Genomic DNA, 104,792 nt, shown 5'->3' on the forward strand with positions numbered 1-104,792 from the left:
TAAGCCGCGCGAGCTGGTGCGAGCCCCGGCCACCACGCGGCTGCCCGCACCACCCGTTCAGCGAGGAACCGACCAATGACATCACCCGTCCGGCTGTCCCAGTTGGTCTTGGGGACCATGACGTTCGGTGACACGGCCGACGCGAAAGAGGCCGAGCGCATGCTGGACCTGGCGCTCGAGTCCGGCATCACCGGTGTGGACACCGCGAACGCCTACGCGGGTGGCGCGACCGAATCCATTCTCGGGCCGCTGCTGGCCACCCGGCGCGACCGGATCGTCCTCGCCACCAAGGCCGGCATGCCCCATCCGGACGCGGGCGATCACGCTCCGTTGTCCGCCCCAGGGTTGCGCGCGAGTCTCGAAGGCAGCCTGCGCCGCCTGAACGTCGACCACGTCGACCTGTTCTACCTGCATCAGCCCGACCGCCGTACGCCGCTGGCCGAGACGCTCGGCGTCGTCGCCGAGTTCGTCGCCGAGGGCAAGATCGGCGCGCTCGGCGTCTCCAACTACGCGGCCTGGCAGATCGCGGAGATCAACCACACCGCCGACGCCGTCGGCGCGCCGCGGCCGGTCGTCGCCCAGCAGCTGTACAACCTCCTGGCCCGCAGGGTAGAGGAGGAATACCTGGAGTTCGCGCGGAGCACCGGCCTGACCACCATGGTCTACAACCCGCTCGGCGGGGGCCTGCTCACCGGGCGGCACACCTTCGAGCAGGACCCCGCCGCCGGCCGCTTCGGCGACTCCAAGCTGGCGCCCATGTACCGGCAGCGCTACTGGAACGGTGCGCTGTTCGAGGCCGTCACCACCCTCGGCGAGATCGCCGCGCAGGCGGGCCTGTCCCTCATCGACTTGTCCCTGCGGTGGCTGCTGCATCGCGACGGCGTGGGGGCCGTCCTACTCGGCGGCTCCAAGGCCGAGCACCTGCGCGCGAACATCGCGACCGCCTCGGCCGGACCGCTTCCCGAGGACGTCGTGGCAGCTTGTGACCGTGTGGGCGCGGCACTGCGCGGTCCCATGCCCGCTTACAACCGATGAGAGCCGACCCCTTTGAGAGCCGATCCCTTTGAGAGATGACCACCGAGGAGAACGCCAGCAGTGAGCATCACCGACTTCACCGCCAGGATCCGGGCCAGGCAACCCGCACTGGGCTACTGGTCCGTCCTCGATTCGCCGGTGTCCACTGAGCGCATCGCGCGCCTCGGCTACGACTACGTGTGCCTGGACGCCCAGCACGGACTGCTGGGCTACTCGGGTCTGCTGAACAGCCTGACGGCGATCGACGCGGGCGGCGTGTCCGCGGGCCTGGTCAGGGTCGAGGCGAACGATGCCGCCCGCATCGGCCGAGCCCTCGACGCGGGCGCCGCGGGCGTCATCGTGCCGCTCATCGACACCGCCGACGACGCCGCCGCGGCCGTCTCCGCGACCCGCTATCCGCCGAAGGGGCGCCGCTCGTACGGGCCGATGCGCTCGGCGCTGCGCATCGGACCGCGCCCCGCCGACAGCGACGCCACCGTGCTGGTCCTGGCCATGATCGAGACGGCGCAGGGCTTGGCCAACATCGACGCGATCTGCGCCACCCCCGGCCTGGACGGCGTCTACGTCGGCCCATCCGATCTGGCGCTGGCCCTGGGCGCCGCCTTTCCCGGCGACCCCGTGATCGCCGCCCGGTTCGAGGAAGCGCTGGTCACGGTGCGCGAAGCCGCCAAGTCCGCCGGTATCGCGGCTGGGATACACACGCCCGACGGCGCCACCGCCGCCAAGCGCCTGGCCGAGGGATACACCTTCGCGTCCATCGCGTCAGACCTCGTCCACCTCGAATTGGTGGCGAAATCCCACCTGACCGACGCCCGAGCCCAGTCTTCCCGCGGGAAGCAGCCTCACCGCGGAGACCAGTCCTCTCAAGGAGAATCGTGAGCGAGCCCCAGCCCGCCGTCGCCGACCTGCCCATGGACGGCGTGATCCGCGTACACGACGCCGATCCGGACCGCCACGAGGCGTACCTGATCGCGCCCGCCGTGCAGAACCACGCGGCCAACATCATGGCGCTGGGCAACGGCGATCTCGGCTGCGTGTGGTTCGGCGGCACGCAGGAAGGCGTCGCCGACATCTCCATCTGGTTCTCCCGGCTGGAGAAGGGGGCGGAGGCCTGGTCCACGCCGGCGCGGCTGTCCGACGATCTGACGCGTTCCGAGCAGAACCCCGTCCTGTTCCCCACTCCCGCCGACGAGCTGTGGCTGCTGTACACGGCCCAGCGCGCCGGCAACCAGGACACCGCCGAGGTCCGCTGCCGCATCTCGCGGGACGACGGTCACACCTGGGGACCCGTACGTACCCTTTTCCCCGCCACGAGCCGCGGTGGCGTCTTCGTCCGGCAGCCCGTGCTCGTGCTGCCGTCCGGCCGATGGCTGCTGCCCGTCTTCAACTGCGTCACCACACCGGGCAAGCGCTGGGTCGGCGACCGTGACACCAGCTCTCTCATGATCTCCGACGACGAGGGGCGGACCTGGCGCGAACAGCCCGTCCCCGAGAGCACCGGCTGCGTCCACATGAACGTCCACCTGCTGGCCGACGGCACGCTGCTCGCGCTGTTCCGCAGCCGCTGGGCGGATGCGGTCTACGCGAGCCGGTCGGCGGACGAGGGCGAGACCTGGAGCGCTCCCGCCGCCACCGAACTGCCCAACAACAACTCCTCCATCCAGTACGTCACCCTGAGCGACGACCGGCTGGCACTGGTGTTCAACGCCAGCAGCGCGGCCGACGCCGTCGAGCGCCGGGCGTCCCTGTACGACGAGATCGACGACGACGGGCTCGCCGCCACCCCGGCGAGTCCGACGGGCGAAGAGCCCGCAGCAGCCGTAGAGGGTGATGAGCGGACCGCGTTCTGGGGCGCTCCGCGTGCGCCCATGACCCTCGCACTGTCCGCGGACGGGGGTCGCACGTGGCCGATCCGCCGCGATCTCGAAGTCGGCGACGGCTACTGCCTGACCAACAACTCTCGGGACGGACTCAACCGGGAGTTCTCCTACCCCTCCATCCAGGAAACCGCCGACGGTGACCTGCACATCGTCTTCACCTACCACCGCCGCGTCATCAAGTACGTCCGGGTACGACCCGAATGGGCCGCCCAAAGCGATGGGCTCTGAGGTGCCGACGCAAGCGGACGAGCCACAGCACGCGGTGGTGACCGGGGCCAGCTCCGGCATCGGCCAGGCCATCGCCGCGCGCCTGCTCTCCGAGGGGTGGAGAGTCACCGGGATGAGCCGCACCCGCCCTCCGGAGTGCGAGCGGGACACGCCGGCCTACTCGTGGATCCAGGCCGATCTGACCGACCTCGACCAGCTGGCCGACGCATCGGCCTCGGTGGGCGCCGTCGACGCCGTCGTCCACGCGGCCGGTCTGCAGCGCTCCGCGCCGCTCGGCGGTCTGTCGGCACAGGACGGCGCCCTCATGTGGCGGGTCCACGTCGAGGCGGCGACCGTCCTGGTGAACGCCCTCGTCGGCGCGATCCGCCCCGGTGGTCGCGTCGTGCTGATCGGAAGCCGCACGATGGCGGGCGCGGCGGGCAAGAGCCAGTACGCGGCGACCAAGGCCGCGCTCGCGGGCTTGTCCCGTTCGTGGGCCATGGAGCTGGCTCCGCGTGGCATCACCGTCAACGTGGTCGCGCCCGGGCCGACCGACACGCCCATGCTGCGAGACCCCGGACGTGCCGCCACCCCACCACGGGTTCCGCCGCTGGGCCGCTTCATCCGGCCCGAGGAGGTGGCGGGGCTGACGGCTTTCCTGCTCGGCCCGGAAGGAGGGGCGGTCACCGGCCAGCACCTGGTGATGTGCGGCGGGGCGTCATTGTGAACCTTCGGCCCCGCCGGTGGCGCGCTCCGGTCGCGCGGGCTCAGCCCTTGACAGCGCCCGAGAGCATGCCGCGGATGAACTGCCGCTGGAAGAACAGGTAGAGGCAGACGATGGGCAGCGACATGAGTACCGCCGCGGCGGCCAGCAGGTTGACCTGCACGAGGTAGCGGCCCGAGAACGCGCCGAGCCCCAGCGTCAGCGGCTGATGGCCGGAGTCGGCCACGAGGATCAGGGACAGGAAGTAGTCGTTCCAGGTCCACATGAAGCTGAGCACCACGAGTCAGGATGGCCGGCCGGGAGATCGGCAGGTAGATCCGCCACAGGCACGTCCAGGAGCCGGCACCGTCGAGTTCGGCGGACTCGGCGATGCCGGCCGGCACCGTGCGGAACGCCGCGCGCATCCAGAACGCGCCGAAGCTCACGCCCATGCCGACGTGCGCGAGGATGATGCCCTGGTAGCCGTCGGTGAGGCCGAAGGACAGGAAGTCGTAGTACAGCGGCACGATGATCGACTCCATCGGGATCATGATGCCGAGGAGCATGAGCGGGAAGATGGCCTTCTCCCCGACCACACCGAGCACGCCGAAGGCGTACCCGCTCATCACCGCCAGCACGGTGGAGACCAGCACGACGGTCGCGGTGATGATCACACTGGAGCGCAGGTAGTGCGCGAAACCGGCCTGCTGCCACGCGGCGGCGAAGTTGGACCACTGCGGATGGGCGAGGTCGAGCGTGCCGCTGGTGCTGGGGCTGAGGGCCACGCCGAGGATGTACCGATCGGGAACAGCACGCTGGCGGCGAGCAGCGTCAGGAACGCGTAGTTGAAGAGCTTTTCCCGGGTGGAGATCATCGGGTTCCGTCCTCGGAGAGCCGTACCACGACGAGCGCGATGAGCAGGGAGACGAGCGCCAGGACGACACCGATGGCGGAGGCCGCCCCGACGTCGGGATTGGCGAAGGCGCGCTGGTACATGACGATGGTGGGGGTGATGGTCGAGGTGCCGGGGCCGCCGCGGGTGGTGAGCCACACGATGTCGAACACCCGGATCGCGCCCAGCACCGTGAGGGTCACGGCGATCGCGAGCTGCCCGCGCAACCCGGGGAGGGTCACCGTGCGGAACTCGCGCAGGGGGCCCGCGCCGTCCACCCGCGCCGCGTCGTACAGCTCCGACGGGATGGCCTGCGTGCCGGCGATGAACAGCGCCATGCACAGGCCGAAGGCCGCCCCCGTGCCGGCCAGGCCGATCGCGGGCAGCGCCCAGTCGTAGTCGCCCAGCCAGCCGTGGGCCAGGGAGTCGAGGCCGAAGGCGCGCAGCACCGAGTTGATCGGCCCGTCGGGGGCGTAGACGCGCTTCCACATGACCGCGGTGACCGCCGGGGTGAGGACCTGCGGCAGGAAGATGATCCAGCGGTAGACCGCCGCGCCCCTGACGTCCTTGCGGGCGGTGAGCGCGGCGCTGGCCAGGCCGAGCGTGATGGGCAGGACAGAGAAGAACACGATGAAGAACAGGGTGTGCTCGATCGCCTGCCGCAGCGCCGGGACCTGGAGGAAGCCGAGGTAGTTGGCCAGGCCCGCCCACGTCGCCGCGGTGATGCCGTTCCAGTGGTAGAACGACAGCCACACGCCCTGGACCGCGGGAACGAGCACGACGATCCCGTTCACGAGCAGGGCGGGCGCCAGGTAGGCCAGCCCCAGCCACCGGCGCCTGCGGCGGTGGCTGGAGGATGCCTGCGCGTGCCGCACGGTCCGGGCGGGCGCGCCGCGCGCCGGGAGTTGCTTCACGGTCACCATGGCGCGGCTACTTCCCCAGCGTCTGCTGGAACTTGTCGTAGTCGGCCTGCGCCGATCGGACGACCGCCTCCGGCTGGACCTTGCCGGCGAGCAGGTCCTGCATCTGCGTCTGGATCGTGGTGAGCAGGGTCGGCGTGGCCCAGTCGAGGTACGGGACGGAGGCATCGTCGGCCGAGAGCTGAGCCGCGGCGGCGACGTCGTCGGCGAACAGCGGGTCGTCGCCGGCCGGTTCGACGGCGGCGAGCAGCGGCATCGTGGTGTGGTCCACGGCGATCCGCGCGGCCTCCGGGCCGGCCGCGAAGTTCAGGAACGCCGCGGCAGCGTCCGGGTGCGCGCTCTTCGCGGATACGGAGAGGTTGCTGGCCGACGACGCGGTCGCGACCGCGTGGCCGCCGTCCGCGCGGGGCATCAGGAACCATGACGGTCAAAGGTGGTGGATGCGGCGGCCCGTGATCTGGTGCGGGACGATGCGGATGTACAGGTGGCGCTCGCCGCCCGCCCACGGGGTGACGTCGGAGTCGGTGACCTCTGACAGTTCGTCGGGGGATATGTGGTGGGCGGGGCCCTGGATCAGGACGCTCCATCCCTCGCGCTGGGCGTCGTCGATCCGGTCCACTTCGAATCCGACCTTGATCTCCACGCCGTCAAGGCCGGTGCGCAGGTCCTGGTCCATGGGGCCGCCTGGCGCGGTGCGGAAGACGATGAAGCCGTGGTGGAGTCTGTAGTTGACGGGCAGCACGGTCGGGCCGTGGGAGCCGTTGAAGGCCACCCGGCCGATGCCGCCGGGCTCGATCAGCTTGAGGCATTCTTCGGGGTCCAGACTCTCCAGAGTCGGAGCCGCCTTGGCGCGGCCACGGCCGGGCGGCCGATCGACACCTCCGCCGAGGAGGTCGTCGACGGTGGTCTCCAAAGCTCCGGCCAGGCGGTACATGGTTTCCGCGGTGGGTGTGCCGGGACGTTCCTCCAGGTACTGGAGGTAGCCGGGGGACATCTCCGCGCGTTCGGCGACCTGGTCGAGGGTCAGGCCGAGTCGCACGCGGTGATAGGTGATGCGACGTCCGAGGTCGCCGGTGCTTGTCATGATGGGTTCTCCTTGCCGCCTGGTGAAAGGCTCGCGGGAAAAGGGGTCGCGCCGCGTGTGGCGAAACGGCCGTTGCCCAGCGTGCACAGCGCCTCGCGCTCGGAAGCCGGATCGAAACGCCCGCAGGACAGCGCCCATGGGTTCATGGCGGGCTCGCGGGGGCGCCGCCCCACATCGGGACTTCGAGGACGTCGTCGTGCTTCCAGATGAGCTCGTCATGGACGGCGACGACGCCGTCGATGCTCTCGGCCATGCGGACGGCGGAGATGGCTTCGGTGTGCCTGCTGACGATCCCGTTCAAGGTGACGACGCCTTCGGTCACCTTGACGTCCAGGCCCTTCGGGTCGGTCCACATGGTGCTGGTCGGGATCCCGGCCAGCACCAGCTCGCGGATCTCCTCGTCGGCGCGGACGAACGCCTTGAGCAGGTCGCGGCGGCTGACGATGCCGACCAGCCTGCCGTCGGCGTCGATGACGGGCAGCCGCTTGACGCCGTGGGTGTCCATGAGGCGGGCGGCCAGCACGATGGGGGAATCGGGTGTGGTGACGTGGGCGGGTGCGGTCATCAGCTCGCCGGCGGTCTCGCCGAGCGCCTTGTAGGAGCGGGTGCCCTCGCTGCCCATGACGTGGCGGATGCGGGCGCGTAGCGGCGGCCGGTAGGCGTCGTCGTAGTAGAGCTCCTTGAATTCCTCCTTGGCCAGCAGGTCGGCCTCGGATATGACGCCGAGCACGTGGTCGTCGTCGTCGAGGACGGGCATGCCGCTGACGGCTTTGCTGATGAGCAGGTCGGCGACGGTGTGGAAGGAGGCTTGGTGGTTGACGGCGGCCACGTCGGTGGTCATCACGTCCTGGACGGTCATTCTCATGGCGATCACCTCAGGTGTCTGACCCGGACGATGCCCGGCACGGTGCGGGCCAGCACGTCGGCGATGTGGTCGGCGTGCTGGTGGGGTGGCCCGCTCAGCTGGGCCACGCCGTCGCGGACGGCGACGTCCCAGCTGGGGCCGAAGGGGTAGTGCTCGCGCAGCGCGGCGATCACGTCCGTGCGCAGCCGCTCGTCCGAACGGGCGAGCATCGCCATCAGGTCGCGGCGGCTGAGCATGCCCACGATCCGCTCACCCCGTACGACCGGCAAACTCTTGATCCGCTTGCCCACCATCAGATCGATGGCCGCGGTGACGTCGGTGGTCTCGGTCACCGTGACGACCTCGCGGGTCATGACCTCCATGACCCGGCGGGGCGGCGGTTCGGCGGACGGATCGACGGGCCGTACCGATGCTCGCGGGTCGGGCTCGAACTCGCCGCGCAGCAGGTCGAGCTCGCTGACGACGCCGACCAGGCGGTCGGCGTCGTCGACGACGGGGGCGGCGGTGATGTCGTGGCCGTGCAGTGACCGGATGGCCTGCCGTACCGGGTCGGTGCGGCGTACGGTGATGGCCGGGCTGCTCATGACCTCGCGCACGAGCATGGCTATCTGGCCTCCCAGGTGGAGTCGTCGTGTTTCCAGGTGAGCTCGTCGATGACGTCGACCACGCCGTTGACCCGGCCGGTCATTCGTACGGCGATCGCGGTCTCGGTCTTGCGGTCCATCTGGCCGCTCAGTGTCACCACGCCGTGGCGTACCTGGACGACGACGCCTGAGGTGTCCACCCACAGTCCTCGGTCGAGGATGTCCTCGCGCACTTCGGCGGCGATGTCGTCGTCGGAGCGCAGGAACAGCTTGATCAGGTCGCGGCGGGAGACGATGCCGGCCGGCCGGCCGTCCTGGTCGACGACCGCGAGCCGCTTGACGTCGTGGGCGTCCATCAGCCGGGCGGCGGAGACGGCCGGGGCCTGGGGCGAGATGGTGATCGGCGGGCTGGTCATCAGCTCGGCCGCGGTGTCACCGGCGGCCTTCTTCCTGCCTTTGGGGTGGCGCAGCCGGGCGCGCAGCGGCGGCTGGTAGCCCTCCCGGTAGAACTGCTCGCGGAACTCCTCCTTGCGCAGCAGGTCGGCCTCCGACACCATGCCGATGACGTGGCCGTCGTCGTCGATCACCGGGACGGCGCTGATGCCGCCGGCGATCAGGGTCTCGGCGATGTCCTTGAACGGGGTTCTCGCGGTGACCGTGACGACCTTGTCGGTCATCACGTCGGCGACGGTCCTGCGCTTCACGGCTCAGCCCTTCTCCTCGGCTGTTGTTGTACCTTCATCACAGCTCCGACGGCGGCGCGCCTGGTAGGGCCGTAAGTCCCGACGGCGATGGTCGTTGGTCAATGCGGGCGGCGCGGCGGGCCGAGGCCTCTAACGAGGTGGGACCTTCGGCCCTGCCCCGCTGCCTCCCCGATGTGATGCGCTGGGGTCGTCACCGATCGGAGGCGCTGTCATGGCCACTCGTACGGCACAGCATCGGGAGCATGCCATCCAGGCGGCACTGAAGGCCGCTCGCTGGGCCCCTTCCGTGCACAACACGCAGCCCTGGTCCTTCGGCGTGTCCGGTGCGGAGATCAGTCTGCGGGCCGACACCGACAGGAAGCTGCTCTTCGGCGACAGCGCCGGCAGGGAACTGCTGATCAGTTGCGGAGCCGCCCTTTTCACCATCCGTACGGCGCTGCGATGCGCGGGTTATGAGCCGTCCGTCCGTGTGCTGCCGGACCCGGACCGTCCTTCGTTGCTGGCCACGATCAGCGTGGGCACGGAACTGGAGGCCGACCAGCACACGCGGGCGCTCGGCGCGGAGATCGAGCGGCGCCGCACCCATCGGGCCGGGTTCACCGACCTGCCCGTGCCCGAGCGGCTGGTCGATGGGCTGGTCAAGGACGCGAGGAGCGAGGGGGCCAGGCTGACGCCGGTCGGCTCGCCCGCCGCGGTGAGCATCATCGCGGCGCTCACCCAGGCCGCGCAGGCGGCGCAGGCCCAGGACCGGGTGCTCAGCCTGGAAGTGATCCGCTGGGCGCGGCCACCGGGCAGCGTCCGCAAGGACGGCGTGCCGGCCGAGGGTTACCCGCGCCGTGCGGCCCGGACTGACCCGCACTTCCCGCAGCGCGACTACGCCTGGCGCCACGACTGGGGCAGCCAAGCGGACCAGCGCGCCTCCACGGCCACCGGAGTCGTGGCCCTGCTCACCACCCAGGGCGACACCCGACAGGAATGGATCGCGACGGGACAGGCACTGCAAAGCGTCCTTCTGCACGCCTCCGCGTACGGTGTCAGCGCCGCCTTCCACACCCAGGCGCTGGAGATGCACCACCTGCGGGAGTTCCTCAGGCAGGAGGTGTGCTCGCAGGAGTATCCACAGATGATCATGCGGCTCGGGATCACCTTCGACGACAAGGAATCCGTCCGGCGTCCGCTGCCCGACATGCTGGCATGAGGACCGGGTTCATCCCGGTGGGAACAGCGGTCTCAGATTGACGGTGGGGGTCACCGCGACCGGGCACCAGGCTTCGAGCAGCGCGGTCTGGGTGACCGGTCCCAGCAGAAGGCAGGCGGGTGATTCGTTTCCCCGGTTGCCGAGCACGAGGAGCGTGGCGTCCTTGGTCGCGTCGATCAGCGCGCGCTGGGGCCGCTCGGTCACGAAGTCCGCCGTGACCGGTACATCGGGGTGCCTGCGAGCCAGCTGGGACGCGACCTCATAGAAGCGGGCTTCCGCTCCCTTGCGCAGCGCGTGCGAATCCACGAAGGGAAGCGGCTCCTGCCACGACGATGATCGGCAATCTCCCCAGCAGCACAGGGCCGTCAGGGAGCCGCCGCGCAGCGCGGCCTCGTCCAGAGCGAGATCGAAGGCCGCCAGGCTCGCGGGTGAGCCGTCGATGCCGACCACGATCCGGACGTCCTGGCCGCTCCGTCGCGGGAGGGGCCGTACGACGACGACCGGCCTGACACTGTGCGCGGGCACCTGCACGGCGGCCGACCCCACCTGAAGGCCGTCGAACCCGCCCCGCCCGCGCGACCCGAGCACGGTCATCTCCGCCTCGCACGTGGCCTCCAGGAGCACGGCCGAGGGGGTACCTCTCCCCAGCAGCGGCTGGGCATCCACCTCCGGAGCCAGGGCCCGGGCACGGTGGACGCCCTCGTCCACGACGGCGAGGGCGACTTGCTCGATCTGCGTCAGGACCTCCTGTGCGACAGGCCTGAGCACATAGGGCCAGTGCAAAGCATGACAGACCAGTACGGGTAGTCCACGCAGCCGCGCCTCTTCGACCGCCCAGTGCAGCGCCTCATGGCTGCCAGGCGAATCGTCGTAGCCGACCAGAATGGGCCGACCAGCGTATCGATCGCTCACCGCGCCGCCTCCTGGAAGAGGAATTTCTCGGTCCATGCGGCATTTCCCCCAAGCCGATGAGATGAGACCCATGGGCGATGAAACTCTTGGCCCTGTCTCGCTTGCCTTAGTCCACCCCGGACGGCGCTGTCAGCCGCACGGCGGTGACCTTGTATTCGGGGCACGACGTCACGGTGTCACCCCACCCGGAGATGAGGGTGTTGACGCCGCCGGCGGGGAAGTGGAAGGCGCAGAAGAGCTGGCCAGGCGCCATGTCGTCGGTGGTGCGGGTGACCAGCCTGGCCCGGCCGTGGCGGCTCTCCACCACGACGGGGTCGCCGTCGCGCAGACCGTGGCGGGCCGCGTCGGCGGGGTGGACGTCGAGCCTGTCCACGGAGTCGAGCCGGAGATTGTCCGTGCGCCGGGTCATGCCGCCGGAGTTGTAGTGCGCCCAGCGCCGTCCCGTGATCAGCACCAGAGGGTAACGGTCGTCAGGCTGCTCGCCCGGCGGCAGATAGGGCGCGGCGCTGAGCTGAGCCCGGCCGTCGGGTGTGGCGAAGCGTTCTCGGTAGAGGGTGGCCTGTCCGGGCCGGTCGGGGTCCGGACACGGCCACGCGACAGCGCCTTCGCGGTCGAGGCGCTCATGAGACAGCCCCGCGAAGACGGGAGCGATTCGGCCGCACTCGGCCAGCGCCTCCGCCGGCGTGGGACATCCCAGCTCGGCGCCGAGCACCGCGGCGAGCGCGTGGACGACCTCGAAATCGGTGATCGCCTCTCCCGGCGGGCCGAGGGCGGCTCGCACCCTTTGGAAGCGACGGTCGAAGTTGACGAAGGTGCCCTCCTTCTCCAGCCAGGACGCGACCGGGAGCACGACGTCGGCCCTGCGGGCGGTCTCGGACAGGAACAGCTCGTTGCAGACGACGAGCGGGCAGGCCTCCAGCGCCTGGATGACGTGCGTACTGTCCGGGTCGGTGGCGCACACGTCTTCTCCGATGACCCACAGCGCCCGTAGTTCCCCGGCGCGTGCGGCGCCGAACATCTCCGGGATGCGCAGTCCGGGTCGCCGGGGGACCGGCCTACCCCATACCTGCTCGGCTCGGGCACGGGCGGCGGGGTCGGTGACCTTCCCGTATCCGGGCAGGAGGTCCGGGAGCGCGCCCATGTCGGAGGCGCCTTGGACGTTGTTCTGGCCGCGCAGTGGGTTCACGCCGAAGCCGCTGCCGGTCCCGACCGCTCCGCGCAGGATCGCCAGGTTGGCCAGGGTGCGCACTCCGTCGGTGCCGTGCAGGTGTTCGGTGACGCCCAGTCCGTAGATGATCGCCGGTCGTTCGGCCCGGCCGAAGAGCCGGGCGGCGGCGACGATGTCGTCGGCGGGGACGCCGGTGATCTCGGCCGCCCGGTCCGGGGAGTAGTCCGCCAGCAGAGTGGTGAGCTCCGGCAGGCCGGTGGCTCGGCGGCGCAGGAACTCCTCATCGATCAGGCCCTCGGCGAGCAGCACGTGGGCCAGCCCGTGGAAGAGGGCGACGTTGGTGCCGGGCCGGGGCCGCAGGTGAACGTCGGCGTAGCGGGCCAGGCCGACCATCCGGGGATCCGCCACGACGAGCCGTGCACCGCGCAGGACCCGCTGGAGCAGCCGCGCGCCGACCACCGGGTGCGCCTCGACGGGGTTGGCGCCCACCAGCAGCAGGCAGTCGGCCGTCTCCACGTCGTCGAAGCGGTCGGTGCCCCCGGACAGGCCGAACGTCGCGGTCAGCCCGGCGGCTGATGGGGCATGGCACAGCCTGGAGCAGTTGTCGACGTTGTTGGTGCCGATCACGACGCGCATGAACTTCTGGATCAGGTAGTTCTCCTCGTTGGTCGCCCGAGCCGAGGAGATCGCCGCCACCGCGTCGGGGCCACCCGCGGCGACCGCGGCCCGTAGTCCTCGGGCGACGTGTTCGAGAGCGTCGTGCCAGCTCACCGGCTCCAGCCGGCCGGCGCGGCGCAGCAGCGGCCGGGTGAGGCGCTCGGGCGAGCGCAGGAAGCCGTGGGCGAAGCGGCCCTTGACGCACGCGTGCCCGCGGTTGACCGGGCCGTCGCGATCGGGCAGCACCGCGACCACCTCGCCGTCGCGGGTGAGCACGTCCAGCGAGCAGCCCACCCCGCAGTAGCCACACGTGGTGCGGGTATGTGCCGCCTCCGGTGCGCTGCCGCCGATGGGCAGGCCGGGCTCGGTGAGCGCGCCGGTGGGGCAGGTGTCGACGCAGCCACCACAGGCGACGCAATCGGAGTCCGCCCACGCTCCGCCGGTGCCGGGCGCCACCACTGTGTCGGAACCCCGCCCCACCAGGGTGAGCGCGAAAGTGCCCTGCACCTCGGCGCACATCCGCACACACCGGCCGCAGGCGATGCACAGGTCCCGGTCGAGGTGGACGTAGGGGTGGCTGTCATCGCGTCCCCGGCCGCCGAGCCCTCGGGCGGCCCGCGGCGCGATCCCCAGCGATTGGCAGACCCTGGACAGTTCGCCGCCGCCGGCGTCACCGATAAGAGCGTAGGGCGGCAGAGCCGAGACGATCAGCTCGACCGCCTCGCGGCGCAGCGTCCGCAGATCGTCGGCCGCGACCTCGATCAGGGCGCCGTCGGTGGCCGGGGTCACGCACGCGGCCACCACCTTTCCGCCGGATCTCACCAGGCACGTACGGCAGGAGCCGACCGCAGTCAGCCGATCATCGTGGCACAACGTGGGCAACTCGCCGCCTACCGCGCGCACGGCATCGAGCACCGAGGCGTCATCCGCCACGTGAGCGGTCACACCGTCGACCCGAACTCTCACCGGTCCCACCCCGCCGGCCGCTCGCCGTAGGCGCGGGCGAGAGCGCGTACCGCCGCCGGTACTCGCCGACCGAAGGCACACAGGCTGGCCTCACCCATGACCCGGAGCAGCCGCGCGTACTCCTCACCTGGCGGTGCGCCGCTCCGGACGATCTCCAAGCCGCGCCGGGACCCGACCCGGCACGGCGAGCAGGCCCCGCAGCTCTCAGCGGCGGCGAACTCCCACAGATGCCGCAGCACCTGCTCGGGCTCGACATGCTGGTCGAAGGCGACCAGTCCGGCATGACCGAGCGCCGCGCCACGGCCGGCCAGGCCCGCCTCCGACAGCGGCACGTCGAGCTGGTCGGCGGCGAGAAACCCGCCCAGAGGCCCGCCGACCTGCACAACCGTCAACTCCGAACCCTCACGCGGGCCGCCGCCCAGCTCGGCGACGATCCTGAGCACCGGCATGCCCAGCTCGACCTCGTAGCAGCCAGGCCGAGCGAACCGTTCCGACAGGCAGACCAGCTTCGTGCCGGTCTCCGACGGTGTGCCGCGTGCGGCGTAGGCGTCCCCGCCGTGAGCGATGATCCACGGGACCGCGGCCAGCGTCTCGACGTTGTTGACCACCGTCGGGACATCCCACAGCCCTCGCCGCGTGGGGTACGGCGGACGCGGCCGGGCACAGCCGCGCCCCCTTCGAGCCCGGCGACGAGGGCGGTCTCCTCACCCGCGACATAAGAGCCCGAGCCGGCGACCACCTCGACATCGAGATCGACATCAGTGCCGTGGATCCGCCGCCCCAGATGCCCGTCGGCTCGCGCCCGCTCGACCGCGATCCGCATCCGGGCCAGCGCGCGTGGATACTCCGACCGGACCAGCACCACGCCACGGCGGCTCCCGCAGGCGAAACACGCCAGCGCCAGCCCCTCCAGGACCCGTCCCGGATCAGCCTCCATCAACAGCCGGTCGGCGTACGAACCCGGATCACCCTCATCGCCATTGGCCACCACCACCGTGTCAGGCGAACCCCCCGCGGCGGCCCACTTGGCGGCCACCGGGAAGCCCGCTCCGCCGCGCCCGCGCAGCCCGGAGACCGACACCTCGGCAAGGACCCGCTCGGGCGTGCGCGTCCGCACGACGCCGGGCCACACCTGCCAGGCGTCAGCTCCCTCGACGACACCGGCCAGCAGCACGGGAGCGCCGGTGGCGTCGAGGGCCGGTATCGGGGGAGCCTGGGGTTCCGCGCGGCCGGAGAGCTGGTCGGCGAGCGTCGGGCCGGTACACGGCGTGTCGCCGTCGAGACAGGCAGGGCCCGTATAGCAGTAGCCAAGACAGCGGACGCTCTGCAGCGAGACCTCCCCGTCCGCGTCGACCTGGTCCGCCCGAACGCCGAGCACTCCCTCCACCTCGGAAAGATGCCGGCCCGCCCGGGCGGCGAAACAGGCCGCGGCGGTACAGATCCGCACATGACGGTGACCGTGCGGAGCCGCCAGGTCGGCGTAGAAGGTGGCCGGCCCGAGCCCCGACGCCGCCGGCAGGCCGAACCGCTCGGCTACCTCGGGCGCCCACGCCTCCGCGGGTCCCCGCCCAGCCTTCGCCGCCTCGGACAAAGACTCCAGCAGCCGAACGCCAGGACGCCCACGACGCTCAGCCAGGGCACGGAAAGCGTCGAATCGGCTGCCTGACCCCATGTTCCCCATCATGACCCCACACCTGTGAGTCACACGCAGGCGCTCGTCATCATTGGGCAAGGTCACGCCCACGATGGCCGTTGACCGGCATCGGCGGCACGCTCGACGAGGGCCGGAAACGCCGGCTGATGATGGCCGGGCTCACCATGAGCGGCTCGCCCCGTCCCGGTCAGTGCGATTTCACCGGCGGGCGGGAGGGATGCAGGATGCGATCAAGCCGGACGGCGGCGTAGCCGAGGGCGGACAGCGCGGTGACGATCAACAGCTCGCCCAGAGGCAGCGGTTCGGTGCCGAGCAGCTCGCGCAGCGGCGGCACGTACAGTCCGGCGAGCTGCAGGACGAACGCACCCGCGACGGCGAGCAGCAGCATGGGGTTGGCCAGCGAGCCGGGCCTGGTGCGGGAACCGAGCGCGACGCCGAGCTGGGTGGCGCCGAGTGCGAAGAAGGCCATGCTCTGCCACGGACGCCCCGTCTGGTGGGCCCAGACGGCGACGCCCAGAGTGACGGCGGTCAGGACGACGGCGATCCGGATCACGCGCTGCCACAGCCCGGCGCCCAGGATGCTCTGGGAGGGCGGCCGTGGTGGGGTGGTCATGGCTCCGGGCACGGCCGGCTCGCCGCCGAGGGCCACGCCCGGCAGTCCGTGCGTGAGCAGGTTGATCCACAGGATCTGGGCGGGAAGCAGGGGGAGCGCGAGGCCGGCGAACGGCCCCAGCAGCATCACCGCGATCTCGGCGGCCCCGCCCGAGAGGCCGTAGACCAGGAACCGGCGAATGTTGGCGTAGACGCGGCGGCCCTCCTCGACGGCCGCGACAACGGTGTCCAGGTTGTCGTCGGCGAGCACGAGGTCGGCGGCCTGGCGGGCGACCTCGGTGCCTCGTCTTCCCATGGCCACGCCGATGTCGGCACGGCGTAGCGCCGGTCCGTCGTTGACGCCGTCACCCGTCATGGCGAGGGTCTCGCCGCGCTTCCGCAGCTCCTCGATGATCTCGAGCTTCTGTTCCGGGGTGGCACGGGCGTACACCCCGGCCGCGGCCTGGCCGGGTGCTCCGGGATCCCGGCAGTCCACGACCGGGTCGCCGGCGGTGATGATGCCCAGCTCGGTGGCGACGGCTCGAGCGGTCCCGGGGTGATCGCCGGTGATGAGGAGCGGTCTTATGCCGGCCTGCTTGCAGGCGGCGATCGCGGCGGAGGCCGCCGGACGCGGCGGATCCAGGATCGCGACCAGTCCGAGCAGCGACAAGCCGCTCTCCCGCGCTGTTTCCGGAACGGTGTCCAGGTCGGCGCCGGCCACCGCCAGGACCCGGTATCCCGCCTGGGCGAGTTGCTCGGCCCGTTCGGCCGCGCGGGCCAGCAGCGCCGGGTCGTCGATCAGGACAGAGGGGCGGAGCAGCGCTTCGGGTGCTCCCTTGCAGATCACCCGGCCCCCGCCATCGGGCAGGCGGTGCCCGGTGGTCATCCGCTTGCGTTCACTGTCGAAGGGACGCTCGGCGACGCGCGGGAAACGCCCCTGCAGTTCCTTGCGGTCCAGGCCGAGCTTGGCGGCGGCGGCGAGCAAGGCCGCCTCGGTCGGGTCGCCCAGCGCCGTCCACTCCTCGCCGGCGTCCCGCGGCGGCGACAATCGCGCGTCATTGCACAGTACGGCCGCCGTCAGCAGGTCGGTGAGGCCCGCTCCGCCCGGCGAGCCGTCGACCACGACCTCGCCGTCGGGCGCGTATCCGGAGCCGGTTATCGTGGCCTCCCCCATGGGGGTCCAGACGTGCCGGGCGACCATCCGGCCCTCAGTGAGAGTCCCGGTCTTGTCGGTGGCGAGCACCGTCACCGAGCCCAGCGTTTCCACGGCGGGCAGCCTTCGTACGAGAGCGTCGCGCGCGGCCATCCGGCGAGCTCCCAAGGCCAGGCTCAAGGTCACGACGGCGGGCAGCGACTCGGGCACGGCCGCGACCACCAGGCTGATCGCGGTCACCACCATCAGCTCGACCGGTTGCCCACGGACCAGCCCCAGGGCCAGCACCACCGCGGACAGCAACACCGTGACGCCGGCCAGCAAGCGGCCCACCCCCATGAGCCGCTGTTGCAACGGCGTCAGACCGGCTCCCTTGACCATCATGGACGCGATACGGCCGCTCGCGCTGGCCGCCCCGACGGCCGTGACCATGGCCCGGCCACGCCCTCTCACCACGACGGTGCCCGAGGAGACCGGATCGCCGTCGGCCTTGTCCACCGGCGCCGACTCGCCGGTCAAGGACGACTCGTCGATGAGCAATGCCGCCGACTCCACCACTCTGGCGTCGGCCACGATGACGTCGCCTTCGGCCAGCACCAGCAGATCTTCCACGACGACCTCGGCCGCCGGGATCCGCGCCTGGGACCCGTCGCGGACCACGCGGGCCACCGGGGCCGTGAGCTCGGACAATGCCGTGATGGCCCGGTCAGCGCGGATCTCCTGCGCGACCCCGACGGAGGTGTTTACCACGACCACGAGCATGATGACGGCGGTGTCGGCCCAGTCGCCCGAGACGATGGTCAACGCCGCCGCCACGAGCAGGACGACGATCAGCGGATCGCGAAGCTGGGCGAGCACCCGCCGCCACAATGGAACGGGCGGCTTCTGCGGGAGCAGGTTGGCCCCGTCCCGCTCCAGACGCACGGCCGCCTCCGCGGACGACAACCCAGAGGGTGCGGGTATCACCATGTCTTCCTCTCTGATCTGTCGTCGTCCGGTCGGCCGCATCGGGGCACCGCATCCTTTCCCTACCTGTTCTCGCAGGTGACGAGCTGTCAAACCAGCAACGAAAGTCCCATTCGGACAGGGCCGAATGGCAGGTGTCTCCCACAAGCGGCGGTGCCTGCCAGGCCGCGTTCACCAGCCCATCATTCCGCCCTTGCCCGGCCACGACGTCGGTGAGGACCCGCCCGGCCGACCCCACATGTGGCCGGGCATCGTCGAACCGCCGAACCAGTCGGCCAGATACCGCTGCATCTGGAACATCTCGGCGTGCTGGGTGTCGCGGATCTTGGCGGCGAGGGTGGCGACCCGCGGATGCTGGGCGTGGCCGGAGGCCAGCAGGTACTGGGACATCATGATCGCGGTCATGTGGTGCGGAATCATGTCGCACAGGAACGTCTCATCCAGCGCATCGCCGGACAGCTTGGACAGGTCCCGCATCATCGGCTGGTAGCGGGTGCCCGTCGCCCGCCCCGGATACCAGGTGGCCAGCCACGTGTTCATGGTGGCGATCTCGGCGTTCTGCGTGGCGACGATCGAGGCGCCCAGGGCGCGCATCTGGGCCCGGCCCGAGCGCTGCAGTTGCTTGGCCGCGGCCACCGCTTCCTGGTGGTGGGCGACCATTTGGGTCAGATAAGCAGCCTCGTCGCTCACCCGCACGCCGTGCATCGGGCCGCCTGGCCCCATCATGCCCCAGCCGGTCTGGCAGACGGTGGACTGCCCGGCCGCCTGCCGCCCGATGGCATCGTCGGCGGTAGCCATGGCGATGCCGGTCGCCGCGGTTGCCGCCAGCAGCGATCCGGCCGTGATTCCGACCAGTATCGAGCGTTTCATCTCGGCCTCCGAACTCTCATCGAGGGGTTCTCCGCTACCCACGCTGAGGGAAGCTCGGTGCCCGGCACAGGGTCATAAGACCCGGATGGCCCGGACCAAGGCCACCAACCGGGCCCTTTGGTGAGGTTTGCGGGTGAATGGCCGCTGTGTCACCGATGCTGCTCACCCGTCACTGGGGCGAACAGGGTCCTTCGGCTCTTGCCTGACGGACTTCCGGCCCTGCACCGAGGCTGTGTGAGCGGGTCGGATGGAGAGGTGACGGAGGAGGGAAATCATGATCGTCGTGGGGGTGGATGGCTCGATGGTTGCGCGGGCCGCGGTGGAGTGGGCGGTCAATGACGCTCTGCGGATGGGGGAGTCGTTGCGGATCGTGCATGCCGTGGACCGTTCGCCGTATCAGATCGGCAGGTTCCCCAATGCCGCGGTGCCTGACGCGTTGTTGCGGGAGGGGCATCGGATTCTGCGGGAGGCGCTGGCGCTGGCTCATGAGCGTCAGCCTGAGGTCGAGGTCACGACGTGGGACATCGAGGGCGCGCCGGCTGAGGTGTTGCGTGAGCAGGCCAAGGGGGCGGCTGAGATCGTGCTCGGTAGCCGTGGGCTCGGGGGGTTCGCCGGTGCGTTGCTGGGTTCGGTCAGTACGCATGTGGCGGGTCATGTGGGTTGTCCCGTTGTGGTCGTGCGTGGCGATCACCGGCCGGTTCGCGGGGAGGTGGTGGTGGGTGTGGATGACTCGCCCGGGTGCGAGCCCGCGCTGGCCTACGCCTTTGGGCAGGCCGGGCTGCGGGGGGCGGTGCTGAGGGTGGTGCATGCCTGGCAGTTGCCGGTGCATGCGTACGCGCCGGGGGTGCCGTACGAGATGGATGAGGTTCGTGGCGCGCAGCAGCAGATCGTCCGTGATCGGGTGGGAATGTTCACGGGGGGTTACCCGCAGGTGACGGTTGTTGAGGACGTTCGGCCGGCGCTGCCGGTGGAAGCGCTCACCGACGCGTCCGCCGGAGCCGATCTGCTGGTGGTGGGCTCGCACGGCCACGGCACGGTGAGCGCGATGCTGCTCGGCTCGGTCAGTCGCGGCGTCCTGCACCACACCCGTTGCCCGGTGGCGGTGGTGCGCGCGTAGAGGGACGTTCGCCCATGCCACCCGTGGCGGCGTTACGAGAGAAGTGAGGAGGCAGAGATGTCCATCAAGGTCAAGGACGTGATGAGGAACGTCGCCATCGCGGTTCGGGAGGACGCGTCGTTCGCCGAGATCGTACGTACGATGCGCCGGTACACCCTGGGGGCGATCAGCGTGATCGATGCCGATGGCCGTCCTGTGGGGGTCGTTTCCGAAGACGACCTGTTGCTCAAGGAGACGGGTCCGGTACGGCGCAGTGCCTCGATCTTCGACGGCCGTAAGCGGCGTGCGGAGCAGGAGAAGGCGGCCGCGATCACCGCGTCGGCGCTCATGAGCACGCCCGCGATCACGGTGACCCCGGGAACCTCGGTTCGCGAGGCGGCGCGGCTGATGCACGACAAGCGGATCAAGCAGTTGCCGGTGATCGACGTGGTCACCGGGCGCATCACCGGCACCTTGCACCGATCAGACGTGCTGCGCGTCTTCAGCCGTTCGACGGGCGAGTTGGAGAGAGAGATCAGGGCCGTGATCGGTGACCTGAGGTCGGTGTCGGCAGGCGTCTCCGGTGGTGTGGTGCGGCTCAGCGGCCGGGTGACTCGCGGCTCCGAGGCCATCCGGTTGGTGGAGGAGATCCGCCGGGTGGAGGGCGTGATCGACGTCGTCTCGGAGCTGACCTACGACAGGGCCGACCAGATCACCGTCCCGCCACTGCTGTAGGAGCCGCGATGGCTGCTTGTGCGTCTGCCTGATTCAGACGGGTACGGTCCAGGTCAGCCGCGTGCCTCCCTGCCGCGGTACGTCCAGCTTCGCGGAGCCGCCGAGCTGGGCGGCGCGTTCCTCGATGTTGCGCAGGCCGCTTCGACGGCCGCCCTGCCCGATGCCGACGCCGTTGTCCGATACCACGAGCGTGAGCCCGTTGCCGTCAACCTCGATGGAGACATCGGACTTGGCCGCCCTGGAGTGGCGTGAAAGGTTGGACAGGGCCTCGCGGAGGACGGCCAGCAGGTGTTCGGCGACGGGTTCGGGTACCTGGTTGTCGATCTGGCCCTCCATGCGCAGGCCGGGCATGAAGCCCAGGTGTTTGCCGGCGTCCTCGATGAGGTCGACGATGCGTCCGCGCAGGCTGGGCTCGCTGTCGTCCCGGGGCGCCTGCAGGGCGAAGATGGAGGAGCGGATCTGCCGGATGGTCCCATCCAGTTCGTCGATGGCGTGCTGGAGGCGTTTGGCGCCCTCGGGCCGGTCTACCAGGCGGACGGTGCTCATCAGCGTCATGGCGGTGGCGAACAGGCGTTGGATGACCACGTCGTGCAGGTCTTTGGCGATGCGGTCGCGGTCTTCGAGCAGCCCGAGACGTTCGGCGTCGCGGCGGGCCTCGGCCAGCTCCAGCGCGATGGCTGCTTGGTCGGCGAAGGCCTGCAGCATCCTTTGGTCGGCTCCGCTGAACGGCAGCCGGCCCGAGCGTTTGGTCACCGCCAGGACGCCGCGTACCTCGGGCGCGGCCCCCAAGGGCACCATGAGCCCTGGCCCGTAGCCCAGCTTGCGCAGTGGCGAGTCGGGGTAAGGAGCGCTCTGCATGTCGCCCTCCACCATCGGTTCGCCGTTGGTGAACACCTCGCCCGCCAGCGTGCTGGCGATGTGGAAGCTTGTGCCGATGAGCTCCTCGGCGCCTGAGCCTTCGGCGACCGCGACGGCCAACGACTGCCCGGACCGGTCGGGTAGCAGTACCTGGACCAGATCGGCGTCGATCATCTGCCGGGCTCGGCGGGCCATCAGGGTGAGCACCTCGTGTGGGTCGTCGCCGGACAGCAGGCTGGTGGTGATCTCGGCGGAGGCCTCCAGCCAGGTCTCGCGCCGTCGGGTCTGCTCATACAGGCGGGCGTTCTCCACCGCGACGCCCGCCGCCGTGGCGAGCGCGATGACGATGGCCTCGTCCTCGTCGTCGAACTCGGCGCCGTCGCGTTTTTCGGTCAGGTACAGGTTGCCGAACACCTCGTCGCGTACCCGGATCGGGACACCGAGGAAGCTGCCCATCGGCGGGTGGCCGGGCGGGAAGCCGTAGGACTCGGGATGGTCGGAGATCCGCTTGAGCCGCAGCGGGCGAGCGTCCTTGATCAGCAGGCCGAGCAGCCCGAGCCCGTGCGGCCAGTGCTCGATGCGGGCGATCTCCTCCTCGCTCAACCCGACCGGGATGAACTCGAGCAGGGTATTGTCCTGCCCGACCACCCCCAGCGCGCCGTAACTGGCATCCACCAGCGTGGTCGCGGTCCGTACGATGCGCCGCAGCACCGTCTCCAGGTCAAGATCACTGCCGACCGACACGACGGCTTCGAGCAGCGCGTGCACCCGATCCCGGGTGGCCAGCACGGCATTGAGCCGCACCTGCAGCTCGGCCAGCAGGTCATCCAGCCGCATGTGCGGCATGAGGGGATTGCCCTCGGACTCGGCCATAGTCGCGAGTTTGGCATCTGGACGGCATGACGCCTACCCCGATTCGGTGGCCGGGCGGCGTGCGGCGCGTGGTAGCTGGAGCGCCTGCCCCGCGCGTAGCCAGTCCAGCGGCTCGTCCGTGGCGGTGGTTGCGTCGGAAGCCGCGAGGGGACCAAGGTCCTCAAGCCGCGGGTCGTACGGCACTGCCCCGGCAAGAGGGCAAGCGGTGTGCTTTGGAGGTGACGAGAACGACGAACCCGCACTGAAAAGGGGGCCATCATGGTCGCCACCGTCAACAAGCCCGTTTTAGAGAACGGCCCTGTCGCCGCGCACCGCCCCGTCGACTACGTTTGGGCGATCACCCGAATCTCGATCGGGTGGATCTTCCTGTGGGCGTTCCTGGACAAGACCTTCGGCTGGGGCTTCGCCACTCCGGCCGGCAAGGCCTGGATCTCGGGTGGCAGCCCGACAACCGGCTTCCTCAAGGGCACCGGAGAGAACGCGCTCGGCGGGTTCTTCAGCTCGCTGGCCGGCCAGCCGTGGGTGGACTGGCTGTTCATGCTCGGCCTGCTCGGCATCGGCGCCGCGCTCATCCTGGGTGCCGGCACCCGGATCGCCGCGGTCACCGGCACGCTCATGCTGGTCCTGATGTGGGCCGCCGAACTGCCGCTGGCCAACAACCCGTTCCTGGACGAGCACCTCATCTACTCCATCGTCCTGGTCGGCCTGGCCCTGGCCAACGCCGGCGCCACACTCGGGCTGGGCACCCTGCCGATCGTCCGGCGTACCGCCTGGCTGAAGTAGCCGCCCACGACCAAGCGCCCGCCTCCGGCAACGGAGGCGGGCGCTTGGCGTCATCCGCGATGGCCGGCCCGGTCCGCGCGCCACTATCCGGCGCTGCCGTCAACACGCTGTCCGCTGATTCGGGACCAAAGGCACCTGTATCGAGGACTTCGTCCCCAGGTGGCGGTGGGCCTGTTCTGTGAGGCTGGAGGTGGAAGGAAGCCTCGCGAAGGAGACGCGTGATGGCCAGACGGATCGTGGTGGGCGTGGACGGGTCGGTGCCGTCGGCGGCGGCGGTGGAGTGGGCCGCGGCCGATGCCGAGCGCAGAGGGCTGCCGCTGCGGATCGTGCACGTGTGCGAGCAGTGGCCGCACAGCCCTGGTGGGTCCGCCTACTGCGCCAAGGCGCTGGAGGCCGCGGCGACGCGGGCGCGCGGGCTGGGCGCGGAGGTGACGACAGAGACGCTGACCGGGAACGTGATCGACGACCTCATCGGTGAGTCGGCGCCGGCGGACAGCGTGGTCCTGGGCAGCAGGGGACTGGGCGGGTTCGCCGGATTGGTGCTGGGCTCGGTCAGCCTGGCCGTGGCGGGGCACGCGGTCGGCCCGGTGGTGATCGTCCGCGCGCCCACGCAGGCGCGGCACGGCCGGGTGGTGGTCGGCTACGACGGGTCGGAGCACTCGCGGGCCGCCATGGAGTACGCACTGGCGCAGGCCCGTGCCCAGGGCGCCGAGCTGCATGTGGTGTACGGGTGGCGGACACCGATGTTCTCACCGTACGCGGCCGTGTCCGGCAGCCTGCTGGAGGACGCCTTCCAGCAGCAGGTACGGATGGCACGCGAGCGGGTGGCCTCCTGGCGCGAGGGCGACCCGGACGTCAAGATCACCGACGCGGAGGTGTGTGAGCACCCGGTGGCGGCGTTGATTCAGGCCTCACAGACGGCGGACCTGGTGGTGGTCGGCTCGCGCGGGCTGGACGCGTTCGCCTCCGCGGTGCTCGGGTCGGTCAGCCACGGCGTGCTGCACCACGTGACCTGCCCCGTCGCGGTCGTACGTCCACGAGAGGAGCGGTGATGAACGTCGAGTCGCTGACGGCGAAGCAGGTGATGAGCCGGATCCTGGTGGCGATCAGGCCGGAGGAGTCGTCGCTGATGGCCTGGGAGCTGATGCGCCGGGGCGATGTCCATCACCTGCCGGTCGTCGAGGACGGGCACGTGCTGGGCGTGCTGACCCGCGAGGACGTGGCCGCGTCCTGGTCGGGCGGCCCTGAGGAGCAGTTCAGGCGCCAGGTGCGCGGGCTGCTGGGCAGCAGGCGCAGGCCCCGCGTCCAGCCGGACATGTCGCTGTCGGAGGTGGCGGCCGTGATGCTCGACGCCGGGTGCGACGCGCTCCCCGTGGTCTCGGAGGAGGGGCTGATCGGGCTGATCACGGCCAGGGATGTGCTCGCCGCGGTTGCCGGCCGGGTCAGGGCCGTCGACAGGCCGGGCGAGGTCGTCACCGGGATGTTCCACCTCGACCCTGTCCTGCCCGCGGGCGACTGAGCGGCTGGTCACGGTCAGGAGCGAAAGTCCTGGGAATCGCGCCGATCCGCACGCAGCCGGGCGGCCAGCGCGGCGGCCTGGGTACGGCGTTGCATGTCGAGCTTGGACAGCAGGTTGGACACGTAGTTCTTGACCGTCTTCTCGGCCAGGAACATCCGCTCGCCGATCTGCCGGTTGGTGAGCCCCTCGCCGATCAGGTCGAGGATGTTGCGTTCCTGATCGGACAGGGCCGCCAGTGGGTCCCTCCTGGCGGCCTGCTCCCGCAGTCGTTGAAGCATCGCCGCGGTGGTCTGCGGATCGAGCAGCGACTGCCCCGAGGCGACCGTGCGCACGGCGCCGACCAGGTCGGAGCCGTGGATCTGCTTGAGCACATAACCGGCGGCGCCCGCCATCACCGCCTCGAACAGCGCGTCGTCGTCGGCGTAGGAGGTCAGCATCAGGCACGCCAGCCCGGGCAGGCGGGAGCGCACTTCACGGCACACGTCCACGCCGTTACCGTCAGGCAGCCGGACGTCCAGCACCGCCACGTCCGGCTTCAGGGCCGGGATGCGGGCGATCGCGGACTCGGCGGTGCCGGCCTCGCCGATCACCTCTATGTCGTCCTCGGAGCCCAGCAGGGCGGCGACTCCCCGCCTTACCACCTCGTGATCGTCGACGAGGAACACATGAATCATGGGACAGACGGTAGTCACCACGCGCCGCTTCTGGAAGGGACCAAAGACCTTGGCAGGCCATGTCGTCGCGTTTCGCGTGTAGAGGACCTACGACGGGATCATCCGGGCCCTTCGTCACTGCCGGTCGGAGCCGGGACGAGGGACGGTGGGGGTGGAGGTGAAGGGTTATGTCCATCCAAGTCAAGGACGTCATGGGCCGGGTCGCCATCGCCGTGCTGGAGGAGGCGTCGTTCGCCGAGATCGTGGCCGCGATGAAGCGGTTCGCGGTGGGCGCGGTCACCGTGATCGACGCCGACCGCAGGCCGGTGGGTGTGGTCTCGGAGGACGATCTACTGCTGAAAGAGGCCGATCCGGTACGGCACAGCGTGTCCATGTTCGAGTCCAGGAGGCGGCGGAGCGAGCACGAGAAGGCGGCGGCGGTCACCGCGGCCGAGCTCATGACCTTTCCGGCGATCACCGTCACGCCGGGCACCACCGTGCGTGACGCGGCTCGGCTGATGCACGACAAGCGCCTCAAGCAGCTGCCCGTGATCGACCCGGTCACCGGGCGGATCGTCGGCACCCTGCACCAGCGCGACGTGCTGCGGGTCTTCACCCGGCCCGCCGCCGACCTGGAAGCCGACGTCAGGGCCGTGCTGCCTGACACCGGAGCGTTCTCCGTCGAGGCCGACAACGGCGTGGTGACCGTCGGCGGCCGGGTGCGGCACAGGTCTCAGGCCATCGCGGTCACGGAGGCGGTCCGCAAAGTCGAGGGCGTGGTCGACGTGGTGTGCGAGGTGTCGTTCGAGAAGGAAGACCTCCTCATCGTCCCTCCGCTGCTGTAGGCGCGTTCCGGGGGATCGGCAGGACGAGATTCGACATACCGTTCGCGGCGCTGGACGCCCAGCGCCGGAACGGTTCACTGTTGCCGACAGGCAGGCCAAGAGGTGGAGCCGGCCGAGCGGATGGAGCCGACGGCTCAACCTGTGGCGACGAGGTCGCTCCGAAGGCTCTCCACGGCGCGGACCAGGGCCAGATTCGCCGCGGTCAACGTGCGTACTTCTTCCTCTAGCTGGTCGACCCGCTTCTTCAGCGCCAGCAACTCGGCGTCCAGCGCTGAAGCCTCCGCGATCATCCGTCCACCGATCATGATCGATCACACCTCCGAAATGTCTTCATGATGATGCTCGCCGCCCCCCGCGCTTCCGTACAGCGGCGAACGTCCTCATTCGCCGGGACCAACGACACTGTCCACGTCCAGCGGACAGCACGCGCTCGAAGGGAAAGGAGATCCGGGCGGAGAAGACCCGGGAGGGTCCTGACCCGGACCCGTCCCGCGGCCCAGGGAGGCCGAAGGTCCCACCGCATGGGGGACCGACGCCTCTAAGTGCCCGGCGGGACGCGCCGGACGATACAGGCATGAGACTCGGTTTCAATGGTTTCAATGGTTTCGGCGGGATCGGCCGGGCCGTCCCGCGGCGCGCGCTCCGCGGAGACCCCGACATCGCCGACTGGTACGACAACGACGCCAACCGCCTCGTCGAGATGGCATGACATGGATACCACCGCCGTGCTCGCCAGGCATTTCGACGGGAGGTGTCTGGCGAGCACTCGCACCGCCGTCTTCCACGCGGCGTCGGACCAAGGGCTCGCGGGCGAGCCGCTCACCGACTTCCTCATCGCGGTCAACGAGTGCGTGACCAACGCGCTGGCGCACGGTGGCGGCCGGGGCAGCCTCAGCCTGTGGCGGACGAACGGCGGCCTGCTGTGCGAGATCACCGACACGGGGCCGGGCATCCCCGCTCGGGCGCTCACCGAGGGCCCGCTCCCGCCGCCGGGCGCTCCCGGCGGGAGAGGAATCTGGCTGACGCGCCGGCTGGCCGACCAGGTCTCCTTCCTCACGGGTCCCGCGGGTACCACCGTGCGATTGAGCATGCGCGTGAAGCGTCCAGAAGCCCGCGAACGCCGTCGAGAGCGCCAGAGGAGTGAAGGGAGCGCGCCGATGCGCTGGAACGAGATGTCGAAAAGGCGGCAGGGCACATTGATGGCGCTGGCGTCCGTGGAGGTCGCGCTCACCGCGGCGGCCGCCGCGGATCTCTGCTTACGGCCCGCCGGCGATGTGCGCGGGCGCAAGGGCCTGTGGTGGATGGCGATCTTCGTTCAGCCGGTCGGCCCCCTCGCCTACCTGTTGTGGGGCCGGCGGCCATGAAGGCTCTGAGCGGGTTCTGGCCTCACCAGTCGTGGATCGTGCCGTCCTGGAGCCGGTTGAGCGGCAGGTAGGACGGCTCGTACGGGTGCGCGGCCGCCAGTTCCTCGTCGAGGTCGACGCCGAGCCCCGGCGCTTGTCCCGGATGCAGGTGGCCGTCGGTGAAGGTGTAGGCGTGGGGGAGCGACAGATCATCGCCCATCCGCGCTGGCAGGTCGGTGGGCATGCACCGAGGATACAGGAGGGGCCGACGGCGACGGATCCACCGGCGGAAGTCGGCGAGCGGTGGCGCGAACCGTCCGTCTCCGTCTCCGCCTAGGAGACCGGCGCCGTCCGTCTCCTTGCACTCCCGGGCCGAGGTGCCTCTGGCTTCGGCCCTCGACCAGAAACGAAGCGCACCGCGAATATCGCGACCAGCAGGAGGGCGCAGATCCATGCGAACCAGTCGCCGAGCCTGGTGTACAGCGTCGGCACCGCGCGATCCGGCAGGTCCGCGGTCACCGACACGAAGGACGCGCCCGTCGTGCGTGCCTCGGCCAGGAGGCGGCCGTGCGGGTCGCTCACGGTCAAGGCGCCCTGCCGGGCCGCCCGTGCCACCACCAGGCCGTTCTCGATGCCGCGCGTGATCGCCATCCGGCTGTGCAGCCACGCGTCGGCGCCGAAGTCCCAGGCGGGTACGAACAGCGCGCTCGCCCCGTCGCGCCGATAGTCGCGGACCAGGTCGGGGAAGTCGAGATCGAAGCAGATCGCGATCGCCCATCGCCGGCCGGATCCGGGCACGAACGCCTGCGCCTGACCGGCCGCGAAATCGCTCTCCAGGCCGGGGACGAGGTGGCGTTTGACGTACTCGACGGGCCGTCCGCCATCGGCGGGGAAGTCGATGGCCGCGTTGTACTCGCGCCCGTCCCTCGTGAGGATCAGCCCCGCGACGATGTCGACGCGGTGGCCGGAGGCGAGCCGGGACAGCGGTCCGGCGAGCGACGGCAGGTCCGCCTCATCCACCCGGAACGTCTTCTCGGGAAGGACGACGACGTCGGCCCCGCGCTCGGCCAGGGCCGGGATGCGGCTCACGTAACCGGCCAGCAGGTCGCGCCCCTCGGGATCGGTCACCGCCACCGGGTCGATCGACCGGTCGCTGGCCACCAGTGCCACCTTGACCGCTGTCCCGGCCTCGGCCGGTCGCAGCTGCCACCACCCGTAGCCCGCCACCAGGGCCGCGACCGTCGCGGCGGTCACGGCGACCCGCACCCGGCCGGCCGCACCGGGCCGCAGCAGGGCGGCGGCCGTGGCCGCGACGCCCATCAGCACGAACGTCACGCCCCATGCTCCGGTGACCGAGGCGATCTGGATGACGGGAAGGACGTCGGCCTGGGTATAGGCCAGGCTCCACCAGGCGCCGTTCGGCGTGATCAGCGACAGCGCGTAGTCGATGACGACCCACGCGGCCGGGACGACGCCGACGGCCATCAGCGGGTGCCCGCGCAGCGTCAGACCGCGGTAGGCGAGCACCACCAGACCGAACAGCAGCGCCGAGCCGATGAGCAGGAGCACGACCATCGTCGGCGGGATCTGCACTGTGTTCAGGAAATATCCCCACATGGGGGTCTGGCCGCCGAGCCATGCGAGGGACGCGGCGGCCAACGCCGCACGCGCCGAGCAGCGCGGCGCCAGGACAAGGACCGGGATCGGCGCGATCCACGTACACCAGGGCACCGGGTTCAGGCCGGTACCGAACAAGAACAGCGTGGCCGACAGCACTCCCGCGCCGATCGACCACCATCGTTGCGATCTCATCGAGCAGACTCCTCCGCCAGGGAAACTGCCTCGATCCTCCACACCGGCGCCCCGCGCCCACATCGGCGGCGAGAGTGAACTCCGCGCTCCCTCTCACGGACCGCTCAGACGCTTTATGGCCCCCTCCAGGAGCGCTCAGGCGTCGCCGGCGACGACGAGTCCCGACTCGTAGGCGAACACGACCGCCTGCACCCGATCGCGCAGCTCCAGCTTCGTCAGGATCCTGCTGACATGGCTCTTCACGGTGTGTTCGCTGACGACCATCTCGCCGGCGATCTCCGCGTTGGACAGCCCCCGGGCCACCAGCCGCAGCGTCTCGGCCTCACGGCCGGTCAGCTCGGCGAGGCGGGCGGCCAGCCGGGGCGCCACCCCATGGCCCGGCCGGAGGATCAGATCCTCGATCAGGCGTTTGGTCACCGTAGGCGCCAGCAGCGACTCTCCCGCCGCCACCACGCGCACCGCCGCGGCCAGTTCGTCGCGCCGGATGTCCTTGAGCAGGAAGCCGCTGGCCCCGGCGCGTAACGCGTCGTAGACGTACTCGTCCAGATCGAACATGGTCAGCACCAGCACCTTGGCGGATGTCGTCGCGCAGATCAGCTCGGTCGCCTCGATCCCCCCCATTCCGGGCATCCGGACGTCCATCAGTACGACGTCCGGCCGCAGCTCGGTGGCTGCCCGAACGGCCTGCGCGCCGTCGGCCGCCTCGCCGATGACGGTGATGTCGGCCTGGGCGTCGAGGATCATGGCGAAGCCGCCGCGGAACAGATCCTGATCGTCGGCCACGAGTACGCGGAGCATGTGCCTATCCAACCGGGAGCGAGGCCGCCACGACGAAGCCTTTCGCTCCCCGGCCGGCGCGCAGCGTCCCACCGCAGGCGGCGGCCCGTTCGCGCATCCCGATCAGGCCATGCCCCTGGCCGTCGGTGCCTTCGCCGTCCGCGCCCTTGCCGTCGTCGGCCACTTCGACCGCCAGAACGCCCGGCGTCCAGCGCAGTCGCACCTGAGCGGTGCGCGCGTCCGCGTGGCGCAGCACGTTCGTCAGCGCCTCCTGCACGATCCGGTACGCCGCGACGTCGACCTCGACGGGGATCGGCCGCGGCACGCCGTCGCTGGTCAAGGTCACCCGCAGCCCGGAACGGCCGGTCCGCTCGATGAGTTCCGGCAGGGCCGCGAGCCCGGGTTGCGGCTCCCGGTGATCGCTCTGGCCCGAGCGCATCGTGCCGAGCAGGGTTCGCAGCTGGGCGATCGCGCCCCGGCCGGTGTCGGCGATCGTGTCGAAGGCGGCCTGCGCGCGTGCCGGGTCGGACTGGAGCATCAGCGGCCCGGCTTCGGCCTGGACGACGATGAGGCCGACTGAGTGGGTGAGGATGTCATGCATGTCCCGGGCGATGCGCGCCCGCTCGTGAGCCGCGGCGATGGCTCGCTCCCGCTCCAGCCGCAGAGCCCGTTCGGCCAGCTCGGCGGCCCGGGCGCGGCGGGCGCGGGCGCTGGTGCCCAGCGCGTACGCGGCGACGAACGCCGTACCGACCACGCGATAGGAGTCCAGCCCTTCCTGCGGCAGCGCGAGCGAGACGTACACCCCCGCGCCGATGACCGGAACGGCCGCCAGCCGCAGCAGCGGCGGGCTCAGCGCGGCGATGGTGTAGGTGCCCACCAGCGGCCCGTACGGCAGCATCGGCTTCTCCCACATCACCAGCGCGGTCATCGCCAGCCCGACCACGCAGGTCACCACGAGCGGTGCCCTGCGCCGCCACAGCACGGGCACCGAGGCCAGCACGGCCAGCGCCACCACCCACCATGGCTGCGAGGAGGGGACGAGCGCGGGGCCGACGGTGGCCGCCGACACGGCGACCGTGATCGCGACGTCCACCACTCGTGGCGGCACGTCCGTCAACCGGGTGCGCAGCCGCTCAGTAAGTCCGGACATCTCGCTCAGTATCGGGATCCAGGCCGCCCGGCGCATCCCTCCCACGACGGATAGCGCCGTTCACTCTCAGGAGTGACCGGCTGTCGGGGCCTCTCCCTAAGATCACGCGTATGAACAAGGACGAGACCGCCGCCCTCGCCAGGTGGCTGTGGATCCCGGCGACCGGTCCGGTGCGGTGCTGCGGCCACTGGCTGAAGGACGCGGCCGGCTGGTCCCGGTGGCGAAACACGAGCGGCGGTACGCGGGCGAGCGGGAATATCGCGGTCTGACCGTCCCCATCTCCTTGGCAGGCGAACCGGCCGCCGCTCTCCGGCAGCTCGGCGAGACGGTGGAGGACACGATCGGTCCGGCCGGCAGCGGGGTCACCGTGTTCGGCGGAAATCGCTGCGTGCTCGCCCTCCGCTCCGCCGAGCGGCTCACCGTCGAGGGCTGGTTCGAATATTTCTCGCCGGGCGAGGACCAAGGCTGGTCGCAGCGGCTCGAACGGACCGTCCGATCGTGGACGCCCAACGCGGGCGGCTCCGGCGAGGTGGATGGAGAGTGACCGCGTGTCCTCACGCGCTGCCGACGCGGAGCGCTTCTTTCAGGAACACGCGGTAGACGCTGGGCGTCCCCTCGGTGGTGATGACCTCGACGATGGAGCGGACGTCGCGATCGTCGACGGCCGCGCGGATGAGCGCGTCCGCGAGGTCACGACGTGAGGTGAACCGGCCGACCATCTGCGGTGGTCCGACGGTGTATCCGGTGATCGCGCTGCCGTCGAACAGTCCCGACGGGCGGATGACGGTCCAGTCGAGATCGGTCCGGGCCACGATCTGTTCCATGCGGGCGGCGTCCTCGTACAGCGGGCGCCCCATCCTGATGAGCGTCGGCACGATCACCTTGCGGTACATGAGGGTCTCGCCGGGCGGGGGTTTCATCGGCACGCCGGTAGAGGTCACGCAGACCAGGCGCCGGACGCCGTGCGCGGTCATGGCCGCGACGATGTGCTCGGCGGACTCGGAGAACGTGGTGGTGGCCGCGGAGCCGTAGGGGACGCCGAGCGTCGAGAGCACCGCGTCATGCCCGGCCACCACCCGACGCACCGCCTCGGGGTCGAGGGCGTCCGCCTTCGCGACATTCAGCGCGGGGGCGCCGAGGGGGAAGGTTTCCGGATGCCGGGTGACAGCGGTGACGGTATGGCCCTCGGCGAGGGCTTGGGCGGTGGTGAGCCGTCCTGTCGGGCCGTTGGCCCCGAAGATCACGAGCTTCACGTACGTGGCCTCTCATGCACGCTATGTGGAGGCGCCAGTGATTTGACGCCATTAATATTCATTATAGGCAGCGTAAAGCACACGACTGCCGTTCGGGGCGCGGCGCGGGAGGCCGGACGTACGGGGCGTAAGTTCGGCGGCGTACGCACTCCCACGAGGACGCCGCTGATGCCGCCGTCCCGCTGCTGATCCCGGCCCGGCACTGAGAGCTTCCACCCGGGGCGCGCGCGGCTGAGCGCGCGCCCTCATCACCGCCATGCGTTGTCCTCGGCATGCGCGGACCCCTGTCATGCCGCCACGATCGGATTTCGCGTGCTCACCGACACCCGCGTGGCGCTGCCCTCGCAGCGCCGCCTCGCCGACCACCGATTCTTCGCCGCGTTGCTGCTCCTGGCCGCCGCGCTGCGGGTGGTGACGATGCTCGGCTATCGCCCCGTCACGCTCTACTGGTACGACTCCTTCACCTACCTCGATACCGCCGTGCACCCGGCTCCGTCGGCGACGTTCCATCCGATCGGCTACCCGCTGCTGCTGCGGGCGCTGCTGCCGTTCCACAGCGTGGAGCTGGTCGCGGCCGTCCAGCATGCCATCGGCCTGAGCACCGGGATACTGCTGTACGCGGTGCTGCGCCGCAGGTCGGCGCCCGGCTGGGTGGCGGCGTCGGCGACGGTGCCGCTGCTGTTCGACGCCTCCTTCCTGCGGCTGGAGCATGCCGTCCTGTCTGACACGCAGTTCATCTTCCTTGTCGTGGCCGGGCCGGCCATGCTGATGTGGTCGCCCCGGTTATCCGTGCGCGCCGCCGCCGGAGCGGGCCTGCTGTTCGCCACGGCCGCGCTGACCAGGACGATCGCGCTTCCGCTGCTGCTGCTCATCGTGCTCGTGCTGGCCGTGCGGCGCGTGGGATGGTGGCCACTGGCCGCGCTGGTCCTGGCCGGTTCCCTACCTCTGGCCGGCTACGCCGCCTGGTACGCCCAGCACCACGGCCGTTTCGCCATCAGCGGCGCCGACGGCGTCGCCCTGTGGGCCCGCACGATGACCTTCGCCGACTGCGCCCGCATCCAGCCGCCGCCCGATGTGGCCCGCCTGTGCCCCAACGGGACGAAGGTGGACGCGGCCTCCGAGTACGTGTGGGCCCCCGGGGCCTCGCTCAACTCGCTGCCCGGCGACCGGTTCACGCACAACGACCTCGCCCGCTCGTTCGCGATCGACGCGATCCTCGCCCAGCCGCTGGACTACCTGGCCGACGTCGTACGCGACACCGCCATCGCCTTCTCCTGGACCCCGATCCCGCACCCCGACCGCACCACCCCGGCCTTCGGCTTCAGCGGCGGGCATGGGGAACTGCCCGACCAGCCGCTGATCGACAAGGTCAAACGGGAGTACGACCCGGCCATCCGCGGTCTGTCGTCGGTGTCTTCGTACGCGGACTTCCTCATCGCCTACCAGTACGCCGCCTACCTGCGCGGCCCGTTCCTGGGCCTGATCCTCCTGCTCGGCGCGGTCGCCGCGGTGCGGCGGCCCCGCGTGGCACTGCTGCCGTGGGCCGTGGCGATGGGCCTGCTGATCGGCCCGGTCGCGGTCCTGGACTTCGACCACCGGTACGTGCTGCCCGTCATACCCGTCGCCTGCCTGGCCGCCGCCTTGGCTTTCCACCGTCGCCCCTGGCCCGCGCGACACACTCACGGCAGGGGGAGGCATGGGTTTTCTGTGGGATGCCCGTCATGCCCCGAGTACGTCTTCTGATTTTTTCCGCAGTGGGTGTCGGATGGCGTCGAGCCCGTTCGTAGCCAAGATGAGAGACCGGCGACGGGCCGGCTCGCCGAGATGAGAAGGCAAGGAGCGTGCACACCATGGACCAGGAGAACGTGAGCGCCACACTGACCGTCGTCGCGCCCGCCGCGAGGGTGTTCGCGGTGCTGGCGGACCCGGCTGCCCATGCCGCGATCGATGGCACCGGCTGGGTTCAGGAGCCTGCCGACCGGGCGCCGCTGACCGAGGTGGGGCAGGTTTTCCGGATGGCCATGTATCACGCGAAGCATCCAGACGGTGACTACCGGGTGGCCAACAAGGTCGCGGTGCTCGACCCGCCGCGCTCCATCGGCTGGCTGACGGGGACAGAGGAGGAGGACGGTCGCCTGGAGCTCGGCGGCTGGATCTGGCGTTACGACCTTACGCCGCTCGGTCCGTCCGAGACCGAGGTCACGCTTACCTACGACTGGTCGGCGGTGCCGCGGTTCAGGCGGGAGTACATCCAGTTCCCGCCCTTCGGCCCCGAGCATCTCATCAACTCGCTGCGCCACCTGGCCGAGCTCGCCGCACCGGCGTCACCCGACCGGACCACGTGACCCGCTCCACACACCCGATCCCGCGTTCGAGGAGAGCACCATGACCGCTACGTACACCTTCGACGTCTTTATGAGCCTCGACGGCTTCGGCGCTGCCGGCGGCAACTGGGGCGGCTACTGGGGCAAGCAAGGCCCCGAGCTGCTGGAGCACCGCCTCGCCCTGCACAGCGAGGAACAGCGGATGGTCTTCGGGGCCAACACGTATCGGGCGTTCGCGCGGATGCTGGCCTCGAGCACCGAGGACTCCGACGTCCGTGACCCATGGGTCACCCGGATGAGGAACCTGCCCGCAACCGTGGTGTCGACCACACTGAGAGGACCCCTCGACTGGCCGGACGCGACCGTCGTGAGCGGCGACGCCGTGGACGTCGTCGCCCGGCTCAAGGAGGAGTCCGAGGTCCCGTTGCGCTCACACGGCAGCCTGTCGATGAACCGGGCGCTGATGGCCGCCGGTCTGGTCGACCGCGTCCAGGTGACGCTCTTCCCGGTGATCACCGGCCAGACCGGAGCGGACCCGATCTTCCAGGATGCGGCCGACTTCGACCTCGAGCTGATCGAGAGCCGGACGCTCGACGGCCGTACCCAAGAGCTCATCTACCGGCCCACCCTCCATATCTGAGTCCGTCCATGTCGTAGCGGGGCGTGACGAACCGCCAGCCGTCAGGCAGGCCCGACAGCAGCAGTCCGGGCACCACGTGGGCCTCCAGGAGCGGGAAGCGGCCGTGCGGGAGATGCTGCGGCCCGGCGCGGAGGTCTCCTTCGCGGTGGCCGACCTCACCTCCAACGACGGCTGGGCGGTTCCTGGCCGCCGCCGGGGTGATGTCGCTGCCGGAGATCGCGAACCTGCCGCGGGTACGGCTCGGCCCGGCGGCCCGCCGAGTGCCGACCCGGACGGCATCGGACTGGGCGATCCGCCTTGGCGCGCTGGTGAGCCCTCGCTTCGCGACGGTCGTTCCGGACCTGGGCGTGGCACGCCAGGCGTCTAGCGCGAAAGCGCGTGAGGTTCTGGGCTGGCGGCCCCGGCCGATCGAGGAGACGATCCTGGACACCGCGGCCGGCTTGGCCGGCCTGGGCCTGTCCGCAACACAACGCGAATGGCCGACGCGTAGCCGACCCCATCTCACCGCATCGCGATCAACATCCTGCCGGATTCTGGTCGAGATCGGCCAGGAACCTCTCGGCGCGGCGGGCGAAGAGGTGGGCCCCGCGTTCGCCGGATCGGGCGCGGGCTTCGTCGGCGGCGGCTCGCACGACGTCGACGGGTTCGCCGCGGGCGTGCAGCAGGCGGGCGCGCAGCAACAGGAGAAGTCCTTCGGCATAGCGTTGGCCGTGGGCCTGGACGGCCTGGTCGGCCCGGTCGAGGGCGGTCGCGGCCTTGTCGGGCATCTCGGCTGCCAGCCACATCTCGGCGATCAGTCCGTACCAGTAGGCAAGGCCCCATCTCGGCGGGTCGAGCAGGGTCGCGGCCAGGAGATGTTCGGCCTTGGCCGCGGTGCCGGCAGGGTCGTCGCCGGTGAGGGCACGGGCCCAGTACCAGTCCAGCCATATGTAGGCTTCCTGCGCGACGCCGGGACGGTCGGCGCTGGCCGCGACCCACCGCTCGGTCGCGTGCATCGTCCAGGTCGTGTCACCGGCCATCGTGGCGGCCATGGTTTGGTAGCGGGTCCAGCCCGACATCTCAAAGGGGTCTCCCTCGGCCTGGTACACCGTGCCGAGCAGGGAACGCCCCGTCTCGACATCCCCATGCAGCGTGGTGATCACGGCCAGATAACCGACCCACTCATCCTGGATCCGCCAACGTCCGAGGTCGTCGCGGCGTCGAGCCGGGACGCCCCCGACCCGGCTGGCAAGGTGGTACATGCTTTCCTGAGCCGGCCCCGGGTGCGGGTCGGCTGAGTTCGCGAGCAGCGAGGCAATGCCGTCCGCAGTGGTACGGCCTACCCAGCTGAAACACTGATACGCCGCGCCGATGTCGCCGATGTCCCATTGGTACAGGCCCCAGGCCTGCCGGCCGTACGCCTGGATGATCGGGTCCGCGGACGCCTGGCCTTGCTCATGCAGCCGGCGAGCCCACACCCCACGGTCTTTCTCGGTGGAGACGTAGGCCCCGGTCATCCGAACGAAGAGAAACTCGGCCTCGGCCGTCTCGCGGCCGAGTCTGCGGGCAAGATATGCGCCCCGTTCCAGCAGATCGAACGTCGAGCCGCCCATTCCCGGGGGCTCGACGGCCAGGAGGTTGAGCAGCGACAGGACGGACAGTTCCAGCTCCAGCAGCCCCGCCGTCCGGGCGATCTGGACGGCCGATTCCAGGTTCCGATAGGCGGCCGCGAACGCGAGCTTGGTCGCCGCGCGGCGGCCGGCGCGCGCCAGTGCCTCCGCGGTGCGAACCGGGTCGGCCAGGGGGCCGGCGCCCCGCAGGTGGTAGGCGAGGCGTTCGGCGACGGACTCGTCGTCCGCATGGATGTGTTCGAGGGCGTCGGCGACGCGCAGATGCAGCTGGACGGCCTGCCGCCGCGCAATGGTCTCGGTGACCGACTCGCGGACCAGGTCGTGCGCGAAGCGCCACGAGAACGGGTCTTCCGGCTTGGTCTCCAGGAGACCGAGTGCTTGCAGCGGTTCGAGGCGTTCGAGGCAGTCCGCGACATCGACGCCGATCGCGCGGGCGAGCAGGTCGAGGTCCACGTCGCGGCCGATGACCGCGGCGATGCGCAGCAGGCCGTGAGCGCTGTCGTCGAGACCGGACATCCGATCGCGGACGACGTCTCGCACGGTGGCCGGCACCCCGGCCCGTACTGACGCGCCGCCGTCGCCGAGCGAGCCGCCGTCGCTGAGCAGCCGGGACAGCTCCTGGACGAAGAACGGATTGCCGGCGGTGCGGGCATGGATGCCGCGGGCGACTTCGGCACCGGGATCGTGGCCGGTCTCGCGGCGGATTAGCTCGGTCACGTCGGTCAAGCCGAGCGGGCCGAGGCGGATCCTGCGGTGGCCGGGCAGCCGGCTGGCCGCGGCCAGAACCCGCGACAGATCAGAGCCGGGTGTGGGTGCGCGATCGCGTAGCGCACCGATGATCACCGTGCCGGCGGGTAGCCGGGCCGTCAGGTGGCCGAACAGTTGGAGCGAGGCGGCGTCGGCCCATTGGAGGTCATCGACGATCAGCAGCGTGGGCTGTTGCGCCGAGGCCTGCCCAACGGCGGTGACAACCTGCTCGAACAGGCGAAACTGGGCGCCGCTGTTGGGAATGGCCGGCGCGGCGGCGTAGTCGTCTCGCGATTCCAGGAGACTGCCGAGCTCACTGGCGAGCCACTTCTCCCGCAGCGGCGCGGGCAGGCTGTCGAGAATCGGGCGGAGCGTCTGTTCCCAGGGCCACATCGACGGTGTTCCGTCGCCTTCCAGGCACGAACCCCAGACGACCAGCGCGCCACGCCGGCTCGCTTCGGTGGCGATCTCTCGTACCAGGCGGGTCTTGCCTACGCCCGGCTCGCCTTCGACGATACGGAGCGCAGGGCGGCCGGTGAACGCCATCTCGACGGATTGCCGCAGTAGGGCGAGTTCCTCGGCCCGGCCGACCAGCCCGGCTGTCGTTCGCGCCGACGCGCCGTCATCCCCAACGTCCGTACGCGCCACGAGCGGCGACGCCGAGGGCTGCGACAGCACTCGCAGGTGTGCGGCTTGCAGCTCCGGGCCAGGATCGATACCGAGCTCGTCGGCAAGGCGGGCGCGGACCTCGCGGAACACCGACAGTGCCTCCGCCTGGCGTCCCGCCGCCCCGAGGATGGAGATGAGGCCGGCCTGTACGGGTTCGTGGAACGGCGCCATCGATGCGGCCAGCTGCAACGCCGGCAGCACCCCCGCCGGTCGGCCCAGCGACACCGCCAGTTCGGCCGCTTCGGTGCACGCGGCGTGAAACTCGTCGTCGAGGGCGGCGAAGGTCGGCAGCGCGGTCGATCGGTGCGTGAACCCGTCGCCCGCACGGCCCCGCCAAAGGCCAAGCGCTTCGACATAGCGATCGAGCGCCGTTTCCAGGCGTTGCCGTGCCAGGGCCGCCTTGGCGGTCTCGACGAGTTCCCGGAAGGTGTGGAGGTCCAGGGTGCCGGGGGCGGCGGTGAACTGGTAGGAGCCGCCGCGGTGGTGCAGGTATGAGCCGGATTTACGGGCGGGGGTCGCGGGTTCGAGCAGTCGCCGCAACGCGCCGACGTGTTTGTGGATGATGTTGAGCGCGCTGCTTGGGACCTCGTGGTCCCAGACCAGGTCGATCAGCTCGCTCGTGCTGACCGGCGTGCCCACCCGGGCCAGAAGCAGGGCCAGCAGATAAGCCTGTTGCCGGGGACCGGCATCCAGTTCGACACCATCGCGCCACACCCGCAACGGGCCCAGGACCTGAAGGCGTAAGAGAGCGCCACCGGCCGGCTGATCGTCGACGCCTGGCCGGACGGGATGAACGGGCAGAGCCACCTCGGCTCCCGGGTGAGTCGAGAGATTGCCAACTAGCAAACCGTCCAAATCATATCGCAGCAGTGCGAAACCTACCGGTGCCCGAGAAGGTCAGGGCGGTCACCGACAATCGACGTGTTCTTGCTCGGCGGCCGCGGCGTAGGCGACGTCGAGGCGCTCGAACCCTGTCACCAGCGCGGGGTCGACGTCGGGCGGCGGCACCATCTCGGTGCGGCACCTCAGGTGGCGGCGGCATGGCCCCCAGTCCCACCCCGAGGATCTCCGCCGCGCGCTCCAGCGCCTTCTCCAGGTTCTTGCCCGATGTCGCAGCCGGACTCTTGCGCCGGCGCTCCAGGTCTGAGGCGCGCCTGCCGACGGGCACCTCCAGCAGCATCTGCGGGATCACCCGCTGGCGCGGCGACAGAATCCCGTACAAGGTGTTGTAGAGCCGGTCGGCCCCGAGCATTACGCCGCCGAGCTTGGCGGGACGGTCTTCGAGGTCTACCCGGCCTCCGGCCGCCGACCCCCCCACAGGCAGCCTGCGTCTGGGTGTCCGCGTCCCCGCGCACGCGGTCGTCCGCGAGCTCCCGACCGGCAGGCACCTTCTCACTGACCCAGACGGCCGCATGGTGGACCTGGAGATCACCGAGGAGACGAACATCAATGCGTAGCGCGCCTGGCGAGCCATGCGCGCGGGCTGCCTCCTGGCCGCCCTGGCACAGGTCCATGCCCCGTTCGATGGCTCAGCGGACTCGGTCGTAGACCATGGCGAGCTCGCCCAACTTGCCGGTCTCCTGGTGTGTGAGCGTCCATTTCGAAGCCGGCAGTCCGTCGTCGAACAGTCGCTGCCCGCCTCCGGCGATCTCGGGGAAGATCATGAGATACAGCCGGTCGAGCAGGTCGGCCGACAGGAGTGGCTTGATGACGCTGGCGCTGCTGTTGACGAGGATGTCGCCTTCACCGGTGGCCTTGAGGTCGGTGACGACGTCCGCGGCGGGGGCGTTCACCACGCGGGTGCGTTCCCACGGTGCCTCGGTCAAGGAGGTCGACAAGACCACCTTTTCTGTGTCGACCAGCCACTTGGCGTAGCCGCGATCACGCGGGTCGGCGTTGTCGTCTTCGGCGAGCGACGGCCAGTACCCCATGAATCCCTCGGCGTTGATCCGGCCGAGCAGCGCTGTCGTGGCGCTCTCCCAGATGAGGGTCATGTGGTCGCGGGCGACGTCGCTGGTCACATACGGGGCGAACGCGCCGAAGTCGCCGGGCCCGCCGGGGCCGTTGTAACGCCCGTCGAGAGTGAGGCTCAGGTTCGCGGTCACCCTGCGGCCGGTCGAGTTGGTCATTTCGTGCTCCTTGTCGCGAGGGTTGCCGCGAGCTTGTCGAGACTCTGGCCGAAGCCGATCTCAATGCCTGCGATGAAGTCCGCGGACTCGACGGTGCTGTCGGTGATCCGGACATGGACGTCGAGGTCGGTGCCGGTGCTGGTTGGGCGGAGGCCGAGATCGACGTGTGCGGTGAAGGCGAGGTCGCCGTCGGGAAGCAGTGGGGAGGATCGGTAGGCGAGGCGCTCGCCGGGGCGTACGTCGTCGACGATTCCCTCCGCGCGCCCGGCGACCTGGTCGGAACCGTCGGTGTCCTCGGCATCCCGGTACTCCAGGATGATCTGCCCGCCCGGTCGCGCCTCGAAGGCGAGCTCGGAGACGCGCAGGTCATCGGGTGTCCACCAGCGGGCGAGCAAAGGGGGTTCGGTGAGGTGGCGCCAGACCTGCTCGGGGCCTGCCGTCAGTGACCGGAGAAAGCTGAACGAGCGACCGTCGGCCCACCCCGGCTCCTCCGCGGCGAGCCGCTCCACGTCGAGGCTGAGCCCGTAGTGGTTGTAGGTCTCACGCGGTCCGCCGGCCTGGTCCGCGGTGTCGGCGATCCGGTTGAGCAGGGCCGCCAGGTCCCGCAGGGGGGTAGGCCGCAGCGCGTAGATACGGCGCTGACCGGTGCGCTGTGAGGTGACGACGCCGGCGCGCTCCAGGGTCTGCAGGTGCTTGGTCGTCTGCGGCTGGCGCGCCTGGGCGAGTTGGGCGAGGACGCCGACCGGGCGGGGCCGCTCGGCCAGCAGGCTCACGAGCCGCCAGCGGGCCGGATCGGCCAGCGCGGTGAGAAGTATGTCCACTGCGTCCATGGCGAGAAGTATTCATCATGGAGAATATTCGTGTCAAGGAATATCTTAGGGCCTCCCCCTGGTCGCTGCGGGGTGTCGGTGGATGGCTCCGGGGCCGGGGTCGAGGGTGACGGAGTCCAGGTTGACGTTGCCGTTGTCGTTGGGGCCGAAGGCGAAGATCAGCGGGGTGGCCGGGGTGAGGAGGAGGCTGAGCTGGTGCTCCGACCAGGTGTCCCAGTTGGCCAGGGTGGGGAGCTTGAGCCGGCTGGACCGGGTGCCGCTGCTCAGCGTCATGGTCTGGGTAGTGCCCATGGCGTTGGCGTAGCGGAGGCGGAGGGTGTAGAGGCCGCCGACGGTGACCGGGGCGTTGAACCGTACGCTTTCCTTGGTCTTCATGCAGGCCACGAAGCCGGTGCCGGTGTAGCCGGTGTGGTCGGTACGCAGGCACGCGCCGCTGAGGAGTTGCGCGGATTCCGCCTCGATCCTGCGAGGCCCGGCGGCGAGCACTCCGCTGATGGCCAGCAGGTCGGCCGCGACGTCCGCCGGGATCGGTGCGGCCGTGACCAGGGCCGTGAACCGGTTGAGCGCTTCCCTCATCCCCGCCGGGTCGTCGGCGGCAGCGGCGGTGATCGAGGTTTCGACCTCGGTGCCGAGCCGGCCGGACAGTGCCCGGGTCGAGGGCTCCAGCGTCGGTCGCGAGCCGCACCTTCAGCGCGAGAGAGAACAGCGCCTGCGGTGGGCCGAGCGGGGCGGCGAGCCGGTCGTCGATGGCGGTTCGGGCTTGCGCGCTCACCTCGGCGAGGGGAAGACCATACAGCGCCAGCCGTACTTCCTGGAGCCTCAGGAGACGGCGACGCTCCGCACCTGGCCCGCGGCGCGACCGTTGAACAGCCGGGTCTGGAATTCGGCCACCGTGCTGCCCTTGTTGGTCAGGGGAGCCTGCACGGTGAGCTGCTGGGTGGCCGGGTCCAGCACCGCTTCGGGGGTGCCGTATCCGGCACGGGGGTCGGCGTACCAGGGGAGTTGGTCGAGGTCCCGGCCGGTCGCGGGTCTGATCCTGACGGCCTGCCCGCCGGCGGCGACCAGCGACATGGATAACCGGGTGGACGATCGGACCAGCGTCTTGCGGATCTCGACGGGCAGCGGGTCGCCCTTCCAGGTGGTCTCCTGGGCGTCGGCGTAGGTCTCCGCCACGAAGGTGCCTTGGGGGAGGAACGACAGCGGGACCTGGAGGGTCCGGTCGTTCTCGTCGGTGATCGCGCCGAGGTACCAGGTGCCCCCGTCGCGACGGGCCGTCACGGTGTAGTCCCCGATGACGCTGTCCAGGACGCGGGTCTCGTCCCACGTGGCGGGCATGTTCTTGAGGAAGGCGAATTCGGGGTGGGCGGCGTAGTTCCCGGGGGTGTCGGCGAGCATCTGCATCGGGCTGAAGAACGTCGGGTACGGCGCGAGCTGCGCGGCCGAGGTGGTCTGGACGCGGGTGCCGAGCCTGGCCGGGTCCCAGGTGACGTTCAGGACGCCGGGCGTGTAGTCGGCGGGTCCTCCGATGAATCGGGTGAAAGGGAGGATCGTGGCCTGCGCCGGCGGGTTGCCGTTGACGCCCATGTAGTTCTGCTGCTCCATGCCCGCGACGCCCTCGCCCGTCATCATGTTCGGGTAGGTGCGCGCCAGGCCGGTGGGTTTGATCGCCTTATGCGCGTCGATCGTGATGCGGTGCCGGGCCGCCGCGTCGATCACCCGCTGGTAGTGGCGGACGGCCTCCTGGTCGTAGTGGCTGCGGTTGACGCCGCCGAGCAGGAATTTGGTGGCGTAGCCCGTCTCGACCGCGTGGATGCCGAGTTCCTCGTACCGGGAGAAGATCTTCTCCAGGTTCTGGTCGTCGATGTCACCGCGGGTCTCGTTGTGGGCGATGTACCCGATGCCGTTGTCGCTCGCGTGGTCAAGGATGACGACGGCCACCGTCATCGCGAGGAGTCTTCGCCGCGCCGCGTCCGCTCGCTTCATGCGCACCTCATTTGCTGGGAAGGCACTTCGCCGGGCCGGACGACTCGCGAAGTACCAGCTCGGTGGGCAGGCGGATCGCCTCGCCCTCGCGTTGTGATCGTGCGGCGAGCCGCTCGATCAGGAGCTCCACCGCGAGCCGACCGGCATGCGAGCCGGGCCCGGCCAGGGTGGTCAACGAGGGATGGACGAAGTCGGCGGCGAAGATGTCGTCGAACCCGATCACGCTGATGTCGGCCGGGACTCGGACACCGCGCTGGGCGAGACGTCGGATGATTCCGATCGCCAGGAGGTCGTTGTGAGCCACGACCGCCGTCACACCGGTACGCAGTGCTCCGTCGGCGGCGGCCCCGCCGTTGGCGACGTTGGGGGCGTACGGACCGATCCGGTGCGCCGTCAGACCGTGCGCTTCGGCCCCGGCGCTCAGTGCGGCCCAGCGCGCCGCACCTATCCAGGAGCTGGGTGGCCCGGCGCAGTAGGTGATGCCCTGATGTCCGAGCGAGGCCAGGTGTTCCAGGATCTGCTGACAGCCGGCGCCGGTGTCGAACGTCACGCTGGTCAGCCCGGGCAGCTCTCGGTTGAACAGCACGATCCGGTGCAGTTTGGCGAGGTCGCGCAGGACCTCGTCGTCGAGTCGGCTGGAGGCCAGTACGAACCCGTCCACGCCGGTGGCCAAGCCGCGAATCTGGTTCTCCTCGATGCGCCGGGATTCCTCGGCGTTGACGATCACCAGCGTGACATCGGATGCCTTCGCGCGCTGCTCCGCGCCGCGGATGAGCTCGAAGAAGTGGGGATTGGTGATGTCGGAGAGCACCATGGCGACGGTGCGGTGGCGGACACCGGCGAGAGCGCGGTTCTGTGGTCTGTGCTGGTAGCCGAGCTGCGCGGCGGTGGCGATGATCCGCTGTCGCGTCGCTTCGTTGACCCGGCCGGGTTTGTTGAACGCCCGGGTCACCGTCGACGCGGCCACGCCGGCGGCTCGCGCGACGTCAAAGATCGTGGGCTCCACGAACGCATCTAGTCACGCGATGGAAATTCTGGCAACACCTTGCAGAAATTGTCGTCTGGTACCTACGTTCCGATCATGCCGGCCACGTCAGGCCGTGTCGGGCGAAAGGAGCGAGGGATGTCGCAGCCCGGACAGAGACTGCCGCGCATCGCGGGTCGGGCCAGGCGATGGTCCGTGGCTGTGACGATCGGCGCCCTGCTGGCCGCGTCGCTGACGTGGGTGGGGGTGACGCCGGCGCAGGCGTCATCGACCGGCTTCACCATCTTCGACGGGCGTACGACCGCTCCGATCCTGATCGACCCGTCCTATGGCGGCGATCACGCCGATCGGGACTACACGCAGATCCGCCGCGCGGTCCAGGACCTGCGTCAGGATGTCGCCATGGTGACCGGGGCGATCGATCCCGGCGAGGTGCAGAGCCTGTTCGTCGACGACACGCCCGCCAGGCAAGCGCGGCTGGCGAAGGCCGACCAGCGCAAGCTGCCGGCCCTGCGGACCAAAGCCGCGGGCCAGAAGACCGCGATCATCGTCGGCCAGCTCGGTCAGAGCCGGCTGATCGACGCGATCGTCGCGGCCGGCAAGTTCGACGAGGCCGCCGGGATCAAGGGCAAGTGGGAGGCGTACGCGACCAAGACCATCAAGAACCCGGTTCCCGGGGTCGGCGACGCACTGGTGATCGCGGGCAGCGACGCCCGCGGGACGATCTACGGGATCTACTCGATCTCCGAGGAGATCGGCGTCTCGCCGTGGTACTGGTACAGCGACATGCCGGTCAAGCGGCGCGATGACATCGAGGTCGAAGGCAAGGCCAGGGTCGACGACGGGCCGGACGTCAAGTACCGCGGCATCTTCATCAACGACGAAGAACGCACCATGGTGTGGGCGAAGAAGAAGTTCCCCACCGGCAACGGCACGCCTGATGTCAACTACTACCGGCACGTCTATGAGCTGATGCTGCGGCTCAAGCTGAACACGTTATGGCCGGCGATGCACCTGGCCTCGAGGGCGTTCAACGCGGTCACCGACACCGGGACGTACGACAACGGAACCCCGGTCAATGCTCGCGAGGCGTCGGCGTTCGGCGTGGTCGCCTCCTCCTCTCACGCGGAGCTGATGCTGCGCAACAACGAGGGGGAGTGGCGGCAGTGGTACGACCGCAACAAGGACGCGCTCGACATCAAGGGCGCGGACGCCGTGGCGGCCTACGACTATTCGATCAACAAGCCCGCGATCCTGGAGTACTGGCGCCAGCGGGTGGTCGCCAACTCCGGCTTCGAGAACATCCTCGCCCTGGGTATTCGCGGGGTGCACGACAGCGATCCGGTGTTCACACCCGGCAACCCGTACGGGTTCAAGGACAAGATCGAGATGCTGGCCGACGTCATCAGCGAGCAGCGCAAGCTGATCGCGGCGGTCTACGGCAGCGCCGACGCCGTGCCGCAGGTGTTCATCCCCTACAAGGAGATGAACGATCTCTACAACGCCGGGCTGAAGAACTACATCCCCGGTGACGTGACCCTGATGTGGGCCGAGGACAACCAGGGCTACCTGCGCCAGGTGCCCACCCGTACCGAAGCCGCCCGGTCCGGCGGGAACGGCGTCTACTACCACATCTCCTACTGGGGCGAGCCGAAGAGCTACCTGTGGCTGAACTCCACGCCGATGTCCTTGATGGTGCAGCAGCTGCACCGGGCGTGGAACTCCGGCGCGGGGCGCTACTGGATCCTCAACGTCGGGGACATCAAGCCCGGCGAGATCAAGCTCGACCTGTTCGCCAAGCTCGCGTGGGACGTCAAGGGCTATGACGACACGAACATCGGGAGCAGGTTCCTCACCGAGCAGGTGCGGCGAGACTTCCGGCTGAAGGGCGACGACGCCGCCGTGGTCACCGACGCGCTGGAAAGGTTCGACGCGCTCGAGAGCACCAAGCGCGCCGAGTTCTGGGGGGAGATCAACTCCTCCAACGCGAGCTCGGGAAGGATCCACAACGGTCAGGTCTTCCCGTTCAGCGCCACCTCGGACGGGGATGAGCTCCAGCGCTACATCAACGAGTCCAACAAACTGGTGGCGATTCTCGAGGGTGTTTCCGCGAAGCTCGACCCGCGCTATCGCCCGGCGTTCTATCAGCAGGTGCTCCACCGGGTCCGGTCCTACCGCAACATGGCCGAGCAGATCGGCTACTACTGGAAGAACCAGCTCGCCGCCGCCCAAGGCCGCTACGCCGGCGCGGGAAGCTACGAGCTGCTCTCGAAGCAGGCCCGTGAGCGCGTTCTCACCGACGAGGACTACTGGAACACGATCAGCGGCGGCAAGTGGGACCACGCCATCGGCCACAGCCATCCCGAAGGCTTCCCGAACGAGGGCACCGTCATGCTGACCAACGACCGGTACGCCCGGGTGGCCACACTGGCCGACGCGGTGGGCGCCGCCGCCGAGGGGAGCAAGGAGCCTGGCCGTGGCACGCTGGCGTTCAACTCGGCCGCGCCCGACGACAAGCGGTTCTTCGACGTGTTCTCCCGGGACGACGCGGCCAGAGCGCAGGAGTGGGTCGCCGAGGCGGACGCTCGGTGGATCACCCTTTCCCAGCGCTCGGGCACGACCGCGACAGAGCAACGGGTCACGGTGACCGTCGCCAAGAACCACCCGGCCGCGACGGGGACGATCCGGGTCTTCAACGCCGTCAACAGAGCCAAGGTCGGCGACCCGGTCGCGACGTTCACGGTCGAGGCGGCGCGGGCGGCCGTGGACCTGCGCTATGCCGAGCGCGGGCACCTGGAGGCCAACGGATACGTGGCCCTTGAGGCCGAGCACTTCGCCGAGAACGTGCCCGGAACCGACGGGAGCCGGTGGGCCCCCCTTGAGGGCGTGGGTCAGCGCGGGGCGTCGATGGGCGGCTTCCCGGAGATCGCGCCCCGGGTCGACTCCGGCTTCGAGACGACCGCCCGCCTGAGATACCGCGTCTACTTCACCTCCACCGGGAAGTTCACCGGGACCTTCTACCGCATTCCAACCCTGAACGAAGGCACAGAGGACAACGGCACGCCGCGAACCGCGCGTACGGCGATCGGGCTCGACGCCCAGGCGCCCGGCCTGCTGCGCGGCAACTCTGTCGCCGGTACGAGCACCAGCCCCTGGGGCTTCAACATCATGCGTCAAATCGAACCCCTGAACTTCACCATCGACGTGACCACACCGGGCTGGCACGACCTCGTGGTCTACCGCTCGGACGCGGCGATCCTCTTCGACCGCATCATCATCGAGACCCGCGCCGGCGCGGCCGGTGACGGCCTGGTCGGCCCGCCCGAGAGCCCGAACAACATCGCCCCACCCCAGAAGGCCACCGTGGCGCCTGTTCCTGACGAGATGCCGAGGCTCCGGCGGCTGCCCGCGATCCAGACGTCGGTGGGCGAGACGAGCACGATCACGGGTGTACGGGATGTGGCGGCCGCGGAGTCCGACAACGAGACCGCAGTGTCGGTCGCAGTGAAGGACGGTCAGGTACAGGTCACCGGACACCGGGCCGGGAAGGCCGAGCTGTCCATCACCGCCGCCGGCGGTGAGGCCTGGGTGGCGCCTGTCACGGTGGGCAGAGCCACTGGGGCACCGGTCGGCGCCTATCTGGAGCGGAACGGTTCGGTCGTCTTCGACGCGGCCGACGCGCTGGAGAAGAGCGCTGCCGCCAACGCGGCCGACAGCAACAACGGCACGCACGGCTGGGCGCTGGCCCGCAACGGTCTCCAGGTCGTCCCGCCGGCCGACGCCAGTGCGAAGGCGCAGTGGCTGGCGACCTCGGCTGCCCAGGCCGAGGCGTTGTTCAAGGCCGGCCCGACACAGAAGGTCAACGGGAGCTCCGCGGCGGGAGCACCACCGCGGCTCGACTTCACCGTCGACATCCAGACCGGTGGCACGTACTACCTGTTCGTCAACACCAGCAACCCGAACGCCGACGCCGACTCCTACCACGTGGTCGTCGACGGGCAGTGGAGATACCAGTCGAACAAGTCCGGGCCGGAGACCGGGTTCGAGACCTGGTACGGCAGCACGAGCGTCGCCGCGGCCGCGCTGGCGCTCGGGCCGGGCGAGCACACGATCTCGCTAGCGCCTCGCGAGGCCGGGCTGGTGCTCAACCAGATCGTCCTGACCACGGACGACACACCCGGCCTGACCGGCTTCCAGACCCCCAGCGGCCGGAAAGCGAGCGCTTCATGACGCTCTGACGTGGCCGGAGTCACCCGATGACCTTGCCGGCCTTCCGGCGGCGGCCGTCGACGGTGACGGTGCCCGAGGCGATCGCGATCACCGAGTTCGACGTCGGCACCACCGACGCGGCGCCACGATGACCTACCACCTCACGGCGTACTCCCCCTAGGAGGGGTACCGGGTGATGTTCAACGGCACCCGGGGGCGGCTGGAATTGGAGGTCGAGGAGACGCAATGGGCCGATCCGGGCACGGGCGTCACCGCCGGGTCGGGGGCGCTGCACGGCGACGTCGCCCCGCCCAACTCCGGCGGGGCGCGGATCCGCGTGCGTCCTCTGTGGGCGCCCCCGCGCGAGGTCCCGGTGACGGTGGTCCACGAGGGGCACGGCGGCGCCGACGAGCGCATGCCGGCCGCGATGTTCGACGGCGCGGCCTCCCCGGTGGCGCTCGCGGACGAGCGGGACGGCGCCCGCGCCCTGGTGATCGGACCGGCCGCCAACGAGTCGTTCGCCACCGGGGAGCCGGTCAGCTGCGGCACAATTACCCGGTGATCTTCACCTCTCCGCCGGAAACCGCGGCCTGGCGGCACCACACCGCCCGCACGGGCTTCGAGGTCGTCTACTTCCAACCCACGCGGGGCGGCCATCTCATCGAGGGCCGCACCACGGCCGTCGAGGAGGGCCAGACCTGGGCCGTCGGCTACACCATCGAGGTGGACGCCGGCTGGAGGACCCGGCGGGCACAGCTCACCAGCCGTTCCATGGCAGGTGTGAGGGAAACGGTCCTGGAGTCCGGCGACCCGGGGAGCTGGCGCGTCGACGGTGTGCCGGCGCCCCACCTCGACGGCTGCCTGGACGTGGATCTGGAGTCATCGGCCATGACGAACGCGTTCCCCGTGCACCGGCTGCTCCTGGCCGTGGGCGCCGGCCAGGACGCCCCGGCCGCCTATGTACGGGCCGTGGACCTGACCGTCGAACGCCTCGACCAGCACTACACCCGGATCCCCGATGAGGGCCGTCGTCAGCGCTATGACTACGCCGCACCGGTGTTCGACGTCGCCTGCCGCCTGATCTACGACGAGTCCGGATTCGTCCTCGACTATCCCGGCCTGGCCTCGCGAGTGGACCTCCGAACTCGCTGACCGTGGCGGGCGCGGCCGTACCGCCGAGAGAGTAGTGGCGCCAGGCGGCGCGCAGGCGGGGCAGGTTCCGGGTCAGGCCCGGCCGAGGACGCAGAACTCGTTGCCTTCCGGGTCGGCCAGGACCTTCCATGGGACGTCGCCCTGGCCGACATCGGCGGGCGTCGCGCCGAGGGTCCGCAGCCGGGCCACCTCCGCCGCCTGCTCGTCGATGGGGTCGGGCAGCAGGTCGATATGGATGCGGCTCCACACGGTCGGCACGCCGGACCTGCGGAGGAACTCAAGATACGGGCCGACGCCCTTGGCGGAGCGCAGCGTCGCGTGATCGTCGGTCACCTCGTGCACGCTCCAGTCCGTGGCCTCGCCCCAGAACCGGGCCATGGCCCGCGGATCGTCGCAGTCGACCACCATCGCGGCGATCGGCCCGGTGTCCCGGTAGATCTCCCGAGGCTCCAGCACGCAGAACACGTTGCCCTCCGGGTCGGCCAGAACCGTCCACGGGACGTCGCCCTGGCCCACGTCGGCGGGTGTCGCGCCGAGCTCCTTCAGGCGCGCGACCAGCTCCGCCTGATGGGCGGCGGAGGTGGTGGCGAGGTCGAGGTGCACGCGATACTTCACCGTTTCGGGGTCCGGCACGGCGACGAGATCGATGTAGAAGGCGTCGGGGTCCGGCCAGGAGAAGCCCTCGGGTTCGAGGTTGGTCACGCCGGGTCCCTCGCTGGAAAGACCCCAACCGAGCGCCTCCGCCCAGAACCGGCCGAGCGCCGAGTCATCCCGAGCCTTGAAATTCACCTGAACAAGTCGCAGCGCCATGCCGCCGATCCTATGCCCAACCCATTAACCAGGATTAACCACGCACCTTCGGCTCAACCGGCGGTAACGGGCAGGCCGGGGACTTCGCCGAGCGGCCGATGGCTTTGGGCGGGTGCGGAGGCGGTGGCGGTGGCGGTGGCGGATGTAGCGGCACACTGCGGGCGCGCTTTGGTCAGGAACTGGGCAGCGAATGGCCTGGGAAGTGATCAGGCGAAGAGCCGACACTCGGCGGGCTGGTTCTACGACGGCGCACACCGTGCTGTCGCCGTGCCGCTGAGGAAAGGCTGAGTGATCTTGACCGAACGCGTACGCGTGGCTGTGCTGGCGGGTGGGCCGTCCGCCGAGCACGAGGTGTCGCTGCAGTCGGCGCAGGCCGTGCTCGATGCCCTGCCGAGGGACCTGTACGAGCCCGTCGCCGTCATCATCGACCGGCAGGGCAGATGGCCGGTGGAGCTGCGAGGCGATCTGGCGGACGTGGTCTTCCCCGTGCTGCACGGGCCGTTCGGCGAGGACGGCGTCGTCCAGGGTCACCTGGAGACCCTGGGCATCCCGTACGTGGGCTGCGGCGTCATGGCCTCCGCCGTGGCCATGAACAAGGTCGCGATGCGGCGCGTGTTCCTGGCGGAGGACATCCCGGTCACCCCGCACGTGTGGTTCACCGCGCACGAATGGCGCACCACCACCGACTACTGGGGTCTGGTGAAGTCGCTCGACTGGCCGATGTACGTCAAACCGGCCAGCATGGGCTCCTCCATCGGCATCTCACGTGTCACCTCCATGGAGGAACTGCGCGCGGGCGTGGAGCTGGCGCTGGCCTACGACCGGGTGGTCATCGTCGAGCAGGGCGTGAGCGCGCGCGAGGTCATCTGCGGCGTGCTCGGCGACTATGACACGCCGGACGCTTCGGTGTGCGGCGAGCTCATCGTGCCCGGCGACTGGCTCGACTATGAGGCCAAATACCTCAGCCAGGCCGAGATCGCCACCATCCCCGCCGTGCTGCCGGAACGGGTGGCCGAGGAGGCACGCGAGCTGTCCCTGCGCGCCTTCCGGGCGATCGGTGGCTACGGCCTGTCCCGGGTCGACTTCCTCTATGAGGAGGACACGGGACGCCTGTACGTACTGGAGATCAACACCATGCCCGGCTTCACCTCCCGTTCCGTCTACGCCAGGTCCTGGGCCGCGAGCGGTGTCCCGTACCCGGACCTGCTGCGCCGCCTGATCGACCTCGCGTTCGCCAGGAGCGGCTCATGATCCCCATGACGCTGAACGAGATCGCGCGGGTCGTCGGCGCGAGCCTGCATGACGTGCCCGACCCGCGGGCGCTGGTGACGGCGCCCGCGGCGGTCGACTCCCGCGAGGTGGTGCCCGGCGGCCTGTTCGCCGCGACGGCCGGCGCCCGCGTCGACGGTCACGACTACGCGGCCGGTGCCATCGCGGACGGCGCCGTCGTCGTGCTGGCCGCGCGGCCCGTCGGCGTGCCCGCCCTGGTGGTCGAGGACGTCCAGCTCGCGATCGGCCTGCTGGCCAGGCACCTGCTCGAACGCGTCAGCCCGATCGTGATCGGCCTGACCGGCTCGGTGGGCAAGACCACGACCAAGGACCTGCTGGCCCAGGTGCTCGAACGGCGCGCCGCGACGGTCGCCACCAACAGGTCGTTCAACAACGAGCTCGGGCTGCCGCTCACCGTGCTGCGTGCCGACGCCACCACCCGATACCTGGTGCTGGAGATGGGCGCGAGCCGGAAGGGCGACCTGACGTACCTGACCGGGCTCGCGCCTCCCCAGGTCGGGCTGGTGCTCAATGTCGGCACCGCGCATCTGGAGCGTATGGGAGCCGGGCCGGCCGACGTGGCCGAGGCCAAGGGCGAGCTGGTCGAGGCGCTTCCGGAGGACGGGTTCGCGCTGCTCAACGCCGACGACCCGTACGTCATGGGCATGGCCGGCCGCACCAAGGCCCAGATCCTGTTGTACGGCAGGTCGGCGCGGGCGCGGGTGCGAGCCGAAGGCGTACGGATGGCCGACCGGGCGCGAACCGCGTTCGAATTGGTGACGCCCGCCGGCCGTGCCCCGGTCGAGCTCGACCTCATAGGCGAGCACCAGGTGAGCAACGCCCTGGGCGCCGCCGCCGTCGCCACCGCACTCGGCCTGGGCGTTGCCGAGATCGCCGAAGGGCTGACCGCCGCGCGGCGGCGCTCCGGGGGCCGGCTGGAGATCGTCGAACGACCTGACGGCATCACCATCGTCAACGACGCCTACAACGCCAACCCCGAGTCCATGCGGGCCGGGCTGCGGGCGGTCAAGGCCCTGGCCGGCACTCGTCGTACCGTCGCCATACTCGGCGCGATGGGCCAGCAGGCCGACGCCTCCCGCGCCCGGCACGCGGAGATGGGCCGGCTCGTCGCCGACCTCCGCTTCGACGTGCTGATCACGGTCGGCGCCGGGGATCCGCTCGCGATGGCGTGGGCGGCGGAGACCGCGAACCAGGGCGTGGCCGTCCACATCGTCGAGGACGTGGCCGAGGCCATCAAGCTGGCCACCGCGCTCCTCGAACCGGGAGACGTGGTGCTCGTCAAGGCCTCCAGCGAGATCGGGCTCAGCGCCTGCGCCCGTGCGCTGACCCAGTGACTGTCCAAAAGGAAATGGAGTTCCATGCGCACTATCGGGCTTATCGGCGGGTTGAGCTGGGAATCGACGGTGATCTACTACCAGATCATCAACCAGCGGGTACGCGAGCGACTCGGCGGCAGCCATTCCGCCGACAGCCTCATCTGGTCGGTCGACTACACGCGGGTCGAGGACCTCATCTTCGCCGACCGCTGGGACGAGGTGAGTACGCTGCTGACCGGGGCGGGCGGGAAACTGGCGGATCTGGGTGCCGAGGTCCTGCTCATCTGCAGCAACACCTTCAGCCGGGTGAGCGACGACGTGCAGCGGGCAGTGAGCGTGCCCGTACTGCACATCGCCGACACCGTGGGCACCGAGATCCGCGCCAGGGGCATGCGCAAGGTCGGCCTGCTGGGCACCCGATTCACCATGGAGGAGCCCTTCTACCGGGATCGGCTGGCCGCCCACGGCTTCGACGTGGTCGTGCCGCGGCGTGAGCAGCGGGAACTGGTCCATCACGTGATATTCGACGAACTGGTGCGCGGGGTGCTCCGGGAATCGTCCAGGGACGCCTACGCCCGGATCATCGATGATCTCGCGGCCGACGGCGCTGAAGGCGTCGTCCTCGGTTGCACGGAGATCGAATTGCTGATCAGTGAGAAGGACAGCGCCATCCCGGTGCTGCCGAGCGCCCGGCTGCACGCGGAGGCGGCGGCCGGCTTCGCTCTTGCCGACTCTTAGGTGGATCGCTACGCCGGTGCGCCGTACAGCTCCCGGTGCCACAGGTCGGCGCGGAGACGTTCGATGCCGGCCGCCAGATGGCGGCGGTAGGTGCTGAACGGCAGGCCGAGCCGTTCCGCGGCCAGCTCCTGGGTGGGCGTGCCGCACAGGAACGTGACCGACAGCGCCTGATGGAACTTGACCGAGCGCGGATCCGCACGCAGGTCGTCGATCACCTGGCGCAGCAGGTCCCCCAGCGCCGCGGCCGGATCCCGCCCGGCCCGCTCGGCGATCAGCCTGGTGCGCGTCAGCGGGGAAGTGGCCAGCGCGTCCGGCCGCGACAACTGGCGCAACGCCTCGCGGACCGCCTCGGCGAACTCCGCCCGCGACAGCACCGCCAGCTCCGCCGTCGCGGCACCCGGGCCGCCGGCGGGCAGCCGGTTCATCCGCTCCAGCCACGCCCGCGCCGGCACCGCGCGCCAGTCATGGACGAACAGGGTGTACGCGTCATCCCCCAACCGCGGCTGCTCGGAGATGTCACGCATCCCGTAATGCCGTAAAAGCTCCGCCCACACATGGTTCGGATGCCGTGCCGCGATATATGACCAGGCCATCCGCTCGGCCCGCAGACAATCGCCGATCACTCGCCACTGGATCACCTCCATCAGAGGCGAGTTTCCGCGATACGTCGGCAGCGTCCATACCCGGCTGACCGCCATATGTTCACCGGTGCGCAACGGCGTGGTGGCACGGGCGTGCGCCCACGCCATGGCCACGATGGGATCGGCCGTCAGCTCCTCCTCATCGAATCGCGCCAACCGCAACCACGCGGCGAAGGCCACGGGCTCGCCGGTTTCGCTGCGCCGATACAGCCGGAACGCCTCCGGCTGACGTTCCGCCCAGAAGGCGGCGCCGCGCGCGGACGCCGCGCCCTCCGCCGCCGTCGCCACCCGGAGCAACGTGTCGACGTCCTCCTGGCGCAGCACCTCTTCCTGGAACTCGCCCTCGTCGTGGCGGCCGTGGAAATCGGCCGACGCCCCGTTGCGCGGGTAGAGCAGTGCCGCCATGGCGCCGGGCACGTCCGCGTCGCTCGCCGTACGCACCTTGTCCGCCAGATGGGCGTGAACGCGCTCGCGCATCACCGCGTACCCCTCCGGATCCCGCCATCGCAGGTCAGCCTCCACCACCTCCCGCACCACGTCATGCGGAAACAACCCGAGACCGCTCGACTCCACGAACGGCAACCGCCGCAACCACCGGAACAACGTCCCGGCGTCCTGCGGCAGCACCGCACGCAGCAGGTCCTCCGTGGTCGTGTACGCGTGCGCGCAGATCTCCAGAGCATGCCGATGGGCCGCCGAAGGCACCTCGCCCACCAACTGATCCAGCAACGTGGCCACCACGTCCTGACGCGGCGTCCACCGCCGGCCGCCCCCGCCGTCCTTCACCGCCACGGCCGCTCCCAGCAGCAGTGCCAGCGGATGACCACCGGCGAAGGCTGACAGCGGCCCACGCGACTCGGGCGGCACCCCGCAGGAGTCCATCAGGGCCTGCGCGTCCGCGGCCCGCAGGTCGCGCAGCGGCAGCACCTCCAGCGCCCCAGCCCATCCCGGGTCCGCCCGCCAGCGCAGATCCGGCGGGTAGCGCCCCGCGATCACCACCAGCGCCCCCACGGGCATCCGCGGCAGGAACCGCTCACGCAGCCATCCCTCCAAGCCCTGAACGCATTCGAAGGAGTCGATCAGCAGCACCGCCCCCGCATCACGAAAGACCGGTTCCGCCTCAGCCTCGAACGCCCCCGGTGAGGGCTCCGACATGCGCCCGTCCACCATGGACACCGGCCGCCCCATCACCGCGGCCTCGTGAGCGAACCGCCGCAACAAGGCCGACTTCCCGATGCCACCGGGGCCGTGCACGAACAGCACGCTGCAGCCGCCGCCGTACAACGCCGCCTGGAAAACCGCGAGCTCTTCCTCCCGCCCGGCGAACGCCCTCTCACGCGCCGCTCGCAGGTGCCATCCCAGCAATCCAGATCCGTCGTTCATGACGAACTACGATCGGTGCCGAATGTGCGCGCGCCGTCCGCCGCATGTCACCGTTTCTCGACGGCGGCGACCGCGCGGGCTACGGCAGCATGCCCACCAGCGCGGCCAGCTCGGGGTCGCCTTCGTACCGTCGCCGGTGCTTCGGCGACGAGCCGGTCCCGGACCTGGTGTCATCGAGGGGGAACGGGCTCCGCGTCGCCAGCAGCACCTTGGCGTCCTCGTCACTCAGGCCGCCGACGGCCAGCTTCGGCAGCTCGCCGAACCCCTCCGCCGCGTCCGTCGGCCGCACCGCGAAGATCATCGCTACCGGGTCGGCGGCGATCCGGCGGGCGAGGAAGACCATCGCCCTGGGCCAGCCCGCAGAGCGTCGCGATGCCGGTCCGGCAGCCCGTCGAGCTGCTTCAGCATCGGCACGCACAGCTGGTGCAGCGCGGAGTACGGCAGTTCCTGCTCGAACTCCGACCGGACGTCCGGACCACCCGGAACCCGGGCGCCGCGTTGCGGGCGTACTCCAGCAGCGCACTCTTGCCGATGCCCGCCTCGCCTTCCAGCACCAGCGCGCCGCCCTGTTCCGTACGCGCGGCGCCGGTCAGCTCGTCGACGCGTCGCTTCAAGCCGTGCCGGCCGACGAGCGGATCGGTGGTGAGCGCAGGAGTCCGCATAACGGGAATCCGCATAACGGGAATCCGCATAACGGGAAATGGTAGGGGATCGCGGACCTGGCCGGGTCAGGTTTCGTAGGCGCTCGTCAGGCGTGACCGCGACGCCTCCAGGTGGGCGGTCATGGCGCTCGCCGCCGCCTCCGGATCGTTGCGGCAGATGGCGTCGAGCACCGCGCGGTGCTCATCGGCGGCGTGACTGGCGATCCCATGGCGGAAGTAGAGACGGTAACCATGGGTGTGCGCGCGGAATCTGCGCAGCGTGTCGGCGATGAGCGGGCTGCGACTGGCCTCGGCGATCGCGTTGTGGAACAGGGCGTCCAGTTCCGCGAAGCCGCGATACGCCTCGTAGGTGTCGCCGACCAGCGGTGACATCATCTGCTCCAGCGACCCTCGCATGGCGCTCACCTCGGCGGTCGTGGCGTACCGTGCGGCACGCGCGGCGGCGGACGGTTCGAGGAGCAGGCGGACGTCGTACAAGTCGTCAAGGGCGGCCCGGTCGAGCAGGGGAGCCACCAGATAGCCCGTGTTCGGCCGGCGGACGACCAGCCCCTCCGACTCGCAACGCGCGAGCGCTTCGCGGACCGGCGTCTGCGACACGTCGAGTGCGCGGGCGAGCCCGTCGATCGACAGCTTCGCCCCAGGCTCCAGGTCGTGATCCATGAGCCGGGCCTTCAGCGCCTGGAAGACCGATTCGCGGACGCTGACCTTGGCCGGCTCGTCCGAACCCGAGCCGCCGGACGCGCCCGCCACCGGCGTCGAGTCACTCATCTCCCCTCCAAATGAACTTCCGTATTCGTGGTTGACAGATGCCCGAAACGCCCTGCATCCTCATGCAAATCGTATCGTATCCGATCTGGGCAAGTCTGCCCAACGCAGAAGGATGAGCTCGTGACCATTCCCGACTGGTTCGGCGAGGCGGGTTTCGGCCTGTTCGTGCACTGGGACCATGCGAGTCAGCAAGGCGTGGAGATCGGCTGGCCCCTGGTCGGCCACTCGATCCTGCCGGACCGGACAGAACCCGAAGCCGACATGACCATCGCGCAATATCAGTCGAGCGCGGCTACGTTCGACCCGCGGCGCTGGGATCCGCGCGGCGTCGCGCGGCTCGCCCGCGACGCGGGTGCCCGCTACGTGGTCTTCACCGTCCGCCATCACGCCGGGTACTCGATGTACCACACGAGGCAGTCGGAGTACTCCATCGCGGCCTCGCCGTACGGGCGTGACATCACCCGGGAGTTCTTCGACGCGTTGCGCGCCGAGGGCCTGCGTGTCGGCGTCTACTACTCGCTGCTCGACTGGAACCATCCCGACTACCCGGCGTTCACCGACGCCGATCGTCCCTACCCGCACGAGCGTTACCGGCGGCCCGCGCCGGAGCAGTGGGCGCGATACCTCGGCTACGTCAAGGGCCAGCTCACCGAACTGCTCACCGAGTACGGGCCGATCGACCTGCTCTGGTTCGACGGGGAGTGGGAACGCACCGGGGAGGAGTGGCACGCCGCCGAGCTTCGCGAGTTGATCAAATCCCTGCAGCCGGACGTGATCATCAATGACCGGCTGCCGGGCCAGGGCGACTACGCGACACCCGAGCAGGGCATGCCGCGCCGGCCACCGGGCGGCCCGTGGGAGCTGTGCCTCACCATGAGCGAGAGCTGGGCCTACCGGCCCGGCGACCTCGACTACAAGAGCCCCCGGCTGCTCGCCTCCTACCTGAGCGAGGTCGTCTCCCGGGGCGGCAACCTCCTGCTCAACATCGGGCCGCGGGGTGACGGGTCGCTGGTGCCGACCGAGGTCGCCACGCTCAAGCAACTCGGCGGCTGGCTCGCCGGCCACGGCGAGAGCATCGTCGGGGCCGCGCCCGCGCCGCAACGCCTCGACTTCCACGGTCCGGCGACGCAGCGCGACAACACCATCTACCTCCACCTGCTGCTGATACCGCAGGACGTGCTCGTCGTCAGGAACGTTCCCATCGGCTCGGTCGTCGGCGTCCGCCTGCTCGGCACCGAGCAACCGCTCGAGTACAGCCTCAACGAGGAAGTGCACAAGGCGAACGGCGCGGACGACGAGCCGCTCGGCGAACTGTTCATCACCGTGCCGCCACCGACCGGCGCACTCATCGACGTCATCGCCATTGAGCTGTCAGCTCCCTGGAAGGACGGCTCCCATGCCACTGTCTAGAACTCTCAAGGTAGTCAGGCCCGTCCTCGCGGGCGTCCTGCTCGCGGCCGTCGGCGTCGCGTGCGGCACCGGCACCGGACCGGGCGGCGGCGACGGCAAGTCGCTCCGGATCCAGATCCCCACCGGACCGCTGGCCAGCGCCATGCAGCAGGTCGGCAAGGACTTCGAGAAGGCCAACCCGGGCACGGTGGTCACCTTCGAGGGCGTCGACTCCGGCAGCTCCCGCGGCCCCAACGTGGCACTGCTCAGCTCGACCGGCACCCCGGACATCGGCTACCTCCAGCGCAGCACGGGCGTCTGGTCCGCGCTGTTGAAGAACAAGCAGCTGACCCCGCTGGACGACGTGTGGAAGGCCGCGGGCCTGGCGGACAAGTACTCCAAGAGCCAGGCCGACTACTACACGACCGACGGGCACCACTACGGCGTCCTCTACGAGCAACTGCTGATCAACCCCGTCTACTACAACAAGGCGGCCTTCGCGAAGGCCGGCCTCCCCGACCCGGCCGACCACCAGGTCGCCTCCGTCGCCGACTTCGAATCCATGGTGGGCAAGGTCAAGGCCGCCGGGTACGAGGGGTTCGGGGTGGGCGGTTCGAGCCCGTACGACCTGGGGCACACGCTGGACGCGCTGCTGCCCACCGCGGTGCCGGCCGAGGACTACGACGCCATGCTCACCAACTTCAAGCCCGGATCACCCACGGACGTCAAGTACACCGACCCCGGCTTCGTGAAGGTGCTCCAGACGATCCAGGACTGGCAGAAGAAGGGCATCTACCAGAACGGGATGCTCGGCATGGACACCGACCAGGCCCAGGGGCTGTTCACCAGCGGAAAACTCGCGATGCTGCAGGGCGGCAACTACACCTACTCCAGCCTGAAGGAGGCCAAGCCGTCGTTCGAAATGGGCTGGTTCCTGCTGCCCCCGCTCACGCCGGGCCGCAAGACGCCGTTCGACGCCTTCAACGGTGACACCCTGGTGGTCCCGGCCAAGGCGGCGAACCCGGATCTGGCCAAGAAGTTCCTTCAGTTCTTCATGACCGACAAGTACCAGGTCAGCGTCATCGCCGCCACCGGCTCGCTCCCGGTGTTCAGCTCGATCCCCGCGTCGAGCCTGTCGAACCTCGGCGACCTGGTGCAGCAGCAGTTCGAGCTGTCGCGGTCCGTCGGATTGGTCAACATCTGGGACTCCACCGTGCCCTCCACCCTCGGGCAGGCGTTCTCCGTGCCGGTGCTGCAGAAGCTCGTGGCCGGCAAGCTGACCCCGCAGCAGGCGGCCCAGCAGTACCAGTCGGCGCTGGAGGACCTGCAGTCCGGCAAGGTGTCGGGAGCGTCGGACTGATGATCGCCGACAAAGTCGTCCTGGCGACGACCGCCACGGCGCGGCCGCCGCGCCGGAGGGCACGGATCTTCCCGATCGCGGCGATGGTCCCGGCCTTGGTGCTGCTGCTCGTGCTCGTCGCCTACCCGATCACCGGATCCGTGCGCATCAGCCTCGGTTCCTGGGACGGCATCGGCTCGGTCGCCTACCACGGCCTGGACAACTACCGGCGCCTGCTGCGCGATTCGCTGGTCTGGCAGTCCATCGGGACCAGCCTGCAGTTCTTCGTCGGGACCGTGGTGTTCACGGTGACCCTCGGCACTCTCCTGGCCAACGCGATCAGCCGGAAGGTCCCCGGCGCCCGGATCTTCAAGGTCGTCTGGTTCCTGCCGGTGATCATCCCGGTCAGCATCGCGGGCATCTTCTGGTCGAACGCCTTCCAGCCCACGACCGGCGTGGTGAACTCACTGCTCGGCCTGATCGGGCTCGGAGACGATCACGCCTGGCTGGCGTCGTCCTCGACGGCACTGTACGCGGCGATCTTCGTCGCGGTGTGGACGCAAACGGGGTACGCGATGCTGATCCTGCTGGGCGCGATGGAGGCCATCCCCGAGGAGGTGCACGAGGCGGCGACGCTCGACGGCGTCGGAGCGGCCGGCCGGCTGTTCCGGATCACCTTGCCGAACATCGTGCCGATGCTGGGCACGATCACGACGCTGACCTCGGTGTTCTCCTTCAACGCCTTCGGCGTCATCTACGCGATGACCCGAGGCGGTCCGGGTAACTCCACGAGCATCCTGCCGGTGCTGGTCTACAAGCAGTCCTTCGTCGACCAGGACTACGGCTACGGCTCGGCCACCGCGGTCCTCACCACGCTGATCGTCGCCGTCATCGGGATCACGGTCATGCGGATCTTCCGCCAGCAGACCCTGGACGCGCGATGACGGCGCCGCGGACTCCAAGCCGGAGGCGATCGGCCTGGCGGCACGGCCCGCTGTGGTACGTCGGCTACACGCTCCTGCTGGTCTGGACGGCGATCACGGTGGTGCCGTTCGTGTCGATGCTGCTGCTGTCGCTGCACCCGACCAGCGACATCTACGCCCACCCGCTGGGGCTGGGCGGCCAGTGGGTGCTGTCGAACTACGCCGACGCCTGGCGGGGCGTGGTCGGTGGCGCGCCGCTGTCGACGTACATCATCAACAGCGTGCTGGTGGCACTGTGCAGCCTGGCCATCGGCGTGACCTGCGGCAGCCTGGCCGGCTACGGCCTGGCCCGCGCGACCAGGGGCCTGTCGAACGCGGTCAGCCGCGTCATGGTCCTCGCCCTGAGCGTCCCGCTGGTCGTCGCGCTGATCCCGACGTTCGAGCTGCTGGGCAGGTATCAGCTGCTCAACAGCGTGGCGGGCATCTCGCTGGTGTACGCGGCGTTCATGACGCCCACCATCGCCCTCATCATGCGGTCGGTGTTCGCCGCCGTGCCGCGGGAACTGCTCGAAGCGGCCAAGATCGACGGTTACGGGGAGCTGGCCGCGCTGCTCCGCGTGGTCCTGCCCATCAGCAAGGGCGGCTTCGTCTCGGTCACGCTGCTCGGGCTCATCTTCGTGTGGAGCGAGGTCCAGTTCGGCGTCGTCCTGCTGACCCGCCCGCAGGACCGCACACTGTCAGTCGGCCTGCTCTCCTTCCAGGGCCAGTTCGTCAGCGACCAGGGGGCCTTCTTCGCCGGCCTCGTCATCGCGACCTTCCCGATCGTCATCCTCTTCCTGATCTTCCAGCGCTACGTCACGAGCGGCATCACCCTGGGTGCGCTCAAGTGAAGAAAGCACATGACATGCCCCGAATCGAACGAATCGACGTCCAGCTGGTCGACCTGCAACCGGCGGCCGTCCGCGTCGACGCGATGCAGTCCTTCGTCAAGCAGGAGACGGTGCTGGTCACCGTGCACACCTCCGACGGGCTGTCCGGCACCGGGTACTCCTACACGATCGGGACCGGCGGGCGGGCCGTCACGTCACTCATCACCGAGCACCTGGTCCCGGCGCTTCTGGGCCGGGACGCCCGGCCGGTCGAGGCGCTGTGGCGGCACATGCTCGACCAGACCCGCGCGACCACCGTCGGGGCCATCACCTCACTGGCGTTCGCCGCCGTCGACACCGCGCTCTGGGACCTGCGCGGCCGCCGTACCGGTGAGTCGCTGTGGCGGATGGCGGGCGGCGCGCACGAGCGGCTACCCGTCTACGACACCGAGGGCGGCTGGCTGCACCTGCCCGTGGAGGAACTGGTGGACGGCGCGAAGCGGGCCGCCACAGCCGGGCTGCGCGGGGTGAAGGTCAAGGTGGGCAGGCCGTCGCTCGCCGAAGACGCCGAACGGCTCGCGGCCGTCCGCGAGGCGGTGGGACCGGGTTTCGAGGTCATGGTCGACGCCAACCAGGCGTTCACCTCCGCGGAGGCGATCCGGCGCGCCCGGACCTACGAGCCGCTCGGCATCGCCTGGTTCGAGGAGCCGCTGCCGGCCGACGACCTGCACGGACACCGGAGACTGGCGGCCTCCACCTCGGTGCCGGTGGCGGTCGGCGAATCCCTCTACTCCGTTCAGCGGTTCGGCGACTACCTGGCCGCGGGCGCGGTCGGCATCGTGCAGGTCGATGTGGCCCGCATCGGCGGGATCACCCCGTGGCTGAAGGTCGCCCACGCCGCCGAGGCGTTCAACGTCGCGGTGAGCCCGCACTTCCTCATGGAACTGCACGTCAGCCTGGCCGCCGCGGTGCCGAACGGGATGTACGTCGAGTACATCCCGCAGTTGCGGGCGATCACCCGCGGCTCTCCGGTGATCGAGGACGGCGAGATGACACCGCCCGACGTCCCCGGCATCGGGATCGACTGGGATCCCGATGCCCTCGACGACCATCGCGTCGCCTGAGCCGCCGTTAGCCGGCAGAGTGTCGGTATTAAGGTCGCTACCTTAAATGGGCGAGTCGCATATCCTATTTATGGCGGGAGTATCGCAGTTGTAGCAGAAACTTGCAATATGCGTGATAAAAAATGACATTCGTGCTTTTAGGCAACAATAGGCATTTCTCGGAGGCAGGGGCCCAGTAATGATGAGCCGTGATGGCCCCCCACATCGATTCGACAGGAGCGCCGATGAGAAGACTGCTGACCGCCATCGTCGTCGCGGCGGCCGCCGTCATGTGCCTTTCTCCCTCCCCGGCAGAAGGATCGACGCGGATGCTCGGCCCCAGCTCGAACGTCTGCGCGAACGCCCCCATCCCCACCGGCTCGATGCCGACGGCCTACTTCGACTGGTACCAGTGTGGCCAGCCCGGCACCATCTACTACAACGCGAAAACCGTCCAGGTCATCAGCGACACCGCCGCGGGCGGCACGGTGACCACCTGTATCACGCCTCCGCCCCCGGCCGGGTTCTATGCCACGGCGCTGTCCTACTCCTTCAACTGTGAAATCAGCAAGACCCCCAACGGCGTCCTCAATAACCAGCAGACCCTCACCAATATCAACGGTCTGCCCTCCGGCCGCACACTCATCATCTGCGGCGTCCAATCGGCGCCGCCCGGCTGGACCGTCGTCGCCGTCGTACAGACCTACCTGTGCGTATATCCCCGGGGCGGCGGGATCGGCGACAACGCCGTATCGATCCGCAAGCTCTGAGACTCACGCGCTCACCGAGCCTGACACCCCAGCCGAGGAGGTGTCAGGCTCGGATCATCCAGCAGTTGAATGCCGGCGCCTACCTCTACTCCTGGCACTATGCGTGCTGCTCGAGAGATGCGCCAGGCTCCCTACAGCAGTCTCAACGCGCTGCGGACATCGCTGAGGAGGGTGGTCATCGCCCGCTCGGCGGCGTCCGGGTCTCCGGCGCAGATGGCTTCCATGACGGCCTCGTGATAGCCGATGGTCTCGGGGACGGGGTAGTCGGAGCGGCCGTGCGTCGGTGACTCCCTGAGGACTTCCGCGATCGGATCGGCGAGGGCGGTGTACATCCCGTTGCCGGAGGCACCGAGGATGATCCGGTGGAACTCGATGTCCGCGGCGAGGTAGCGCATCGGGCGGTGCGTCGTGCCGTAGCGGCGCATGTCCTGCGCCGCGGCACGGAGTGCGGCGCGCTCGTCGGCGGAGGCCCGCAGGGTGGCCAGGTGCGCCGCGATCGGCTCGATGCCAAGGCGCAGCTCGGTGAGAGAGCGAAGCTGGGCGGCGCGGTGCTTGCTGTCCAGGCGCCAGCGGATCACCCGGGTGTCGTAGACGTTCCACTGCTGCTCAGGCGAGATGCAGATGCCGGTGCGGCGCTGTGAGGTGACCATGCGCAGCGATTCCAGGATGCGCATGCACTCGCGCGCCACCCCTCGCGAGACGGAGTAGCGCTGTTGCAGGCTCTCCAGGGTGAGGACGGATCCGGCGGGCAGTTCTCCGCTGACGATGTCCGAACCCAGTGCGTCGAGAACCGCCGAATGGAGAGTCGCAGCCGACATACGATCACCCTACTCGTCACCGGGACGGCCATTCGCCGTCCCGCCTTGGGGCCGGGCCGTTCGGACGACGTCGCGCCAGGGACGCGTGCCGGGCGGAGCGGGTACGGTCACTGGTCAGTTCTCCGCTTCGAGAGTCCTGCGGCGCTGACGGACCAAGGGCAGCGCCGTACTGACGAGGACAAGTATCGTCAGGGCGAGCAGCACGACGGCCGTCGGCGAGGAGGCGAAGATGCCGAAGCCGCCGTCGGAGAGCACCAGCGACCGGCGGAAGTTGGTCTCGAAGATCGGGCCCAGGATGAAGGCCAGCACGATCGGCGCGGGCGGGACGCCGATGCTCCGCAGGAGATAACCGGCCAGACCGGCGGCCACCATGACGGCGACGTCGAAGGTGTTGCCGTTGATGGTGTACGCGCCGACGATGAGGATCGCCACGGTGAGCGTGGACATCACGGCGGGCGGGATCTTCGCGATCCGTACGAAGACCGGCAGCAGCGGGATGTTCATGACGAGCAGGATCAGGTTGCCGACCACCATGGAACCCACCACGCCCCAGAAGATGTCCGGGTGGTCGGAGATCAAGGTCGGCCCCGGGGTGACGCCCTGGATCAGCAGTGCGCCGAAGATGACGGCGAGCACGCCGTTCGGCGGGAAGCCGAGCGTGAGCAGCGGGATGAAGCTGGAGATGCTGGCGGCGTTGTTGGCGGTCTCCGGGCCGGACACCGCCTGTGGGACGCCGTGGCCGAACCGCTCCGGCGTACGGGAGATCTTGCGCTCCACGCCGTAGGAGACCAGCGACGCCAGCACCCCGCCGCCACCGGGCACCAGCCCGAGCCCGGTGCCGATCAGCGAGCCCCGGCCGATGGCCCCGGTGTTGTCCTTGAGGTCGCGGCCCGTGGGCAGCACCCGGCCGACGGCGTTGGTCGGGGACACGCCGCGCCGGTTCTCGACGATGTTGACGAGGATCTCGGTCAGCCCGAACAGGCCCATGATCACGGCCACGATGTCGATGCCGCCCATGAGGTCGGGCACGCCGAACGCCCACCGGCTCGCGCCGGACATCGGGTCCTGCCCGATGGAGGCCAGCAGCAGGCCGATGCCCACCGCCACCAGCGACTTGACCATGGTTCCCGCGGAGGTGTAGGCGACCAGGATCAGGCCCAGGAGCGCCAGGACCGTGTATTCGGGCGAGCCGAAGTTCAGCGCGAAGTCGGCCAGGGCCGGGGCGAACAGCACCAGGCAGCAGGTGGCGACCAGCCCGCCGACGAAGGAGCCGATGGCCGCGAGCCCCAGCGCGCGACCCGCGTGGCCCTGCCGGGCCATTTCGTGCCCGTCGACGGTGCTGACGACCGAGGCCGCCTCGCCGGGGATGCGCAGCAGCACCGAGGTGATGGTGCCGCCGTACATGGCGCCGTAGTAGACGCCGGCCAGCATGATCACCGCGGTGGACGGCTCCAGGCCGAACGTGATCGGGAGCAGCAGCGCGACGGTCGGCGCGGGGCCCAGGCCGGGCAGGACCCCGACCATCATGCCGACGTACACGCCGAGCAGGACGAACAGCAGGTTCTGCGGGGCGAGGGCCACCTGCAGCCCGTCGGCCAGATTCTGGAGGATGTCCATGACTACCGGATCCCGGTCAGGGTGCCCAGCGGGGTGGGCACGTGGAGCAGTTCGATGAAGACGACGACGATCCCCGTCGTGATCGCGGCCGCTCCGATCAGGCTGCGGACAGGGGCGGTCCTGGTGATCACGATGAACCAGTAGAGGCAGGTCAGCGCCGTGGTGACGGTGAGCCCGAGCAGGGTGAGCATCGGCGGCGTCAGCGCCAGCAGGGGAAGGGCCGCCGCGACGGCGAGCCCGTCGGCGCGCGTGATACGGCTGACCCCGTCGATGACGACGCCCGGGTTCAGCAGCGCTGCCAGGGTGAACGCGAGGGTGGCGGCCGAGATACAGCCGATCCAGAACCCGGGACCGGGTTCGGCGGGGCTGCCGAAGTCGAGTGTGGTGAACGCGCCGGTCGTGGCGACGGCGGCCAGGAGCGTCAGGAGCGCGAAGCCGATCCGGCCGGACCGGAGGTCGGAAGAAGCGGCCATGTCAGCCGCGCTTCTTGGCATAGTCCGAGGCCGCCTGCCGCAGCAGCGTGGTGACCTGGGCGCCGTCCATGAAGGAGGCGGGCGCCACGCCCTTGCCCAGACCGGTGACGACCTTCTCGGAGGTCATGCAGGTCTTCATCGCGCCCTCCAACCGGCCGACGACGTCGTCCGGGGTCTTGGGCTGGGCGGCGAGGAACCAGAAGGAGTCGGCGTACGGGAGATCGGCGTACCCCAGGGACTTCAGCGTCGGCACGTCCGGCATGGTGATGATCGGCTCGGTGGCGGCGGTGGCGAGCACGCGGACCTCGCCTGATCGCACGCGGGGGAGTACGACCGCGGCGTCGGCCGACAGGTAACCGGCCTGCACCTCGCCGGAGAGCACGGCCGTCATGGTGCCGCCGTTGCCGTCGAACGGCACCGGCGTGAGCTGCAGCCCGGTGGAGCCGATCAGCGCGGTGGCAGAGATGCCCGGGACGCTTGTCTTGCCCGGGATCCCGAGCTTGACGGCGCCGGTCTTGGCGGCTGCGAAAAGGTCCTTCGCCGTCGTGAAGGGGGAGGCCTTCGGCACCACGAGGACGACCGGCGCCGTGCCGATCATCCCGACCGGCCGGAAGCTGTCGACGGTGTAGCCGACGTCGCCTTCCAGGATGGGCGGCAGGACGGCGTTGGCGGCGGTGGTCGACACGAGCGTGTAGCCGTCGGCCTTCGCGCGGGCGAACACGCCGTTGCCGACGGCGCCGGACCCGCCCTCGCGGTTCTCGACCACGATGGTGGCCTTGAGCTGCTGTTCCAGGCAGGGTGCCAGCACGCGCGTGGACAGATCGGTGGACGACCCCGCCGGGACGGGGACGATGATGGAGATCGATTGCGAGGGATAGCCGGAGGAGGACGGGGCCTCGGTCAGGGAACAGCTCGTGACGAGCAGCAGTCCGGCCGACGCCGCGGCCGGGATGGTACGCAACCTCATGGTGCGGATCTTTCTCGAGGTCGCCCGCGCCGGGGAGGGCGCGGGCTCGGTCATTTTGATACGCCGGGTGGGAACACGTGGGTGTCGTGGTCCGGGATGCGCGGCAGCCATTCGGCGCTCCAGCGCTGTTCGATGCCGTCGCGCCAGCTCGTGGCCGCCGCGGTCAGCTCGGCCACGAGGCCCGGGTGCTCGGCGGCGCGGTTCACCGTCTCGCCGGGGTCGTCGGCGAGATCGGCGAGGAACACCGGCTCGGCCGGGGGCAGGCCCTCTTCGAGCTGGCCGTCCAGGACGAGCTTCCATCGGCCGCGCCGGGTCGCCGTCTGCACGCCCTGCTCCCAGAACAGGTGCTCGTGCGGTGATCGGGCGCCGCCGGTGAGCACGGACAGCATGTCGTGGCCGTCGCACTCGTACCTCTCCGGCTCCCCGCCCGCCGCGGCGAGCACGGTGGGGAACACGTCCATGGCGGCCAGCGGCTCCTCCACCACCTGCCCCGCGGGGATCACGCCTGGCCAGCTCACGATGCCCGGAACGCGAATGCCGCCCTCGAAGAGGCTGAACTTGTGGCCCTTCAGCCCGCCGGAGCTGCTGGCGCGGTACGGGGTCTGGCTGCCGTCCATCCAGTTGCGGATCTCGCGGGACGGCCCGTTGTCGGACATGTAGAGCACGACCGTGTTGTCCAGCACGCCTTGGCGATCCAGCTCGTCCATGACCGCGCCGACGGCGTCGTCCAGCGCGCTGATCATCGCCGCCATGATCATCTGATCCCATGGCAGGTGCGCGAAGCGTTCCTTGTACTTCGCCGGGGCGTGCAGGGGGTAGTGGGGCGCGTTGAACGGGACGTACAGGAAGAACGGCGACCGCGCCGCGGCGGCCTCGCGCACAGCGCGCGTCGCGCGGTCGGCCACCAGATCGGTGAGGTACTCGCCGTCGAGGTAGACCTCGCTCCCGTTCTCCCAGAGGTCGTGCAGCGGCGTGCCGAAATAGGTCTCGCCGTTCATGCTCACCCGGCGGTTGTTCGGGCTGTAGTGGATGTGCGAGTAGTAGTCCACAGCTCCGGCCAGGTGCCCGAACGTCCGGTCGAACCCGTGGGCCTCCGGCCGTGATTCCGGGGTCAGGCCCAGGTGCCACTTCCCGACCAGTTCGGTGTGGTAGCCGACCTCCCGCAGTGCGCTCGCGAGCGTCGGCACGTCCTGGCTCAGGCCCGGCGTCGTCCGATACCCCTGCAGAATCGACCGTACGCCCGCGTTCCCCGGATATCGGCCGCTGAGCAGGGCCGCCCGTGAGGGTGAGCAGACCGGCGAGTTCGAGTACCAGTTGGTCAGCAAGGCACCCGAGGCCGCCAGCGCGTCCAATCGCGGCGTTCGCACCGTGGGTGATCCCATGCACGACAGGTCGCCATAGCCGTGGTCGTCTCCGACGAAGATCACCACGTTTGGCCGGTCAGGTCCCGGGCTCACAGCCATCGATCCGTACTCCCCATTCCTTGCGATTGCCGGGAAAGGTAGCATCTTCGGCTGAAAGGTACAATCTTTTGGCGCGAACGTGGCCATGCCGCGAGCGCGGATGGGTGAGCGACTCAGTTCCGATGCGCAGGCGGTTCTGGGCGTTCGTCGGTCCAGCCGATCGCCTGGTACGAGGTGGAGACACGGACCCCCGGACAACCAGGCTCGTCGCGAGCTAGGTAATCGCACCAGGGTCGTTCAGGATGTCCCGCGATTCGGCCTCGGCCCAGCTGAAGATGCCGATCGACATGGTGCTGCGCTCCTGGGCGGCGCGGAGCGCGTAGACCTCGGCGCGGGCGGTGTGGACGGCCTTGTCCTCCGGGGCTGCGTCGCCGGCGAGCTGGGCGAGGTGGCAGGCCAGCCGGTGCTCGCCGGCGCGGGACAGCTCCAGTGCGCGGTCGGCGAGGACCTGGGCGCCGCCGGCGAGCGCGGCGAGTTCGGTGGCGAGGGCGGCGTCAGTGGCGGGCTTGAGGTGGGCGGGGTTGCCGTCGTACCAGCCGGCGAACTGGCGCCATACGTTGCGGACGATGAATTCCGGCTCGTCGTAGAGCGGCTGCAGGTAATGCAGCGCGGCCAGATCGTCCGGCACCCGCACCCGGTGCAGGGTCTCGACCAGCGTCGCGCCGTCGTTGAGGCAAGCGAGCGTCTGGTCGACGAGGGTCTCCAGGTAGCGGGCGGTGTTCTCCAGGGCCTCGCGTACGTGATCGGCGCCGACGACGGGGATGCCGTGGCTGCCGAGCATCAACTCGGCGTCGAGCGAGGCCATCCAGCGCAGGGCGGCGGCCCAGTCGACGGGATAGCGCTGCACCTTCTGCGGGTTGCCGGCGTTCGGGGAGACGCCGAGGAACAGGTCGCCGGGGAAGAGGATCCGCCGCTGGGGGAGCCAGCCGACCACGTGGTCGTCGGTCTCGCCCCGGTGGTGGGTGAGTTCGAGGCGCAGGCCACCGGTCTCGACCACATGGGTGTCGGAGAAGGTGACGTCCGGTTCCCGGTATTCGGCCGGCCAGACGAGGTCGGGGATGCGGAACTGGCGGCGGTTGATGATCGTGTTGTAGCCCTGCGTGTCGGCGTAGCGCCGGAAGCGCGCGAGTACGTTCTCGTGCGCGATCACCTGCGGGCGAGGCACACCGTGAGCATCGGCGGCGGCGTCGAAGGGGCCGAGTCCGCCGACGTGGTCGACGTGACCGTGGGAGTAGACGGCGTGGGTGACCGGCCCGGAATCCCACGCGGTCACCCGCTCGTGCAGCTTGTCGGCGAGCAGCTTGACGCCGGTGTCGAAGAGTACGACTCCGTGCTCGTGCCGGAGGGCGAAGGCGTGCCCGAAACCGGGCACCATCAGCACCCCGTCGGCGACCTCCTCGGCGTCAGCCATGACGGGTTCCGCTATGGAGGCCGGCTCGCGCCGACCGGCCCACATCTCATCGGCCAGCTTGAGAATCGAGGAGGTCATGACGGGTCCTTTCTACAGCGGCTTTCGGGCGTGACAGTCGCCACTTGATGATCGCGGTGCGGCGGCAGTGGCGTACAGGCCCCGCCGCGCGGCCCGGCGTACGACCACGACGGTGAAGGCGGCCATCGCCGGCAGCGACGGCTTGCTGAACAGTGCGCTGACCAGCGTGAGTCCGACGAGTGAGTTCGCCGCGTAGAGGTAGCCGAGCGGCACGAGGTGACTCACCCACAGCACGGCCCAGCCCGCGGTCAGGCGGACGTGGCGGCGCCGGGCGGCCGGATCGCCGGCCGTCCGGGACGGCTCTGTCCCGGCCTTGCGGCAGACCGCTTCGGTGAGCGGCCGCCCGATCAGCAGCGAGACGGCGCACGCCACCAGGCCGGCGGCGTTGAGGACGAGTTCGGACCCGCCCCGCGGCCGGGCTGCGGCTCGTCGACGGGGGCCACCGCGAGCTGGCCACTTTCTCCCGCGAGCGGAGGACGGCCGCGGGGCTTCCGCGGGCCAACATGTTCGACCAGCGGCGCACCCTCCGCAGCGTACGAGGCGCGCTCCTCCCGCTCGTCCGCCTGCCGGGCCCGGACGGCGAATCCGTGCTGGTCGACCGGGTGCTCGGCGAGCGCACAGCGGTCGTCGCGCTCCCCGGCACCGACCTCGCGGCCGTCCCCGACGCCCTGCCCTCGGCCTGGCTGACCGTCGATCCGGAGGGCGGCGAAGGCGAACGGTTCCTCGCACGCTGGCTGCGGAACGCCGGCGTCGCCTGGGTCGGCGTCAACCCCGACCGCTTGATCAAGGCCGCGGGACCGTCCGGGCTACCGCGGTGAGTAACGGGCTCGCCCCGGCTACGATTTCGACCATGCCGGCACAGCAGTCGTCGCGTGGAGAGAGGCGCAAGCTGCGCACCCGAAGGGCGCTGATCGAGGCCGCGCAGGAGATCTACGCCGAGCGCGGTGACTTCGAGGTCAGCATCCAGCAGATCACAGATGCCGCCGACGTCGGCTTCGGTACGTTCTACAACCACTTCTCGTCCAAGGCGGAACTACTCGACGCGGCGATCGCCGAGGCTCTCGAGACCCACGCCGCCTGGCTGGAGAGGCTGCTCGCCGACGTCGACGACCAGACCGTGCTCAACGTCCTGCGGATGTTCGGCATGGCAGAGTCGGAGGCCCGCCGCATCGTGGCACTGCCGCTCCCGGCCGACGAGCCTCCGCCCGGGTCGATCTGAGAGTCGCTGGAAAAGGATTGGACGGGATGATGCTCGGGCTTGTAGCTTGCAGTCGACCGTGACACCGCCCCAGGAGGTGAGACCCATGAACGCTGTATCGATGTGGGTGCTCCCCCTTCCGGTCACGGCCGGCGATTGACGTAGGTGTCGCCGGGAGCGCCTCGCCAACAAGGCACTCCCGAAAGGCAACACCTATGCACTCTCCGCAGTTCCCCGCCGAGCCGACGTCGGACATCTCCGGGCTCCGGTCGCCGGCCTCCGATCGCGCGCCCATGTTCGACGTGATCATTGCCGGGTGCGGCCCGACCGGCGCGATGCTGGCCGCCGAACTTCGGCTGCACGATGTGCGGGTACTCGTTCTGGAGAAGGAGACCGAGCCCAAGTCGTTCGTCCGCATAGTCGGTCTGCATATTCGCAGTCTTGAGCTGATGGCGATGCGCGGACTGCTGGATCGCATGCTCGAACACGGAAGACAGCGTCCGGCCGGCGGATTCTTCGCCGCCATCCCCAAACCCGCGCCCAAGGGCCTGGATTCCGCGCACGCCTACCTGCTGGGCATCCCGCAGCCGGTCATCGAACGCCTGCTTGAAGAACACGCGATCGACCTGGGCGCGCAGGTCCGGCGCGGTCGCGCGGTGGCCGATCTCGAGCAGGACGACGAGGGCGTGACCGTCGAGCTGGCCGACGGCGAACGGCTGCGTGCGCGCTATCTCATCGGCTGTGACGGCGGGCGCAGTACGGTGCGCAAACTGCTCGGCGTCGGCTTCCCCGGCGAGCCCTCGCGGACCGAGACGCTGATGGGCGAGATGGAAGTGGGCGTGCCGCAGGAGGAGATCGCCGCCAAGGTGGCCCAACTCCAAGACACCCATAAGCAATTCTGGCTCAGGCCCTTCGGCCAAGGCGTCTACAGCGTCCTCGTCCCCGCCGCTCAAGTAGCCGACCGCGCGGAACCGCCCACGCTCGACGATTTCCAGCAACAACTGCGCATCATCGCCGGAACCGATTTCGGCGTGCACTCCCCGCGCTGGATGTCCCGCTTCGGAGACGCCACCCGGCTGGCCGAACGCTATCGGGCCGGGCGGGTGTTCCTGGCCGGCGACGCGGCACATATTCATCCACCCATCGGCGGACAGGGCCTCAACCTGGGCGTCCAGGACGCGTTCAACCTCGGCTGGAAACTGGCCGCCCAGATCCGCGGCTGGGCACCGGAGACACTCCTGGACACCTACCAGGCCGAACGTCATCCCGTCGCCAAGGACGTACTGGACAACACCCGCGCCCAGATGGAACTGCTTTCCACCGAACCGGGCCCGCAGGCCGTGCGCAGGCTGCTCACCGAACTCATGGACTTCGACGAGGTGAACCGCCACCTGATCGAGAAGATCACCGCGATCGGCGTCCGCTACGACTTTGGTGCGGGCCCCGACCTGCTTGGCCGCCGCCTGCGCGACATCGACCTGAAACAGGGCCACCTGTACGATCTGCTGCACCGCGGCCGCGGCCTGCTGCTGGACCGCACCGAACGCCTGGCCGTCGGCGGCTGGTCAGACCGGGTCGACTACCTCGCGGATCCCACCGCGGCACTGGATGTCCCGTGCGTCCTGCTACGCCCCGACGGCTACGTCGCCTGGATCGGCGACGATCAGCAGGACCTGGACGACCACCTCTCCCGCTGGTTCGGCAAGCCCGCCAACTGATCCCTCCTGGTGTCGGCTCCGGGTCGGCGGTGTCGTACGTCCCGGTGCCCGATGATCGTCGCGGTGGCGGCGGCCCTCGCGCTGCCCGCCACCGCGCTTCCTGCCTGTCTCGCCCATGGCCCCGCGTCCGGCCGAGGCCATTGGCGTGCGAGTAGCGCGAGGGGGTTCCAGGAGTTCATCAGCGGGACCAGCTCTTTCGCGTTGTTCGGAATCCGTAGTAGCCGGAGAGGCAGACATTCCGTAGACATTCTGTAGACGCCGAATATACGGGCCTGCCACCATTCATGTGGCCCCTGAGGTGGTAAAACGGCACAGTTGCGGCGAGTATGGATTTTTACGCAGAACAGCGGCAGGAAACCTCCTACGTTCATGTCCGTCCGGAACGACCACTGGGCATCACGACTAATCAGGAGGACGGAATGCGAAAGATTCGCAGCATTCTCGCCGGGGGCGCCGTCGTCGGCTCCCTGGCAGCGGGACTGGCCCTCGCGCCGGCCGCGAACGCCGCGACGACCGGGGTGGCGGCGACCACGGCGACCGCGACAGCTGCCAGTTCGAACGGCTTCCGGTGGTACTCGGGCTTCGGCCGGGGCGAGGACCGGGGCGACCGCAGCTACATCAAGGGGGAGTGGCACCGCGATCGGTCCGGTGACGTCGTCTTCGTCTTCGCCATTGTGATCGTGGACGGGGACGACGACTACAACTGGGTCCGCTTCAAGTGGCAGGACGATGACGGCGACGTGCACTACCGCTGGGTCAAGGCCTTCGAGGGGCGCCGTTACTCCTACCGGTTCGACCGGGACGACTACCGCAATCTCCGCATCGGGCTCTACGGGAGCGAGAGCCGGGGCGGCGACTTCGGAGGCTGGCACAAGTTCTAGCCACCGCTGAACCCGAGGCCGTCCGTCTCCCTCACCGGGGAACGGACGGCCTTTCCCTTTCGGCGTCGGGGCGAGCTCCGACGATGCGGTTGGCGAGCCGGCTGATTCGGCTCAGCGACCCGGCGGGCTCAGTGGAAGACATACTCACCCTGGTCCGCGCTCAATGACGCCAAGGTCGTCCCGTCCTACTTGCTCGCCCCCGTCATCGCCGACAAGTCCGACTGTGAGCAGACCACCACACGGCGGACCAGCTGAACTGACCTCCGAGAGGCTTGAGCGGTGACGCACCCTACTCGGTCAGGTCGTGGTGGTGGCCGTTGAGGAGGGCGGTGCCCAGATGGGTGGCGGAGTGGAGCACCCTCTGACCGTGACGCTGGCTCGTCACCAGCCCGGCTTCGCGCAGGGTCGTGACCTGGCGGCTGGCGGTGGAGGGCGGGACGCGCAGCTGCCGCGCCAGCTCGGACGTCGTGCACGCGCCGAGAGCGACGACCTCCAGCACCCGGGCACGGGTGAGTCCGAGCAGGTCGGCCAAGGTTCGCGGGGGATCAGCGCCCCCGCCGTGCGCCCACGCCGGGTCATGCTCGATGGGATAGACCAGAACCGGCGGGAGCTCCGGATCGCGCAAGGTGACGGGGGCCTGGCGGCAGAAGAAGGACGGCTGCAGGATCAGCCCGCGTCCCTCCAAATGGATGTCGTGCTCGGCCGGGTAGGCCAACTCCAGCACCGGGTACGACCAGCGCGCCGACGGGTGCAACGTGGCGAACACCGCCTCCCAGCCGCCCTCCGACAGCAGACGGGAGCGGCGCGTCCGGTCCTTGCCGACCTCCACCCGGATCTGGGACCAGTACGGCGACAGGCACGCTTGGAAGTAGGCGCCGGCCGCCGTCGCGATGGCTTCCACCTCCTGCGTACCCCCGGCCGCCAGGCCGTGGGTCCAGGAGGGCAGCCGGGTGGTGGAGTGCCTGTGCGACAGCTCCGCCAGGTCGGCGCGCAACCGGTGACGGGGCGTGCGGCGCAGGGCCTCCATACCGGCCTCCAGCGAGCCGGACTCCGTTCGCGGAGTGAGGAAGTCGACGGTGTAGCCGCGGGGCGGCGCGAGGGTGGTCAGCCGCCCGGTGGGCGACGGCACGCGGCGGAGGGCGCGTCGCTTCCACTCGCCGTAGACCACGCTGTGCTCGCGGCGACGCAGCCGGTTCAGGCTGAGCATCAGCTCCCACATCGTGTCGGGTTCCCGGGCGATCCGGGTCCGCGCCAGATCGGCGCCGGTGAAGTGGATGCGCAGCACGCTCGTCAATCCTTCCGGGAGAGACCAAGTACGCCTGAATGAGCTGGTCGGTGGTCAGGCCTGAAACCGGGTCCGAGGTCCAGGGTGTGGCGTCGGGGACGGAATCTCCAGGAGATTCAGGCTGGCCTGAATAATGACGTCTGGGAAGAATCACCTCAGGGGATGTCAAATACGGGGGCGTCGATGGTTTATCGCGTTCACTTCACCAGTCAGGATCTTGCTCGTACGAGAGTGGCCGAGGCGCCAATGCCCTTGGCGGAGCTGCAGCTGGCGATACGGATGTTGCAAGACCGTGAAGCGGCGTGGTTGGACGGCTGGCGCCGACGGGTCATGCCCCGGCTGCCGAAGCACGCGCGCATGGTCTTATCCCTGGTTCCCGCGGTCGGGTGGGCACCGACCTTTCTCGGCCCGGCTAAGGCCGGCACCCTCCCAGAGCTGGTCGAGCAAGTGAGAGCGACCCCGTCCGACGTGATGAACAACGAACTCGCCGCGATGGCGGAGCTGCAGAGCGTCCCAACATGGGCTCGCCATCTCGGCGACGACGAAACGCTGCGTGGGCATCTGTGGGAGGCGCTCGAGCAGTTGTACGAGCAGCTACTGGGCCCCTACTGGCAGCGGCTCACCGGCTGTTTCGCGGCTGATCGCGCTGTCCGGACCCAGCATCTGCTCACCGGAGGCGTCGAGCGGCTGCTCACTCTGGCCAACCCGCGCTGGATGCGTTGGAACCCACCGGTGCTGGAAGTGCGGATGGCCAATGGCCTCGACCACGATCTGTATCTTCAGGGGCAGGGCATCGTGCTGGTGCCGTCGGCCTTCGCATCGCGCTCCATCGTCGACGACGACGAGAGCCAACCGCAGGTCACCTATCCCCTCCCCGGCGATCTGCCTCTCGACCGGTTGACCGCCCTGGTCCCTGAGCAGGTGGCCCCGGGCTCCACAGCCGCCTTGGCCGCGCTGCTCGGGAACACCCGCGCCGCCGTACTGAGCGTCATCGCCGAACATCCCGGCTGCACCACCACGGAACTGGCCGGGTTGAGCGGCACCACGCCTCCAGGTGCGAGCCAGCATGCCACCGTTTTGCGGGAGGCAGGGCTCATCCATACGACCCGCTACCGCAACACCGCGCACCACACCGCCACCACCCTGGGCATCGCCCTGTTGAACGGTCCGGACGGCACACGGCAGAACTGACCCGCCGACCACCTCCTCCAAGAAATCTACTTTGTAAAGGCGCTCGGGCGAAACGAAAACCCAAACACATAATCGAATAAATACCCTCATTTGACAGCAAGGATCACGGAGGGTCACGGGTAGAGCTGGTCGCCGGCCTCGCGGCCGCGGGTGGTCACCCATGGCGCTGTCGACATCCCCATTGCGTCGACGGGGGACATCCCGGTCACCCCGAGCGACTCCACGGGCCGAATGCGACCAGGCATGGCAGCAGATCGCCCCCGCTGCCCCCCGTTCGCCTCCTATCTGTGGACGCGCTGACGCCCGAAGCCCAGGCTGCCTGGCACCGCCGGCGCACGCCGCCGCCTGCGTGCCACCAGATGTACGGCTCAGGCTGACTCGGGAGCCCAGGTGGGGTCACTCGGCGGCCATCAGGCCGCTGGCTCGTGGCGGCCGACCGGCGGGCGACCGCCACGCAGCGTGTGTGCGCCGACCCCGGTGCCCGGTGTCAGCAGGGCCTCGCCGTACGCGGGCAGAGGCCGCGGTGCGTGGCCTGCGACCACATCGCCCTCCTGGTCGCCAACAGATCAGGCTCCGCGAACGTCGCGCGGTGCTGACCACCTGGGCGCGCGGCCTCCTGGACGACCACGCCACGGCGGTTGTCTGGGCCCGGGTGCGGCCCCTCGACACTGCGGCCGCCGCCGGGCGAAGATCGGAAGAGTTCGGTTTGCCGTTCTACGGGAGGAAGAAGTGAGCGAGTACCCCCAGGATCGCCTGTACGCCGGTGAGCTGCACATGTGGGGCAACGGTGAGTGGTTCAGGCGCAACAGGAAGCTGGACACGCCTGGCGACCGGGTGAGGGTCGGCTTCACCGCCTTCTTCATAGGTCAGATCCCCGACAGAGAGCTGCGGGTGCGGTTGCCTGAGGTAGGTAGCTACGTCGAGCTGGGTGACTCCTTCGGTCAGGTCAGCTGGACTCAGGAGGGGGATGCTGATTCCGACGAGGAGTGGGAGGACGGGGATGCCGCTCCTGGCGAGAGCTGGAGCGATTTCTGCGCACCAGTCGAGGCGAAAGTCGTCGCCGTCAACACCGCGCTCGCCAACACTCCGGAGCTACTCATCAGGGACCCCTACGGCGAGGGCTGGCTGTTTGAGATGGAGATCCATGACCGCGAACCCAAGTCCGATTTCAATTGGGATGCGGACGGTTATGCCGAGTTCATCGCCCAGGATGCCGACTAGACCGGCAATATTCAGGGGCAACCCACATATATGAGCCTCTAGGGGGTGGCGCCTGCCCCATGATCGCCCTCGCTGCGATACCGCGCCGTCGCCCCCGGCCTGCGTGAGCGCGTCGGCGTCGGCTCGTCCACCAGCCAGCGCATCATCGCCATCACCGGGGGAGGCTCGGGCTCGACTACTGCGAGGCCGGCCCCTCTCTCCCACCCTGCCCTGCTATCGGCTGTTGATCATTACAGGGCCCGGGACTTCTCAGAGCCGAGGCCGCTCGGGAGAATTGTCATCAGGCTCTGGGGGTTTCGGTGACGTTATCGACGTGAGACCGTGCCGAGTGCCTATGGGCGCGACGGAAACAACCGGGACTGCCCATCGCCGGGCCTTAGACCCACCGTGCCATCTCACGCGAACGAAGGAGATAAACATGTCAACATGGGAGAGCGTGTCGAAGCTGTCGGTGACGCTCGAGAGCGGCGGCGAGAATTGCGACATCTACGCGAATGGACAGAACAGGATCGGCGTGACGATCAACGTCGAGCCGACTGACAAAAACGGGGATCCCGTTCGGGTCGACCCCCAGCACCTAGCCGCTAATTTGTGGCTCATCGACTACGTCGATGGGTCGACACTCAACCGGGACGGCATCTCGGGCTGGGCCTATTCGGACGCCGCGAACGAGTTCACTGCAATCCCGGACGGGTCCAGCGAGGGCGCCGAAGCCACGATCGAAGGTGGCGGGACCGGGCACGTCTCGTTCTATGTGTACTGCTCACCCGAGGTGAGCCGGAAGTCGATCGGTGTCCGGGTCAGGACCGACTCCGGTGTTACCGTCAACAGTTCACAAACTGGGACATGCCACAGCAAAGTCACGCTCAATCCACGGCCGGCCAGAACGTACATGTTGAATGACATCGACTGGGATTGCTCGCGTACGTCAACTCAGGACGGGGAAAACACAAAGTATGTGACGACATATGCCTGGAACTACTATCTGTCCTTGAAGGGTGCAGCTAACTACTTCGTCACGTTCCAGGTGCGGGGCCACTTCACGGATTCTGGTTACGCCGGGTTATTCGCGTACAACATCACTCCGGAGAACCACAAAAATTTCTACGGCGGCTATGTCTGGCATGATGAGCCGCATGACTCCAGCACGGGGGAAATCGTCAATTTCCCCGAAGGGAACAACTGGTGGGATTTCGCGGAGATCTACGACAGGACATATCCCGAACGCTACCTGTGCTTCACTTGGGTGCACTCCACCACCGGTGGCAACGGATGGCACATCCCCAACGGGCCGCTAGAGCAATGGGAAGGGCATTTCAATCCGGAGATCATCGCGTTCGACAGGTACGGCAACACGGGCACGTTCTGGGTGGATGGGTCGGACATCACTGAGGCGCTCAACATCTACGACCGCCAAGGCCCCCCGTTCGGGTCACCGTCACCAGGCGCAAAATAGCGAGTCGGCTCAGGTCAGAGCCTTGATCGAAGGGGGCCTGATTATCTGGGGTGCCGAGAAGGCGTCAGGCATGTTCGGTAAGTAAGGTTGGCGCGTACTCCACGACCTCGGACGGCACCCGTTACGGCCTGCAGCCTGGTTCGCGCCCCGGGCCATCCCGGAGCCGGCCTCACCGGCGAGGAACAGGGGGTGCAGGGGGCAGCGGCCTCCGCATCGGCCGTCAGCAGGCGTAGTGCTGCCAGTACCTCGTTCAGAGTCCGGCCGGCCGACGGGCCGCCGTCCGGGCCCTGAGTTGCTTGGCGCGCCGTGAGGCCATCAGGCTGTCTAGTGGCGGGCATAGTGCCAGGCTCGCCGTCAGACCACTCAACTATGCTGTAGGCGATGTGGTCGCTGTCGTGGCCGCGTCGATGCCGGCGGGAATCGAGGAGAGCTTGGCGTCGCGGTCGCGCTCGGCGTCGGTGTAGCAGCCGAACCGCACTCGGCAGCTCCCTGGTCCTGGACCACCTCGCACAAGTCATCTTCGTCCACATGCCGCGCGCCCACGCCGACCAAACCGACCGCCCCACCGGCTGGCTGGGAGCACTCAACAACGACGGCATCGGCGCCGCACTCCGCGCCATGCACGCACACGTCGCACACCGCTGGACGCTCAAGGAGCTCGCCGACATCAGCCGCATGTCACGCTCGGCATTCGCGGCGACCCTCAAAACCCAGGTCGGAACCCCTCCACTGGAATACCTCATCCAATGGCGCATGAGCCTCGCCCGCGACGCCCTGCGCCGCGGCACCCGATCCATCACCGAACTGGCTGATGCGGGCCCGCAGGTAGGGCGCTGTGGCCGAGCCGATCGGCGGTGATCTGCCGGGCCTTGGGCGACCAGCTGCCGCACGATGGCCTCAGCTTCGCCACGATCCCCCTCGTCGCTCTCGGCGAGGCGAGCCCTGAGGAAGCCGGCCGCGCGTCGTCGGGGTGGAGAGATCTGCTCTGGTCCGCAGGGCATCGGGTGCTCACGCGTACGGGGAGGCCGGTATGCCGGGCTGGAAGCGGCTGTTGGCGCGCCTCAGCCAGAACGGGGCGTCCGGCCATCGGGTCTCGATGCCGTAGTAGCCGTTGCGGTCCAGCAGGTAGGAGGTGTAGCGGGAGCGGGTGCGGCGCTGGAGGGCGGCGAGTGTGCCGTAATCGCCGCGATGTCGGCCACCGGCAGCGGCCGGTAGACGAACGCCGGCCCGGCGGTCGGCCCCAGCTCGGGATCGGCGGCCGGGCTCAGCGGGGTACGCATCAGCAGCGTCGCCAGGGCGGGCAGGGCCGCCCGCATGACGGGAAAGGCCGTCTGGAAGAACGGGCGCGGCGCGGTCGTCGTGCCGAACGCCTCGCCGAGCGCGGCCAGCACCAGCGTGTAGCAGTTGTCGAACAGATGGGACAGGCGGCGGAAGTCGCCGTCGAGGTCGGTGTCGGACGGGTTCGCCTGCATCGGGTAGATCGGCGGCAGGCTCACCTCGCCCTCGGCGATCCGCTGAAACCTGCGGTAGTGGGACAGCTCCCAGGGGGTTCCGATGATCGGGCCGTAGGTGCCGTCGGACCGCTCGCCGTAGTGGTCGTAGCCGCCGTACGGTTCCTCGTATGGTACGGGCGGCTGCTGGATCAGCGCCCCCTCGCCCTGCTGGACGATCTCCATGATGGCGGCCGTCACCGTGTCCAGATCGTGCACGATGTGCAGCTGGCCGCCACCCGGCCCGATGTAGGTGTCGTCCCGCTGGAACCCGGTGTCCTGCCCGAACACCCCCTTCTCGCCGAGTGTGTCGACGCAGGTGACGAAGCCCAGTTCGATCGCCTTGTAGAACTGTCCGATGGTGTCGTACGGCTCGTCCTCGGCGGGCGCGTCCGGGCTCGGCTCCGGCTTCTCGATCCGCATGAACACCGTGCGCGCGAGCGCCGGGGAGAGCGGCTGGAGCTGGACGAACGGCCCGCCGGCCGCGTGGCCCAGCAGGTTCGATGGGTAGCTGGGCACATACTTGCCTTCCAGCGAGGGGATGCGGCCGATCGCGTTCATGAGGTTGGCGACCTGCATCATGTGCAGCATCTCCTCGATCACCACCCCGCGGATGAGGCGGGAGGCCTCCGACGCCGGGTCGCTGATGGAGTAGAGGGCGCACAGGTACGGCGGGATCGTGGACAGCTCGATGCCCAGCGCCAGCTGGAGGTGGTCGCCGAGCTCCTGGAGGGATTGGATCGGCCGGTGGATCAGCGGCACGGGCGCGGTCATGACATGTCCTGCGAGGTCTCGGGGGTGAGGAGCACGACGGCGGTTCCGCCGAGGGCGGGGGTGCGGGGGTCGGCGGGATCACCAGGACGGCCTGCGGTGTCTCGATCCGCTCGGGCGCGGCGTAGAGGCCCTTCTGGTCGATCGCGCCCACCTGCGGCAGGATCCTCCACTTGGCCTCGGCCGGGTCGCCGCCGAGCGTCGCGGCGAAGGACAGCGTGCCGCCCGGTCCGAGCGGCGCGGGGGCGTACGGCGTGACCTGCATGGCGGCGGGCATGGACGGCAGGACGACGATCTGCGCCCGGCCGCTACGGTCGCCGATCCGCGCGCTGATCGTCACGGCGGTGGGCTTGTCGATCTTTTTGGGCGGGGTGTAGACGCCATTGGCGTCCACCGAGCCGAGGGCGGGGGAGAGCGACCAGACGGCGTTGCCGGCGGCCCCGGGCAGGACCGCGGTGAAGGTCTGCGGCTGGGAGCGGGCCGGCAGGACGGAGATGACCGGTGCGATCCGCACGTCCGCCGGGCTCACCACGACTGCCGCGTACGCCTGCTCCTTGTCCTTGCCGTCTGTGGTGGCGGTGACCACGACCACCTTGGATCCCGTCACCGCGGTAGGGGGCGTGTAGAGGCCGGTCGCGTCGATCTTCCCGCCGCCGCGCGGCACCGACCAGGAGACTGGCCGGTCGGCCGACAGCCGCAGCGTCTCCCCGGTCGACACGGCGGCCACCGGTGGCGTCACGGTCAGGTCGGAGGTCCGCAGCGTTCCGAACGCGACCAGGTCGCCGGGCACGTGCGCGCTCTCCAGCCGGGACGTCTGCCGGCCGGGGAACAGGAGGTTGGTCACGGCGAAGGCCCCGACGTGCGGGATGTCGAAGCCGAGCAGCAGGTCGCCGAGCTTGTGGCAGACCTGGGCGGAGATCCATTCGGAGACCACTTGCTGTGCCTCCTTCTTGTCGAACAGGTCGAACCCCACGTCCGGCGCGGTGTAGCTCACCTTGACCCCGCCGTCGGGCTGAAAGGAGATCACCGCGGTGACCGGGTCGACCGACGGCAGGTAGGAAATGTCCAGCTCGACCGTCATCGTGACCTGGCCGTCCTGGCAGTACGTGAACGGGGTGGAGACCTCCACACTCCACGGCTGCGGCCAGTCGTGCCGCCACTTGCCGGTGAGCCGGCCGGACTGGGCGGAGCCGGTGATGTCTTTCAGGGTCACCATCACCGGCTCCGGACCGCCGCACCATCCGGGCTGGACGGATCCGTTGGGCAGCGGCAATCGCGCCTGCATGTAGGCGCGCCCGCCGGTGGTCGACACCGACCACGCCTCGTCCCGGTCGCCGGCCGCCGCGACGGTGACGCCTTCACCGCCCCGCGCCAGGGCGTCGTGCAGGGCGATCGGCATGATCTCGCCGAAGAACACCCGGCTCGACACCAGCAGCGCCGCGTCCATCCCCGCGGGAACCGGGTTGGCCAGCGGGAGCGTCGTCTGGCTGTCGCCCTGCTGGTGGTACTTCGTGGGGACGAACAGCAGCACCCGTCCGGCGTCGTCCGGGTCGCTCTGGTCGCGCTGCGTGGCCAGCTCGAAGTCGCCGGCGGGGGTGAGGTCGGTGCTGTTGGGGGTGTAGTCGAGCGTGCCCAGGGCGTACCGGTAGCCGGTGGCGTGGTCGCGCAGGAAGCGGAGGAAATACGTGCCGAGCAGGGTGCCTGCCGCGTCCGGCATGCCGAGCCCGGCGAAGAAGTCCTTGCCGTCCTCGATCCGCAGGACGACGTGGGTCTGCTCGCCGACTTCCCCCTTCACCTTGGCGAGGGGCACCGTACCGGTGATCGTGTAGCCGTGTCCCTCGGTGATCCACTGGGTGGAGACGACGTTGGCCGTGGCGGCGTCGGCGACGACGACGCGGATGATCCCGGCGAGGACCGGAATCGTGAGCAGCGCCGCCTGCGGGTCCTGTTCGGGGTCGAAGGCGATCAGCGGGTGGCCGAGTACGACGTCGTCGAACTCGACCGCGTAGTCCCCGATGACCGGGACGCTGCCCGTCACCGGGGGCAGGTGGCTCCCGGTGCTCAGGTCCAGCACGAACTGGCGCTGGAACAGCTCGTTCACCTTGTGCGCGGACAGGGCGTACACCACGTCCCAGCCTTGCGTCACTCCCTTGCCTCGCAGCCGGGAGAGGATCTCGTCGCGGCTCGGTCCCGTGCTCATGATGTCGCCAACCTGTCGTAGTCGAAGTCGCCGATCGGGTCCCAGAGGCATATCTGCACGAACGAGGAGAGCCCCTCGGTCTCTTCGACCGCCTCTGGAAGCAGGAGGATCTGGCCCAGCCACGGCAGCGGCTGCGCGATGGCCTCGAAGACGTCCAGGCCGGACACTCCGGGGTCGTGGTCCGAGAGCTGGTAGGCGGCCCCGGCCACACCCGTGCCGGTGAGGGTGACGGCGAGGACGTAATCGATGGTCGCGTTCAGCTGGAAGTTCAGGGCCTTCAGCGCCGCGGGCACCTGCTTGCCCGCCAGGGTCAGGCTGCCCGTGATGATGTCCACCAGGACGAACGCCCCGTCGGAGAGGATGGGTGCCCAGAGGCCGATCCACGTCGCGTTGGTGATCCGCGCGCCTCTGGTCATGGACGACCAGTCCCACTTCCAGGCGAACTCGGGGCTGAAAAGGACCTGGACGACCCCGTTCGCCACCACGTCCAGCGCGTTGAAGAACACCGATTTCAGGCTGACGCCATCGCTTCCGGGGTTCGCCATGGCCGCGGCGGCGTCCTCCATGTTGATCGTGTCGGCGATCATGTCGATGATGATCAGCAGGCCGGAGGTGTAGAACTTCGCGTCGTCCAGCGCCGAGACGCCACTCATCGCCTTCGCATCCGCCGTCAGGGAGGCGTCGTACGGCCCGCGGCCGGTCTCCATCAGGCAGGTGAGGGTGACGGGGGCGGCGAGCACGAGGCACAGGATCCGGCCCAGCGTCATCGGGTCGTCGCTCTCGTCCGGCCGCACCACGTGCTCCCAGAGCCAGCTGAGCACCGGCACGTCGGTCATCGGCGTGGTGAGCACGTCGAGCAGCCCGCGGATGATCGCCGCCGCGAACTCCAGCAGCACCACGGCGAGGATGTCGGCGCAGTCCACGGCCAGGTCGATCAGGTCGCGGAAGGCCGCCAGCAGATCCGCGACACGGATGTCGCCCGCCCGGGACGGGTCTCGGAACAGCGTCTCGCACAGCGCCGTCAGGTCCCGCACCGTCTGCTCGCCATCCTGAACGGCGCCCATGTCGTCGATCGCCTTGGCGATCTTCTCCGCGAAGCCGTCGGGAAGCCCCGGGATCACCGGGGAGGGCTGGTCGGGCAGGTTCGACAGCATCTTCGACAGCACGTAGTTGTGCTGCGCGGGGCTGCCCGACAGCGCCGCCGTCAAGGCGGGCGAGCGTTTGGTCCCAGGTGCGGGCAGCAGGCGCAGCCGGCCGTGTGTGATCTCGCCGATCGTGGTGTCGCCCAGCAGGGCCGCGACCGTGTCGAGCCCGGTGTTCAGCTCCGACTTCAGATCCCTGAAGAAGCGTCCGGCCGCCACCGGGGCGGCCTCCCGAGCCAGCCGGCGACCGAGGAGAGCCCGTCGGTGACATACCCGTAGAAGGCGTCCATGGTGCGCCAGATCGAACGCCAGTGGAAGGCGTCCTGCATCCAGTCCATGAAGGTGTCGAAGGCGGCCCCGATCGTGTTGAGCACGCCCTGTATGAACGAGGCGGCCTCGGCCGCGCCCGCCAGGGCCAGGCCCTTCACCTGAGTCCAGATCCCCTCGGCGGACTCCACCAGCGCCGAGGCGGTCTGGCCGCTTGGATCGACGATGAAGTTGAGCAGCTTGACAGCGCCCGACTTGATCGAGGGTTGTTCTCTTGCGCAGGCGGCGTGCTGGCGCTGGGAGCCTGGCTGTGGTGGATCCGCCGACGCTACCTGGTGGCCACCGTTGACGGGCCGAGCATGGAACCCACCCTGCGCTCCGGGGACATGCTGCTCGTCCGCAGGACGAGGCGGGTCCACGCGGGTCAGATCGTGGTCGTCCGGATCGACGATCCACCGCCCATCGACGGGCTGCCACCGGGTCTCGAACCGGGTGGCGAGGAGGCGTTGCCGGAGAAACCGGATCATCCCGGTTGGCGGTTGCTCGTGAAACGGGCGGTCGCGGTTGCCGGAGATCCCGTACCGAGACAGGGCTTTCCGGCCTTTCGCGACGTGCCCGAGACCGTCGTGCCGCGGCATGCCCTGGTCGTGCGGGGCGACAATTCGGACACCAGCTGGGACTCCCGGGACTTCGGCTTCGTGCGAGGCGAGGAGTTCGTCGGTGTGATGGTGCGCCGCCTGGCACCGCCTCGGAGCACCGGCGCGAACCCGAGGCCAACGCGATCAACTCCGCGCTCGGCGGCGCCGCCAAGTTCGTGATCGACACCAGCCGCAACGGCAGGGGATCGGCCGCGTGTCCATGGCGACTCAGCCAAGCGATCGATCTTCAGCCGGTTCCATGAGGGTCAGCGCGCCCGCCGGCTTGAGCAGTCCGCCGAACTCCGGGTCGCCGTGCCGTACCTGGAGACGGTAGTCGCGCGCCAGCAGCGACGTCAGCGCCATGAGCTGGATCTTGGCAAGCGGGGAGCCTGGACAGCCGCGCGGGCCCGCGCCGAACGGGAGGTAGCGGCCGCGTTTGGGCGTCTGGTGCCAGCGTTGCGGTGAGAACGCCTCCGGGTCGTCCCACCAGCGGGGGTCGCGGTGGATGAGGTAGGTGCAGACCATCACCTGCTGGCCGGTGTCCAGGGCGTACGGCCCGAGCCGAGTGGGTCGCAACGCCGTACGGCTGAGCATCCACTGGGGCGGATGCAGGCGCAGCACCTCGCGCAGGAAGCCGTCGGCGAGCGGGAGGGCGCGCGCGCCGACGGCCTGGCCGATCGAGAGGGGCCCGGCCGCCTCGTCGGCGATCTGCGCTGCGAGTTCCGGGTGCTCGGCCAGCCGGAGGGTGAGCCAGGAGGAGGCGGCGCCGGGGACACCGGGCGCGGTGAAGACCACCAGGCGCACCGCCGCCGCGACGTCGGCGTCGTTGTCGCTGATGCGGAGCAGCTCGTCGAGCAGGTCGCGCGAGTGGGGCGGCGGGGTGGCGGCGCGGCGGCCGGCGATCTCCTCCTTGATCAGGGCGCGCAGGGCCTCGTTGGCCCGGATGGCCTTCTTGGCGGCCGGGCGCGGGAGCCAGCGGACGCGGACCTCGCCGATCTCCAGGATCTTCAGGATTCCGTAGAAGGCCGCGAGGGAGGCCTCCGCGATCTCGGTGACGCGGGAGTCTCGGGTGCCGCCGCCGAAGCAGAACCAGGCCGTGGCCGTGCCGCAGATCGCGGTGGTGGTGGTGAACAGGTCGGTGGAGCGGCCCGCGTGGGCGCGGAGCTGGTCGCTCAGCTCGGCCACCTGGCGGTCGATGCGCTCCGGAGTGAGATGGTTGACCATCGCGCGGCTGGCCAGTCGGCGGCGGCGCATCAAGACAGGTAGGCGGGCCTCCTGCGCGGCTCGCGCCCGGCGGCTGACCACGATCGCGTTGTCGAGCATGTACGTGTCGTTGGTCTGGGTGAAGATCTGCTGGGCGGCATCAGGGTCGAGGACGACGACGGCGTGGGGTGCCAGGCGGATGATGTCGCCGTAGTCCGCCTGGTTGGTCCGCAGCCAGGACATGCGGTCGCGCTCGTAGGCGGGGAGTTGGCCGACCAGCCACCGTCCGCGAGGGCCTGGGATTCCGGTCTCGGTCATACCAACCTCGGGGGGAGCGTGGGTGGGGCGGCGCGCGGCCGCCCCTGGGGACGTCAGTCGTTACTGCACTCCACGTGGGCATAGACGCCGTTGGCCCGAGCACGACCCAGCCGTCCCACCAAGATCCGGAAATAGCGTCGCATGATGCACCTCCTTCACTTTTGGATCACGTTTTGACCTTAAGTCATCTTTTTTGGCTACAAAAGGTCCAGACGGGAAAGATCACTCGTCAGCGGATCCCGAGTAGGTGCTAGACGTGGGCGATGATCTCCAGCACGAACGGCGCGGCGACGACGAGCACGGCGATGACGATCAGCAGCGCGATCACGTTGCCGACGAAGCCCGACCGGCCGGAGCGGCGCGCCAGCCGCGCCGAGTCCTGAGTGGATTGGCGCGCCCACTGGGCCGCCCTGGCCGCGTTCTGGTTGGCGTTCTGCTGGCTCTGCCACGATGAGAAGTTCGGGTTGGTCATGACGATCTTTCCTTTCGTATCGTATGGATCAGGCCGGGCCGTCCCGCGACCTCCGTGCCGGGATGCGTGTCCGGATCGCGCCGGCGAGCAGAGCGGCGCCGAGGGGCCCGGCACCCAGGAGGTAGGGGGCTCCCGGATCGCCGGTGAGCGGGCCGAGCAGAGCGGCGAACGCGATGGCCGCTCCAGCCGCCGGCCGGACCAGTGCGGCGCGGGCGAGCCCGTACGCCAGCAACGCGATGCCGGCGGCGGCGGCATAGGCCAAGGCGAGCCGCGGGACCGGCTGCGCCGCGACCCACCGCCCGCCGGCGACCCGCAGCGTCGCCTCGACCATCCAGGCCGAGGCGACCACCCCGAGCAGGGCCAGGGCGACGGCGGCCCGCCCCCGTCCGGCGTGCCGCGCGACGTCGCGGTACACCGTCGCGGTCGCCGCCACCCCGGCCCATGCGCCGGCCCCCCACATCACCTCGGCGGGTGCGGTCAGGGTCGCGGCGAGGCAGAGCATCGCCGAGGCCAGCAGCCCCAGCCCGCCGAGCGCCCGTGCTCTCATGTTCGTCGTCAGGGCGGGCGGTGCGGGCTCAGCAGTGCTTGCTCAGCGACATGTGCTTGATGAGCGGGAACAGGCCGGGGTCGAACTCCGCCTCGGTGTCCTTGATCTGCCACCGGTACGGCTCGGTGTGGCTGGGCATGTTCATGACGAACTTCGTCAGGTTCGTGGGGTTGGAGCGGGTGTGTCGCAGCCAGCCGAGCACGGCGCCGTTCTCGTCCTTGATCTTCGCCCACATCAGCCAGGCGTCGTCGTCATCACTGCTGGTGACCGTGCCGTCGAAGGAGGCCTTGCCGGTGGAGGTCAAGGTCCATCGGGCGCCCGAGAACATCGTGCAGTCGCCCGCCCGCATCGTTCCGAAGTAGAAGGTCTTGGTGGCCAGGGCGGTGGTGCCCTGCGCGTGGGCGGTTGCGGAGGTGGCGAAGGTCAGCCCCGCGATCAGGGCCGCGGTGGTCGATATGGCGCCCAGCATCCTTTGGCTCCCGCGCATGGGATCGTCCTTTCCTTGAAGGTGGCTCGTCGATCAGTCACCCTCAGGGTGGGCGGCGCCGCGTCCCGTCGTCATGGGTCCCGGGTCCCGGTCGATCCGGGAGGTTTTCCCGGGCGAAAGGGGCTTTCAGTGGGATTCGGGCGCTCCGCCGAGTCCCGCCTCGCGGGCCCGCACGATCGCCGCGGGCCGGTCGGCCAGCTGCAACTTGGTCAGCACGTTCGAGACGTGGTTGCGCACGGTCTTGCCGCTCACGCCGAGGCGCCGCGCGATCGCCATGTTGTCCAGGCCCCGCGCGACCAGCCCGAGCACCTCGTGTTCCCGCTCGGTGAGCTGCGGGAACGGGGAGGCCACGACGGCCTTGGAGAAGTGCGCGAGCAGCCGCGTCGCCACGCCGGCGCCGAAGACCGCCTCGCCGCGGGCGACCGCGCGGACCGTGGCCGTGATCTCCTCGGGGCCGGCGCCCTTGAGCGCGTAGCCGTGGGCGCCAGCCCGCAGGGCGGCAAGGACGTTCTCGTCGTCGTCGTACATCGTCAGGATCAGCGCACGCGTGGGCAGAGCGGCGGCCCGCATCCGGGAGGTGACCGTGAGCCCGTCGCCGCCGGGCATGTTGACGTCGAGCACCGCGACGTCGGGCCGGTGCTCGATCGCCGAGCGCAGTGCTTGCTCGCCGGTCGCGGCGACCGCGAGCACCGTCATGTCCTCCTCGGAGTCGAGCAGGGCCCGCAGGCCCGACGCGAACACGGGGTGGTCGTCGGCAAGGATCAGCCGGATCATCGTGCCCTCCCAGACTCGCCCAGATCCGCCGGCAGGAAGGCGCGCACACAGGTGCCCCCCTCGGGCAGGGAGCATATCGACCATTGCCCGCCGACCTCGGCGGCCCGCTCCCGCATGGAACGCAGCCCCACCCCGGGCGCCCGCGCAGGATCGAGCCCGCAGCCGTCGTCGCGTACCGTCACCTCGACGCCGCCGGCCGCCAGCGCGATCTCGGCGGTGCAGCCGGTCGCGCCGCTGTGCCGGACCGCGTTGGTGATCGCCTCGACGGCGATCCGGTAGGCCGCCGTCTCGACCGCGGCGGGCAGCGGCGGCAGGCCCTCCTCGCCGATGACCTCGATCGGCATCGCCCCCGCCAGGCTCGCCGCTCGGGAGCGTACCGCCGCGACGATGCCCAGCTCGTCCAGCGCGGGCGGGCGCAGCGCCTCGACCAGGCGCCGGATGTCGGTCAGCGACGCGCTCGCCTCCGCGGATATCTCGCCGAGCAGGGAACGCGCCGCCGAGTCACCCGGTACGGCGCGGGCCGCCAGCGCGGCCTTGAGCCCGATCGCGGCCAGCGTCGGTCCCAGCCCGTCGTGCAGGTCGCGGCGCAGCCGGCGGCGTTCGTCCTCCCGCGAGGCCACCACCTCGGCGCGGGAGCGGGCCAGGTCGTCGTGCAGCCGTACCGCCTGCACCGCGCTTCCCACCTGCTGGGCCAGCGAGGCGATCAGGCTGAGGTCGATGGGATCGAGCGGGTCGTCCGAGCCGCGCGCCGAGACGAGCAGGAGCCCGACGAGCGTCCCGTGGTAGCGCAGCGGCTCGGCGTGCACCTGGCCCGCCGCGACGCCGTGCCGGGCCGCCGGGTGGCGTTCGCCCGCGCCGTCCACCAGGTCGATCGCCACGTACGGCACGCGTAACGACCGGGCCACGGTCTCCACGATCGCCGGTAGCATCTCGGCGGGCAGCAGCACCGCCTGCAGCCGTGTCCCGAGGCGGGTCAGCGCCCCCTCCGGGTCGTGGCGGTCGCCGTACATCACCCGGTTGACGGTGCTCTGCGCAGCGTTGCGCAGCGGCGCCAGCGCGAGCGCCGCACTGGCCGCGGCGAGCGCGGCGGCCACGGTGCCCGACAGCCGCAGCACGCTGACCAGGATCGCGACCACGGCCGCGTACCCGGCGACCAGGATCGCGACCACGGTGGCGTAGACCAGCGAGCGGTTGGCCAGCCTCTCGACGTTGAACAGGCGGTGGCGGCGCAGCGCGACCCCGATCCCGGCCACGAACGGCAGTCCGGACAGGCCGAGCGCGCCCCACGGCAGCGGCTGCGTTCCGGTGATCAGTTCCGGCAGGTGCCAGCCCGCGATGCCGAGTACGGCCGTGGTCGCGCCGCCGCCCAGCATCCAGCGCGTCCGCCCGCGCATCAGCGGATCCGGGTTGCCGCGATAGCTGATCGCGCCCCAGACCGTCCCGGCCACCAGCGCCAGCGCCACCACCGCCGTCTGACCGCTGTGCAGCAGGCCGAGCCACCGCAGCGTGTCAGGCGCCATCAGCGCCGCGACCCCGCTCCACACGGCCATCGCGGCCAGGGGCGCGGCGTACGCGACGGCGATCGTCTTCCGGGTGCGGGGCGACAGAGGCTGGCGAGCCGTGAACGCGAGCACGAAGGCCAGGAACGCTCCCCAGCCGATGGAGTACGACACGATCGCGTTGATGTGGAACAGCCAGAGCTGAGGGCCGCCGGTGGCCAGCGCGAGTACGGGCAGTCCGACGGCGACGGTGAGCGTGCTGCCCAGCAGCCCGGCCGCAAGCACGAGCAGCGGGGCCGTCGCGGGCGCCTCGGGCCGCCGCAGGTACAGCGCGGCCGCCAGCCCCGCCAGCGCCAGGACGAACACGAGATTGCCCCAGCCCTGCACGAGCAGCGGGTACGGATAGGGCCGATCGACGCGCACCGCCACGACCGCGTCCTCACCGGCCACGCCGTACGGGACGCTCGCGCCCGGGCCAGGACGAGCGACGGCGCCGAGCCCGTCGGCCAGGCGCCGGCCCGCGACGGCGATCACCAGGTCCCCGGTCCGCAGCCCAGGCCCCGAGGGCGCGGCCGGCACGTCCACCACGACGCCGTCGAGCCGCCACGTCGACCAGCCCAGCCGCACGATGCTGCCGTCGGACGGGGCGTCCAGCGAGACGGCGGTCGCGACGACGCCCAGCACCACCAGGACGATCGCGACCCCGGCCGGAACCCTGCGCGAGCGTCGCACCGAAGCCCACCAGGACAGCCACGCGGACACACCCCCATCCTCACCGACAACCGGCCGCGAAACCACCGGCCCGCCGGACAGGACCGTCCTGAGCCAATGGCGGCCGGCCGACCGGTGGGTCAAAAGTCGAGTCGGGCGCTGGAAGAAGTACCGGCCCCGCCCTCAGATACCCGCCGCCACCGCGGCGCCCAGCCCCAGCAGGACGACGCCGGTGGTCACGCTGAGTCCCCGCAGGACGGTCGGCTGCGATACCAGGGCGCGCCCTCGGCTGACGGCCCAGGTGAGCAACGTGTACCAGGAGGCGCTGACGAGCGCCCACAGGGCTCCCAGGGCGACGGTCGACAGGAACACCGGGCCATTCGGGGTCACGAACTGGGGCAGCACCGAGACGGCGAACACGCCCGCCTTGGGGTTGCCGAGGTTGGTGATCAGGCCGGTGAGATATCCGCCCGCGAAGCCGGTGCGGCGCCCGCCCTCGAAGACCGGGGGAGTGGAGACGGTGGTGAGCGCGGTCCGTAGCGTGTTCACCCCGAGGATCATCAGCACGATGCCGCCCGCGATCCGGAGCACCGCGTACGCGGTGGGGCTGGCCAGCAGGACGGCGGACAGCCCGGCCGCGGCGGCCGTGGACCACAGCAGGAAGCCGGTGGCGTTGCCCGCGAGCGTGCCTCGGACCGTACGTTGCCCGCCTTCCAGAACCTGCCGGATCATCAGGGCTTGACTCGCGCCTGGCAGCATCGCCAGCAGCAAGGTGGTGGCGATGAAAACGGGCACATGCGTGGGCATGGGAAAGAACCCCTTCCGGGGATTGCGGCCGATGGGTGTCCCACGAGTCTTCCTCTCCCATACTCGTAAGAGAAGTTAAAAGAGAAGGGTGCAGCGTTAGGATTAGTGAATGCTGGTGGATCCGGGACAGCTGCGGCTTCTCGCGTTGATCGAGCGGCACGGCTCCTTGACGGCGGCGGCTCACGCGCTCCAACTCACACCCGCGGCGGTCACCCAGCAGGTGGCCAAGGCCGAGCGCGACTGGCAGGTGCCCCTGGTCATCCGTGGTCCTCGCGGAGCAACGCTCACCGCGGCCGGTGCGCTGCTCGCCTCCCACGGTCGAACCGTGCAGGAGGCATCGGACAAGGCCGAGGCGCAACTGGCCGCACTGCTCGGCCACCTCTCGCTCCGTCTGCGGATCGGCACGTTCCAGGCGGCTGCCCTGCACCTGCTGCCACCCGCCCTGACGGCCCTGCGGCACCGCCATCCGGACGCCGACGTCTCGGTCGTGGACGTGGTGTCCGGACGCGGAGCGGAGGAGATCAGCGCGGGGCGCCTGGACCTCGCCATCGTCGCGTCCTGGGGCACACCGCTCACGCCGCCCCCACACCTACGGGCCCACTCGCTGCTGTTGGACCCGATGGTCGTGGTTCTCCCCGATGACCACCCACTGGCCACCGGGCAGCCCGCGGACACCGAACTTCGCCTGGAACAACTGCGCGACGAATCGTGGGTTTCCATCCTGGCCGGCCATGCCGCCCGCGAACAGTTCCACGACGCCGCCCGCGAGGCCGGTTTCACTCCCACCGTGCGGTTCGAGACCGAGTCCTACGACGTCGCCCAGGCCCTCGTCGGCACAGGCATCGCCGTGGCCCTGGTCTCGCGCCTGGCCCTGACCCATGCGCCTGGCACCACCCATCGCGAACTGGCCCACCCCAGTCCCTACCGCCAGCTCTACGCCGTGACCAGAACCGACGCCGGCCTCACACCACTCGCGGACATGCTCATCGACCTCCTCCGTGATGTCGCCCGCGACATCACCGCCACCTGGGAGGCTCCCCTGCCATCGAACTCACCGCACGGAGCCTGAAAGCCCCCGGGTTCTGAATCGACACAGCCTGGTCCGGAGCGGCCGGTCCCGCTCCGACCGACCATCGACGCCGCCAGCTGGCTCGGCGTCGGCGTTTCACCCTGCCCGTAGCTACGCGAGCGCAGGGCCTATCGCCGCGGGAGGCGGGAGAGAGCCAGGGCGCTGTACCTGGAAAGCCTGAAAGAGATAGGCCGGCAACCGCCGGGAGGCAGCGAGGGCGGCTTCTCTCGGTTGTCCGGCAAGACCGCTGTTCGCCAGGAGTAGGAGGGTGATATCGGCGGGGTCGAAGTCGTCGCGCAGCTGTCCGGTCTCGCGGGCACGCTGGACCAGCCGCGCCAGAGCCTCTTCGGCACAGTCGCGTTCGTGATCGTGATCAAGGGCGTCGGGGAACTGATCCCAGAAGACGAAGGCGAAGCCGCGGTCGGTCACCTGCGTGGTGCACACCTTCTCCAGGAGTGTGTACAGGCCGTGCCCGGGATCAGGGTCGGCGAGGGCCTCGTCGAAGGCTGCCGCGCACACGGCGAGCTGCCCGGCGAAGGCGGCCGTGGCAAGCACAGTGCGGGTGGGGAAGCGGCGGCAGAGGGTGGCCACGCCGACGCCGGCGCGGCGGGCGACGGCGCTCATAGGGGCGTCAACACCCTGGGCCGCGAACACCTCGCGGGCGGCTTGGAGGATGCGTTCCCGGTTGCGCCGGGCATCGGCGCGCAGGCCCACCGGGTCCGCACCGCCGGGCACATCGCCGACGTGGCCGGACGGCTTGTGAGATGGCTGAGCAGGCAATGTCTCTCACTTCAAGCTAAATGGACGATGTCATCCACTTACGGGTTTAGCGTGAGCGTACCAGCGGGCACACCCAGCGCCTCCGCGGCTTCGAAGCGACACAGGACAAGATCATGAGCGACATGCGCGCAGCCCTCTTCGACCGATTCGGCCCCCCGGAGGTCCTCTATGTGGGCAAGCGGCCGACGCCGACCCCCGCGCCCGAGGAGGTGCTGGTGCGGGTGCACGCCGCCAGCGTCAACGGCGGCGAGCTGCTCGACCGGGCCGGGAGAACGCGCCTGGTAACCGGCCGCACCTTCCCCAAGACGAGCGGAATCGACTTCGCCGGGGAGGTCACCGAAGTCGGTTCGTCGGTCACCGGAGTACGTGAAGGGGATCGGGTGTGGGGGCTACTGGGGCGCAAGACGGGCAGCATGGCCGAGCACGTCGCCGTGCGCCCCCGCCAGATCGCCCCCGCTCCGCAGAACCTCACCCCGGTGCAGGCCATCTCACTGCTCGCCGGCGGGGCCACGGCGGTCACCGCCCTGCGCGACAAGGCCGCCATCAAACCCGGTGAGCGACTACTGGTACGCGGGGGCAGCGGAGGCGTGGGCAGCGTCGTGGTGCAGATCGGCAAGCTCTTCGGCGCCCACGTCGTCGCTCTCGCGGGCGCCAAGAACCTCGACTTCGTCCGCGGCCTGGGCGCCGACGAAGCACTCGACTACCGCACGACCCGCCTGTCTGAGCTGGGCCGCTTCGACGTCATCGTCGACACCGCCGGCACGCAGCAGTCCCGCTTGCGCCGCCTGCTGGCGCCCGGCGGGCGCATGGTCGCCATCACCCTCGACTTCAACAGGCCTCTGGCCGGCCTCGCCTCCATCCTCGCCTCCACCATCCACGGGAGCGGACGCATCCGCGTCTTCAGCGGCAACCCCGACACCGAGCTGCTGGCCCAGATCACCCGTTACGCCGAGCACGGCGACATCGTCCCTGTCGTGGACACCGTCCACCCTCTGGACCGGCTCGCCGATGCCCACCGGGCCCTGGAAGCCGGTGGAGTCCGCGGCAAGCACGTCATCCAGATCAGGTGAGGGGGCGAACACTCACGCAGGATACGTTGTCCATGACCTCCACGCGGCCGCGCAAGCTCCGGAAGGATGCGGCGGAGAACACTGAGCGGCTGATCGCCGGAGTCGGGATCGCTCACACGCTGATCATCCGAGGTCGAGGGAGTACCAGCCGTAGTGTGCGATGTGGCCGTTGTGCAGCAGCGCGGGATGGCCGTGAGGCAGGGGTTCCCCGGGAAGTGGCGGGATGGTGATCACCGACCAGTCCAAAGATCCATCAGCCGCCCGGACCAGTGGTTCCAGGCTCGCGTGGCTCAGCCGCTCACCCGAGGCGTACACCGACAGATGGTAGGCGCCGAGACCGGCGATCTCGGCGAACCAGTGATCGCATGCCCACCGCAGTTCTTCGGCGTCACTGACGACGAGCTGTTCACGGCATCCGGCCGTGCCGCTCCAGTACTCCCCTTGGACCAAGTAGTGGCTGAAGGGAGCCACCGGAAAGGGCACGCCCTCGAAAGCGGCCAACCCGCTGCGAGCGCCCGGATGCGCGGGGTCCGCTCGCAACACCTGCGCGTAGAGCCGCTGCGCCTCTTTTCGCATCCGTTCGCAGTTCCTCCTGGCCAGGTTGCCCTCCTCGTCCTCACCCTCCTCGTCGCAATCCTCCTCGTCGTCGAGCCCATAGGCGTAGGCGAGGGCATCGGCGTCACCGGTAAGGCGGGCGGCCAGCAAGACGGCAGCCTCGTGATCCTCAGGGCGCCCTTCCAGCGCGACACGAAACCACCACACGCACGGCCACTCATCATCGGACTCCTCCATCTCGGCCGGGAGAAGACTCAGGAGTCTGCCGTATTCGCGCGCGGCCTCGTAGTCGCCCGCCTGGGCGGCGCCTCGGACACTTTCCAGGTGATGTTCAACAAGGGTCATGCCCCAGGACCTTAGGAGTTTTTGCCCGGATAAGGGGACTTATCCGGGCGCGGCACTCGGACCCAGTCGTTCAGCGGTCCCGGGTCACGAACCGGTAGTGCAGTCCGGTCGACGATTCCTGCCACGGCCCGACGGAGTCCGGCGAGCGCCCCGTGTCCGGCGCGTACGTGTCTCCTGCGAAGAACTCGCGAATCTCGGTGACCACGATCCGGTCCGCGAACGGCAGCGCCGCCCGGTACACGGCCGCGCCGCCGATCACCCACACGTCCCCGGCCGCCGTGGCGAGCGCCTGCTGCAGGTCGGGGAAGGTCTCCACGCCTTCCTGTGGCGTGCGTGACAGCACAAGATTGCGTCTGTTCGGCAGCGGCCGGAAGCGCGGCGGCAGCGACTCCCAGGTACGGCGGCCCATGAGCACGGTCGCGCCCGCGGTCAGGGAGCGGAAGTGCTTCAGGTCTTCCGGCAGGTGCCAGGGCAGCGTGCCGTCGCGGCCGATCACGCCGTTGGCCGACTGCGCCCAGATGAGCCCGATCACACCGCCACCGGCGCCTTGATGCCAGGGTGCGGATCATAGCCGTTCAGCGTGAAGTGCTCGTAGGTGTAGTCGAACAGGCTGTCGGCCGGCTTCAGGCTCAAGGTCGGGAACGGCCGCGCGTGGCGTGCGAGTTGGGTGTGGACCTGGTCCTGGTGGTTGTCGTAGATGTGGCAGTCGCCTCCGGTCCAGATGAAATCACCGACGCCGAGGCCCACCTGCTCGGCGATCATGTGCGTCAGCAGTGCGTAGCTGGCGATGTTGAACGGCACGCCGAGGAACAGGTCCGCGCTGCGCTGGTACAGCTGGCAGGACAGTTCGCCGTCGGAGACGTAGAACTGGAAGAAGGCGTGGCATGGCGGCAGCGCCATCCGCTGGATGTCGGCGACGTTCCACGCGGACACGATGATCCGCCGAGAGTCGGGGTTCTCGCGGAGCGTGCGCAGCACTTCGCTGATCTGGTCGATGTGCCCCCCGTCCGGGGTCGGCCATGACCGCCACTGCACACCGTAGACCGGGCCGAGATCACCGTCCGGCGCCGCCCACTCGTCCCAGATCGTGACGCCGTTCTCCCGCAGCCAGGCGACGTTCGCGTCGCCGCGCAGGAACCACAGCAATTCGTACGCGATCGAGCGGAAATGGACCTTCTTTGTGGTGATCAGTGGGAAGCCGTCCGACAGCCGGTAGCGCAACTGGTGACCGAAGATCGACCGCGTGCCCGTCCCGGTACGGTCCTCCTTGCGGGCGCCCGTGTCGAGCACGAGGCGGAGCAGGTCTTCATACTGCGTATCCGACATGCGGCAAGTCTAGAAGCACGGTTCCTGCGGGCCGGCCAGCAGCGCCCGGTGGCGATGCCGCGACCCCGGGGCCCGCGAGCACAACGCGAATGAAAAGTACGCCGCGAAACGCGGACGGATCGGGTTGGCGTGACTGGTCGTCCCAGAGGTACCGGTCGGGTGTTTCATATGCGAGGGCCTATGAAACAGAGACGACGCCGGCTTGCTGTGTTGGGCGACCCGGGGCGCTTGTGCCAGGGCTGACCGGTCAGGACGTGGGGTCGGACCGCGCCGCGGAACCATGGATGATCTGTTCCAGACAGTCGCGGAACAGATCATCGACGCTGTGGCCAGCCTGGAAATACTCTGTCACGCCGGCCATCACGGTGGGGTACGCCGTGGCGTACGCGGCCATGTCGAAGCCGTCCAGGGCGTCCGCGTCGGGGCGGCCGGCCTGTTCCTCCAGGACGTAGCCGACGGTGAAGCGCAACACCGTCAATACGATCAGGCGAGCCTGCCGCAGGGGAATGCCCCGCCCGACCAGTGCGCTCATTGCCAGTTCGGAGATGGCGGCCATCTTGAGGGACAGCTGGGAGGCCGCGATGATCCGGGCTCCGTCCTGGTGGGCCAGCAGCGCGCGGCGCAGCCGCTCGGCCAGGCCGATCAGCCAGTCCGCCCAGCGCTCCTCCGGCGCGGGCGACGCCGGCTCGGGGAACTGCTGCTCGAGAATCGCCTCGGCGATCGCGGTGACCAGCGCCGCCTTGTTCGGGATGTGCCAGTAAAGGGTCGGCGACTGTACGCCGAGCCGGGCGGCCAGTTTGCGCGTGGTCACGCCGTCGAGACCCTCTGCGTCCAGTAGCGCGACGGCCTCGGTGACGATCCGCTGCTTGTCCAAAGCCAATTCCGGCACCTCCCTTCCGGAGTCTATCAGTGATAGAGTGCCCTATCAGTGATAGAGACTCGCGCGCCAGAGGAGGCGACGATGAGACACCAGCACTCGCTCCGCGACCTGCTGCACCGGGCGACCCATCGCATTCCGGGGATTCCCGCGCACACCGAGCGGCCGGCCGGGCACCAGGGCCAGGCCCGCCACGGCCATGGGTGGCGGCACTCGCTCACGCACCACCGTTCGCACGACCACGGGTTCAACCACTTCTCGGCCCGGCCGCCTCGTGTCCTGGTGGCGTGGCAGATGCGGATCGCTCGCTTGTTCGGGCAGGAGCTGGGATGAAGGCAGCGGTGCTCCACGAGGTCGGCGGCATCCCGCGCTATGAGGACTTCCCCGATCCGGTGGCCGACGACGGCGAGGTGATCATCGATGTCAAGGCGGTCGCCGTCGAGAACGTCGACAAGGCGATCGCGGCCGGTACGCACTACGCCGGCGAGAAGTACATCGGCCGGCTTCCGATGATCCCTGCCTTCGACGGCATCGGCGCTCTCCCGGACGGCACGCTCGTCGGGTTCGGCAACATCCGCCCGCCCTACGGCGCGCTCGCCGAGAAGGCCGTGGTGCCCCAGGGCTCCTACATGCCGATCCCCGACGGCATCGACCCGGCCGTGGTGGCGGTGATGGCCTCGGCCGTCACCGCCATGTCGATGAAGACGGCCGCGGGGTTCGTTCCCGGGGAGACGGTGCTGGTGCAGGGCGCCACCGGGGTCGCCGGGCGGCTCGCGGTCAAGGTGGCCCGGCTGCTGGGCGCCGGCCGCATCGTGGCCACCGGCCGCGACGACGACCAGTTGCGCGAGGTACAGGCCATCGGGGCCGACACGGTGATCAACACCGCGGTCTCCGACGAGGCGCTGGCGCAGGCGTACCTCGACGCCAGGGGGGACGGCTACGACGTCGTCATGGACTACCTGTGGGGCAGGCCCAGCGAGATCCTGCTGCGCGCGCTGGTGCCGCGGTCGTTCGCGTTCGCCAAGCCGACCCGGGTGGTCCAGATCGGCGAGTCGGTCGACACCGAGCTCGCCCTCGCCGGGTCGAGCCTGCGCACCTCCGGCGTGGAGATCTACGGCGCGGCCAAGGGACTCGACCCGCGGACCATGGACGAGGTGTACCAGCAGGTCGTGACGTGGACGCGGTCCGGCGAGCTCACCTTCGACGTGGAGAAGGTCCCGCTGAGCGACATCGCGACCGCTTGGCAGCGAACCGACCTCAAAGGCAGGCGACTCGTCGTGATGCCATGACCGGCCCGCGCCCACGACACTAGGGGTGGTTCACGAATTGGGCAGAAACGGGCTGCGGGCAGCGCGGTAGTTGCTGGTCAGCGTCGTTGGCGTGAGCGGGGCGGTGACAGGACCAAGTGGCCCTGGCCGTGGTTCTGGAGTAGGACGCCAAGCCGCCCAGCTAGCTCGGCCGTCGCGCCAGGGTGCAGGACCAGCGGCCGTCGTGCCAGCCGCAGGTCTGCTCGTAGCCGGAGCGGAACGACCCGAGCCAGGGGATGTCGTCCTCGTAGCGCGTGGGCGGCGGTGTCGGTGCGAAGTTGGCCGCGTCGTCAATGCTGCCGCTCCCGTCGTAGCGTGCGACGGCCGGATAGGGGTAGACCGGCCGGGTCCGTACGACGGTGTCGTCCTGGCGCTTCGTGGCGACGAGCCGGTCAGGTGCGACGCCGTTCTCGACCCAGGCGAGGGCGGGGGTGAGCGCGTCGAACGCGTCCGGTCCCTGACCGTCACCGCAGTGGGCGACGCCCGGCAGCATGAACAGGCGGGCGAACCGCTGCGTGGCGTCCGTCCCGCCCATGCGCTCGGTGAGGGCGTGGTAGTAGGCGATCGTCCCGTACGGCGAGATCGCCTGGTCTGCCCAGCCGTGCCAGAGGAGGAGCTTCCCGCCCGCGGCGCGGAAGGCCGTCAGGTCGGGATCGCTCGCGTCGTAGACGCCGGCCTGCTGGTTGATTTCGCGGAACGTCGCCGAGTCGTAGCGCAGGTCGCGCAGTGTCGCCGACGGCCGGGCAGAGGGGTAGGCGAGGTACTTCAGCGCGTTCGTCGCGTTGCCCTCGGCCACGGCCGGGGCGCCGGTGGCGGTCGGGGTGACCCAGCGGGCCCAGTTCGCTTCCGAGCCCACGGGCTCGCCCCCCGGGTACATCCGCCGGCCCCGCTCGTCGCGTGGCCCGTCGTACAGCTTGCGTACGGCATCGATCTGCGCGTCGGTGAGGCAGTCCGCGCTGTCGGTTCCTGTCGCGCAGCGCAGGCTCCGCGGATCGAAGGCGCAGGCACGCGGGTCGTCGATCTGGCCGTCGGCCAGGCCGTCCCGTGCGTCGCACTCGCGCATGACGGCGGCGTGCAGCGCGGGAAGCTTGGCGGCGGTCATGATGGGCCGGCCCCGCGCGTCGGTGTTGGCCGTGGCGTGCCAGCCCGCGGACCACACGATGAGCGACGTGAGCAACGACGCCGGGGCGCCGGCGATGATGCCGTCGAAGTCACGCGGGTAGCGCTGCGCCTCGGTCATCCCCTCGTGGCCGCCCTGCGAGCAGCCGTCGAAGTAGGAGTAGCGCGGGCCTTGCCCGTAGTAGAGCGCGATGAGCCGCTTGGCGACGAGCGCGACGACGTGGTCGGAGCGGTAGCCGAAGTCGACCCGGAGCTGCGGATCGGCACCGAACGTGCCGTCGAAGCCGGAGACGCCGACGTGCCCCCCGTTGCCGGTGGCTATGACGAAGTCGCCGCGGGTCAGCGGCACGCACCCGTCCGTCGCGTCGGCGTAGATGTCGACGCTCCCGCAGAACGCCCCGCACCCGGTCTGCAGATACCGCTGCCGCCACGTCTCGGTGGGAAGGAGCACGTCGAACTGGATCTGCGGCGCCGCGGTTCCCTTGACTTCGCAGGCCGCCCAGCCGACCGGCGAGGTCGTCGCGGTCGCGGACCCGATGACCGCCGGAGCGCCGGGCGTGCCCGACAGGTCCTGCCCGGCGAGGGCCGCGCAGTCGATCTTCGGCAGCACCACGGGAGGGCCGGAGGACGAACCGGGCGCCTCGGCGGCCACCCCGGCCACGGCCGTACGGGCCGCGGCCTGGCCACCGCCGGCCATCACGAGGACGGCGAGGACGGCGAGCACAACCGGTAGCGCCCGGACTCCAACGGTGCGGCCGGCGCGGCCCGGCGTCCGACCCCGTACACAAGCGAGCGGTTCTCGTGTCATCGCCATACTTGATCGTGACGGAAGGCGGGGATCGGCGGCAATGGCTATTGGGCCCGCTCCAGGTCGAGGTCGGTCGATCCGCATCCTCCGCGAGCCTTTGATCATGCCGGAGAGATAGCCAAGTCAGCGACAGTCACCGCTCGGAAACGATCAAGAACCGCAATCGTGATCTCGGCCTTCGAGGAGGCTGAGTGCCGAAATTAGCGGTAGCGACCTGCGGATTCTTCGCCTGTTAGCGATCCGTGACGCCCCGGAACTCCTACAGCTCCGGCCAGCCGCCACTGTGTTGATCAGTGGGTACGGCGGGGGTGCCAGGACCACGGTGACCCTTGGCGGTAGGCGCCTAGCTTTCAGCGTTGGCGTCGCCGGGCCGCGGGGTCGTGCTCGGCGGTGACGCGGGCCGAGGTTTCCTCGCCGAGGCGGACGTAGCGGCCGAGGCTGGCCCTCGGAGATCGAGAAGAATCACCGCAGGAAGCACAGCCACCTGGCAGAGACCTCATGCCCCCTCGCCGCTCCGGGCCAAGCAAATGCCACATGTGACCGACGAAGGAGAGGCATGCGCCTACCACCCATCGCCCTGAGCGTCACCCTTGTCAGCGGCATCGCCGCGACCCTGCTGACCGTCCCCGCCGCCCAGGCCGCCCCGGCCACAGCCCAGCACGCGAGCCTGAACGCCGCCGGCCCGGCCGCGACGGCTCAGCACCAGTCCCGCGCCTCACTGAAGTGGACCGCGCTCGGCGACTCCTACAGCGCCGGCGCCCTCATACTCCGATGGGATCCCAGCGATGGCTGCGGCCGGTCCAATCACAGCTGGGAACAACAGCTGGCGCGGCGGCTGAACGCCGAGACCTCCAACTCGCTCCGCCTCACCGACGTCACCTGCGGTGCCGCCGAGGTAGGCAAGGGCCCCTGCACCCGCAGATATGCTCCTGGGCCCGCCGTTCAACCGTGGCACCTGCGCACGGCCGGCCAAGCCCGCGCAGATCGACGCGCTCAACGGCGACGAGGACATCGTCACCGTCGGGATCGGCGGCAACACCCTCGGATTCGCCACCATCCTGGCCAAATGCCGGGAAATGGGGGTGGAGCCGGGAGATCCGCCGAGCCCGGGCCCGGGGTGCAGTGGCTACTACGAGAACGGGGAAGGCAGGCAATGGCTGGCGGACAAGTTCGCCACCCTGACCCGTGCTCGCCGTCGGCGCACACCGCGCCGACGGCACCGTTCTGCCTGCGCATCGGCCGCGCTCCAGCGCGCCGACACGGGACTTTACCCTTTGTTACAAATGCTAGGCAGATTTTGACAGGAAGTTTTACGCAATATAACGAAGACGCATCCCCGGCAGTCGATCACCATAGGGGAGGCAGCATGAACCCTCTTCTTCCTCTGGAGGCGCAGAAATGTCCACACGTCTTCGCACACTCGTTTTGTCCGTCGCCCTCGCGTTATCAGTCGTTCTTATGGGCAACCCGGCCTCCGCCGCTCCGGAAAGGCCGTCCGTTCCCCTCAAAAGCGGCGCCACCCAGTCGTTCACGATGACCCTCACGAGAAAGGCTGACACCCCGAAGGGCGGCAACGCGGCGGCGGACGTCATTTACTGCGGCGGTTATCTCAGCCTCCCGTACGTCAACAGCCTGTACAACGACGTACGCACCGAGATCGAGGTGCAGTGCACCGCCGTCGTCGACTCGATCGACCTGTACCTCAACCTCTACAAGGACGGGTCCACCACCACGACCACCAAGCGCTACAACCCGGCCAACTACGGGATCCATTACTCCAGCGCGCCGTGCCAGGGCACCACGAACACGTACTTCGCCGGCGGCACCGCCGTGTTCACCAAGGCCGGCTACGCCGGGTCCCCACTGACCATGAACGGCACAACCCCCGAAGTCACCCTCGCCTGCTGAAAGGATCACGATGCGACGCGCCGTCATCGGAATGCTCCTGGCATTCTGCACCCTCGCCCTGTTCTCCCTCCCGGCGAAAGCGGAGCCGGAGCCGTCTTACCTCCAAAAGTCCAAGGTTTCCACCACATTACAGAAGCCGACCATCTCCGGAATCATGGAGGACGGCGTCTGCAATTGGTACGACCTGTGCGTCTGGGAAAATCAGAACCTGACCGGCCGCATGGCGGACTTCACGTACATGGATACGACCGGACACCCAGACTGGTCCGCCAGCACGGCAAACGGATTCATCGCCAACAATGACGAGTCCGCCATCAACGCGCACCTGTTCCTGAACGCTTACATCTGCACCAACACATACCAGTCCGGCCAGTGCGGGCAGCTCGTACCGGGCGGTTACGGGAACACCGCGCCCACGTTCGCGAACAATTCCGAATCGCACTACTGGACACCCGGGGCTTACGAGCCGCCGGACTCCGCCTGCCGCCGGGCCCACCGATAGTCGGCCTTGCCCGCCGGTGACCGGACCATCTCGTCTAC

Annotated in this window: 108 protein-coding genes and 1 pseudogene (1 of these 109 running past the window's edge); 50 read left to right on the top strand and 59 right to left on the bottom strand. The window is 69.7% G+C overall.

From position 1 onward, the window contains the following. The 5 genes in view from AB0J16_RS25085 to AB0J16_RS25105 are tightly spaced (at most 60 nt apart) and all read left to right on the top strand, a layout consistent with a single transcriptional unit that may run on beyond the window. Positions 1-79, top strand: the 3' portion of a protein-coding gene (locus AB0J16_RS25085; RefSeq protein ID WP_358543670.1) for an ABC transporter ATP-binding protein. The gene continues 785 nt to the left of window position 1, outside the view; only the last 79 of its 864 coding nucleotides appear in the window; its start codon lies beyond the left edge, outside the window; the stop codon is at positions 77-79. Beyond that, complete coding sequence (locus AB0J16_RS25090; protein ID WP_358543673.1) at positions 76-1,035, top strand: aldo/keto reductase; 960 nt, start codon at positions 76-78, stop codon at positions 1,033-1,035. The genes AB0J16_RS25085 and AB0J16_RS25090 overlap by 4 nt, the downstream gene beginning before the upstream one ends. A 60-nt stretch (positions 1,036-1,095) precedes the next feature. Continuing rightward, the gene (locus AB0J16_RS25095; protein WP_358543675.1) at positions 1,096-1,914 is read left to right on the top strand and encodes an aldolase/citrate lyase family protein; all 819 of its coding nucleotides are present in this window, start codon (positions 1,096-1,098) and stop codon (positions 1,912-1,914) included. Beyond that, the gene (locus tag AB0J16_RS25100; protein WP_358543677.1) at positions 1,911-3,143 is read left to right on the top strand and encodes an exo-alpha-sialidase; all 1,233 of its coding nucleotides are present in this window, start codon (positions 1,911-1,913) and stop codon (positions 3,141-3,143) included. Before AB0J16_RS25095 ends, AB0J16_RS25100 begins: the two co-directional genes overlap by 4 nt. A gap of 1 nt (position 3,144) precedes the next feature. Further along, positions 3,145-3,849: an SDR family oxidoreductase gene (locus AB0J16_RS25105; RefSeq protein WP_358543680.1), complete on the top strand. Its 705-nt coding sequence runs from the start codon at positions 3,145-3,147 to the stop codon at positions 3,847-3,849. Between the two features lie 40 nt (positions 3,850-3,889). Here AB0J16_RS25105 and AB0J16_RS25110 read toward each other — a convergent pair whose 3' ends face one another. Together AB0J16_RS25110 and AB0J16_RS25115 are read right to left on the bottom strand one after the other, a co-directional pair. Beyond that, entirely contained in the window at positions 3,890-4,123 is a 234-nt protein-coding gene (locus AB0J16_RS25110) for a hypothetical protein (RefSeq protein WP_358543682.1), read from the bottom strand. A gap of 64 nt (positions 4,124-4,187) precedes the next feature. Then, positions 4,188-4,391, bottom strand: a pseudogene (locus AB0J16_RS25115) (carbohydrate ABC transporter permease); the annotation flags it as partial. On the opposite strand from AB0J16_RS25115, the gene AB0J16_RS25120 reads away from it, so the two are divergent. Next, entirely contained in the window at positions 4,354-4,515 is a 162-nt protein-coding gene (locus tag AB0J16_RS25120; RefSeq protein WP_358543684.1) for a hypothetical protein, read from the top strand. The pseudogene AB0J16_RS25115 and the gene AB0J16_RS25120 sit on opposite strands and share 38 nt — an antisense overlap. A 180-nt stretch (positions 4,516-4,695) precedes the next feature. Here AB0J16_RS25120 and AB0J16_RS25125 read toward each other — a convergent pair whose 3' ends face one another. The 6 genes from AB0J16_RS25125 to AB0J16_RS25150 all read right to left on the bottom strand — a co-directional run bounded on the left by AB0J16_RS25125 (position 4,696) and on the right by AB0J16_RS25150 (position 8,874). Continuing rightward, positions 4,696-5,640: a sugar ABC transporter permease gene (locus AB0J16_RS25125; protein WP_358543687.1), complete on the bottom strand. Its 945-nt coding sequence runs from the start codon at positions 5,638-5,640 to the stop codon at positions 4,696-4,698. Between the two features lie 7 nt (positions 5,641-5,647). Further along, on the bottom strand, positions 5,648-6,049 hold the full coding sequence (locus tag AB0J16_RS25130) for a hypothetical protein (RefSeq protein WP_358543689.1): 402 nt from the start codon (positions 6,047-6,049) through the stop codon (positions 5,648-5,650). Positions 6,050-6,064: 15 nt separating this feature from the next. Then, on the bottom strand, positions 6,065-6,721 hold the full coding sequence (locus tag AB0J16_RS25135) for a pyridoxamine 5'-phosphate oxidase family protein (protein WP_358543691.1): 657 nt from the start codon (positions 6,719-6,721) through the stop codon (positions 6,065-6,067). A gap of 142 nt (positions 6,722-6,863) precedes the next feature. Further along, positions 6,864-7,586, bottom strand: a complete 723-nt coding sequence (locus AB0J16_RS25140) for a CBS domain-containing protein (protein ID WP_358543693.1) — start codon at positions 7,584-7,586, stop codon at positions 6,864-6,866. 5 nt (positions 7,587-7,591) lie between these two features. After that, complete coding sequence (locus AB0J16_RS25145) at positions 7,592-8,188, bottom strand: CBS domain-containing protein (RefSeq protein WP_358543695.1); 597 nt, start codon at positions 8,186-8,188, stop codon at positions 7,592-7,594. Between the two features lie 2 nt (positions 8,189-8,190). Further along, a complete protein-coding gene (locus tag AB0J16_RS25150; protein ID WP_358543698.1) occupies positions 8,191-8,874 on the bottom strand; it encodes a CBS domain-containing protein in 684 nt (227 codons plus the stop codon). A gap of 211 nt (positions 8,875-9,085) precedes the next feature. Here AB0J16_RS25150 and AB0J16_RS25155 point away from each other — a divergent pair, with 211 nt between their 5' ends. After that, positions 9,086-10,072: a nitroreductase family protein gene (locus AB0J16_RS25155; protein WP_358543701.1), complete on the top strand. Its 987-nt coding sequence runs from the start codon at positions 9,086-9,088 to the stop codon at positions 10,070-10,072. Between the two features lie 9 nt (positions 10,073-10,081). On the opposite strand, the gene AB0J16_RS25160 is transcribed toward AB0J16_RS25155, so the two are convergent. From AB0J16_RS25160 to AB0J16_RS25185, 6 genes are all read right to left on the bottom strand, one after another. Continuing rightward, positions 10,082-10,984 (bottom strand): universal stress protein, encoded by a 903-nt coding sequence (locus tag AB0J16_RS25160; RefSeq protein WP_358543703.1) that lies wholly within the window; start codon positions 10,982-10,984, stop codon positions 10,082-10,084. A gap of 106 nt (positions 10,985-11,090) precedes the next feature. Continuing rightward, complete coding sequence (fdhF, locus tag AB0J16_RS25165; protein ID WP_358543705.1) at positions 11,091-13,775, bottom strand: formate dehydrogenase subunit alpha; 2,685 nt, start codon at positions 13,773-13,775, stop codon at positions 11,091-11,093. Beyond that, positions 13,772-14,224, bottom strand: a complete 453-nt coding sequence (locus AB0J16_RS25170; RefSeq protein ID WP_358543707.1) for an NADH-ubiquinone oxidoreductase-F iron-sulfur binding region domain-containing protein — start codon at positions 14,222-14,224, stop codon at positions 13,772-13,774. Before AB0J16_RS25170 ends, fdhF begins: the two co-directional genes overlap by 4 nt. Then, positions 14,164-15,447, bottom strand: coding sequence for an NAD(P)H-dependent oxidoreductase subunit E (locus tag AB0J16_RS25175; protein ID WP_358543709.1), 1,284 nt, complete (start codon positions 15,445-15,447; stop codon positions 14,164-14,166). Before AB0J16_RS25175 ends, AB0J16_RS25170 begins: the two co-directional genes overlap by 61 nt. 169 nt (positions 15,448-15,616) lie before the next feature. Beyond that, entirely contained in the window at positions 15,617-18,142 is a 2,526-nt protein-coding gene (locus AB0J16_RS25180) for a cation-transporting P-type ATPase (protein ID WP_358543711.1), read from the bottom strand. Between the two features lie 168 nt (positions 18,143-18,310). After that, on the bottom strand, positions 18,311-19,009 hold the full coding sequence (locus AB0J16_RS25185) for a DUF305 domain-containing protein (protein WP_358543713.1): 699 nt from the start codon (positions 19,007-19,009) through the stop codon (positions 18,311-18,313). 274 nt (positions 19,010-19,283) lie between these two features. On the opposite strand from AB0J16_RS25185, the gene AB0J16_RS25190 reads away from it, so the two are divergent. Beyond that, complete coding sequence (locus AB0J16_RS25190; RefSeq protein ID WP_358543715.1) at positions 19,284-20,126, top strand: universal stress protein; 843 nt, start codon at positions 19,284-19,286, stop codon at positions 20,124-20,126. Positions 20,127-20,183: 57 nt separating this feature from the next. After that, complete coding sequence (locus AB0J16_RS25195; RefSeq protein WP_358543717.1) at positions 20,184-20,840, top strand: CBS domain-containing protein; 657 nt, start codon at positions 20,184-20,186, stop codon at positions 20,838-20,840. Positions 20,841-20,873: 33 nt separating this feature from the next. Here the strand turns inward: AB0J16_RS25195 and AB0J16_RS25200 are convergent, their stop codons facing one another. After that, entirely contained in the window at positions 20,874-22,571 is a 1,698-nt protein-coding gene (locus AB0J16_RS25200; protein WP_358543719.1) for a GAF domain-containing protein, read from the bottom strand. Between the two features lie 258 nt (positions 22,572-22,829). Here AB0J16_RS25200 and AB0J16_RS25205 point away from each other — a divergent pair, with 258 nt between their 5' ends. The 3 genes from AB0J16_RS25205 to AB0J16_RS25215 all read left to right on the top strand — a co-directional run bounded on the left by AB0J16_RS25205 (position 22,830) and on the right by AB0J16_RS25215 (position 24,873). Then, positions 22,830-23,354, top strand: coding sequence for a hypothetical protein (locus tag AB0J16_RS25205; RefSeq protein WP_358543721.1), 525 nt, complete (start codon positions 22,830-22,832; stop codon positions 23,352-23,354). Positions 23,355-23,575: 221 nt separating this feature from the next. Then, positions 23,576-24,406: a universal stress protein gene (locus tag AB0J16_RS25210; protein ID WP_358543724.1), complete on the top strand. Its 831-nt coding sequence runs from the start codon at positions 23,576-23,578 to the stop codon at positions 24,404-24,406. Continuing rightward, positions 24,406-24,873, top strand: coding sequence for a CBS domain-containing protein (locus tag AB0J16_RS25215; protein ID WP_358543726.1), 468 nt, complete (start codon positions 24,406-24,408; stop codon positions 24,871-24,873). Before AB0J16_RS25210 ends, AB0J16_RS25215 begins: the two co-directional genes overlap by 1 nt. Positions 24,874-24,887: 14 nt before the next feature. Here the strand turns inward: AB0J16_RS25215 and AB0J16_RS25220 are convergent, their stop codons facing one another. Beyond that, positions 24,888-25,547: a response regulator transcription factor gene (locus AB0J16_RS25220; protein WP_358543728.1), complete on the bottom strand. Its 660-nt coding sequence runs from the start codon at positions 25,545-25,547 to the stop codon at positions 24,888-24,890. A gap of 167 nt (positions 25,548-25,714) precedes the next feature. Between AB0J16_RS25220 and AB0J16_RS25225 the strand changes: the two genes are divergently transcribed. Next, a complete protein-coding gene (locus AB0J16_RS25225) occupies positions 25,715-26,371 on the top strand; it encodes a CBS domain-containing protein (RefSeq protein ID WP_358543731.1) in 657 nt (218 codons plus the stop codon). Positions 26,372-26,505: 134 nt separating this feature from the next. Here AB0J16_RS25225 and AB0J16_RS25230 read toward each other — a convergent pair whose 3' ends face one another. Next, positions 26,506-26,676, bottom strand: coding sequence for a hypothetical protein (locus tag AB0J16_RS25230; RefSeq protein ID WP_358543734.1), 171 nt, complete (start codon positions 26,674-26,676; stop codon positions 26,506-26,508). Between the two features lie 269 nt (positions 26,677-26,945). Between AB0J16_RS25230 and AB0J16_RS25235 the strand changes: the two genes are divergently transcribed. Both AB0J16_RS25235 and AB0J16_RS25240 read left to right on the top strand, forming a co-directional pair. Next, the gene (locus tag AB0J16_RS25235) at positions 26,946-27,080 is read left to right on the top strand and encodes a hypothetical protein (protein WP_358543737.1); all 135 of its coding nucleotides are present in this window, start codon (positions 26,946-26,948) and stop codon (positions 27,078-27,080) included. Position 27,081: 1 nt separating this feature from the next. After that, on the top strand, positions 27,082-27,735 hold the full coding sequence (locus tag AB0J16_RS25240; protein WP_358543739.1) for an ATP-binding protein: 654 nt from the start codon (positions 27,082-27,084) through the stop codon (positions 27,733-27,735). A gap of 22 nt (positions 27,736-27,757) precedes the next feature. Here AB0J16_RS25240 and AB0J16_RS25245 read toward each other — a convergent pair whose 3' ends face one another. The 4 genes from AB0J16_RS25245 to AB0J16_RS25260 all read right to left on the bottom strand — a co-directional run bounded on the left by AB0J16_RS25245 (position 27,758) and on the right by AB0J16_RS25260 (position 31,453). Next, the gene (locus AB0J16_RS25245) at positions 27,758-27,958 is read right to left on the bottom strand and encodes a hypothetical protein (protein WP_358543741.1); all 201 of its coding nucleotides are present in this window, start codon (positions 27,956-27,958) and stop codon (positions 27,758-27,760) included. A gap of 89 nt (positions 27,959-28,047) precedes the next feature. Beyond that, the gene (locus AB0J16_RS25250; protein ID WP_358543743.1) at positions 28,048-29,526 is read right to left on the bottom strand and encodes a nitrilase-related carbon-nitrogen hydrolase; all 1,479 of its coding nucleotides are present in this window, start codon (positions 29,524-29,526) and stop codon (positions 28,048-28,050) included. Positions 29,527-29,661: 135 nt separating this feature from the next. Further along, positions 29,662-30,324 carry a response regulator transcription factor gene (locus AB0J16_RS25255; RefSeq protein ID WP_358543746.1) on the bottom strand — a complete coding sequence of 221 codons (663 nt, stop codon included), beginning with the start codon at positions 30,322-30,324 and terminating at the stop codon, positions 29,662-29,664. A 4-nt stretch (positions 30,325-30,328) separates the two neighbouring features. Continuing rightward, positions 30,329-31,453: a sensor histidine kinase gene (locus tag AB0J16_RS25260; protein WP_358543749.1), complete on the bottom strand. Its 1,125-nt coding sequence runs from the start codon at positions 31,451-31,453 to the stop codon at positions 30,329-30,331. A 142-nt stretch (positions 31,454-31,595) separates the two neighbouring features. Here AB0J16_RS25260 and AB0J16_RS25265 point away from each other — a divergent pair, with 142 nt between their 5' ends. Beyond that, the gene (locus AB0J16_RS25265) at positions 31,596-31,997 is read left to right on the top strand and encodes a hypothetical protein (RefSeq protein WP_358543751.1); all 402 of its coding nucleotides are present in this window, start codon (positions 31,596-31,598) and stop codon (positions 31,995-31,997) included. 10 nt (positions 31,998-32,007) lie between these two features. On the opposite strand, the gene AB0J16_RS25270 is transcribed toward AB0J16_RS25265, so the two are convergent. Further along, positions 32,008-32,706, bottom strand: coding sequence for an SDR family oxidoreductase (locus AB0J16_RS25270; protein ID WP_358543754.1), 699 nt, complete (start codon positions 32,704-32,706; stop codon positions 32,008-32,010). 312 nt (positions 32,707-33,018) lie between these two features. Between AB0J16_RS25270 and AB0J16_RS25275 the strand changes: the two genes are divergently transcribed. The 3 genes from AB0J16_RS25275 to AB0J16_RS25285 all read left to right on the top strand — a co-directional run bounded on the left by AB0J16_RS25275 (position 33,019) and on the right by AB0J16_RS25285 (position 35,670). Next, the gene (locus AB0J16_RS25275; protein WP_358543757.1) at positions 33,019-34,449 is read left to right on the top strand and encodes a hypothetical protein; all 1,431 of its coding nucleotides are present in this window, start codon (positions 33,019-33,021) and stop codon (positions 34,447-34,449) included. A gap of 107 nt (positions 34,450-34,556) precedes the next feature. Continuing rightward, a complete protein-coding gene (locus AB0J16_RS25280; RefSeq protein ID WP_358543759.1) occupies positions 34,557-35,051 on the top strand; it encodes an SRPBCC domain-containing protein in 495 nt (164 codons plus the stop codon). A 40-nt stretch (positions 35,052-35,091) separates the two neighbouring features. Continuing rightward, a complete protein-coding gene (locus AB0J16_RS25285) occupies positions 35,092-35,670 on the top strand; it encodes a dihydrofolate reductase family protein (protein WP_358543761.1) in 579 nt (192 codons plus the stop codon). Here AB0J16_RS25285 and AB0J16_RS25290 read toward each other — a convergent pair. From AB0J16_RS25290 to AB0J16_RS25320, 7 genes are all read right to left on the bottom strand, one after another. After that, positions 35,642-36,100: a hypothetical protein gene (locus AB0J16_RS25290; RefSeq protein WP_358543764.1), complete on the bottom strand. Its 459-nt coding sequence runs from the start codon at positions 36,098-36,100 to the stop codon at positions 35,642-35,644. The genes AB0J16_RS25285 and AB0J16_RS25290 overlap by 29 nt on opposite strands. An 85-nt stretch (positions 36,101-36,185) precedes the next feature. Next, positions 36,186-39,503, bottom strand: a complete 3,318-nt coding sequence (locus tag AB0J16_RS25295; RefSeq protein WP_358543766.1) for a BTAD domain-containing putative transcriptional regulator — start codon at positions 39,501-39,503, stop codon at positions 36,186-36,188. 722 nt (positions 39,504-40,225) lie between these two features. After that, a complete protein-coding gene (locus AB0J16_RS25300) occupies positions 40,226-40,825 on the bottom strand; it encodes a dihydrofolate reductase family protein (RefSeq protein WP_358543769.1) in 600 nt (199 codons plus the stop codon). Beyond that, positions 40,822-41,655: a metalloregulator ArsR/SmtB family transcription factor gene (locus tag AB0J16_RS25305; protein WP_358543770.1), complete on the bottom strand. Its 834-nt coding sequence runs from the start codon at positions 41,653-41,655 to the stop codon at positions 40,822-40,824. Before AB0J16_RS25305 ends, AB0J16_RS25300 begins: the two co-directional genes overlap by 4 nt. Before the next feature lie 45 nt (positions 41,656-41,700). Then, a complete protein-coding gene (locus AB0J16_RS25310; protein WP_358543773.1) occupies positions 41,701-42,231 on the bottom strand; it encodes a hypothetical protein in 531 nt (176 codons plus the stop codon). Positions 42,232-42,474: 243 nt separating this feature from the next. Further along, positions 42,475-43,638: a glycoside hydrolase family 97 catalytic domain-containing protein gene (locus tag AB0J16_RS25315; protein ID WP_358543775.1), complete on the bottom strand. Its 1,164-nt coding sequence runs from the start codon at positions 43,636-43,638 to the stop codon at positions 42,475-42,477. 7 nt (positions 43,639-43,645) lie between these two features. After that, a complete protein-coding gene (locus AB0J16_RS25320) occupies positions 43,646-44,644 on the bottom strand; it encodes a LacI family DNA-binding transcriptional regulator (protein WP_358543777.1) in 999 nt (332 codons plus the stop codon). Positions 44,645-44,761: 117 nt separating this feature from the next. Here AB0J16_RS25320 and AB0J16_RS25325 point away from each other — a divergent pair, with 117 nt between their 5' ends. From AB0J16_RS25325 to AB0J16_RS25335, 3 genes are all read left to right on the top strand, one after another. Next, positions 44,762-48,853, top strand: coding sequence for a glycosyl hydrolase 115 family protein (locus AB0J16_RS25325; RefSeq protein ID WP_358543779.1), 4,092 nt, complete (start codon positions 44,762-44,764; stop codon positions 48,851-48,853). A gap of 175 nt (positions 48,854-49,028) precedes the next feature. Continuing rightward, positions 49,029-49,394: a hypothetical protein gene (locus tag AB0J16_RS25330; protein ID WP_358543782.1), complete on the top strand. Its 366-nt coding sequence runs from the start codon at positions 49,029-49,031 to the stop codon at positions 49,392-49,394. Further along, positions 49,391-49,984 carry a putative glycolipid-binding domain-containing protein gene (locus tag AB0J16_RS25335; RefSeq protein WP_358543784.1) on the top strand — a complete coding sequence of 198 codons (594 nt, stop codon included), beginning with the start codon at positions 49,391-49,393 and terminating at the stop codon, positions 49,982-49,984. Before AB0J16_RS25330 ends, AB0J16_RS25335 begins: the two co-directional genes overlap by 4 nt. Before the next feature lie 72 nt (positions 49,985-50,056). Here AB0J16_RS25335 and AB0J16_RS25340 read toward each other — a convergent pair whose 3' ends face one another. After that, the gene (locus AB0J16_RS25340) at positions 50,057-50,794 is read right to left on the bottom strand and encodes a VOC family protein (protein ID WP_358543786.1); all 738 of its coding nucleotides are present in this window, start codon (positions 50,792-50,794) and stop codon (positions 50,057-50,059) included. A gap of 288 nt (positions 50,795-51,082) precedes the next feature. On the opposite strand from AB0J16_RS25340, the gene AB0J16_RS25345 reads away from it, so the two are divergent. The 3 genes from AB0J16_RS25345 to AB0J16_RS25355 are packed head-to-tail and all read left to right on the top strand — an operon-like array spanning position 51,083 to position 54,138. Beyond that, positions 51,083-52,045: a D-alanine--D-alanine ligase family protein gene (locus tag AB0J16_RS25345; protein WP_358543788.1), complete on the top strand. Its 963-nt coding sequence runs from the start codon at positions 51,083-51,085 to the stop codon at positions 52,043-52,045. Then, on the top strand, positions 52,042-53,418 hold the full coding sequence (gene murF, locus AB0J16_RS25350) for a UDP-N-acetylmuramoyl-tripeptide--D-alanyl-D-alanine ligase (RefSeq protein ID WP_358543791.1): 1,377 nt from the start codon (positions 52,042-52,044) through the stop codon (positions 53,416-53,418). The genes AB0J16_RS25345 and murF overlap by 4 nt, the downstream gene beginning before the upstream one ends. Positions 53,419-53,442: 24 nt before the next feature. Beyond that, positions 53,443-54,138: an aspartate/glutamate racemase family protein gene (locus AB0J16_RS25355; RefSeq protein ID WP_358543793.1), complete on the top strand. Its 696-nt coding sequence runs from the start codon at positions 53,443-53,445 to the stop codon at positions 54,136-54,138. 8 nt (positions 54,139-54,146) lie between these two features. Here the strand turns inward: AB0J16_RS25355 and AB0J16_RS25360 are convergent, their stop codons facing one another. The 4 genes from AB0J16_RS25360 to AB0J16_RS25375 all read right to left on the bottom strand — a co-directional run bounded on the left by AB0J16_RS25360 (position 54,147) and on the right by AB0J16_RS25375 (position 57,592). Continuing rightward, a complete protein-coding gene (locus AB0J16_RS25360; protein ID WP_358543795.1) occupies positions 54,147-56,162 on the bottom strand; it encodes an ATP-binding protein in 2,016 nt (671 codons plus the stop codon). 79 nt (positions 56,163-56,241) lie between these two features. After that, the gene (locus AB0J16_RS25365) at positions 56,242-56,505 is read right to left on the bottom strand and encodes a hypothetical protein (RefSeq protein WP_358543797.1); all 264 of its coding nucleotides are present in this window, start codon (positions 56,503-56,505) and stop codon (positions 56,242-56,244) included. 58 nt (positions 56,506-56,563) lie between these two features. Further along, positions 56,564-56,824, bottom strand: a complete 261-nt coding sequence (locus tag AB0J16_RS25370) for an ATP-binding protein (protein ID WP_358543799.1) — start codon at positions 56,822-56,824, stop codon at positions 56,564-56,566. Positions 56,825-56,890: 66 nt separating this feature from the next. Further along, a complete protein-coding gene (locus AB0J16_RS25375; RefSeq protein WP_358543802.1) occupies positions 56,891-57,592 on the bottom strand; it encodes a GntR family transcriptional regulator in 702 nt (233 codons plus the stop codon). Between the two features lie 120 nt (positions 57,593-57,712). Between AB0J16_RS25375 and AB0J16_RS25380 the strand changes: the two genes are divergently transcribed. The 6 genes from AB0J16_RS25380 (at position 57,713) to AB0J16_RS25405 (ending at position 63,985) form a co-directional block, all read left to right on the top strand. Beyond that, complete coding sequence (locus AB0J16_RS25380) at positions 57,713-59,002, top strand: alpha-L-fucosidase (RefSeq protein ID WP_358543804.1); 1,290 nt, start codon at positions 57,713-57,715, stop codon at positions 59,000-59,002. Continuing rightward, positions 58,989-60,341, top strand: a complete 1,353-nt coding sequence (locus AB0J16_RS25385) for an extracellular solute-binding protein (RefSeq protein WP_358543806.1) — start codon at positions 58,989-58,991, stop codon at positions 60,339-60,341. Before AB0J16_RS25380 ends, AB0J16_RS25385 begins: the two co-directional genes overlap by 14 nt. After that, positions 60,341-61,264 (top strand): sugar ABC transporter permease, encoded by a 924-nt coding sequence (locus tag AB0J16_RS25390; RefSeq protein ID WP_358543807.1) that lies wholly within the window; start codon positions 60,341-60,343, stop codon positions 61,262-61,264. Before AB0J16_RS25385 ends, AB0J16_RS25390 begins: the two co-directional genes overlap by 1 nt. Further along, a complete protein-coding gene (locus AB0J16_RS25395) occupies positions 61,261-62,133 on the top strand; it encodes a carbohydrate ABC transporter permease (RefSeq protein ID WP_358543809.1) in 873 nt (290 codons plus the stop codon). The genes AB0J16_RS25390 and AB0J16_RS25395 overlap by 4 nt, the downstream gene beginning before the upstream one ends. A gap of 14 nt (positions 62,134-62,147) precedes the next feature. After that, positions 62,148-63,236 (top strand): mandelate racemase/muconate lactonizing enzyme family protein, encoded by a 1,089-nt coding sequence (locus AB0J16_RS25400; protein ID WP_358543811.1) that lies wholly within the window; start codon positions 62,148-62,150, stop codon positions 63,234-63,236. Positions 63,237-63,460: 224 nt separating this feature from the next. Next, on the top strand, positions 63,461-63,985 hold the full coding sequence (locus AB0J16_RS25405) for a hypothetical protein (protein ID WP_358543814.1): 525 nt from the start codon (positions 63,461-63,463) through the stop codon (positions 63,983-63,985). Between the two features lie 131 nt (positions 63,986-64,116). On the opposite strand, the gene AB0J16_RS25410 is transcribed toward AB0J16_RS25405, so the two are convergent. From AB0J16_RS25410 to AB0J16_RS25440, 7 genes are all read right to left on the bottom strand, one after another. Then, a complete protein-coding gene (locus AB0J16_RS25410; protein ID WP_357956429.1) occupies positions 64,117-64,803 on the bottom strand; it encodes an FCD domain-containing protein in 687 nt (228 codons plus the stop codon). 114 nt (positions 64,804-64,917) lie between these two features. Further along, complete coding sequence (locus AB0J16_RS25415; RefSeq protein ID WP_358543817.1) at positions 64,918-66,420, bottom strand: tripartite tricarboxylate transporter permease; 1,503 nt, start codon at positions 66,418-66,420, stop codon at positions 64,918-64,920. Between the two features lie 2 nt (positions 66,421-66,422). Continuing rightward, positions 66,423-66,893, bottom strand: coding sequence for a tripartite tricarboxylate transporter TctB family protein (locus AB0J16_RS25420; protein ID WP_358543819.1), 471 nt, complete (start codon positions 66,891-66,893; stop codon positions 66,423-66,425). A gap of 1 nt (position 66,894) precedes the next feature. Then, on the bottom strand, positions 66,895-67,860 hold the full coding sequence (locus AB0J16_RS25425) for a tripartite tricarboxylate transporter substrate binding protein (protein WP_358543821.1): 966 nt from the start codon (positions 67,858-67,860) through the stop codon (positions 66,895-66,897). 50 nt (positions 67,861-67,910) lie between these two features. After that, positions 67,911-69,290 carry a sulfatase-like hydrolase/transferase gene (locus AB0J16_RS25430; RefSeq protein ID WP_358543823.1) on the bottom strand — a complete coding sequence of 460 codons (1,380 nt, stop codon included), beginning with the start codon at positions 69,288-69,290 and terminating at the stop codon, positions 67,911-67,913. A 247-nt stretch (positions 69,291-69,537) separates the two neighbouring features. Beyond that, the gene (locus tag AB0J16_RS25435) at positions 69,538-70,812 is read right to left on the bottom strand and encodes an alkyl sulfatase dimerization domain-containing protein (protein WP_358543824.1); all 1,275 of its coding nucleotides are present in this window, start codon (positions 70,810-70,812) and stop codon (positions 69,538-69,540) included. A 12-nt stretch (positions 70,813-70,824) separates the two neighbouring features. Further along, positions 70,825-71,433: a DUF3159 domain-containing protein gene (locus AB0J16_RS25440; protein WP_358543937.1), complete on the bottom strand. Its 609-nt coding sequence runs from the start codon at positions 71,431-71,433 to the stop codon at positions 70,825-70,827. Here AB0J16_RS25440 and AB0J16_RS25445 point away from each other — a divergent pair. The 4 genes from AB0J16_RS25445 to AB0J16_RS25460 all read left to right on the top strand — a co-directional run bounded on the left by AB0J16_RS25445 (position 71,316) and on the right by AB0J16_RS25460 (position 74,609). Continuing rightward, complete coding sequence (locus AB0J16_RS25445; RefSeq protein WP_358543943.1) at positions 71,316-71,630, top strand: hypothetical protein; 315 nt, start codon at positions 71,316-71,318, stop codon at positions 71,628-71,630. The genes AB0J16_RS25440 and AB0J16_RS25445 overlap by 118 nt on opposite strands. A 32-nt stretch (positions 71,631-71,662) precedes the next feature. Next, complete coding sequence (locus AB0J16_RS25450) at positions 71,663-72,031, top strand: TetR family transcriptional regulator (RefSeq protein WP_358543827.1); 369 nt, start codon at positions 71,663-71,665, stop codon at positions 72,029-72,031. A 272-nt stretch (positions 72,032-72,303) separates the two neighbouring features. After that, a complete protein-coding gene (rox, locus tag AB0J16_RS25455) occupies positions 72,304-73,728 on the top strand; it encodes a rifampin monooxygenase (RefSeq protein WP_358543939.1) in 1,425 nt (474 codons plus the stop codon). 419 nt (positions 73,729-74,147) lie between these two features. Next, a complete protein-coding gene (locus AB0J16_RS25460) occupies positions 74,148-74,609 on the top strand; it encodes a hypothetical protein (protein ID WP_358543830.1) in 462 nt (153 codons plus the stop codon). 289 nt (positions 74,610-74,898) lie between these two features. On the opposite strand, the gene AB0J16_RS25465 is transcribed toward AB0J16_RS25460, so the two are convergent. Continuing rightward, a complete protein-coding gene (locus AB0J16_RS25465) occupies positions 74,899-75,894 on the bottom strand; it encodes a winged helix-turn-helix domain-containing protein (RefSeq protein WP_358543832.1) in 996 nt (331 codons plus the stop codon). Positions 75,895-76,146: 252 nt separating this feature from the next. Between AB0J16_RS25465 and AB0J16_RS25470 the strand changes: the two genes are divergently transcribed. After that, on the top strand, positions 76,147-77,085 hold the full coding sequence (locus AB0J16_RS25470) for a winged helix-turn-helix domain-containing protein (RefSeq protein ID WP_358543834.1): 939 nt from the start codon (positions 76,147-76,149) through the stop codon (positions 77,083-77,085). Positions 77,086-77,198: 113 nt separating this feature from the next. Here the strand turns inward: AB0J16_RS25470 and AB0J16_RS25475 are convergent, their stop codons facing one another. Continuing rightward, positions 77,199-77,330 carry a hypothetical protein gene (locus tag AB0J16_RS25475; RefSeq protein ID WP_358543836.1) on the bottom strand — a complete coding sequence of 44 codons (132 nt, stop codon included), beginning with the start codon at positions 77,328-77,330 and terminating at the stop codon, positions 77,199-77,201. A 484-nt stretch (positions 77,331-77,814) separates the two neighbouring features. Between AB0J16_RS25475 and AB0J16_RS25480 the strand changes: the two genes are divergently transcribed. The 3 genes from AB0J16_RS25480 to AB0J16_RS25490 all read left to right on the top strand — a co-directional run bounded on the left by AB0J16_RS25480 (position 77,815) and on the right by AB0J16_RS25490 (position 80,620). Continuing rightward, positions 77,815-78,306 (top strand): hypothetical protein, encoded by a 492-nt coding sequence (locus AB0J16_RS25480; RefSeq protein WP_358543838.1) that lies wholly within the window; start codon positions 77,815-77,817, stop codon positions 78,304-78,306. Positions 78,307-78,724: 418 nt separating this feature from the next. After that, entirely contained in the window at positions 78,725-79,762 is a 1,038-nt protein-coding gene (locus tag AB0J16_RS25485) for a hypothetical protein (RefSeq protein WP_358543841.1), read from the top strand. Positions 79,763-80,290: 528 nt separating this feature from the next. Then, positions 80,291-80,620, top strand: a complete 330-nt coding sequence (locus AB0J16_RS25490) for a helix-turn-helix domain-containing protein (RefSeq protein WP_358543845.1) — start codon at positions 80,291-80,293, stop codon at positions 80,618-80,620. 203 nt (positions 80,621-80,823) lie between these two features. Here AB0J16_RS25490 and AB0J16_RS25495 read toward each other — a convergent pair whose 3' ends face one another. Continuing rightward, complete coding sequence (locus AB0J16_RS25495; RefSeq protein WP_358543848.1) at positions 80,824-82,026, bottom strand: ferritin-like protein; 1,203 nt, start codon at positions 82,024-82,026, stop codon at positions 80,824-80,826. Positions 82,027-82,196: 170 nt separating this feature from the next. On the opposite strand from AB0J16_RS25495, the gene AB0J16_RS25500 reads away from it, so the two are divergent. The 3 genes from AB0J16_RS25500 to AB0J16_RS25510 all read left to right on the top strand — a co-directional run bounded on the left by AB0J16_RS25500 (position 82,197) and on the right by AB0J16_RS25510 (position 84,244). After that, positions 82,197-82,400: a hypothetical protein gene (locus tag AB0J16_RS25500; RefSeq protein WP_358543851.1), complete on the top strand. Its 204-nt coding sequence runs from the start codon at positions 82,197-82,199 to the stop codon at positions 82,398-82,400. Between the two features lie 6 nt (positions 82,401-82,406). Beyond that, entirely contained in the window at positions 82,407-82,649 is a 243-nt protein-coding gene (locus AB0J16_RS25505) for a hypothetical protein (protein WP_358543854.1), read from the top strand. A 233-nt stretch (positions 82,650-82,882) separates the two neighbouring features. Further along, positions 82,883-84,244, top strand: a complete 1,362-nt coding sequence (locus tag AB0J16_RS25510) for a hypothetical protein (RefSeq protein WP_358543857.1) — start codon at positions 82,883-82,885, stop codon at positions 84,242-84,244. Here the strand turns inward: AB0J16_RS25510 and AB0J16_RS25515 are convergent. Together AB0J16_RS25515 and AB0J16_RS25520 are read right to left on the bottom strand one after the other, a co-directional pair. Continuing rightward, complete coding sequence (locus AB0J16_RS25515; protein WP_358543859.1) at positions 84,220-85,584, bottom strand: hypothetical protein; 1,365 nt, start codon at positions 85,582-85,584, stop codon at positions 84,220-84,222. The genes AB0J16_RS25510 and AB0J16_RS25515 overlap by 25 nt on opposite strands. After that, the gene (locus tag AB0J16_RS25520; protein WP_358543862.1) at positions 85,554-85,823 is read right to left on the bottom strand and encodes a hypothetical protein; all 270 of its coding nucleotides are present in this window, start codon (positions 85,821-85,823) and stop codon (positions 85,554-85,556) included. The genes AB0J16_RS25515 and AB0J16_RS25520 overlap by 31 nt, the downstream gene beginning before the upstream one ends. A gap of 168 nt (positions 85,824-85,991) precedes the next feature. Here AB0J16_RS25520 and AB0J16_RS25525 point away from each other — a divergent pair, with 168 nt between their 5' ends. Next, entirely contained in the window at positions 85,992-86,450 is a 459-nt protein-coding gene (locus tag AB0J16_RS25525; protein WP_358543941.1) for a S26 family signal peptidase, read from the top strand. Positions 86,451-86,498: 48 nt separating this feature from the next. On the opposite strand, the gene AB0J16_RS25530 is transcribed toward AB0J16_RS25525, so the two are convergent. The 7 genes from AB0J16_RS25530 to AB0J16_RS25560 form a co-directional block, all read right to left on the bottom strand. Then, positions 86,499-87,791 (bottom strand): cytochrome P450, encoded by a 1,293-nt coding sequence (locus tag AB0J16_RS25530; protein WP_358543865.1) that lies wholly within the window; start codon positions 87,789-87,791, stop codon positions 86,499-86,501. A gap of 250 nt (positions 87,792-88,041) precedes the next feature. Then, positions 88,042-88,263: a hypothetical protein gene (locus AB0J16_RS25535; protein WP_358543868.1), complete on the bottom strand. Its 222-nt coding sequence runs from the start codon at positions 88,261-88,263 to the stop codon at positions 88,042-88,044. Between the two features lie 28 nt (positions 88,264-88,291). Then, positions 88,292-88,810: a hypothetical protein gene (locus tag AB0J16_RS25540; protein ID WP_358543871.1), complete on the bottom strand. Its 519-nt coding sequence runs from the start codon at positions 88,808-88,810 to the stop codon at positions 88,292-88,294. Positions 88,811-88,838: 28 nt separating this feature from the next. Then, entirely contained in the window at positions 88,839-89,297 is a 459-nt protein-coding gene (locus AB0J16_RS25545) for a DUF6294 family protein (protein WP_358543874.1), read from the bottom strand. Between the two features lie 126 nt (positions 89,298-89,423). Then, positions 89,424-90,071, bottom strand: coding sequence for a response regulator transcription factor (locus AB0J16_RS25550; RefSeq protein WP_358543876.1), 648 nt, complete (start codon positions 90,069-90,071; stop codon positions 89,424-89,426). Then, complete coding sequence (locus AB0J16_RS25555; RefSeq protein ID WP_358543878.1) at positions 90,068-92,332, bottom strand: GAF domain-containing sensor histidine kinase; 2,265 nt, start codon at positions 92,330-92,332, stop codon at positions 90,068-90,070. Before AB0J16_RS25555 ends, AB0J16_RS25550 begins: the two co-directional genes overlap by 4 nt. A gap of 132 nt (positions 92,333-92,464) precedes the next feature. Beyond that, a complete protein-coding gene (locus AB0J16_RS25560) occupies positions 92,465-93,088 on the bottom strand; it encodes a LysE family translocator (RefSeq protein ID WP_358543881.1) in 624 nt (207 codons plus the stop codon). Positions 93,089-93,197: 109 nt separating this feature from the next. Between AB0J16_RS25560 and AB0J16_RS25565 the strand changes: the two genes are divergently transcribed. After that, positions 93,198-94,157, top strand: a complete 960-nt coding sequence (locus AB0J16_RS25565; protein ID WP_358543884.1) for a LysR family transcriptional regulator — start codon at positions 93,198-93,200, stop codon at positions 94,155-94,157. 111 nt (positions 94,158-94,268) lie between these two features. On the opposite strand, the gene AB0J16_RS25570 is transcribed toward AB0J16_RS25565, so the two are convergent. Continuing rightward, on the bottom strand, positions 94,269-94,937 hold the full coding sequence (locus AB0J16_RS25570; RefSeq protein ID WP_358543886.1) for a TetR/AcrR family transcriptional regulator: 669 nt from the start codon (positions 94,935-94,937) through the stop codon (positions 94,269-94,271). A 122-nt stretch (positions 94,938-95,059) separates the two neighbouring features. Here AB0J16_RS25570 and AB0J16_RS25575 point away from each other — a divergent pair, with 122 nt between their 5' ends. Continuing rightward, positions 95,060-96,007, top strand: a complete 948-nt coding sequence (locus tag AB0J16_RS25575) for an NAD(P)-dependent alcohol dehydrogenase (RefSeq protein ID WP_358543889.1) — start codon at positions 95,060-95,062, stop codon at positions 96,005-96,007. Between the two features lie 123 nt (positions 96,008-96,130). Here AB0J16_RS25575 and AB0J16_RS25580 read toward each other — a convergent pair whose 3' ends face one another. From AB0J16_RS25580 to AB0J16_RS25595, 4 genes are all read right to left on the bottom strand, one after another. Then, on the bottom strand, positions 96,131-96,907 hold the full coding sequence (locus AB0J16_RS25580) for a hypothetical protein (RefSeq protein ID WP_358543891.1): 777 nt from the start codon (positions 96,905-96,907) through the stop codon (positions 96,131-96,133). Positions 96,908-96,977: 70 nt separating this feature from the next. Further along, a complete protein-coding gene (locus tag AB0J16_RS25585; protein WP_358543894.1) occupies positions 96,978-97,439 on the bottom strand; it encodes a dihydrofolate reductase in 462 nt (153 codons plus the stop codon). Further along, positions 97,436-98,233, bottom strand: a complete 798-nt coding sequence (locus AB0J16_RS25590) for a thymidylate synthase (RefSeq protein WP_358543897.1) — start codon at positions 98,231-98,233, stop codon at positions 97,436-97,438. The genes AB0J16_RS25585 and AB0J16_RS25590 overlap by 4 nt, the downstream gene beginning before the upstream one ends. 247 nt (positions 98,234-98,480) lie before the next feature. After that, complete coding sequence (locus AB0J16_RS25595) at positions 98,481-99,122, bottom strand: TetR/AcrR family transcriptional regulator C-terminal domain-containing protein (protein WP_358543900.1); 642 nt, start codon at positions 99,120-99,122, stop codon at positions 98,481-98,483. A 72-nt stretch (positions 99,123-99,194) separates the two neighbouring features. On the opposite strand from AB0J16_RS25595, the gene AB0J16_RS25600 reads away from it, so the two are divergent. Both AB0J16_RS25600 and AB0J16_RS25605 read left to right on the top strand, forming a co-directional pair. Continuing rightward, positions 99,195-99,443, top strand: coding sequence for a hypothetical protein (locus tag AB0J16_RS25600; RefSeq protein ID WP_358543902.1), 249 nt, complete (start codon positions 99,195-99,197; stop codon positions 99,441-99,443). Then, positions 99,440-100,399 carry a zinc-binding dehydrogenase gene (locus AB0J16_RS25605; RefSeq protein WP_358543904.1) on the top strand — a complete coding sequence of 320 codons (960 nt, stop codon included), beginning with the start codon at positions 99,440-99,442 and terminating at the stop codon, positions 100,397-100,399. Before AB0J16_RS25600 ends, AB0J16_RS25605 begins: the two co-directional genes overlap by 4 nt. Before the next feature lie 160 nt (positions 100,400-100,559). On the opposite strand, the gene AB0J16_RS25610 is transcribed toward AB0J16_RS25605, so the two are convergent. After that, positions 100,560-102,260: a tannase/feruloyl esterase family alpha/beta hydrolase gene (locus tag AB0J16_RS25610; protein WP_358543907.1), complete on the bottom strand. Its 1,701-nt coding sequence runs from the start codon at positions 102,258-102,260 to the stop codon at positions 100,560-100,562. Positions 102,261-103,267: 1,007 nt separating this feature from the next. Between AB0J16_RS25610 and AB0J16_RS25615 the strand changes: the two genes are divergently transcribed. The 3 genes from AB0J16_RS25615 (at position 103,268) to AB0J16_RS25625 (ending at position 104,754) form a co-directional block, all read left to right on the top strand. Beyond that, positions 103,268-103,645, top strand: coding sequence for a hypothetical protein (locus AB0J16_RS25615; protein ID WP_358543910.1), 378 nt, complete (start codon positions 103,268-103,270; stop codon positions 103,643-103,645). A 232-nt stretch (positions 103,646-103,877) separates the two neighbouring features. Then, positions 103,878-104,252 (top strand): hypothetical protein, encoded by a 375-nt coding sequence (locus AB0J16_RS25620; protein WP_358543913.1) that lies wholly within the window; start codon positions 103,878-103,880, stop codon positions 104,250-104,252. A gap of 10 nt (positions 104,253-104,262) precedes the next feature. Next, complete coding sequence (locus tag AB0J16_RS25625) at positions 104,263-104,754, top strand: peptidase inhibitor family I36 protein (RefSeq protein ID WP_358543916.1); 492 nt, start codon at positions 104,263-104,265, stop codon at positions 104,752-104,754. Positions 104,755-104,792: the final 38 nt, after the last annotated feature.

The sequence above is a fragment of the Nonomuraea sp. NPDC049750 genome (assembly GCF_040659625.1).
GTDB lineage: Bacteria > Actinomycetota > Actinomycetes > Streptosporangiales > Streptosporangiaceae > Nonomuraea.

Bases quoted from the DNA above. Each gene is read 5' to 3' on its own strand.
- AB0J16_RS25235 (WP_358543737.1), top strand. From the start codon at position 26,946: ATGAGACTCGGTTTCAATGGTTTCAATGGTTTCGGCGGGATCGGCCGG.
- AB0J16_RS25525 (WP_358543941.1), top strand. From the start codon at position 85,992: ATGGAACCCACCCTGCGCTCCGGGGACATGCTGCTCGTCCGCAGGACG.
- AB0J16_RS25260 (WP_358543749.1), bottom strand. From the start codon at position 31,453: ATGTCCGGACTTACTGAGCGGCTGCGCACCCGGTTGACGGACGTGCCG.
- AB0J16_RS25415 (WP_358543817.1), bottom strand. From the start codon at position 66,420: ATGGACATCCTCCAGAATCTGGCCGACGGGCTGCAGGTGGCCCTCGCC.
- AB0J16_RS25140 (WP_358543693.1), bottom strand. From the start codon at position 7,586: ATGAGAATGACCGTCCAGGACGTGATGACCACCGACGTGGCCGCCGTC.
- AB0J16_RS25205 (WP_358543721.1), top strand. From the start codon at position 22,830: ATGGTCGCCACCGTCAACAAGCCCGTTTTAGAGAACGGCCCTGTCGCC.
- AB0J16_RS25495 (WP_358543848.1), bottom strand. From the start codon at position 82,026: ATGACCGCGCCCGTGCCGCTGATCCACCGGCCGATCCAATCCCTCCAG.
- rox (WP_358543939.1), top strand. From the start codon at position 72,304: ATGTTCGACGTGATCATTGCCGGGTGCGGCCCGACCGGCGCGATGCTG.
- AB0J16_RS25280 (WP_358543759.1), top strand. From the start codon at position 34,557: ATGGACCAGGAGAACGTGAGCGCCACACTGACCGTCGTCGCGCCCGCC.
- AB0J16_RS25375 (WP_358543802.1), bottom strand. From the start codon at position 57,592: ATGAGTGACTCGACGCCGGTGGCGGGCGCGTCCGGCGGCTCGGGTTCG.
- AB0J16_RS25590 (WP_358543897.1), bottom strand. From the start codon at position 98,233: ATGTCGGATACGCAGTATGAAGACCTGCTCCGCCTCGTGCTCGACACG.
- AB0J16_RS25250 (WP_358543743.1), bottom strand. From the start codon at position 29,526: ATGAGATCGCAACGATGGTGGTCGATCGGCGCGGGAGTGCTGTCGGCC.
- murF (WP_358543791.1), top strand. From the start codon at position 52,042: ATGATCCCCATGACGCTGAACGAGATCGCGCGGGTCGTCGGCGCGAGC.
- AB0J16_RS25545 (WP_358543874.1), bottom strand. From the start codon at position 89,297: ATGCGCGGGAGCCAAAGGATGCTGGGCGCCATATCGACCACCGCGGCC.
- AB0J16_RS25625 (WP_358543916.1), top strand. From the start codon at position 104,263: ATGCGACGCGCCGTCATCGGAATGCTCCTGGCATTCTGCACCCTCGCC.
- AB0J16_RS25340 (WP_358543786.1), bottom strand. From the start codon at position 50,794: ATGGCGCTGCGACTTGTTCAGGTGAATTTCAAGGCTCGGGATGACTCG.
- AB0J16_RS25385 (WP_358543806.1), top strand. From the start codon at position 58,989: ATGCCACTGTCTAGAACTCTCAAGGTAGTCAGGCCCGTCCTCGCGGGC.
- AB0J16_RS25490 (WP_358543845.1), top strand. From the start codon at position 80,291: ATGCCGCGCGCCCACGCCGACCAAACCGACCGCCCCACCGGCTGGCTG.
- AB0J16_RS25460 (WP_358543830.1), top strand. From the start codon at position 74,148: ATGCGAAAGATTCGCAGCATTCTCGCCGGGGGCGCCGTCGTCGGCTCC.
- AB0J16_RS25130 (WP_358543689.1), bottom strand. From the start codon at position 6,049: ATGCCCCGCGCGGACGGCGGCCACGCGGTCGCGACCGCGTCGTCGGCC.
- AB0J16_RS25180 (WP_358543711.1), bottom strand. From the start codon at position 18,142: ATGGTGATACCCGCACCCTCTGGGTTGTCGTCCGCGGAGGCGGCCGTG.
- AB0J16_RS25090 (WP_358543673.1), top strand. From the start codon at position 76: ATGACATCACCCGTCCGGCTGTCCCAGTTGGTCTTGGGGACCATGACG.
- AB0J16_RS25145 (WP_358543695.1), bottom strand. From the start codon at position 8,188: ATGCTCGTGCGCGAGGTCATGAGCAGCCCGGCCATCACCGTACGCCGC.
- AB0J16_RS25300 (WP_358543769.1), bottom strand. From the start codon at position 40,825: ATGACCAACTCGACCGGCCGCAGGGTGACCGCGAACCTGAGCCTCACT.
- AB0J16_RS25330 (WP_358543782.1), top strand. From the start codon at position 49,029: ATGTTCAACGGCACCCGGGGGCGGCTGGAATTGGAGGTCGAGGAGACG.
- AB0J16_RS25445 (WP_358543943.1), top strand. From the start codon at position 71,316: ATGTTCGACCAGCGGCGCACCCTCCGCAGCGTACGAGGCGCGCTCCTC.
- AB0J16_RS25155 (WP_358543701.1), top strand. From the start codon at position 9,086: ATGGCCACTCGTACGGCACAGCATCGGGAGCATGCCATCCAGGCGGCA.
- AB0J16_RS25210 (WP_358543724.1), top strand. From the start codon at position 23,576: ATGGCCAGACGGATCGTGGTGGGCGTGGACGGGTCGGTGCCGTCGGCG.
- AB0J16_RS25425 (WP_358543821.1), bottom strand. From the start codon at position 67,860: ATGAGGTTGCGTACCATCCCGGCCGCGGCGTCGGCCGGACTGCTGCTC.
- AB0J16_RS25240 (WP_358543739.1), top strand. From the start codon at position 27,082: ATGGATACCACCGCCGTGCTCGCCAGGCATTTCGACGGGAGGTGTCTG.
- AB0J16_RS25170 (WP_358543707.1), bottom strand. From the start codon at position 14,224: ATGCCGGTGCTCAGGATCGTCGCCGAGCTGGGCGGCGGCCCGCGTGAG.
- AB0J16_RS25485 (WP_358543841.1), top strand. From the start codon at position 78,725: ATGTCAACATGGGAGAGCGTGTCGAAGCTGTCGGTGACGCTCGAGAGC.
- AB0J16_RS25175 (WP_358543709.1), bottom strand. From the start codon at position 15,447: ATGGGGTCAGGCAGCCGATTCGACGCTTTCCGTGCCCTGGCTGAGCGT.
- AB0J16_RS25535 (WP_358543868.1), bottom strand. From the start codon at position 88,263: ATGACCAACCCGAACTTCTCATCGTGGCAGAGCCAGCAGAACGCCAAC.
- AB0J16_RS25420 (WP_358543819.1), bottom strand. From the start codon at position 66,893: ATGGCCGCTTCTTCCGACCTCCGGTCCGGCCGGATCGGCTTCGCGCTC.
- AB0J16_RS25305 (WP_358543770.1), bottom strand. From the start codon at position 41,655: ATGGACGCAGTGGACATACTTCTCACCGCGCTGGCCGATCCGGCCCGC.
- AB0J16_RS25190 (WP_358543715.1), top strand. From the start codon at position 19,284: ATGATCGTCGTGGGGGTGGATGGCTCGATGGTTGCGCGGGCCGCGGTG.
- AB0J16_RS25220 (WP_358543728.1), bottom strand. From the start codon at position 25,547: ATGATTCATGTGTTCCTCGTCGACGATCACGAGGTGGTAAGGCGGGGA.
- AB0J16_RS25125 (WP_358543687.1), bottom strand. From the start codon at position 5,640: ATGGTGACCGTGAAGCAACTCCCGGCGCGCGGCGCGCCCGCCCGGACC.
- AB0J16_RS25185 (WP_358543713.1), bottom strand. From the start codon at position 19,009: ATGAAACGCTCGATACTGGTCGGAATCACGGCCGGATCGCTGCTGGCG.
- AB0J16_RS25225 (WP_358543731.1), top strand. From the start codon at position 25,715: ATGTCCATCCAAGTCAAGGACGTCATGGGCCGGGTCGCCATCGCCGTG.
- AB0J16_RS25435 (WP_358543824.1), bottom strand. From the start codon at position 70,812: ATGACCTCCTCGATTCTCAAGCTGGCCGATGAGATGTGGGCCGGTCGG.
- AB0J16_RS25475 (WP_358543836.1), bottom strand. From the start codon at position 77,330: ATGCCTGGTCGCATTCGGCCCGTGGAGTCGCTCGGGGTGACCGGGATG.
- AB0J16_RS25365 (WP_358543797.1), bottom strand. From the start codon at position 56,505: ATGGTCTTCCTCGCCCGCCGGATCGCCGCCGACCCGGTAGCGATGATC.
- AB0J16_RS25390 (WP_358543807.1), top strand. From the start codon at position 60,341: ATGATCGCCGACAAAGTCGTCCTGGCGACGACCGCCACGGCGCGGCCG.
- AB0J16_RS25530 (WP_358543865.1), bottom strand. From the start codon at position 87,791: ATGACCGAGACCGGAATCCCAGGCCCTCGCGGACGGTGGCTGGTCGGC.
- AB0J16_RS25230 (WP_358543734.1), bottom strand. From the start codon at position 26,676: ATGATCGGTGGACGGATGATCGCGGAGGCTTCAGCGCTGGACGCCGAG.
- AB0J16_RS25370 (WP_358543799.1), bottom strand. From the start codon at position 56,824: ATGCGGACTCCTGCGCTCACCACCGATCCGCTCGTCGGCCGGCACGGC.
- AB0J16_RS25550 (WP_358543876.1), bottom strand. From the start codon at position 90,071: ATGATCCGGCTGATCCTTGCCGACGACCACCCCGTGTTCGCGTCGGGC.
- AB0J16_RS25540 (WP_358543871.1), bottom strand. From the start codon at position 88,810: ATGAGAGCACGGGCGCTCGGCGGGCTGGGGCTGCTGGCCTCGGCGATG.
- AB0J16_RS25575 (WP_358543889.1), top strand. From the start codon at position 95,060: ATGCGCGCAGCCCTCTTCGACCGATTCGGCCCCCCGGAGGTCCTCTAT.
- AB0J16_RS25200 (WP_358543719.1), bottom strand. From the start codon at position 22,571: ATGGCCGAGTCCGAGGGCAATCCCCTCATGCCGCACATGCGGCTGGAT.
- AB0J16_RS25410 (WP_357956429.1), bottom strand. From the start codon at position 64,803: ATGTCGGCTGCGACTCTCCATTCGGCGGTTCTCGACGCACTGGGTTCG.
- AB0J16_RS25355 (WP_358543793.1), top strand. From the start codon at position 53,443: ATGCGCACTATCGGGCTTATCGGCGGGTTGAGCTGGGAATCGACGGTG.
- AB0J16_RS25315 (WP_358543775.1), bottom strand. From the start codon at position 43,638: ATGAAGCGAGCGGACGCGGCGCGGCGAAGACTCCTCGCGATGACGGTG.
- AB0J16_RS25195 (WP_358543717.1), top strand. From the start codon at position 20,184: ATGTCCATCAAGGTCAAGGACGTGATGAGGAACGTCGCCATCGCGGTT.
- AB0J16_RS25600 (WP_358543902.1), top strand. From the start codon at position 99,195: ATGAGACACCAGCACTCGCTCCGCGACCTGCTGCACCGGGCGACCCAT.
- AB0J16_RS25310 (WP_358543773.1), bottom strand. From the start codon at position 42,231: ATGAGGGAAGCGCTCAACCGGTTCACGGCCCTGGTCACGGCCGCACCG.
- AB0J16_RS25215 (WP_358543726.1), top strand. From the start codon at position 24,406: ATGAACGTCGAGTCGCTGACGGCGAAGCAGGTGATGAGCCGGATCCTG.
- AB0J16_RS25560 (WP_358543881.1), bottom strand. From the start codon at position 93,088: ATGCCCACGCATGTGCCCGTTTTCATCGCCACCACCTTGCTGCTGGCG.
- AB0J16_RS25405 (WP_358543814.1), top strand. From the start codon at position 63,461: ATGAGAAGACTGCTGACCGCCATCGTCGTCGCGGCGGCCGCCGTCATG.
- AB0J16_RS25580 (WP_358543891.1), bottom strand. From the start codon at position 96,907: ATGACCCTTGTTGAACATCACCTGGAAAGTGTCCGAGGCGCCGCCCAG.
- AB0J16_RS25135 (WP_358543691.1), bottom strand. From the start codon at position 6,721: ATGACAAGCACCGGCGACCTCGGACGTCGCATCACCTATCACCGCGTG.
- AB0J16_RS25120 (WP_358543684.1), top strand. From the start codon at position 4,354: ATGATCGACTCCATCGGGATCATGATGCCGAGGAGCATGAGCGGGAAG.
- AB0J16_RS25245 (WP_358543741.1), bottom strand. From the start codon at position 27,958: ATGCCCACCGACCTGCCAGCGCGGATGGGCGATGATCTGTCGCTCCCC.
- AB0J16_RS25360 (WP_358543795.1), bottom strand. From the start codon at position 56,162: ATGAACGACGGATCTGGATTGCTGGGATGGCACCTGCGAGCGGCGCGT.
- AB0J16_RS25400 (WP_358543811.1), top strand. From the start codon at position 62,148: ATGCCCCGAATCGAACGAATCGACGTCCAGCTGGTCGACCTGCAACCG.
- AB0J16_RS25255 (WP_358543746.1), bottom strand. From the start codon at position 30,324: ATGCTCCGCGTACTCGTGGCCGACGATCAGGATCTGTTCCGCGGCGGC.
- AB0J16_RS25605 (WP_358543904.1), top strand. From the start codon at position 99,440: ATGAAGGCAGCGGTGCTCCACGAGGTCGGCGGCATCCCGCGCTATGAG.
- AB0J16_RS25285 (WP_358543761.1), top strand. From the start codon at position 35,092: ATGACCGCTACGTACACCTTCGACGTCTTTATGAGCCTCGACGGCTTC.
- AB0J16_RS25615 (WP_358543910.1), top strand. From the start codon at position 103,268: ATGCTCCTGGGCCCGCCGTTCAACCGTGGCACCTGCGCACGGCCGGCC.
- AB0J16_RS25395 (WP_358543809.1), top strand. From the start codon at position 61,261: ATGACGGCGCCGCGGACTCCAAGCCGGAGGCGATCGGCCTGGCGGCAC.
- AB0J16_RS25325 (WP_358543779.1), top strand. From the start codon at position 44,762: ATGTCGCAGCCCGGACAGAGACTGCCGCGCATCGCGGGTCGGGCCAGG.
- AB0J16_RS25565 (WP_358543884.1), top strand. From the start codon at position 93,198: ATGCTGGTGGATCCGGGACAGCTGCGGCTTCTCGCGTTGATCGAGCGG.
- AB0J16_RS25450 (WP_358543827.1), top strand. From the start codon at position 71,663: ATGCCGGCACAGCAGTCGTCGCGTGGAGAGAGGCGCAAGCTGCGCACC.
- AB0J16_RS25620 (WP_358543913.1), top strand. From the start codon at position 103,878: ATGACCCTCACGAGAAAGGCTGACACCCCGAAGGGCGGCAACGCGGCG.